This is a genomic window from Ktedonobacteraceae bacterium, assembly GCA_035653615.1.
Taxonomy (GTDB): Bacteria; Chloroflexota; Ktedonobacteria; order Ktedonobacterales; family Ktedonobacteraceae; genus DASRBN01.
The window spans coordinates 1-115,343 of sequence record DASRBN010000022.1 but is presented as its reverse complement, the minus strand read 5'-3'; the positions used below and the strand labels follow the sequence as shown (position 1 = coordinate 115,343).

General features: G+C 53.0%; 88 protein-coding genes and 1 pseudogene (1 of these 89 running past the window's edge). 47 read left to right on the top strand and 42 right to left on the bottom strand.

Annotated elements, in window-relative coordinates:
* The 5 genes from VFA09_12180 to VFA09_12160 all read right to left on the bottom strand — a co-directional run.
* Positions 1–17: the start of a DUF444 family protein gene (locus VFA09_12180; GenBank protein ID HZU68026.1), read on the bottom strand. Its footprint begins 2,401 nt before the window's first position; only the first 17 of its 2,418 coding nucleotides appear in the window; it begins with the start codon at positions 15–17; the stop codon falls past the left edge of the window.
* A gap of 83 nt (positions 18–100) precedes the next feature.
* Positions 101–3,256 (bottom strand): LAGLIDADG family homing endonuclease, encoded by a 3,156-nt coding sequence (locus VFA09_12175; GenBank protein ID HZU68025.1) that lies wholly within the window; start codon positions 3,254–3,256, stop codon positions 101–103.
* A 225-nt stretch (positions 3,257–3,481) separates the two neighbouring features.
* Positions 3,482–3,607 carry a hypothetical protein gene (locus VFA09_12170; GenBank protein ID HZU68024.1) on the bottom strand — a complete coding sequence of 42 codons (126 nt, stop codon included), beginning with the start codon at positions 3,605–3,607 and terminating at the stop codon, positions 3,482–3,484.
* 217 nt (positions 3,608–3,824) lie between these two features.
* Complete coding sequence (locus tag VFA09_12165) at positions 3,825–5,162, bottom strand: sensor histidine kinase (GenBank protein ID HZU68023.1); 1,338 nt, start codon at positions 5,160–5,162, stop codon at positions 3,825–3,827.
* A 151-nt stretch (positions 5,163–5,313) separates the two neighbouring features.
* Positions 5,314–6,144 carry an SAM-dependent chlorinase/fluorinase gene (locus VFA09_12160; protein HZU68022.1) on the bottom strand — a complete coding sequence of 277 codons (831 nt, stop codon included), beginning with the start codon at positions 6,142–6,144 and terminating at the stop codon, positions 5,314–5,316.
* 227 nt (positions 6,145–6,371) lie between these two features.
* Here VFA09_12160 and VFA09_12155 point away from each other — a divergent pair, with 227 nt between their 5' ends.
* Positions 6,372–8,450, top strand: a complete 2,079-nt coding sequence (locus VFA09_12155) for a hypothetical protein (protein ID HZU68021.1) — start codon at positions 6,372–6,374, stop codon at positions 8,448–8,450.
* Positions 8,451–8,474: 24 nt separating this feature from the next.
* Here the strand turns inward: VFA09_12155 and murA are convergent, their stop codons facing one another.
* The 4 genes from murA to VFA09_12135 form a co-directional block, all read right to left on the bottom strand.
* Positions 8,475–9,794 (bottom strand): UDP-N-acetylglucosamine 1-carboxyvinyltransferase, encoded by a 1,320-nt coding sequence (gene murA, locus VFA09_12150; GenBank protein ID HZU68020.1) that lies wholly within the window; start codon positions 9,792–9,794, stop codon positions 8,475–8,477.
* An 8-nt stretch (positions 9,795–9,802) separates the two neighbouring features.
* Entirely contained in the window at positions 9,803–11,314 is a 1,512-nt protein-coding gene (locus tag VFA09_12145) for an FAD-dependent oxidoreductase (GenBank protein ID HZU68019.1), read from the bottom strand.
* 118 nt (positions 11,315–11,432) lie between these two features.
* Positions 11,433–12,821, bottom strand: a complete 1,389-nt coding sequence (locus tag VFA09_12140) for an FHA domain-containing protein (GenBank protein ID HZU68018.1) — start codon at positions 12,819–12,821, stop codon at positions 11,433–11,435.
* Positions 12,822–13,100: 279 nt separating this feature from the next.
* On the bottom strand, positions 13,101–13,898 hold the full coding sequence (locus VFA09_12135; GenBank protein HZU68017.1) for a hypothetical protein: 798 nt from the start codon (positions 13,896–13,898) through the stop codon (positions 13,101–13,103).
* Between the two features lie 378 nt (positions 13,899–14,276).
* Here VFA09_12135 and dnaA point away from each other — a divergent pair, with 378 nt between their 5' ends.
* Positions 14,277–15,842 carry a chromosomal replication initiator protein DnaA gene (gene dnaA, locus VFA09_12130; protein ID HZU68016.1) on the top strand — a complete coding sequence of 522 codons (1,566 nt, stop codon included), beginning with the start codon at positions 14,277–14,279 and terminating at the stop codon, positions 15,840–15,842.
* 7 nt (positions 15,843–15,849) lie between these two features.
* Here dnaA and VFA09_12125 read toward each other — a convergent pair whose 3' ends face one another.
* Positions 15,850–16,938 carry a cation diffusion facilitator family transporter gene (locus tag VFA09_12125; protein HZU68015.1) on the bottom strand — a complete coding sequence of 363 codons (1,089 nt, stop codon included), beginning with the start codon at positions 16,936–16,938 and terminating at the stop codon, positions 15,850–15,852.
* A gap of 161 nt (positions 16,939–17,099) precedes the next feature.
* Between VFA09_12125 and VFA09_12120 the strand changes: the two genes are divergently transcribed.
* Positions 17,100–17,987 (top strand): J domain-containing protein, encoded by an 888-nt coding sequence (locus VFA09_12120; protein ID HZU68014.1) that lies wholly within the window; start codon positions 17,100–17,102, stop codon positions 17,985–17,987.
* A gap of 76 nt (positions 17,988–18,063) precedes the next feature.
* Here VFA09_12120 and VFA09_12115 read toward each other — a convergent pair whose 3' ends face one another.
* On the bottom strand, positions 18,064–18,912 hold the full coding sequence (locus VFA09_12115; GenBank protein ID HZU68013.1) for a DUF5666 domain-containing protein: 849 nt from the start codon (positions 18,910–18,912) through the stop codon (positions 18,064–18,066).
* Between the two features lie 245 nt (positions 18,913–19,157).
* Between VFA09_12115 and VFA09_12110 the strand changes: the two genes are divergently transcribed.
* Positions 19,158–20,054 (top strand): dihydrodipicolinate synthase family protein, encoded by an 897-nt coding sequence (locus VFA09_12110; protein HZU68012.1) that lies wholly within the window; start codon positions 19,158–19,160, stop codon positions 20,052–20,054.
* 119 nt (positions 20,055–20,173) lie between these two features.
* Here VFA09_12110 and VFA09_12105 read toward each other — a convergent pair whose 3' ends face one another.
* Positions 20,174–20,935: a hypothetical protein gene (locus VFA09_12105; protein HZU68011.1), complete on the bottom strand. Its 762-nt coding sequence runs from the start codon at positions 20,933–20,935 to the stop codon at positions 20,174–20,176.
* A gap of 227 nt (positions 20,936–21,162) precedes the next feature.
* On the opposite strand from VFA09_12105, the gene VFA09_12100 reads away from it, so the two are divergent.
* Together VFA09_12100 and VFA09_12095 are read left to right on the top strand one after the other, a co-directional pair.
* Positions 21,163–23,271: a GAF domain-containing protein gene (locus VFA09_12100; protein HZU68010.1), complete on the top strand. Its 2,109-nt coding sequence runs from the start codon at positions 21,163–21,165 to the stop codon at positions 23,269–23,271.
* Positions 23,272–23,309: 38 nt separating this feature from the next.
* Positions 23,310–23,819 carry a response regulator gene (locus VFA09_12095; protein ID HZU68009.1) on the top strand — a complete coding sequence of 170 codons (510 nt, stop codon included), beginning with the start codon at positions 23,310–23,312 and terminating at the stop codon, positions 23,817–23,819.
* A gap of 49 nt (positions 23,820–23,868) precedes the next feature.
* Here VFA09_12095 and VFA09_12090 read toward each other — a convergent pair whose 3' ends face one another.
* The 9 genes from VFA09_12090 to VFA09_12050 form a co-directional block, all read right to left on the bottom strand.
* Entirely contained in the window at positions 23,869–25,014 is a 1,146-nt protein-coding gene (locus tag VFA09_12090; GenBank protein HZU68008.1) for a serine/threonine-protein kinase, read from the bottom strand.
* 14 nt (positions 25,015–25,028) lie between these two features.
* A complete protein-coding gene (locus tag VFA09_12085) occupies positions 25,029–26,525 on the bottom strand; it encodes an FHA domain-containing protein (protein HZU68007.1) in 1,497 nt (498 codons plus the stop codon).
* 107 nt (positions 26,526–26,632) lie between these two features.
* A complete protein-coding gene (locus VFA09_12080) occupies positions 26,633–27,961 on the bottom strand; it encodes a protein kinase (protein ID HZU68006.1) in 1,329 nt (442 codons plus the stop codon).
* A 199-nt stretch (positions 27,962–28,160) separates the two neighbouring features.
* Entirely contained in the window at positions 28,161–30,029 is a 1,869-nt protein-coding gene (locus tag VFA09_12075; protein HZU68005.1) for a S9 family peptidase, read from the bottom strand.
* Entirely contained in the window at positions 29,998–31,173 is a 1,176-nt protein-coding gene (locus tag VFA09_12070) for a glycosyltransferase (protein HZU68004.1), read from the bottom strand. The genes VFA09_12075 and VFA09_12070 overlap by 32 nt, the downstream gene beginning before the upstream one ends.
* A gap of 1 nt (position 31,174) precedes the next feature.
* A complete protein-coding gene (locus tag VFA09_12065; GenBank protein ID HZU68003.1) occupies positions 31,175–32,344 on the bottom strand; it encodes a glycosyltransferase family 1 protein in 1,170 nt (389 codons plus the stop codon).
* On the bottom strand, positions 32,341–33,516 hold the full coding sequence (locus VFA09_12060) for a glycosyltransferase family 1 protein (protein ID HZU68002.1): 1,176 nt from the start codon (positions 33,514–33,516) through the stop codon (positions 32,341–32,343). The genes VFA09_12065 and VFA09_12060 overlap by 4 nt, the downstream gene beginning before the upstream one ends.
* 12 nt (positions 33,517–33,528) lie before the next feature.
* Positions 33,529–33,876 (bottom strand): histidine triad nucleotide-binding protein, encoded by a 348-nt coding sequence (locus VFA09_12055; protein HZU68001.1) that lies wholly within the window; start codon positions 33,874–33,876, stop codon positions 33,529–33,531.
* A 104-nt stretch (positions 33,877–33,980) separates the two neighbouring features.
* The gene (locus VFA09_12050) at positions 33,981–35,543 is read right to left on the bottom strand and encodes a hypothetical protein (GenBank protein HZU68000.1); all 1,563 of its coding nucleotides are present in this window, start codon (positions 35,541–35,543) and stop codon (positions 33,981–33,983) included.
* 279 nt (positions 35,544–35,822) lie between these two features.
* Here VFA09_12050 and VFA09_12045 point away from each other — a divergent pair, with 279 nt between their 5' ends.
* The gene (locus VFA09_12045; protein ID HZU67999.1) at positions 35,823–38,156 is read left to right on the top strand and encodes an ATP-binding protein; all 2,334 of its coding nucleotides are present in this window, start codon (positions 35,823–35,825) and stop codon (positions 38,154–38,156) included.
* Positions 38,157–38,791: 635 nt separating this feature from the next.
* On the opposite strand, the gene VFA09_12040 is transcribed toward VFA09_12045, so the two are convergent.
* Positions 38,792–42,043 (bottom strand): helicase C-terminal domain-containing protein, encoded by a 3,252-nt coding sequence (locus VFA09_12040; protein HZU67998.1) that lies wholly within the window; start codon positions 42,041–42,043, stop codon positions 38,792–38,794.
* 286 nt (positions 42,044–42,329) lie between these two features.
* Between VFA09_12040 and VFA09_12035 the strand changes: the two genes are divergently transcribed.
* From VFA09_12035 to VFA09_12020, 4 genes are all read left to right on the top strand, one after another.
* On the top strand, positions 42,330–42,833 hold the full coding sequence (locus tag VFA09_12035; GenBank protein ID HZU67997.1) for a DUF6036 family nucleotidyltransferase: 504 nt from the start codon (positions 42,330–42,332) through the stop codon (positions 42,831–42,833).
* A gap of 29 nt (positions 42,834–42,862) precedes the next feature.
* Complete coding sequence (locus VFA09_12030; protein HZU67996.1) at positions 42,863–43,270, top strand: hypothetical protein; 408 nt, start codon at positions 42,863–42,865, stop codon at positions 43,268–43,270.
* Positions 43,271–43,823: 553 nt separating this feature from the next.
* Positions 43,824–44,564 (top strand): NUDIX domain-containing protein, encoded by a 741-nt coding sequence (locus VFA09_12025; GenBank protein HZU67995.1) that lies wholly within the window; start codon positions 43,824–43,826, stop codon positions 44,562–44,564.
* Between the two features lie 33 nt (positions 44,565–44,597).
* Positions 44,598–45,326, top strand: coding sequence for an isochorismatase family cysteine hydrolase (locus VFA09_12020; protein HZU67994.1), 729 nt, complete (start codon positions 44,598–44,600; stop codon positions 45,324–45,326).
* A 71-nt stretch (positions 45,327–45,397) separates the two neighbouring features.
* On the opposite strand, the gene VFA09_12015 is transcribed toward VFA09_12020, so the two are convergent.
* From VFA09_12015 to VFA09_11975, 9 genes are all read right to left on the bottom strand, one after another.
* Positions 45,398–47,680, bottom strand: coding sequence for an amino acid permease (locus VFA09_12015; protein HZU67993.1), 2,283 nt, complete (start codon positions 47,678–47,680; stop codon positions 45,398–45,400).
* A gap of 357 nt (positions 47,681–48,037) precedes the next feature.
* Positions 48,038–48,793 carry an HAD-IA family hydrolase gene (locus VFA09_12010; GenBank protein ID HZU67992.1) on the bottom strand — a complete coding sequence of 252 codons (756 nt, stop codon included), beginning with the start codon at positions 48,791–48,793 and terminating at the stop codon, positions 48,038–48,040.
* A gap of 224 nt (positions 48,794–49,017) precedes the next feature.
* The gene (locus tag VFA09_12005) at positions 49,018–50,238 is read right to left on the bottom strand and encodes an alanine--glyoxylate aminotransferase family protein (GenBank protein ID HZU67991.1); all 1,221 of its coding nucleotides are present in this window, start codon (positions 50,236–50,238) and stop codon (positions 49,018–49,020) included.
* A gap of 118 nt (positions 50,239–50,356) precedes the next feature.
* Positions 50,357–51,469, bottom strand: a complete 1,113-nt coding sequence (gene prfA / locus VFA09_12000; protein ID HZU67990.1) for a peptide chain release factor 1 — start codon at positions 51,467–51,469, stop codon at positions 50,357–50,359.
* A 390-nt stretch (positions 51,470–51,859) separates the two neighbouring features.
* Positions 51,860–52,468 carry a hypothetical protein gene (locus VFA09_11995; GenBank protein ID HZU67989.1) on the bottom strand — a complete coding sequence of 203 codons (609 nt, stop codon included), beginning with the start codon at positions 52,466–52,468 and terminating at the stop codon, positions 51,860–51,862.
* Between the two features lie 92 nt (positions 52,469–52,560).
* Positions 52,561–53,160, bottom strand: a complete 600-nt coding sequence (locus VFA09_11990; protein ID HZU67988.1) for a M57 family metalloprotease — start codon at positions 53,158–53,160, stop codon at positions 52,561–52,563.
* A 219-nt stretch (positions 53,161–53,379) separates the two neighbouring features.
* The gene (locus VFA09_11985) at positions 53,380–53,835 is read right to left on the bottom strand and encodes a hypothetical protein (GenBank protein HZU67987.1); all 456 of its coding nucleotides are present in this window, start codon (positions 53,833–53,835) and stop codon (positions 53,380–53,382) included.
* Positions 53,836–54,203: 368 nt separating this feature from the next.
* Positions 54,204–54,461 (bottom strand): PLD nuclease N-terminal domain-containing protein, encoded by a 258-nt coding sequence (locus VFA09_11980; GenBank protein HZU67986.1) that lies wholly within the window; start codon positions 54,459–54,461, stop codon positions 54,204–54,206.
* Positions 54,462–54,684: 223 nt separating this feature from the next.
* The gene (locus VFA09_11975; GenBank protein ID HZU67985.1) at positions 54,685–55,245 is read right to left on the bottom strand and encodes a hypothetical protein; all 561 of its coding nucleotides are present in this window, start codon (positions 55,243–55,245) and stop codon (positions 54,685–54,687) included.
* Between the two features lie 313 nt (positions 55,246–55,558).
* Between VFA09_11975 and VFA09_11970 the strand changes: the two genes are divergently transcribed.
* The 9 genes from VFA09_11970 to VFA09_11930 all read left to right on the top strand — a co-directional run bounded on the left by VFA09_11970 (position 55,559) and on the right by VFA09_11930 (position 63,747).
* The gene (locus VFA09_11970) at positions 55,559–56,137 is read left to right on the top strand and encodes a Uma2 family endonuclease (protein ID HZU67984.1); all 579 of its coding nucleotides are present in this window, start codon (positions 55,559–55,561) and stop codon (positions 56,135–56,137) included.
* A 41-nt stretch (positions 56,138–56,178) separates the two neighbouring features.
* Positions 56,179–57,123, top strand: coding sequence for a nucleoside hydrolase (locus VFA09_11965; GenBank protein HZU67983.1), 945 nt, complete (start codon positions 56,179–56,181; stop codon positions 57,121–57,123).
* 109 nt (positions 57,124–57,232) lie between these two features.
* Positions 57,233–57,544, top strand: a complete 312-nt coding sequence (locus VFA09_11960) for an iron-sulfur cluster assembly protein (GenBank protein HZU67982.1) — start codon at positions 57,233–57,235, stop codon at positions 57,542–57,544.
* Positions 57,545–57,735: 191 nt separating this feature from the next.
* A complete protein-coding gene (locus VFA09_11955; protein ID HZU67981.1) occupies positions 57,736–59,160 on the top strand; it encodes a DnaJ C-terminal domain-containing protein in 1,425 nt (474 codons plus the stop codon).
* A gap of 365 nt (positions 59,161–59,525) precedes the next feature.
* A complete protein-coding gene (locus VFA09_11950; protein ID HZU67980.1) occupies positions 59,526–60,362 on the top strand; it encodes a hypothetical protein in 837 nt (278 codons plus the stop codon).
* A gap of 33 nt (positions 60,363–60,395) precedes the next feature.
* Positions 60,396–61,430 carry a hypothetical protein gene (locus tag VFA09_11945; protein ID HZU67979.1) on the top strand — a complete coding sequence of 345 codons (1,035 nt, stop codon included), beginning with the start codon at positions 60,396–60,398 and terminating at the stop codon, positions 61,428–61,430.
* Between the two features lie 100 nt (positions 61,431–61,530).
* Complete coding sequence (locus tag VFA09_11940) at positions 61,531–62,055, top strand: hypothetical protein (GenBank protein ID HZU67978.1); 525 nt, start codon at positions 61,531–61,533, stop codon at positions 62,053–62,055.
* 64 nt (positions 62,056–62,119) lie between these two features.
* Positions 62,120–63,121, top strand: coding sequence for an oxidoreductase (locus tag VFA09_11935; GenBank protein ID HZU67977.1), 1,002 nt, complete (start codon positions 62,120–62,122; stop codon positions 63,119–63,121).
* 23 nt (positions 63,122–63,144) lie between these two features.
* A complete protein-coding gene (locus VFA09_11930; GenBank protein ID HZU67976.1) occupies positions 63,145–63,747 on the top strand; it encodes a hypothetical protein in 603 nt (200 codons plus the stop codon).
* 29 nt (positions 63,748–63,776) lie between these two features.
* On the opposite strand, the gene mutL is transcribed toward VFA09_11930, so the two are convergent.
* Both mutL and mutS read right to left on the bottom strand, forming a co-directional pair.
* Positions 63,777–65,555, bottom strand: a complete 1,779-nt coding sequence (gene mutL / locus VFA09_11925; protein HZU67975.1) for a DNA mismatch repair endonuclease MutL — start codon at positions 65,553–65,555, stop codon at positions 63,777–63,779.
* Positions 65,556–65,569: 14 nt separating this feature from the next.
* A complete protein-coding gene (mutS, locus tag VFA09_11920; protein HZU67974.1) occupies positions 65,570–68,320 on the bottom strand; it encodes a DNA mismatch repair protein MutS in 2,751 nt (916 codons plus the stop codon).
* Positions 68,321–68,706: 386 nt separating this feature from the next.
* Between mutS and VFA09_11915 the strand changes: the two genes are divergently transcribed.
* Positions 68,707–68,922: a hypothetical protein gene (locus VFA09_11915; protein HZU67973.1), complete on the top strand. Its 216-nt coding sequence runs from the start codon at positions 68,707–68,709 to the stop codon at positions 68,920–68,922.
* Between the two features lie 193 nt (positions 68,923–69,115).
* On the opposite strand, the gene VFA09_11910 is transcribed toward VFA09_11915, so the two are convergent.
* The gene (locus VFA09_11910) at positions 69,116–69,688 is read right to left on the bottom strand and encodes a DUF4232 domain-containing protein (GenBank protein ID HZU67972.1); all 573 of its coding nucleotides are present in this window, start codon (positions 69,686–69,688) and stop codon (positions 69,116–69,118) included.
* Between the two features lie 322 nt (positions 69,689–70,010).
* Between VFA09_11910 and VFA09_11905 the strand changes: the two genes are divergently transcribed.
* Positions 70,011–70,448 (top strand): YbjQ family protein, encoded by a 438-nt coding sequence (locus VFA09_11905; protein HZU67971.1) that lies wholly within the window; start codon positions 70,011–70,013, stop codon positions 70,446–70,448.
* Positions 70,449–70,531: 83 nt separating this feature from the next.
* On the opposite strand, the gene VFA09_11900 is transcribed toward VFA09_11905, so the two are convergent.
* Entirely contained in the window at positions 70,532–70,975 is a 444-nt protein-coding gene (locus VFA09_11900; GenBank protein ID HZU67970.1) for a GNAT family N-acetyltransferase, read from the bottom strand.
* Between the two features lie 252 nt (positions 70,976–71,227).
* Between VFA09_11900 and VFA09_11895 the strand changes: the two genes are divergently transcribed.
* From VFA09_11895 to VFA09_11870, 6 genes are all read left to right on the top strand, one after another.
* The gene (locus VFA09_11895) at positions 71,228–71,596 is read left to right on the top strand and encodes a hypothetical protein (protein ID HZU67969.1); all 369 of its coding nucleotides are present in this window, start codon (positions 71,228–71,230) and stop codon (positions 71,594–71,596) included.
* Entirely contained in the window at positions 71,593–72,042 is a 450-nt protein-coding gene (locus VFA09_11890; GenBank protein HZU67968.1) for a type II toxin-antitoxin system VapC family toxin, read from the top strand. The genes VFA09_11895 and VFA09_11890 overlap by 4 nt, the downstream gene beginning before the upstream one ends.
* A 105-nt stretch (positions 72,043–72,147) precedes the next feature.
* A complete protein-coding gene (locus VFA09_11885; protein HZU67967.1) occupies positions 72,148–72,378 on the top strand; it encodes a type II toxin-antitoxin system HicB family antitoxin in 231 nt (76 codons plus the stop codon).
* 39 nt (positions 72,379–72,417) lie between these two features.
* Positions 72,418–76,005, top strand: a complete 3,588-nt coding sequence (gene metH, locus VFA09_11880; GenBank protein HZU67966.1) for a methionine synthase — start codon at positions 72,418–72,420, stop codon at positions 76,003–76,005.
* An 853-nt stretch (positions 76,006–76,858) separates the two neighbouring features.
* A complete protein-coding gene (gene cysS / locus VFA09_11875) occupies positions 76,859–78,298 on the top strand; it encodes a cysteine--tRNA ligase (protein HZU67965.1) in 1,440 nt (479 codons plus the stop codon).
* Between the two features lie 46 nt (positions 78,299–78,344).
* Positions 78,345–80,804, top strand: coding sequence for a penicillin acylase family protein (locus tag VFA09_11870; protein ID HZU67964.1), 2,460 nt, complete (start codon positions 78,345–78,347; stop codon positions 80,802–80,804).
* 30 nt (positions 80,805–80,834) lie between these two features.
* Here the strand turns inward: VFA09_11870 and VFA09_11865 are convergent, their stop codons facing one another.
* Positions 80,835–81,641, bottom strand: coding sequence for a glycosyltransferase family 2 protein (locus VFA09_11865; protein HZU67963.1), 807 nt, complete (start codon positions 81,639–81,641; stop codon positions 80,835–80,837).
* A gap of 279 nt (positions 81,642–81,920) precedes the next feature.
* Between VFA09_11865 and VFA09_11860 the strand changes: the two genes are divergently transcribed.
* The 4 genes from VFA09_11860 (at position 81,921) to VFA09_11845 (ending at position 86,312) form a co-directional block, all read left to right on the top strand.
* Positions 81,921–82,424, top strand: coding sequence for a helix-turn-helix transcriptional regulator (locus VFA09_11860; protein HZU67962.1), 504 nt, complete (start codon positions 81,921–81,923; stop codon positions 82,422–82,424).
* A gap of 445 nt (positions 82,425–82,869) precedes the next feature.
* Positions 82,870–83,664 carry a hypothetical protein gene (locus VFA09_11855; GenBank protein HZU67961.1) on the top strand — a complete coding sequence of 265 codons (795 nt, stop codon included), beginning with the start codon at positions 82,870–82,872 and terminating at the stop codon, positions 83,662–83,664.
* A 90-nt stretch (positions 83,665–83,754) separates the two neighbouring features.
* Positions 83,755–85,311: an SPFH domain-containing protein gene (locus VFA09_11850; GenBank protein HZU67960.1), complete on the top strand. Its 1,557-nt coding sequence runs from the start codon at positions 83,755–83,757 to the stop codon at positions 85,309–85,311.
* Positions 85,312–85,460: 149 nt separating this feature from the next.
* A complete protein-coding gene (locus VFA09_11845; GenBank protein HZU67959.1) occupies positions 85,461–86,312 on the top strand; it encodes a PspA/IM30 family protein in 852 nt (283 codons plus the stop codon).
* A gap of 137 nt (positions 86,313–86,449) precedes the next feature.
* On the opposite strand, the gene VFA09_11840 is transcribed toward VFA09_11845, so the two are convergent.
* On the bottom strand, positions 86,450–88,438 hold the full coding sequence (locus VFA09_11840) for a response regulator (protein ID HZU67958.1): 1,989 nt from the start codon (positions 88,436–88,438) through the stop codon (positions 86,450–86,452).
* Positions 88,439–88,637: 199 nt separating this feature from the next.
* Here VFA09_11840 and rpiA point away from each other — a divergent pair, with 199 nt between their 5' ends.
* The 15 genes from rpiA to VFA09_11765 all read left to right on the top strand — a co-directional run bounded on the left by rpiA (position 88,638) and on the right by VFA09_11765 (position 108,474).
* Positions 88,638–89,333, top strand: coding sequence for a ribose-5-phosphate isomerase RpiA (gene rpiA, locus VFA09_11835; GenBank protein ID HZU67957.1), 696 nt, complete (start codon positions 88,638–88,640; stop codon positions 89,331–89,333).
* Between the two features lie 104 nt (positions 89,334–89,437).
* Positions 89,438–90,058: an ECF transporter S component gene (locus tag VFA09_11830; GenBank protein ID HZU67956.1), complete on the top strand. Its 621-nt coding sequence runs from the start codon at positions 89,438–89,440 to the stop codon at positions 90,056–90,058.
* Positions 90,059–90,060: 2 nt separating this feature from the next.
* Positions 90,061–91,923, top strand: coding sequence for an energy-coupling factor transporter ATPase (locus VFA09_11825; protein HZU67955.1), 1,863 nt, complete (start codon positions 90,061–90,063; stop codon positions 91,921–91,923).
* Entirely contained in the window at positions 91,916–92,755 is an 840-nt protein-coding gene (locus VFA09_11820; GenBank protein HZU67954.1) for an energy-coupling factor transporter transmembrane component T, read from the top strand. The genes VFA09_11825 and VFA09_11820 overlap by 8 nt, the downstream gene beginning before the upstream one ends.
* Before the next feature lie 270 nt (positions 92,756–93,025).
* Positions 93,026–95,701, top strand: coding sequence for a hypothetical protein (locus VFA09_11815; protein ID HZU67953.1), 2,676 nt, complete (start codon positions 93,026–93,028; stop codon positions 95,699–95,701).
* Positions 95,698–96,636, top strand: a complete 939-nt coding sequence (locus tag VFA09_11810; GenBank protein ID HZU67952.1) for an ABC transporter ATP-binding protein — start codon at positions 95,698–95,700, stop codon at positions 96,634–96,636. Before VFA09_11815 ends, VFA09_11810 begins: the two co-directional genes overlap by 4 nt.
* A complete protein-coding gene (locus tag VFA09_11805; GenBank protein HZU67951.1) occupies positions 96,633–97,562 on the top strand; it encodes an ABC transporter permease subunit in 930 nt (309 codons plus the stop codon). The genes VFA09_11810 and VFA09_11805 overlap by 4 nt, the downstream gene beginning before the upstream one ends.
* 93 nt (positions 97,563–97,655) lie before the next feature.
* Entirely contained in the window at positions 97,656–99,266 is a 1,611-nt protein-coding gene (locus VFA09_11800; protein ID HZU67950.1) for a hypothetical protein, read from the top strand.
* Between the two features lie 4 nt (positions 99,267–99,270).
* A complete protein-coding gene (locus VFA09_11795) occupies positions 99,271–100,374 on the top strand; it encodes a MoxR family ATPase (protein ID HZU67949.1) in 1,104 nt (367 codons plus the stop codon).
* Between the two features lie 207 nt (positions 100,375–100,581).
* Positions 100,582–101,481 carry a DUF58 domain-containing protein gene (locus VFA09_11790; GenBank protein HZU67948.1) on the top strand — a complete coding sequence of 300 codons (900 nt, stop codon included), beginning with the start codon at positions 100,582–100,584 and terminating at the stop codon, positions 101,479–101,481.
* Positions 101,478–103,520 (top strand): BatA and WFA domain-containing protein, encoded by a 2,043-nt coding sequence (locus tag VFA09_11785; protein HZU67947.1) that lies wholly within the window; start codon positions 101,478–101,480, stop codon positions 103,518–103,520. The genes VFA09_11790 and VFA09_11785 overlap by 4 nt, the downstream gene beginning before the upstream one ends.
* A gap of 90 nt (positions 103,521–103,610) precedes the next feature.
* On the top strand, positions 103,611–106,496 hold the full coding sequence (locus VFA09_11780; GenBank protein ID HZU67946.1) for a glutamine amidotransferase: 2,886 nt from the start codon (positions 103,611–103,613) through the stop codon (positions 106,494–106,496).
* Between the two features lie 6 nt (positions 106,497–106,502).
* Positions 106,503–107,435 carry a 1,4-dihydroxy-2-naphthoate octaprenyltransferase gene (gene menA, locus VFA09_11775; GenBank protein HZU67945.1) on the top strand — a complete coding sequence of 311 codons (933 nt, stop codon included), beginning with the start codon at positions 106,503–106,505 and terminating at the stop codon, positions 107,433–107,435.
* Positions 107,436–107,584: 149 nt separating this feature from the next.
* Positions 107,585–107,713 carry a hypothetical protein gene (locus VFA09_11770; GenBank protein ID HZU67944.1) on the top strand — a complete coding sequence of 43 codons (129 nt, stop codon included), beginning with the start codon at positions 107,585–107,587 and terminating at the stop codon, positions 107,711–107,713.
* Positions 107,710–108,474 (top strand): glucose 1-dehydrogenase, encoded by a 765-nt coding sequence (locus tag VFA09_11765; GenBank protein ID HZU67943.1) that lies wholly within the window; start codon positions 107,710–107,712, stop codon positions 108,472–108,474. Before VFA09_11770 ends, VFA09_11765 begins: the two co-directional genes overlap by 4 nt.
* A 179-nt stretch (positions 108,475–108,653) precedes the next feature.
* Here VFA09_11765 and hydA read toward each other — a convergent pair whose 3' ends face one another.
* The 5 genes and pseudogenes from hydA to VFA09_11740 form a co-directional block, all read right to left on the bottom strand.
* A complete protein-coding gene (gene hydA, locus VFA09_11760; protein ID HZU67942.1) occupies positions 108,654–110,042 on the bottom strand; it encodes a dihydropyrimidinase in 1,389 nt (462 codons plus the stop codon).
* A gap of 49 nt (positions 110,043–110,091) precedes the next feature.
* The gene (locus VFA09_11755) at positions 110,092–112,068 is read right to left on the bottom strand and encodes a protein kinase (GenBank protein ID HZU67941.1); all 1,977 of its coding nucleotides are present in this window, start codon (positions 112,066–112,068) and stop codon (positions 110,092–110,094) included.
* Between the two features lie 84 nt (positions 112,069–112,152).
* Positions 112,153–113,535 (bottom strand): amidohydrolase, encoded by a 1,383-nt coding sequence (locus tag VFA09_11750; GenBank protein ID HZU67940.1) that lies wholly within the window; start codon positions 113,533–113,535, stop codon positions 112,153–112,155.
* A gap of 444 nt (positions 113,536–113,979) precedes the next feature.
* Positions 113,980–114,657, bottom strand: a pseudogene (locus VFA09_11745) (restriction endonuclease).
* A gap of 23 nt (positions 114,658–114,680) precedes the next feature.
* A complete protein-coding gene (locus tag VFA09_11740; protein HZU67939.1) occupies positions 114,681–115,022 on the bottom strand; it encodes a winged helix-turn-helix domain-containing protein in 342 nt (113 codons plus the stop codon).
* Positions 115,023–115,343 lie beyond the last annotated feature (321 nt).

Sequence of the window (115,343 nt, the reverse complement as noted above, 5' to 3'; positions counted from 1 at the left end):
TGCTGGGAGACAGACATGGTATTCTCCTTTTTCACCCTCTATGATATCTTGCTGTTAAAGATACCGGGCACCTGCATGCGGTGCCCGGTTCATTCTTCCCTTATCTATTCAGCAAGCTACCGGTATAGCGCAGGATTTCATTCGCACATACATGGCAATACCCATGTTCTGTCATGAGGCGGTTAACGACATCGTTAATCTTGCGCAGCTGCTCCTTGTCGGGCGTGCGCGTTGAGGTCGTGATCTTCACAACGTCGCGCAAGTCGGCGAACAACTTCTTCTCAATCGCCTCCTTCAGGCGCTCATGGCTGGTATATTCAAAGGTCATGCCTTTACGAGCCAGCGACGAGATACGAATGAGAATCTCTTCGCGGAAAGATTTCTTGGCGTTTTCGGTCACTCCGATTTGCTCTTCAATCGAGCGCATCAACTGCTCGTCAGGCTCCATCTCCTCATCGGTAATGGGGTCGCGCAGTTTGGTCTTATTGCAGTAAGCTTCGACGTTATCCAGGTAGTTGTTCAACAGGGTACGAGCCGACTCCTCGTAGGAGTAGACGAATGCCCGCTGGACTTCCTTCTTGGCCATCTCGTCGTATTCTTTACGCGCCTCACTGATGAAGTTCAGGTAGCGTTCGCGCTCTTCGCGTGTGATGCTGGTATGCTGATCGAGTCCATCACGCAACGCGCGTAAGGCATCGATAGGATTGATGCAGGTCGTATTCTGCTTGACCAGCGCATTCGAGAGGCGGTTGATCACATAGCGCGGCGAGATGCCGTCCATGCCCTCGCGTACCGCTTCCTCCTGCAGTTCCTTGATATCCTTCTGCTTGAAGTCCTCGATGTCCTCACCGTCGTAGAGTTTGAGCTTTTTCATCAAACTCATGCCGGCCTTCTTCGATGGCTCCAGTCGTGTCAGGATAGCAAAGATACTGGCAATGCGCAGGGTATAGGGGGCGATATGCACATTCTGTAGCGCGCTCTGCTTGAGTAGCTTCTCGTAGATTTTGACTTCATCCGAGGCGCGCAGGTTGTAGGGGACCTTGGCCAGAATGATGCGGTCTTGCAAGGCTTCGGATTTCTTGTTGCCTACGAAGGCCTGGTATTCATGCTCATTGGTATGGCTCACGACTACTTCGTCGGCATAGATCATGCTGAAGCGCCCGGTCTTGATGTTCTGTTCCTGGCTCAACGTAAGCAGTACATACAGGAACTTCTCATCCGTCTTCAACATTTCCACAAATTCCATAATGCCGCGGTTAGCGATATTGAGCTCACCGTCGAAGCGATAGGCTCGTGGATCGCTTTCGACGCCGACTTCACCAATGGTAGAAAGGTCGATACCACCTACGAGCTCACTGATATCCTGGCTGTTATGCTGTACAAACCCATCGGCAACAAATGAATGTGTGCCAGGCACGAGTAGATCATAGACCGGTTCGATACCCGCCGGGCGTACTTCTCGTACTGTGAGCCAGAGAGAGTTCTGCTTTACCAGATCAGCGAGTAATGTACCTGCCAACTCTGGCTTTTCAGCGAGTACAGTTCTTGCGCGATTATACGAAAGCTGGCGATCACCCGAGAGAATGCGCGCGAGGTAGCCATCGCCACCATGCCCATTCAGCAGGGTTGCTCCGTGAGGTAAGTGATCATAATTGGTCTTTTCACTACGTGTTTCGCGCAGGGGTGACGTTGCTTTGTCACGCAATGAGGGGATCAACTCGACAAGATCAAGTACCTGATCCCCACGTAAAGTGACATTGTAGTAGATCTCACCATCATCCGTATGATTCCATAAGGAACCAACCACCCCGAGATTGAGCAGTAATGCATGTACCTGGCGCGCAAGCTGTCGTGACTTGCTCGTATATTTGAACGTGTTTGATCCTTGCCTGTTGCCCCGAATCGTCGCATCTCCCCAGAAGAGCCCTTCGAGGAACGCCAGGATATCTTCTTTGCTACTGGCAAGGACACTTGCCGGAACCGATTTTGCCTGCGAGCCGCGTGCTATTCCCAACTCGCTCCTTAGCCAGGTACAAAGCGCCTTATTGCTAATCGAGACGTTGTAGTTGTATGTTTCAGCTTTACGATGTGGCACGGCTTCCAGATCGAAGAGCGAGCGTGTCAAATCGATAAACCGGTTGATCAAATCTTGAGAGCTATTGACGAACCATGTCTCGTAGGGAGTTACACTGCCCTCCGCAGTCAACAAGCCTAGCCAGTAAGCAAGATCAGGTGTCATCACCCTCGGTTGACGAGGCAATGGATAGAAGCTTTCTGGTAAGACTGCCCTTTGGCCAAACATCTGGCTACCACGTGCTAGAGCCACATAGTTACCTGTTTGCAATTCGCCGATCTTGCGCCAGGCGATTTCACCTTCCGGTGTTAAGACGAGCAGCGGATGATTAGCCGTCCCGCGAATAGTGTAACCGAGATTCGTCTCTACCTCGTAAATCGGCTGGAATCCACCACAATAGAACTTCGCTGCCTTCTCAGGCCCATTTATGCCCAGGATGGTTGTCTCAAATGGTACAAACTCGTCCTCACGTGGCTTTTGGGGAAGTGAGAGGTATATATCCTCCATCGTTTGTAATCCCTGGTCTGTGAGTACCAGCGTATCACCGGTAACACACTTTGGATCGGACGGCGTGAATGTACCTATTCCCACTCGATATTTTTCACTGAACACCAGGCGTTTCACCGGGACATCTTCAATGCGTCCCCTGTATTGGGTGTCTACCAGGTAACGGCAATGGGGACAGAGGTCTCCTTCAATGTAGAGGCCAAATTCCTTTTCAACATCACCACGTAGTTCGTTTGGAATCAAATGTAGAGGTTCCTCATGCATCGGACAATCTTTAATGGCATAGAGCGCCCCCGCATCTGTGCGGCTATACGCCTCCAATCCACGCTTAATCAGGTAGACAATGGTGGATTTACCGCCGCCGACCGGGCCCATCAGCAGCAGGACGCGTTTACGCACTTCCAGGCGCTGCGCAGCCGAGTGGAAGTACTCGACAATCTGCTGCAAAGGCTTCTCAATGCCAAAAATCTCCTGGCTGAAGAAGTTGTAATGGGGTTCTCCATTGCGGTCCGTCTCAACGCCGGCATCCATAATCATATGATAAATCCGCTCATGGGCGAGACGTGCCACCTCCGGCTTTTTGGTGGCAATCTCAAAGTACTGAGCAAACGTCCCTTCCCACTGTAGACCCCGTTCACGATCCCTGTATTCCTCTAACCGCTTCACCAGGTCCATAGGTCACCCTCTCTGTTCTATGCTGCTAGGCTGATTGCTTATAACTGACTTCAGAAGAAAACGCACTAGGAATTTGAGTACGGATGTTCGCACCATTCGCAGGTTCATCCAGACCTGAAAGAAGAAATGAGTTCAAAAAAGCTGGTTCCCATTTCGACACATCGAAGTAGATAACCAGCCCATGCCTACGTTGTAGAGATTGTGTTCGGTTGTACGATTCAATCCTCATCCAGCCCACCGGCTGGATGCCTCGCTCATCATGCATCGTTCTGATGCTCCTGCAATGCTGCTGTTCGTTTGCTTCAACCCACACCAGCCTACCGGCTGCGTGCCTCGATCATACCGCATCATATCGATGCTCCTACTCTTCTCAATCCACATCCACCGGAAGGATGAATGCTTCGTACATTGCTGGTAATGTTAGCATACCGTACAGATAAGTCTATGTCAAGGGCATCCACTCCTCATACATATCTATACGGACAGCAGGCAGCGCTGGATACAAACTCTTCCCGCCTATTGTAGAGGATAGATGAGGTCAAAAAAATCTGTTGAAAAAGAAGAGGATTTAGGGAAAAACCTGCGCTTCCAGGGGGCTGGCTAATGGCGCCTCAACAAGTGGGAGTTCTACCTCAACTACGGTGCCATGATCCTCAGCAGGGTAGAGATGAAGGTGACCGCCGCAATTCTCAACCCGTTCGCGCATGCCACTCAAACCGAAATGCCCCTCCGGACTGGTGCAAGTCATATCGCCATCCTCCTGCAAACGATACAATGCTTCTGGCAAACCAATGCCGTCATCCTGTATTCGCATGACGATGGAACCATTCTGGCGACTGATATGTAATAAGACGTTACTTGCCTGGGCATGTTTCTCAATATTCGCCAGAGCCTCCTGTCCCATTTTCCAGAGCGTCTCCTCAATAGCCTCAGGCAAGCCCTCAACACCAGGATGCAGGTCATAGGAGACGCGTAATCCAGCCCTTTGCGCCATCTCGCGCGCATAGCGACTGATGGCCCGGCATGCAGGTTCGCGTTCTAAAGCCGGTGAACGCAAATTGGCAATTGAGGCTCTCAATTCGTTCATGCTGTTCCGCACAATCTCCCTGGTCGCCTCCAGTTCGCGGTCGCAGCGTTCAGGATCGCGCTCACGGAGCCGCTGCGCGATCTCCAATTTAACGGATACAAGGGCCAATGCATGACCGAGCGTATCGTGCATCTCACGCGCCAGCCTTGTACGCTCACGCAAGACCGCAAGCTCCTGTTCCTGGGCAGCTGACTCGGCCAGTTGTCGATGCGCTTCCTCCAACTCTCGATTGGCGCAGGAAATCTTTGCCAGCAAATCATTTCGTTCATGCCAACCACCAATCAGGTGCTGCATAAACATACAACTCACTGTCATAGAAAAGAAAGCGAGTCCCAGACCAAAGAGACTGCCAAGATTGTCCCCGGCGAGTGGCCAGCTAAGAAGGCCCTGGAAAGCGCTCAGCGTTATGAAAATGATGCTCACGAACAATAGCAAGCGGGGAGCATTAAATAGCGCAAAAGAAATACCCATTACAATAAAGAAACACCACGAGAAGGCGGCATCAATCGTTGATAAAAGCAGAACTCCTACATATACGCTAAACCAGCAGGCAAAAGCCCGGTGAAATGCCGGAGGCCATTGATCCTGTACCCGGAAAACAAACCGGCTATAAAGGCCGAAAGCGTAGATTACCATTATAAAAAGCGCGAGGGCAATAATTGCAATTCCACGCCAGTCATGCAGATAAGCAGGTTTATTGATAAAAACAGAGTACGTCGCAAAAGTAATAGAGATAGCACTGATAATTACCCACAGTAAGTTAAAACTTTGAAAAAGTCGCTGAAAGCGTTCGTTTGATTTTTCAATGTCTAGCTGCATAATCTACCTTTTTCTCTGTTTTACCGATTGGATATGCCTCATTCTACCATCTCGCCATCTATCCAGGTGATTCACCACACAAAGAGAACGCAGAAAGAGATTATCCATCAGCATAACCTCTTTTCGAGCGAGTGTGAGAGTGCTGAACGACCTATTTGTTCGCTATGACGAAAGTAATGGACGCGCCAAATCCAACACCAAGCGTTCTCGCTGCATTGCCGTTGCGGACGGCGATGCCTACATAGCCCGAACTATCGCCGTAGATGAATGGTAGTCCATCATCGGGACCCTCGGCAAAGAACCTCCTGCGCCTGTCCACTACTTTGCCCGTCTGGAAAATTGCCTGCACCGCTGCTGCATCGAACAGGTCGGGAACAAGGGAAAGTGGCACATTCGCAATCAGGTTGCCGAAGTTATCGACGTGAATAACCCGCGCATCGATCTCTTTGCCAATCCGCGCAGGAGGTGTGATATCGATGCGCTGCAGCCCGGCAGGATCGAGAGAGGGTCCCAATTCACTCAGGGGAATGCCCTGTGCCAGGTATGCTCCCGCTGGCGCAAAGATATCGCGCCCATGAAACGTCGAACTGATATGTGGTAGCTGGTATGCGGCGTTAACAAGCAAGTGGGCAGCGTGAACAGGCTGCTCTTGCAAGACATAGCTAAAAAGTCCATTATCAGGGCCAACAAAGAACCACGTACCGGCATTCACCGCAATCGCGCCCCGCGAACTGCCTACACCAGGATCAATGACACAGACAAATACCGTTCCTGCCGGGAAATAACGGTAGGCAGAAGCCAGTATCCAGGCGGCGGATGGGACATTCTGGGGCGCAATATCATGCGTAATGTCGATGAGATATGCCTGCGGCGTGATACCGGCAATCACACCTTTCATCACCCCCACATCTCCGTCACCCAGACCAAAGTCTGTCATCAATGCAATAACTGGTCGTGCTTCAAAAGGGATGGTCTGATCCAATGTATATCATCGCTCCTCTCTTCATTATCATCATGCAATTTTTGTACACCGTATGCCAGCACATGTCAATGGTACTGTTATCTATTGCCATGGTAGAGATGTGTGCTATACTAGCGTCGATATTAGTCATGTAGGAGTTTTCGTTTGTATAATGCATCCCTAACTATGGCGTCATCTATCTCGATAAAATTGGCTCGTAAAGAGCGGCTTTCTGATGGAGCGTAGCCATGAATATGAATAATGGTGGACCACATATTCTTCTTTTCGAACGAGATCAGCAGCTTGTAGCATTGCTCACCAGTGAATTTCAACTGGCCGGTTACGAGTGCCACGCGGCGCGAACAGCCGTGGAGGTATTTGATGCTATTGCGCGTTATCCTATACGTCTTGTGCTGGTCAATTTAGCTCAGGCAGCCGCCGGCAGACGTGAATTTTGGGTAGCTCTCGATGCTCAGCGGCGCGGAAGAGGCGTGCAGGTATTTACCTTTCGCTGCACAAATATAGCGAGTTATGGCCTGGATGATCCCGATGATCGTTCGCATGCGACGCCGGCCAACCTGGATGTCGATGGCATGCTAGGTGTGATGAACCTTGTTGATACTGTTCGCTCGCGTATTGCAGGCACGACGACGGGTTCGTTTTCGCGAGTTCCGGCTCCGCCCACCGCCAATAACCAGAACTCAGGAGCCATGCCTAAACTCAACCGGCCATCAGAAACGCCGTCCTCAAGATCGGCACATGTACTCAATGCACAGGTCACAATGCCCCTTCCTTCCATGCAATCTGACGCTCTACCGCACTCGCAAGGGTCGTCACCGGTATCTTCCCGCTCACAAATGCCACCTCCTCTTTCATCACCGGCATCGCCCCGGCCAGCTTCATCTCCTTCTTATCCACCTGTACCAGCGGGAAACGGTAATACCGGCAAGCCGGCACCTGGTAACCCCAATGTTACCGACAAGATTCGCGCCGTTATTTATCCTAGTGAACGAGCCTTTTCTCCCTTACCGGAAACAAACCGGTTGCCCCATAATTCACAGTATCTGACAGCTGTTCAAGGCCCCGCCAGCGCTACCGATTACCCTGCACAACAGCAGATAGCTCAAAAACCGGTTGAAAACAATACAGCGCAAGCAGTGGATAGAGAGACACCACCCCAGAAAATCATGAATATGAACGATACGAATTCAGGCCAGGTGATGGCGGTTCAAAACAGACCATCCTCTTCTGATGAGATGGTACTCCCAGAGAGGCAAGAATCGAGTCTAGCCCAACTGTCACGTATGGTGCGAGAGCATAGCGCAACGGTTCAGAATGACGAGTCAGCTACCAGCCCACGAAGAAGCATACCGCCAACGCCAGATCTGGCCCAGATGGAGCAAGAAACCCAGACTATAGCCAGGGATGATACAAATGGGAGGTCAATAGCGCAACAGGTAAGACCATTTGATGATCGTTCATTAAGCGATCTACCCCTGCGCGCATCACCAATTCAGGGCATATCCACTCAGGATGAGCCGGAATATCGGATCGGACAAGCTCCGGCACAACCCGTACTGCAGTCGCAGCAACCGGATGTACAGCTCCGCGCAGCGCCAATCAGTTCTTCCACGACTCCCTTACCCTCTGAAGTGGCCTCCATACGGCAAGAGCAGGCACCCGCGAATAACGCGCATGCTGCTGCGCAAAAAGCAGAGAGAAAAGAAGAAGAGCAGGTGAGAGATACCTCATCTGCTCTTAAGGAAGTGAACGAACTCAATGAGGGCGAAGCCGAGAGGGCAATCGCCAGGACGATTGTTGAACAGGTGCAGTCAACCGATCCTCAAGTGATTCGCCAGCAGGCAGCGCCAGATACAAATGCCACAGCGGATGATATGCTGCTCAACATTGTGCAGAGCCTGCCTCCTATGTCTCCTCTTCCAGCCGCGCCTTCACAGCCACAGACGCCGGTTCTCAGCGGACGCGCAACCCGTTCTCTTGGCAGCGTACTGCTGGAAGGCCATCTTGTCCCGCAACAGCGGCTGGAGGTGGCTCAGAATATCCAACGCATGCTGCGCGGTGTAGATATGAATTACTCGCTAGGAGAAATTCTCCTGATGTTCAAACTACTCACTCCTGACCAACTGCTGGCCGCAAGCCTCATTAGCTATGGTTTGATCTCAACGACACAGATCAGTGCCCTCGGTCGTATTCGCCAGGAATTGCACTCCATTGGCCTGGAGTATGATCTGGAAAGCTTGCTGGTTCTTTTCCGCATTCTTTCACCCGAGCAACTGCGCGAGGTCCGGGCAAGCTGGACAGCGTAACTTCAAGATATAGAAAGGGAGGCTTTACTCTTTAACCCGCTCGATCTTTGCTCCCAGGCTGCGCAGCTTCACATCCAGATTCTCATAGCCGCGCTCGATATGCTCAATGCCATATGCCTGGGATGTGCCGCTGGCGGTAAGTGCAGCCAGAATGTAGGAACAGCCTGCTCGAATATCGGGGATATCCAGTTCGGTACCAACGAGGGGAGTTGGACCACTGATCAGGCAGCTATGCGTATATTGTTTTTCGCGGAAGCGGCAGGGGACTTCGCCTAAACACTTGGTATAGAGGCCAATATGCGCACCCATTCCGCGGAGCGCCGAGGTATAACCGAACCGATCCTCGTAAATCGTCTCATGTACCACAGACATGCCATCGGCCTGCGTCAATAAGACCGTGAATGGCTGCTGCCAATCGGTCATGAATCCGGGATGGACATCGGTTTCTATCGCGATAGGCGGTGGGAGCCGGTCATCGCCTATAAAGCGAATACCTTCATCATCGACTTCAAAATGTAGCTGCATTTTTGAGAGCGTGTTTAAAAACGTGAGCAATGTATCCTGCTGCGCGCCTTCCAGGTACACATCTCCTTTTGTCAAATACGCCGCCACTGCCAGCGATACGGCCTCATTACGGTCGGTCAGCAGCGTATGGCTGGCGCCGTGCAAGCGGTCCACGCCCTCGATCACGATGCGACGATCAACTTTCATTTCGATGATCGCACCCATCTTTTGTAAGAACTTGATCAGGTCGATGATTTCAGGTTCGAGGGCTGCGTTCTGGATCACTGTGACACCTTTCGCCAGCGATGCTGTTATGAGAAAATTCTCCGTCGCCATCACGCTGGGAAATGGAAGTTGGATCACCGCACCTCGCAATCCGCGCGGCACACGCAGGTGATAGCGCCTATCCTTTTCCACAATCTCCGCCCCCATCGATCTTAAACCATTGAGGTGAAAATCGATGGGACGCACCCCGATACGGTCGCCGCCTGGCATAGGAATGTCCGCTTCCCCACAGCGATGCAGCAGCGGTCCTACCGTGATGATCGCCATACGATTTAATCCGCCCACCGCTGTTGAGATAACCGAACTACGAATGGACGGTGTGCAAACGGAGAGTGTGTGATCAACCAGTTCAGCCTGTGTACCTATATTGCGGCAAAGTGATATGGTAAGATCAAGGTCACCAATTAACGGAACATTTCTCAACGTGCAACACTCGTCCGTGAGCAGGGTCGCGATCAGCATTTTCGTGACGGCATTTTTGGCACCGCTGAGTCGAACGCTACCATGGAGCGGTGCGCCACCCTCGATTAGATAGTAAGGACCGTTTTTATCCATTGATTTTGCTATGAATTTCCAGGAGCTTCCCACAACCAGCGAATTGCATTGAAACGAGATGGTGGGGGAATCACATTGCGAGAGCGACGCGATGCCCGGCTTCCGTACCTGGCAACGTTTTCATCATCTCTCGAGTCCAGTAAGTCAAGGAGCGAGTTCACGCTCTGCGCAACACCTTCGACCATTAAATACCCTGATGGTTTGACTGCGTCACCAACCAGGTACAGGCCCTGCATCGAGGTCTCTGCAGTAACATCAGCGCCCTGGGCGACGCGATTCACCGGCCATTCACCGCGATAGGCGCTCATAGTCAGGACACGGCAGTGTTTCTCAAACGTTTCACCGAACATCATACGTAAATCAGCCAGGGCCAGTTCCTTCTCTTCTTCGATAGTATTGCTCTGAATCACCTGGTGAGTAATCAGCAGGTGTTTGCCGGGTGGGGCCAGCGACGGATCACAGTTCGTCGGCTGGACCATACCGGCTATACGCTTTGTATCCAGGCAATACATGATTCCCTTGTGAGGAATCAGCGAAACATCGCTTAGCACATGTACCTTCAAACCCACTGCTTCCGGGAAATCCTCATCGCCGGCAATCTGTTCATGCGCGTCGCCTGCATTAATCCCGGTCGCATTGAACTGAGCTCCGTCGCCTTGTCCGGCGGAGACAAGCTGCTTTTTCAGTACTGCTGCCTGGGTAATCTGCTGATTGGAGAGCAGCGCATGTGTGGCTCGCGGTCCAATGTCGCTGATGACCAGGGGTGCGGTTAGCACATATTCTTCACCGGTGGCCTTGTTACGCACCCGCACGCCGGTGATTTTGTCCTCGTCATGCACTATTTGCAGCACATCATGCCGCAGGCGTACTTCCGCCCCCTGGTCAAGGATATGGCGTTCTAACGCGTTTGTCAGAGCGCCGCAACCGCCCTCTACAATTCCGGGAGCGCCATAACGAAACATATTTTTCGTCGTATTGATAACTTCCGCCGTACTTACCTGGTGTAATTCGAGGCTGAGCGCAAAGCGCGAGATACGCTCAAAGAATGCGGTAAGCTCAGGATTGCGAGAAGTATCGATATGCCGTTCCAACCAGAGATCGAATGGAAGGTTTCGCTCTTGAGGAGGAAGACGCCGGAAAAACATGAGATAGCCCACGCGGGCGAACCAGAAGAACTGGCGCGGACCAAAAACCTTGAAGAGGCCAAGCAGACCTCGTGAGCGAATCTGCTTACCATGCACGTGAAAAGACCCGAAGACATCCGCGTCAAAAAAACGATGCGGAACTCGCAGCCGGCGCAGCATACGCGCCAGCACTCCGCTGCTGCCAAAGGGGATCATGTGTACGGCACCGGTACTCACTTGCGTTCCCTGGAATGTTTTTGCCGTAAAACGTCCCCCACAATGGGGTAGACGCTCTAAAACAACGACACGCTTGCTTCGTTGCAGCAACTGTGCCGCGCTCAATAGTCCACCTAGCCCGCCACCGATAACAATCGCGTCAAATTTCTGTTCCTGCATTATGGAAACATCCGAAAGTAAGAATGGTGTAGGGACAGCGCCTTGTGCCTGCCCTATTGCTCCGCAAAGGACAGGCACAAGGCGCTGTCCCTACACCATTCTTACCTGAAAGAGCATTCTACTTGTTGTCTTCGCCGATCAGACTGCGCAGAAGGCTTGTGCATTCTGCCAGCACGTTGAGGACATTCTGATGAATCTGGAAGACTTTGTTCAACTCACGGGCCTTACGAGCGAGCTTCGTTACATACTCGATATCACGCGGATTGTTCATTACGTCTTCCATTAATTGTAATAACTCAGCCCAGGAGAGTTGCTCGCGGCTGCGCGCCACATCGGCGATGGTGTTATCCATACGCTCGGATACATTGCGCACGCCGTTCCGCAATTGATTCGTCGTCTGTGCGATGTCCATTTCGTGATTGCGCATGGCTTCCTGGGTCGCATTCAACTGCTCTTGCAGAGAGGATACCTGCCCATCCAGGGTCGTGAGGGCCGCGACTAATGGAGCGACATCGGGCAGCGTGGGCTGGGGCAAACTGGTCAGCCGGTTAAAGGTGATGTTGCCAGTGGATGACCGGGCATCAGCCTGCCTGGGAGCAATATCTGATGAGGCCTGTATTGCTGCCGGAGAAGCGGGTGCGGAAGGTGGATTGGCAACACTGGTTGAAGCGACCGGTGCGGGCGCAGGAGGCGGGGATACCGGCTCGGGCGCTGGCGCGGGAGGACTCTCAGGCTGCGGCGCAGGGGGCACCTCAACTCCCCCATTCATGGATCGCGTGCCGAAATCATCGACATTTGTGGCCGTCAACAGATCATCCTCACGCGTGCGGTACGTCATTTCGGCGGCAGCGGCAGAGTTCACCGTGACCGTTGGCATGCTTTCTATATCCACCCCGCTTGACACAGGTCTATATGCATGGAAAACAAGCTCATGCTCTCCGATACCAACGTGATCCCCATCGTGAAGGGTACGTGGAGTCATTTCCTCCAGCTGCTGCCCATTCACAAATGTGCCATTGGCGCTTCGTTCGTCTCGTAACACATATTCGCCATTCTCATAATGAATGGTCGCATGACGACGCGAGGTGAGCTTATCTTTTGAGAGCAGAATATCACTGTTAGGAGCACGTCCAATAATCATCTCGGGCTTATCCAGGCTGTAATCTTGCAATACCTCTCCAGTATCTGACCGCAGAACGAGATGGGCCGGATTTTCAATTTTGTCCATCGTGGCCACAGAAGAGGCTGCATCGGCCCGTAAAGTGGGAGGCTCTATGTTTGTATTCGCCACCGTTTTCAAATCTGCCTCGTTCCAGCCAGGGGACGATGCAGGAGCTGTCCCACCCTGGTTCTGCAGCTGCCATTCATCAGACGCCGGCAGAGTAGCCCCACCTATCGTGTCTGCCTGCTGTACTGAGGGAGTCGAGGGTAGCAGGCGATTGCCACAGTTCAAGCAAAAATTATCCCCAGGCCTTGTATCGGCATTACAATAGGGACACTTATCCATAATCAAATTTCCTCCCTTGTTTGTGAAAGGCGACCCTTGCTTTCACCTCGCCTGAACACCTTGACCGCGGCCCTCATCCTTCATTGAGCCGCGCAGCGCCGGTCGAGAACAAGCAAGTAGCAGGCCGACCACTTTTTCGAGCTACAACAATGATTAAACGTAAACTGCTGCCATTATATCAGAACAGCGAGCAAAGCGTCGAGTCCATTACCGATATTACTATGAGTGCGATTATGGACTTTGACAAATTAACCTGGGTACGAGGCCGATCAAACGATCCTATGAACCGGGTATCCAGGCAACGTTCGGTTGCAACGCATTAAAAAACTTTTGTAAAGAATCCATTGTGCCTCGCGCTAATAGCACAATATTTGTCATATCTCTGGCGCCTGAACACAGCTGGTTGGCTGCTTGCGTCGGGCTTGCCGAAGGCGTAGGAGTTCCCACTTTTGGCGTTGCTCCGGCCTGGGGCGACGCGCTGCTCGTTGGATTACACTGAAACTGCGTATTTTGCGAGTTTAAAGGCGCCTCCGACAAACTGATCGAACTGTGATCCGGCAGGAGATATCCTATGAAAAAATTACCCCCAAAAATTGGATCGTGTATTGTTGCCTGGGCGCTCACCAGGCAGCTGCCACCGGGCAATGTAGCCGGCAAATAGAGCGTGAAACCAAGATATGGCTCGACCTGCGACCAATTACTGATCGTCCTCGGCCCGCTGGCTGTCGGAGATGGAGTCGCAGTGGTGGTTGGTGTGCTTCCACTACCCGCTGTAGCCGTCGCGCCGGGTGTCGTTGCTCCCGTTGCTGTGGCTGTCGGAGTGGTCGCGGCCCCCTCGTCGCGGAAGACCATCGATGGCTTGCTGCACCAGTGCAGTTTTGCCAGTGGCAGTTCTGATGCCGCCGGAGTCGCTGTTACTCCCGTAGCATTTGTATTGCCAAATAATCCCGTACAGGATACTAGAAAGGTGCTCGACAGCATCAAAGCAAGTGCTGCAAAAAGCCAGGCGCATCTTCCGACTGCAGCCGGGAAACCGCCTCTATGGATCGCTACAGGCATAAACCGGGGTACAATCATCTAAAAACTCCTCAACTCATAAACCAGTAATCCTGTAGGGGCAGCGGCTTGTCCCTGTCCCGCTCGAGGGAAACGACGACAGGCACCAGGCGCTGTCCCCACAGGATTGGTAGCCATCCTACGGATAGCCCTTTTGGTCTAGTATATAGTAAAAGTGGAGGGAATCATGTGAGGCACTTCACACCACGAACACCCTAAAAAAGGACTTTACAGCGTTTTGATTTAGTGCTACTATTACCCTCTGCTACCTTAAAAAATTGTGATTGCTCACTTGTTCTATTCTGTTTTCTTGTCCGTTCAAATATAGGAACCCTACATGTAAAAACGCACGATCTTGCTAATCGATACACCTATTTTGCTCATGAGGTACCAACGTTTGTGAATGCAAAGCAAATCTGGCAAACAACTATAGAGAGGCTACAAACAAAGGTTCAACCAGCCGTTTTCACGACCTGGTTTCAGGGCACTTCAGCCCTTTCCTTCCAGGACGGCATTTTCGTTGTTGGCGTCCCCACTACTTTTGCCAAGGCACACCTCGAGGGCCGCTTCCTCGACTTGATTCGCTCTATCTTGACCGAGGTCAGCGGCACATCTGTAGAAGTCCGCTTTGTCGTCGCCAAAGAGACCAAAGAGACCTATGAATACCGTCATGATGCAATAGAGAACACGAAACCTATCCATAAACGCAGCTATCGCCTACCCAGGAATCGCCTGACCCATTTGCAGCAGGAGAAAGAGCGGCTCGACTCCAGGCTCTCTCTTACTCCCAATACACCGCAGGCCAATGCGATAGACGCGCAGACCTCTACAGCTCCCGCTGCTCCTCGTCCAGTAGCCCATCGCAGCACAACCGGCAACGGGACGGAGATGAACGAACACCCCAAAAACATGCAGCCCGGGCTTCTCCCCCTGGGAGGCGACGGACTACTGAATCCGCGTTATACCTTCAGTACGTTTATCATGGGCAAATCGAATCAGTTAGCGCATGCCGCCTCGCTCGCCGTAGCCGAGAACCCCGGCAGCATCTACAACCCGCTTTTCTTCTATGGCGGGGTTGGCCTGGGTAAGACCCACCTGCTACACGCCATCGGGCACGTCGGCGAAGCAGCTGGATTGAACGTCTTATACGTCACATCAGAAAAATTCACCAACGAAATCATCAACGCCATCCGTTACCAGCAAACCGAAGACTTTCGCGCCAAATACCGCCAGATCGATATCCTGCTCGTCGATGACATTCAATTCATTGCGGGCAAAGAATCCACCGAGGAAGAGTTCTTTCATACCTTCAACACGCTGCATGATGCCAATAAGCAGATCGTCATTACCAGTGATCGCCCGCCCAAAGCCATTTACAGCTTACAAGACCGCCTGCGCTCGCGTTTCGAATGGGGACTGCTCGCCGACATCCAGCCTCCCGAATACGAGCACCGCCTGGCTATCTTGCGTTCCAAAGCCGAATCGCTACGTTTCGCCATCCCCGCCTCGGTCATCGAATTTATCGCTCGCCCCGAATGCAGCAGCGTGCGCGAACTCGAAGGCGCCCTCAATCGCGTCATCGCCTACGCCACCCTGCACGATGTAGCCCTCTCCGTCAGCGTAGCTGCTCAGGCGCTTGAAAACATCTATAGCGAAAGCAAAACCCACTCCAATCTCTCTATCACTGAGATACTTGAAGGCGTCTGCCGCTACTATAACCTCGACGTTGAACGAATGCGCGGCAAGGGGCGCGAACGCGAGGTCGCCTGGCCGCGCCAGGTAATCATGTACCTGATGCGCGAAGAAACCGACGCCTCTCTACAGCAGATCGGCGCCGCTCTTGGTGGGCGCGATCACACTACCATCATGCACGGCTGGGAGAAAGTACGCGATGAAATCAGCACCAACGATCGCGTTCGACGCGAGATCGCTGCCGTGCTCGAATCGCTGGAGAAGAAGGGGTAAGACCGAATCATCTTGGTGCAATAGGCCGGTGCGCCTCCTGCAAATGGTGGGCCATCGCCTCGTGATAATCTACATCGCTCCCTGCCGGATCGGTATGAATCGTCACCTCTGAAACGCCCTTAATCCCATGGAAGAGTCGGTGCCGCACCTCCTCAGCAATCGCATGTGCCTTCGCCAGCGTCAATTCGGCATCCACCTCGATATTCATCACCACGTGCAGCGTATGGCCCACCCACCGCGCGCGCACATCCGTCACCCCCTCAACACCCTCTACCGTCCTTGCCGTCTCAATGATCGAGGGCACAATATGCGGATCGACCGCGTCAAGCAGCCGTTGCAGCACGCTGCGCGAGGTGGAATATACAACCGTAATGATGACCACCGTGATAATCAGGCCGGCAATCGGATCGGCCAGCGGAAAGCCCAGTTTTACTCCCACCAGGCCCAGAAACGCCGCCAGCGAGGTCAGGCCATCAATGCGCGAATGCTGCCCATCCGCCACCAATGGCACACTATTGATACGCTTTCCTACTGCGATCTTGTACTGCGCCAGCAACTCATTCCCCGCCACGCCCACCAGCGCCGCCGCCATGCTCCAATAGATCTGTGTAGGCACATTCCCATTCGTCAGCTTCAAAATCGACTCCACCGCCCCCGCCACCGCACTGCCGATAATCACGAGCACAATAAAAATACCCGCCAGGTCCTCGGAACGATAATAGCCATAGGTGTAGCGCTGGTTGGCAGCGCGGTTGGAGATCACGAAAGCGATCCACAGCGCAACCGTCGTGAAAACATCTCCAAGATTATGCAGTGCGTCCGCAAACAAACCCGCGCTTCCCCCGATACCGGCGATGGCAAATTGAATAGCCGCAACAACAAACATCCCCGCAGTCGAAATTTGTACCGCTCGCAGCCCGGCCTGATTTCCATAGAGGTCCGCATCTACGCTCCCATGCTCGTGCCCATGTCCATGCCCTTTTCCATGCGCATGCTCTTCATGCTCATCGTGTACATGTTCATGCCCATGAAGAGCATGAGCATGTTTGTGTTCAGCATTATGGTCATGATCGTTGTACACGGCATCCTCATGCATAATCCTGCCCCTCCTTTACCGGCTCTGTCTGCTTGCAACATTTCCACTGCTCATACGTCTAACTAATAGATACGATACCTGTTTTTATGGAGAATTTCCAGGCTTTTTCGTCTTTATGTACGTATAAACCTGAATGGCGATCCTTGTAGCCGCCGAAACCGATGGATAAAACCTTTATCGACTATTACGCCGTGCTAGGCGTCGATTCCCACGCCTCCGAAGGCGCAATCAAAACCGCTTTTAAGAAGCTGGCTTTGCAATATCATCCCGATGTCTACAAAGGCGCGGATGCCGAAGAGCGCATGCGCCTGCTTTTGCTTGCCTATCAAACCTTGAGCGACCCCGCTGCACGCAGAACTTATGACGCTCAACGCTCCAATCACCTGCTTGATAGCTCCTCTGGTTTGCACACCGCCGCAACGCAGCACGGCTATTATACGGGTTTTTCAGCAGAAACCACATCAACGACTTCCGCGCAGCATAGGGCCAGGACCTCTTCAGGGCAAGGCAGGCCGCGCCACTTCGCCTTTCCAGACTTGAGCGAGCCACTTCCTTCGACCATTTTTATCGACCTGGATGATATAAACTACAGCCTTTCACCAGCAGAGGCCTCCACATTGCGGCAAACTGGCCTGCTGCGCGGCGATGAGAAGAAAAGTACGAACCGGACAACCAACTACTGTCATCGCTGCCATTACCGGTGGATGGCCACCTCCCCAGCCAATCGCGCGACCAATGATGATGCCGCCTGTCCATCATGTAAGGCCGGCGATTGGAGCGAATACCTGCTTTTACGCTGCACCCATTGTTCGGCCGTCTTCGAGAGCGAAGAAATACATGACAAAATCATCGGCCAGGGCAGACCCTACCAGCCCTACGAACTCTTCCCGCTCTGCCCAAATTGCAGGAGATCGCAATGGTGCCCAGCCGAAAATACGCGTGTGGACACACTGCGCGCCGCTGCCGCGCGTCGCGCTGCCATTCTGTGGATCAGTGTGTTTGTAGTAATCGTGCTAATTCTTGGTGTCTTCGTTTTGACGCTGAGATAAGCAAGAGAGGGTAGCCTGAGCGGTGGAGGACGAACCGTCTCCACCGCTCAGGCTACCCTCTCCTTACATGTATATGCTACGAATTGCTCGCATTATCCACTTTCGTCACAGCGCCTACCGTGCCATTGAACGTCACCTGGACTTTTACGCTCACCCCTTTGGCGATGGACTGTGGGTTGCCGTTGAAATCGCTCAGGTCCGCATTCGCGCCGATGGTATAGCTGAAGCTCTTATTGCCCACCGCGAAATGAATCACATGGTCGGAACCAACCGCGCTGGTTGTAACACCCTGGAAATCCACCACATTCTGATTCGTGGTATCTCCACTATCGGTTGGCGACAGTTTCGAAGCCAGGAAGCTGCCATTCGCATTGGCCGTCGCCTCGACCTGAATAAGCTGACCATTGGTAATCCGCTGGCCGTTGAAATCCGACTCATCGGTCTGCCCATTCACAATACTCGCCGTCAAGGACGAGCCATCTGGCAGGCTCACCGTAATGCTGCTGCCACTCACGCTCAGCACCTTGCCGGTAAAATTGATACTGCCGGGCTCATTCGTCTCGGGCGTCTGATTCGTACCAGGAGTCTCTCCAGCTTCGGGTGTGCCCTCTTCCATCGGTTGAGTGCCCGTAACAATCTCATATGAGCCGTCGCTGTTCTGCGTCACCTGGATCGTGTACGGCTTGCCTACCTGACCCTGCAACAAGGACACTTCCTGATCGGTAAGGCCATTGATCGTCTTCTGCTGCCCATTGATCTCCAGCGTCACGCTATGATTCTGAGGATTCACAGACACCACCGAACCTGACAGACTTAAATTGCCGTTGCCTCCATTTGTACTCACCCCCGCACACGCGCTAAATAGCGCCATAAGAGCAACAATTGCTACACCTGCTACAAATCGCTTGATACCATTAACTTTCATCTGCTTTCTCCTTTTTTCGTTTAGTAATTTTTCCTTCGTCATTATTGAGCTAGACTATTGAAATTTTTGTGAGGCATCATGCCTTTCAAAACATTTTCTATGGATTCATTCTCATGTACGAACTATACGCTCATTTCTGGTGGACGCGCTATGCCTTATGGCACAGCCGGATTGTGAATTCCCTCATGTTTTCTGTGATATAATCATCTCCTAATGGGCTATAGCATAGTAGGAGCAGACAAAGCATGGTCAACACATTCATTCTGCCAGCCGGTATTTATCCCCCCTTGCCCACATTCTTTGACACCCAGGAAGAACTCGATCTTGCCACATTCCGCCGGCATATCCAGAATCTCGCGCAAACCGGCATCGCCGGCTATGTCGTCATGGGTTCCAACGGGGAAGCGCCTCATCTCACACCTGATGAACGAACGCAACTGATCGAAACGGCGCGAGCCACAGCCGACGAAACCATACCTATCCTGGCAGGCTGCGGAGAACAATCGACACGCACTACTATCGCCTACTGTCACCTGGCGGCACGAGCCGGAGCCAACATCGCGCTCGTCCTACCGCCTTTCTATTTCAAAAGCCACATGGATTCCCAGGCCCTGCTCGCTCACTATCGCACTGTTGCCGATGCCAGCCCACTGCCCATTGTCATCTATAACATGCCCGCCAATACCGCGGGCATCGACCTGGATGCCGCCCTCGTCAGCACGCTAGCCGAACACCCCAACATCGCCGGTATCAAAGATAGCGCGGGAAACATAGCCAAACTGGCGCAAATCGTCGCTCAGGCCCCGGCTCACTTCCGCGTCTTTGCCGGCAGCGCAGGCTATCTCCTGCCGGCCCTGACCGTTGGAGCGATTGGAGCCGTCGCCGCGCTTGCCAACATCTTTCCTCGCGAAGTCTGCCAGGTACAGGCGCTCTTCAATGCCGGCAAGCTCGCAGAAGCCCGGCGCTTGCAGGCGCGCCTCGTACCCGCCAATACCGCCGTCACCGCCACCTATAACGTACCCGGGCTCAAGGCCGCGCTCGAACTTACCGCCGGCTATGGTGGCCGTCCTCGTTCTCCCCTGCAACCATTAACACAGCCCGAACGCGATCGGCTGGCGCAAATACTGCTTGGAGCGCGATAATGCACTTGAAGAATTTAATCCGCGGCGGAGCCGTAGGGGCCGATGAATCGTGCCTGCTGCCGATTCATCGGCCCCTGCCGGGATTCCTGATTATTTTGTCAAACTCCACAATCATGCCTTTAGATCGTCACCGTGAAATTCAGCCGTTGCGCCAGTTGCTCATCCACACACGAGGTTGAACTTGCCCAGTAGACCTCAACGGAAGCCGGCCCGGCACTGCCGTAAATCGCGTAAGAATAACTGTTATGGGTATACTGACTTACCGCAAACTGGTAGTTTGTCACCTGCCTGCCATTCAGGTACCATAATAAGCACACGGCCCCACCATGTACAGGAGGGTGCAACTGAAACGTAACGTAGATCCTCGTGTTGATTGCAAAGGTAGTGGAAAGTTGTGTAGGCAGTTCAGTCTTTGCATCTATCGCGCTCGCCATTTGCGCATGATCAATATATTGTTGCCCAGGAAAAGGAATAGCCGTCGGCGTGGGAGTATTCGTAGGCGAAGGGGAAGGAGATGCTGGCGTGGGAGAAACGAGCATGCTTTGAGTATTCAGACTTCCTGTACTGGCATTCGGACTGCCTCCAGAGCCTGACATTCCGAGGAAGTAAACGAAGATCAGTAGCAAGCCTCCGGTGATCACACACAGCGCAGCTACACTAAAACCCAGTCGGGTATTGCTCTTTCTATTGATACGTCGCACCGGCCCGGTTTGCGCCCTGCTAATTCCGACTATTGGCCCGGATACCTCTGGATGCCCATTCTCATACGGGGCAAATACCGGCTGCGGTTTCGAATTTGAACCTATTGCAGCTCCACATCTTGGACAATTCGTCATCGTTCGTAACGGTGAGAGTGGCCATCCGCAATTCGTGCATCTCATGGTTCGATCCTCCATGTCATCTGTAACGTACAAAGGTGTTGCCGGTAAGTAAGCAACCAAAATGGGTTAGCCGGTACGCCTTGACAGAAAAGCGCACCTCAACTACAATTAAGCCAATAGAAGATTATGAATTGCATCTAGATGCAGCGAAGCAATGGCATTGAGCAACGGCATTCAATTTCATCCACCCGCTTCGTCATGTGGAATATGGGGCAAGGGAAAAAAGGGTGATACACTACAGCGCAGAGCAACAGGTCGAACATATACTCAACCAGCATACGGGCAGGTTACGTGCCGCTTTACAGCAAGCCTCCGGCGCGCATTCCGGCCCTGAAGAAGGTAGCGACGCCTCCTTACTCCTCAATGCCCTCATCAGCAGCGACAACCCTGACTTTATCGCGCGTTTTGAACAATCCGGTCGCGCCCTCGCCGAACAGGGCGGCAAACTGGAAACGCGCCTGCAGGGTCTGCAATTATACGTCTCTGCCCTCTTTCAGGCCATCCAGGAAATTTTCACAACAGAAGCATCCGATGCCCACCTGTTGCCCGAAGCCCTGGCACACCTGCACCAGGTCCAATCGCTCTCTATTCTTGCTCTCACGCGCGGTTATCAATCCTTCACCGATACATTGACCACCGAGCATAAGCGCCTGCAGCTCCACACGCAGCGTCGTCTCCATGCCATCCAGCGCATCAACAGTGTCAGCAATTCCACAACTGATCTCGATCAGACGCTTGAGACCATTGCCAGGATTGTTGCTGATGAGTTGGACGCCGACCTCTGCTCGATTTTTTTCTACGATGAGATGCAGCGTATCCTCACCCTCCATGCCACCAACGGCCCTCGTCCCCTCGGCGGTCTGCATTTCTTGCTGCGCCTGGGCGAGGGATACAGCGGTCGAGTAGCGGAGAAAGGCCATCCCTTGCTCGTGCGTGACGCCATTGCCGACCAGCATTTTGCCTCGGAAGCGCGAGCCTATGGCCCCGAATATCGCGGCCTCATCGTCTTGCCCATCATCTTTTTCGGCAATGTCGAGCGGCTCATCGGTGTCATCAGCGTCCAGACCCTCGAACCTCGCGACTTCACCTCCGAGGAAATGGACTTCATCGAAGTGGTTGCCGGTATCATTGCCATCAATACCGAAAATGGACGGCTCTATGAACAAACCGATGAACAACTCAGGCGCAAGGTACATGAACTTTCTACCATTCATCGCGTGACCTCGGTCATCGCCTCCACTCTCGAACTGGATCGCGTCCTCCAGATCATTACCACGCAGGCCGTTCAACTGAGCGGAGCGGAACGTTCCTGTATCTTTGAACTGGACACGCAAAAGCAACACCTGCAGGTGCTGGCCCACTATGGCTTCAACAATTCAGATGTACGAGACATTCGCGTGCCCGTCGGCCATTGCTGCGCCGGCAGAGCAGTACAGACAAAACAGCCCAGCATGCGCGTCGATTGCTTTCAGAACGATGAGCAATGTTTTCTCCGTCATGACCCATTTGTGTCAGCCGATATTCACTCTGTTTTGTGCGTACCGCTGCAAGCAAAAGGCACGGTTCTGGGCTGTATTTGCGTCTATAGCAGCCATCGTCATCTCCTGAGCCAGGAGCAACAGCAGCTTGTCATCACCTTTGCTAATGAAGCAGCTATCGCCATCGACAATGCGCGCCTGTATGAAGAGACACGCCGCGGCCTTGAGCTGAAGTCAGCCTTGCTGCGGGAACTGCATCACCGTGTCAAGAACAATCTTGCCAATGTAGCCGGACTGCTCTCCCTACAGAGGCGTCGCACAAAATCACCAGAGGTGCGCACTATCCTGGCCGAAAGCGTCAACCGTATTCAAGGATTGGCGGCAACGCATGACCTGCTTTCTCATGAAGAGGTCAGCGAAGCGCGGGTGGATGATATCGCCCGTAAAATCGTCGGCGTCGCCAATGCCAATCTCCGTCCACCCGAAACACACATTTCATTCCAGGTGGAACCCTGTCCTATCGTCATTCCTTCACGCGCGGTGGTCATTCTCGCCCTGGTTTTGAATGAAATGGTTTCCAATGCTATTAAACACGGCATGCAGGGCATGAAAGAAGGAACTATCCTCATTCGCGGTCGTGAAGAAGGTGGCTGGATCAGCGTCGAAGTAATCGATAACGGCAACAAGCCATTTGAACCGCCCGAAGAAGAAAACGGTGAAAGTCTTGGCGTGTCACTGATTCGCAATCTCATTGGCGACCTGGGTGGTCAGTTTCATTTGAGTCGTACCGGGGAAACGCCTGCACGCACCAGGGCAGAAGTATCTTTCCCACATGCACCACTCATACGGCGATCATAAACGTTGTGGAAACAAAAGTAGCGGCGGAGGTGAACAAAATGAAAGCAACCACAAGTAAAGAGGCGGCCCGTATTCTGATCGTTGAGGATGACTTCGACATCAAGCAGATATTGGGCGTCTATCTCAAGCACGCCGGTTTCGAGGTGTTGAGCGCATCGGACGGCAGCGAAGCCATACAGGTCGTCCCAGAATTTTGTCCAGACCTGATCGTACTCGATCTCATGATGCAGCCGGTCGATGGCTGGGCCGTTTTGGACTGGCTCAATGCAGCACAGCCAGAGTCTCAGCCACCTCCCCTTTCATCCATACCTGTTCTGGTGCTGACCGCGCTCAACAATTTGGGAGAACAGGTGCGTGGCTTTGAAAAGGGTGCTATAGAATACATGACAAAACCAACACAGCCACGTATGATCGTCGAGCGCATTCGTACTATACTGGCCCTCAGTGCAGAACAGCGTGCCATGCTACATCGCAAGCGTATCGATGAGCAGCGTGAAACCCTTGAACGTGTTTCGGCTCCCCAGGCGGATGAATTCGTGTATGAGTAGCGCCCGCTAATACCTGGAGATCATACAAAAGTTGCGCCCTGGTAGATTGTCATTGCAATTGTTGCCCGCAGCGCGTGCAGAAACGATCTTTAGCACGATTCGCGCGATAGCAATTGGAACAAAGATTCATGTAGGAGCCACAGCGAATGCAATAGCTCACTTCTGGCTTATTAGCCGAATGGCAATTGGGGCAAGGATACATGGCTTGAACCGTGTAGGGCTGGCCCTTGTGATTCCCCGCGCTTGAATTGCTAGCCTCAAAATCCGAGGGAGTTATAGGCCTTGTAGGAACGCGATCAATAAAGCTGCTTGTTCGCGGAATGGAAGCATGCTTATTCGAGGCAGTCACCGCCATATCGAGCGCATTTGCCAGCTCGCTCGCGTTTTGGTAGCGCATCTCAGGCCTTTTCTGTAGCGTGGTAATAATCACATCGCGTACCGGTAAAGGAATAGATGGATTGAACATGCAGGGGTCGGGCGGTGGTTCATAAATATGACTATGAGCGATAGCATGATAGTTTTCTCCCACGAAAGGAGTACGCCCGGTAAGGGCCTCGAACAACATCACGCCAAGCGCGTAAATATCCGCTCTTCCGTCTACCGGTCCCCCCATGCATTGCTCCGGCGACATATATTCGGGTGTCCCTACGCCTGCTCCCGGGCGGGTCAGCCCTTTATTCCCTTGAAGCACTTTTGCTATGCCGAAATCCGAGAGGATAGGCCTGCCCGTGCGGTCCATCAAGACATTGACCGGCTTGATATCGCGATGAACGATACCTTGCTCGTGCGCGTATGCCAGGGCGCTCGCAAGCTGCTGAAATATACGGTTGGCCTCCAGCAAATCCATAAAGGGCATATTCGACCCACCGGTAAGATGCAGGATATCAAGCTGCTGCTTCAGGGTTCCCCCATCCACCAGTTGCATCACAATATACAGGTGGCCATTTTGCTGGCTGGCATCATGGACGGTCACGATATTAGGATGGGAGAGCCCGGCAACTAATTTGGCTTCCTGCGTAAAGCGTTCGACAAAGTTAGGATCCGAAGCATACCAGGGCGGAAGAACCTTGACTGCCACTTCACGATCAAGGTTCTCCTGACGTGCTCTATAGACACGAGCCATTCCACCCTGGCCGAGGGGGGCCAGGATCTTATACTTGCCAAGCATTGTCCCGATTAAGGGGTCACGTTGCATACCGCTTTAACGCATCAACGTTTGGCGAATACTAATACAGTTTGTCCGAGTTGAATTTTATCTCCCTCCTGCAGTGGGTAAGGCTGGTACTTGTTGACAGTCTGACCGTTGACTTTCGTGCCATTGGCGCTTCCCTCATCTCTCAGCGCATAATTGCCATTGCCCAGGTTGACAATTGAGGCATGGAGGCGTGAAACCGCCAGGTCTTCGAGGAAGATATCGCTTTCACGACTACGTCCGATGCTAAGACTATCTTTGCGCACTTCATAGACTCGCCCTGGCTCTTTCCCCTCCTCGACGCGTATAATACCCAGGCGTCCTGGAGCCTGTGGGCCTGTACTACGCATAATTGTCTTATCTTCGCTATCGAAAGGTGTACCTGCGCTGTAGCCCTGTCCCGGCATTTGCATCGGGTTCGCCGCTCCTGCCCCTGCGAATCCTTGTCCCTGCCCCGGCCATCCAGGTGCAGACCCTGAAGAAGGGGACTGAGCCGGTGACGGCTGCTGGAAATTTGAACCCCAGCCAGCCTGCGGCTGCGCGGGCTGCCCCCATGCATCGGCCGCCGGAGCGGGTTGTCCCCATGATTGGCCGGAACCGCTGCCGCTAAACGCAGTGGGCGCCTGCTGATTGTTCTGCTGGACCGGTTGATTCCACGCAGGAGCCGCTTGCTGTTGCCCCCATTGGTCTTGAGACGTTTGTACTGGAACTCCGCCCCATGCTTGCTGGCCGCTGCTACCCTGCGGGGATGAGGCCGGACTTCCCCAGGCATCGGCCTGCTGACCACTCTGCGCTCCCCAGCCACCTGCCGGTTGTTGAGCACCCTGCGCTCCCCAACCGCCTGCCTGCTGTTGAGCAGCATTTTGCGCATCCCACGCGCCGGGTTGCTGACCAAGGCCTTGCGCCTGACCTGCTTGTGCTCCCCATGCCGCCTGCTGCTGAGCATCCCAGGCATTTGCCACAGGCTGTTGCTGCTGACCAAAGCCCTGTGCTCCCCACGCCGCGGGCTGCTGCGCGGGATTCTGAGCGTCCCAGGCGCCGGCGGCAGGCTGTTGCTGCTGACCAAAGCCCTGTGCTCCCCAACCACCTGGCTGTTGCTGGGCCGGATTTTGCGCTCCCCAGGCCGCCTGTTGCGCGCCAGCCTGAGCACCCCAGGCGGCTTGCTGCTGAGCCGGATTTTGCGCATCCCAACCACCTGCCGCGGGCTGCTGCTGAGCGCCCCAGGCGGCAGGCTGTTGCTGCCCTACCTGTCCCCAGGCATTATCACCGCCTACAGCGCCGCCCTGATTCCATGCACCATTCGCCCCCTGTTGCTGGGCCTGGCGCTGCCAATCAGGCAACCCTGACCCGGCGGAGGAAGCTGGCTTTTTCTTGCCGCCACGGAAAAGCATTACTGCCACAATCGCTATGATCGCGGCTATAACTATCGCAGCGCCGGCAATAATATAGGTTGTGTTCCCCCCAAAGATCGATAATCCCAGTACCAGAGTTGTAAAGGCGAGCATCTCACTCATATCGTTCACCTCTTTAGAGAATTGTAGGAGCGCAAGGCTTTGGTTCATTGCGCCCGACTGATATTTATACTATGGGCGCGAAAGATCGCACCCCTACAATTGGTAATCTATCGTAATTCAAAACGGACTTCTACACTCCCGAATCGCAGTATATCACCATCTTTAAGCGCACGCTCCTCATGTGGCGTTAACACTACTCCATTTAAGCGCGTTTTATTTAAGGCATTAAGGTCTTCTACGGTATAGTGCCCCTGCTGGTTGCGCAAGTAGGCATGACGCCTGCCCACCGTCTTATCCGCGAGATTTATCTCTGGAAAGATACCCAGTACCGGGTCCTGGCGACCAACCACCATCAACTCCCCATTTAAGGCAATGGTCTGCCCACTTGCCAGAACGAGCAGGTACGCCTTTTTTGCAGGAGGTTCCGTCGATTTTGCCTGTTTCCCATCTGTTTTTGGTTCATTCCCTCCGGCTCGTCTCCCTGGTTCCCCTGATGTACCTTGCGCACCTACTCTGACTTGCGGTTTTTGTTGTTCGAATTTGCCTTCTCCTCCCTGATGCCGCTCCAATGCCTCTTGCCGGTCTGTCGGCTGCATAGCTTGTATCTGCTGTTGTAATTGCTCGAGCGCCGAGATGAACTCTTGCGGCGTGCTATAACGATCCGCCGGCGATTTCGCCATGGCCTTCTGCATGAACTGGTCCATCTCAACCGGCAGGTCGGGACGCAGGCGACAAATCGATGGCACTTTTTCGTTCATGTGCTTCACTACAATGTCTACCGCTGTTTCTCCCTCGAATGGAGGGCGACCGGTCAGCATCTCAAATAGCACAGCAGCTACAGAATACAGGTCAGAACGCGTATCTGCCGAACGCCCACTTTCCGCCTGTTCCGGCGGAATATAGTAAGCCGTTCCCATAAACACATTGGACTGCGTCAGCGTCACCGTCTCACGGCTGCGCGATAGGCCAAAATCGGTAATCTTGACGACATCCCTGCTGTTGATCACAATATTCTGCGGTTTAATATCTCGATGCACCACGCCATGCTTATAAGCGGTATCTAGCCCCTCCGCTATCTGCCGCGCGTAATTCAAGGCTCGCAACGGGTCCATCGGCCCGGATGTCAGTGTCTGATATTTCAAGTTCTGACCGTCGATGTAGTCCATCACGATATAATGCATATCGCTCTCGTCCCCATAGTCAAAAATTTGCACGATATGGGGGTCGCTGAGATGCAAAAGAATATGCGCCTCGCGTTGGAAACGTGCCAGCAACTCACCATCGTCCGAGAATTCAAGATGCATGACCTTGACGGCATAGATGCGATTGCTCTTGATATCGCGCGCGATATAGACAGTAGCAAAACTGCCACGTGCCAGCTCATCAATGAGTTTGTAGCGCCCCTTGATGACACGACCAATCATGTCACCGCTCATGCAACTCACTCCTCCTGACTGAAAGGCAAGCCATCTCTTCGCGGCTATTATACATCATTCAGCAGAGAATGTCATTGGGTATCAGGGCTACTACTTCCGGGTTGAGAAAAATCATATTAGCCCACCATGTTCTAGCAACGGAGCAGCAGGTAAAAGTTCCCTGGAATGGGTAGAGATTCCTAAAACTCATCCTCTTTTATCACTCTTCGTAACGCCCACCCAGGTGCTTTGCCAGGAATTTCTCAGCTGCCGCGTAAAATTTCAGGCGATTCTCCGGCCTGGCAAAACCGTGTCCCTCATCTGGGAAGAGCATATATTCGTACTCGATGCCTTTGCTTTTCATGGCCTCGACAATCTGCTCCGACTCGCTCTGTTTCACGCGAGGATCATTGGCACCTTGAGCAATTAAAATCGGTATTTTGATTTGATCGACCTTGAACAATGGAGAGCGCGATTTCAGGAACTCCTCCTCAGTATCCGGGTTACCGACACGCTTATAAAACACCACCAGCAGCGGTGTCCAGTAGGGTGGAATAGTCTTGATGAGCGTGATCAGATTGCTGGGTCCCACGATGTCAACAGCGCAGCAGAAAACATCGGGTGTAAATGTTGCTCCTACCAGGGCTGCATAGCCACCATACGAGCCGCCATAAATCGCCACTTTTTTGGCGTCCGCGATCCCTTGCTCAATCGCCCAATGCACACCATCCACCAGGTCATCGTGCATCTTTCCTCCCCACTCGCGATTGCCTGCATTCAAGAAATCCTTTCCATAGCCCGTCGAGCCACGATAATTCACCTGTAAGCAGGCATAGCCACGATTGGCAAACCATTGTGCTTCCGGGTTATAGCCCCAACTATCGCGCACCCAGGGCCCTCCATGAACATCGACCACCATTGGCAAGGGACCTCTATCCACCCAGGGCGGCAACGTCAGGTAGCCATGGATGGTTAAACCATCTCTGGCAGTGAAAGTAATGGGGCGCATTTTTGCCAGCGTATAGTTGTTTAACGCGGGCTGGTTATCGAAGAGGAAAGTGGCAGACTGGCTCTTGCGCTCATAGGCGTAATTGGCTACCGGCCCATCATCGACGGTGAATCGCACTACCCAGCTGGCATCAGCATCATCGCGGCTGCTTATCGCGAAATCACCGGGATGAATCTCCCGAATTGTATCAAAATCGACCCGAATCGATTCATCTAAAACCGTCCATTCCACGCGGTCCTTGTTAAAGGCGACCGCCTGAATCTCGTATGTATCGGGGTGTATCATGACATCACCCACATCATAATGCGGGTCTTCCGCGATCACGGTGATCGCCCCGGACGCGATATCCATTTTCACCAGGCGGCTGGCGTTGGCATTTCTTGAATCGACCAGGTACAGCGATTGGCCATCCAGCGAAAAATTGACCGGGTAACTATTCTCACTATCATCGCCTTCCCATACGAGCAATTCCCGCCATTCTGCCTGCTCATCCTCGCGATACAGCAACCCGCGCCCTCCATCCGCCGTCGCGGTGACTGCTACACGCACCTTGAAGTTGGCATCGGCTCCCCAACCAATAATATTGCCTGGATTTTTAGCAACCAGTCTCAACTGGCCGGTAGGCAGATCAAGGTGATACACATCATGTACCTGTGGATTATCCTTATTCAGGCCGAGCAGCAATTCATTGGGGAAATGCTTATTGCGCTCGATAACTCGTGCCTGCACATTTTCGAACGGGGTCAGGTCACGAGTTTCCCCACTGGCGAGATTTGTCGCGTAGAGCCGCCAGTTCTCGTTGCCCGCTACATCCTGTATATACAAAATATGCTGATTATCGGCAGCCCAGGCATAAAATCGGATACCTCGCTCCTCATCTCGCGTCACCGGCGCGTAATCATCCCTGCCAATCGTACCAACCCATACATTCAGCACATCGTTCACTGGCGCAAGATAGGCCATCCTGGTGCCATCCGGCGAAATCTGCGGACTGGCCTTGTCCGGGTTGCCGAAGAGAATTTTTCGGGGAATCAGTTCATTCAATGGATTATTTGAATGCTTCTGATTTTCGTCCATCATCCTGCTTCCTCTCTTGTTTTACTGTAGGACCGTTTTCCAACATCTCCCTATACACCTCATATGTTTGCCGCGCAATTTGTTCCTGGGTATAGTTCTCCAGCACACGCTGTCTGCCCTTTTTTGCCAGCGTTGCGTATAGTTCCGGGTCATCCAGCAAACGGCGTATGCAGGCAATCAATTCCTGGGCGTCGCCTTCGTGGAAAACCAGTCCGGCATCACCTATCACATAGGGAATTTCGCCGCTATCAGAACCAATCACCGGCGTTTCGCAAGCCATCGCCTCGGCCAGTATGCGTCCAAACTGCTCTTTCCAGTTTGGACGTGTCAGGGAAGGCAAGACGAGCGCATCCATTCTTTGTAATACGTCTGGAACCTGAAAAGTAGGAATCCCTTCTTTGAACGTGACCCGTTCGCTGACTCCCAGGCGTGCTGCTTCCTGCTCCAGCACAGATTTCATCGGCCCGTTTCCGATAAAGACCACGCGGCAATACTCTGGCAGGCCGGCCAGGGCCTCCACCATCAGCGGCAACCCCTTGTCCTCGACGAGACGACCAAGAAAGCCGAATGTGAACGGCTCACCGGCTTTGCGAGGCACGCGAGGTTCGCGGCGTTTGTAGATTTCCGTATCGAAACCGAATTGCGGGATAATATGAATAGGGCCGCTGTAGCCCTTGCGCCTCAAAACATCCGCGGCATCGCGATTTCCTGCCAGCGCGGCAGCTGCGTGACGATAATTGTACAGCTCCATCTGGCGAAACGGCGGCGGATAGTTACGCAAAAGATTCTGCCAGGTGAAAAATAAGGCGCGCGCCTTTTGCTGCTGCGACAGGTACATCGCATGGAACGTAGCAAAATTATACGGCTCCTCGTCGATATGCACGATCTCGGGCCGCACCTCGCGCATGATCTGGTGAAGGTGCGGATAGTAATGCAGGTGAAAGCTGCCGTTTAGCCTCATGGGCGTGACGATCATGCGGTAGCCGCTCGTGTAGAGACGTTCGAGTACCTGCTTGCTGCCATCATCGCGATTCCAGTATTCCGGTGTTACCAGGGTCAGTTCAACATCAGGGCATTTCGCCAATTCTTCAAGCTTGCGCTGGGAAGTACCCGCGACCAGCGCCTTTGAAATCATCAAAACTCGCATTTTATCTCTTCTTTTTGCTTCGTAGATACGCCTCTTTGTAAACGGCGACGGTCTCTGCCGCCGTCTTGCGCCAGCTGAATAGCGCGGCACGCTGTAGCGAACGCGCTCGCAAATCAGTCGCGAGCGCATCGTTCGTCAGTACATTGTACATGGCCTCGACCAGCGCATCTGTATCATTGGGATCAAGGGTAATCGCGGCATCTCCAACGACTTCCGGCAATGATGTACGATTGGAGCAGATCACCGGGGCGCCGCAGCTCATTGCCTCCAGGGGGTCCAGCCCGAAACCCTCGTAAAGCGAGGGAAACACAAACACGCTCGCAGCGCTATAGACAGCGGCCTTATCCTCCTCCTCGATGAAGCGATAAATGACCTGGCCCGTCATACCCAGGTTCGCCGCGACGGGGCGTGGATCGGGGAAGAGCGGCCCACTTTGCTTATCCGGGTTGCCGGCAATCAACAGTTGCAAATTGGGGTCGCCCAGCCGCCCATACACATGAGCGAAGGCGCGCACCAACTGTGGCACATTTTTACGTGCATCTAGCCCGCCGAGATAAAAGATATAGCGCGAACCCACGCCATAGCGTTTGCGCACCTCCGCCAGTTTTGCCTCATTGGTAACAGGTTGATACTCTTCTCCCGCCGCCTCATAAATCACGCGAATACGCTCGGCAGGAAGATGCAGGGCATCTATTATATCCTGCCTGGCATGCTGGGAAACGGCGATCACCAATGTAGCCCTATGCGCGGCGCGGGCCACCAGTTTCATATACGCGTTGACACTGGCACCGGCACGATAGAGTGGCAGGCGCATGGGAATCACATCATGAATCGTGACGACGGTGGGAGTGCGCGGAAAGTAGGGCGGCGCGAAATAAGGCACGTGAAAGATATCCACGCCGGCCTTACACGCGGCAGCGGGGCCTGTATATTGTTCCCAGATTAGCTTTTCTACGTTTTCATTGCGCGAGGCAAGGCCAGGGACAGGTTTTATCACAGTAGAAAACCTGCTCATATTATCATCGAGCCGGGATAATAGAGGACGCGGCCCTAACAGGACATACTCATTTTCCTCGTCAACCTCGGCCAGAGCATGTATCAAATGAGAAAGATATTGCCCGCTGCCACTGTTGGGGAATTGAAAGAAGAGACTATTGATGCCTATTTTCATCCGGCTCGCCCCTCTTTATAAAGATATTCATATAAAGAAAGCATTTTGCGGGCCGAGTTGGGCCAGGTAAACTGTTTGACTTGCTCGTAACCTTTCTGGCGCAGCTCCTCGCGCAATTGTTCATCCTCGATGAGGCGGGTAATGGCCCTTGCCAGTTCGTTCGTATCGTGTGGATCGACCAGCAACGCCGCGTCGCCCACCACCTCCGGCAAAGAAGATGTATTCGAGGTGATGACGGGAGCGCCACAGGCCATAGCTTCCAGAGGCGGCACGCCAAAGCCCTCAAAAAAGGACGGGAAAGCGAACACGTCAGTCAGGCTATACAACGTAATCAATTCAAGCTCGCTCACACGCCCTAGAAAACGAACCTTCTTCTCAAGTTTCAAGTCGGCCACCAGTTGCCGCGTCTCGTCATAGAGCCAGCCAGGACCGCCGGCAAGAGCCAGCATTGCCGGTCGCTGCTGCTGCTTCTTACCCTTTCCGCTTCCACCACTGGCCTGTGCCTGGTAGAAAGCCTTAATCAATCCAAGATGATTTTTGCGCGGCTCCAACGTGCCAACACCCAGTATTAATGGATGTTTCAGTTCATATTTATTGCGCGTTGCTCCCAGCAGTAGCGGGTCGGTAATGCGCCGGAACGTTGGCCGGATGCCGTTAGGGATGACGGTAATCTTTTCCGCCGGCGTCTTGAAGTGTTCGATAAGCGCCTGCTTCGTTGCTTGCGAGACGGCGGCCACTGCATCGGCGGCGCTGATTGCTTCCGGTACAACTTTCGTCAGATAGACTGCAAGCTCAGGGACGGCATACTCTGGATGTTCTAAAAAGGCCAGGTCGTGGACGGTTACGACCTTGCGCAATTTGCCGTTGAGCGGGGGCAACACAAAGTCGGGCCCATGGTAGATATCTACCTGCCCGGTGAAAAACGTGGCGTAAAGCGGCAGACGCCAGCGATACCAGAGGATGTTCAGATAGCGGTCGGGGATAAAGACGCTGCGCCCTCGCACATTCTGCGCAACAGGAAAAGGACGCTCCTTTGTGGGGCGTCCACTTGTCAGCAGGATATACTGGTTCGTGGTATCCTGCGCGAGCATGGCATCGACCAGGCTGCGTACATAATTTCCGACGCCGGCTCCTTGCCGGACCGCCGCCGTATAGTCAATAGCAATACGCATAAGAAAAGATCATTATCCTGGAGGCCAGCCAAATTTGCGACCCCCAAGCAGGTGAAAATGCAAATGAAAGACACTTTGCCCGGCATCAGGCCCTACATTCGTTACCATGCGGTAGCCACTTTTCTCAAATCCCATCTCGCGAGCCAGCTTTGCCGCGGTAGTAAAGATATAGGCAAGTACAGGCCCATCATCGAGCGTCAAATCGGCCATTGACGGGATATGACGACGAGAAATGATCAGGATGTGATGCGGAGCCTGCGGGTTAATGTCCTCAAACGCTACAACATCGTTGTCCTGGTAGACGATTTTACCCGGTATCTGACCGGCTGCAATTTTGCAGAACAGGCAGTTTTCCTCCATAGGTTCCCCTTGCTATCGTGCTACAATGCTTCATCCGATAAAAGGGCTGGCACCCACGAGGGGTGCCATTGCATGTCTTCGATCAGATGAACGTCAACAGCGCGTTATTCTGTCTGGCTTGCCCCCCCGTCGACCGGCGTTGCCGCAATCGCTTCTGAAGTTTCAGGTGCGCCTGGCGTATGCTCCGCTTCTGATGGGCTATTCGCGCTGGTATCAGCAGTTTGCACCATACTCGAAGTATCCGCTACAACATCGGAAGTTGTTGCTGCTTCATCCGTCCCTCTGACCATCTCAGTATCTACGATTGCCTTTCCATCATTCGAATCAGCAGCCACAGGAACACCTTCGGCACCCTCGGTGGGTGAAGCGGACTCCGTTGTCGATGTCGCCTGTTCGGTCTTATCCTCTTCTCCTGTTGCAGAGCTATCCGCAGCGGCCTTCTTTTTCTTAGGCTGGAGTTCGAGGCCATGCAGCGCGGGATCATTATACTGCGGCAGGTTCATTTCCAGGCGTATCGCTTTGATTGCCTGGTAGACCGTACTCGGCTTAAGACCAAGCTCATCGGCAATCGTCTTATGCACTCCGACAGGTGGAAGAGGCAGGTACGGTTCGTAGGCGGCCTTGATCTTCGCCAGTTCTTCGCTATCGCCCTTGTAGGTCTGCATTTCCCACCAGCTTGGAATACCTTGCCGGTCGCGCAGTTCTTTGACGATCTTCTTGACGGCTTTCTTGGGTATACCCAGCTCTTTCGAGATCTGCGTGCGAATACCGTCAAACTCGGTCGGCGTTGCCAGCTCCAGGTAGCGTTCCTCAACCTGTTTGACCTGCTCTTCGGTTGGTACAAAAGGTTTCGGTGGCGGAATCTTCTCACGTTTTGGCTTAGGTGGCGCGGCAGGCCTCGGCTTCTTGACTTTTTGTTCTGGCCGCCCGCCCCGATTGCCACCTGGGAAGCGGTCGCGGCGAGGCTCACCCGGCGGTTTTGGTCGTGGCCCGCGCCCATAGCCACCTTCCAGAGGCTGGCGAGGTCGCTGCCCAATAGTGCCTCCTATACCGGAACCGCCAACTCGATAGCCTCCCGGCCCGCGATCCTCGCGGTAACCACCCGGCCCACGATTGCCGCGGTCATCTCGATACCCTCCTGGCCCGCGATCTTCTCGATACCCTCCTGGCCCGCGATTACCCCCCTCGCGATACCCTCCTAATCCCCGATCTTCTCGATACCCTCCTGGCCCGCGATCTTCACGGTAGCCACCCGGTATACGATCATCCCGGTAGCCTCCTGGGCCGCGGTCTTCTCGATAACCGCCCGGCCCGCGATTACCCATACGTTCTGATCCACCGCGATTATCGCGAGGAGCAGGGGAGAAAGGCAACCTGGGACGTTGTGGCGAATCCGGTTCGCCTACTTTGATATCTTCGACGGAATCGAACCAACGGCTTGTTTCACCGGGGGCCGGTTTTGGTTTAGGTGGTGGCGTTGGTCGTGTAGTACCTGTTGCACCAGGAACACCCTGGTCTGCGATTCTGCTTGTGGCGGGTGGAGTTGACTTTGCCGCCAATTTTTCTTTTCGGGCCTTCTGCAAACAGTCTGGGCAAGTTACTTCTTTAGCATTAGCCGACTGAAACCACTTGCCGCAGGTGGTGCAGCGCATCTTGATCTTGCTCATGCGCAATCTCCCCTGAAACTGATACAAACTGGACAAAAACTCTCTGTCCTAGCGTCGGAATGCACTTCCCATTGTAGCCCTATGCAATGGCTTTGTCTAGCCCCTATTTTTGGATGTTTTGTCATCCGTTCCCTATCTCTGGCGTGTTCAAGAGTAGAGTTTATCGTATATATTTTTCAATTTTAAGAAGGCTTCAGAGGTTGCCTGACATGCTGGTCCTGTTATATAGTTCTACCAATAACACCATCATAGGTTTAACATAAGTAAAGAGGAACGCTCATGGAACAGAAAGAGCTTGCCGAGGTCAGGCTTCCAGGAGACCTCCCACAACAGGCAATACCCAATGTAGCCCAGAACGAACCGGATTCATCAGACAAATCCCACCTTTCAATATGGAACTGGAAGAACATACGCCGGGTTTTGCGGGCGAGTGCATTTAGTCCTACCTGGCTTCCCGCTCCCTGGAATGCCCCGCTGGTTGGCTATCTGGCATCACTATGCTTGCCTGCTTTGATGATACTATTTACCCTGTTCGTGCTGCACATCTTTCCCAGCTTTTCTCTGCGAGGAATATTTGCTCTATCCTCTGTACTGCTGATTGCTCTTTTGTGGGGTACAGGCCCGGGCCTGATTGCTACCTTATGCGGAGCAATCTTGCTGAATTTCATAGTCCTTCCTCCCACTTTTACATGGAGTCTTTCCTCGGCGCAACCGCTCCTGGAAACAGGAACTTTCCTGGTTTTTGGTATTGCTATCTGCCTGGTTGTCAGTCGTATCGAATACGCGCGCAGCCACGCTGAACAAGCGCACCAGCAGATACAACAATTGGTAACACAGTTAGAACAGGAGAAAGCTCAGGCAGCAGCTCAGGCAAACGAACTGGAAGCCATCGTTACAGCCATCGCCGACGGGGTCTTCGTCTATGACAACACCTATCATGTACGGCGCACAAATCCTGCCGCCCAGGCGTTCAATCCATATACCCAGCAGGGCGATTATGCAGACCAACCATTTCCCAATCGCTTTTCTATGTTTCTCCCGCGTGACGAGCAGGGCCGGCCATTTCCTCAAGAGAAACTGCCCGCGGCACGTGTCCTTCAGGGTGAGATTCTCGCAGGCTCGCACGCGATTGATATAATGCTGCGCACCGTCAATGGAGAAGATCGCATCTACAATGTGAGTGGAGCGCCTATTCGCGACCAGGCAGGAGATGTCCAGGGAGCAGTGGTTGTGATGCGCGACGTGACCGAACTACGCCGGGGTGCTCAGCGCACCCGCGCTGCCCTGCAAGCCCTCTTGCAGTTTGCGGAGGCACTGGTACAGGCAGGAGTAATGCAAAAAGCGGAAAATGATGGCGAGGAAACCGGTGAAGAAAGTGATATAGATGTCGTTGTCCAGCGCCTTGCGGGTCTCATGAGCCAGGTCGTGGGTTACCCATTTGTGAGCCTGACACTCTTCAAGGAAACGACGCAGGAGTTGCGCTCCAAAGCGACAGTTGGGATGCCTCCTGAACATGAGCAGGCCTGGCGGAAGAGGCAGAGAGGCTTCACCATACATGAACTCGTTGCTGGCACTTCTATAGAGCGCCGCATCCTGGCAGGGGAAGCAGTGGTTCTCGATCTGCGAGAACCTCCTTTTGCCGGTCGCCCCAATGCTTATGGGCCGAGGAAGCTGCTACTGGTACCAATGATGCTCGAGGGACGAATAGTTGGAGTGGTTACCTATGATTCAGGCGATCCATCGCATGACTATTCTGAGGATGAAATAGCGCTAGCCAGGGCTTTGGCCCAACTGGCTGTCCTTACTGTAGAGCGCAGCCGGTTATTTCAGGAGCGCACCGAGGCGCAGGCTTCTGTACTGGCGTTGCGAGAAACGAATCGCTTGATGGATGAGTTCATCGGCATCGCTGGTCATGAATTGCGTACTCCCCTCACAACGATTCAGGGAAGTGTTCAGCTTGCTAAACGACAGGTAAACCGAGCGCTCAAGCAAGAGGCGAACTTACCTGGCGAAGTAACGGCTATGTTAACTGCCATCCAGGGTCACATTGACCGTACAGAGCGGCAGATTCGCATGCAAAACCGCTTGATCAGCGACCTGCTCGACGTGGCTCGCATTCATGCTAACCGGTTAGAACTCCATCCCCAGCTTTGCGACCTGTTATCCATAGTGCATGAGAGTGTCGAAGATCAACGCTATCTAACTCCCGCCAGAACTATCAAACTGGTGACACACGTAACCGATGAGGTGCTGGTAATGGCCGATGCCGATCGCCTGCGGCAGGTAATCAGCAATTTGCTCTCCAATGCCCTCAAATACTCAGAGGCAGATAAGCCGGTAGAGGTCTGCCTTGAACTTGCCGGTAGCATGGCCAAAGTATCCGTGCGCGATGAAGGGCCAGGATTGTCCAGGGAACAGCAGCAGCACATCTGGGAGCGCTTTTATCGCGTGCCGGAAGTGGAGGTCAAGAGTGGCTCTGGAGTTGGCCTGGGATTGGGATTGCATATCAGCCGCATGATTATCGAACGCCTCGGTGGTCAGGTCGGAGTGCAGAGTTCGCCGGGCAAGGGTTCGACCTTCTGGTTTACGCTTCCGTTAGCGGAGCCGGGCTAGAATTTTCCGAATCGTTATGGCTCAAGAGGAATCACCAAGACCATTAAGTTCCAAGAGCAGTTTCCAACTCTCTCAAGTAACTTAGATGTGCTTCAGAATCTAGAGGAGCACTACTAAAATAGATGTGTTCCTCTGGCCGGGTTCCAGATCGCAAACTAAATGTAAAGACACGGACATCATTAGCTCCCGGCACTGCTGGCAACGCCTGTCCATAAGGATATGCTTGTACAGCCAGCGTAGGAATAAGAACTGAACCGTTCTTACTACCGGGAGTACTGGTTTTTTTACTGAGTAGCTTCCGTAGCGGTCGCGAAAGCATTGAATCCAATACAAATGGGTATTTTGCAGTAATCTCAGAATAGTCCAGGATACGTTCTGGCTTTCCAATAATAGGCGACCCGTCTGGAGAGCGTAGTTCAGATAGGAAACGCTGTATGCTTTCAAAGATAGCACTGATAGCCGAAGATTGGCCGGCCACATCAATAACTATTCTGTCCCGCTCAAAATGTAGGAACCGGATAGGTACTATTTGCTGATCAGAAGACAGATACATCCCTGTCTTGAAGACAAGGCCAGGTGGAATTGTGGCAACAACCTCCCCAAATGTAGGAAATGGCGTACCTACAGCAGGCAAATTATGATTGAATAAAGAACTCCTCCACATCCCGCAAACTCGTCGTCCTGCGTGCAGGGGGAAGCGCGTTCAAGATCAATCTCCCGTAACCCTTGGTATGCAAGCGCGTATCGAGAATGGCCATTACGCCGCGGTCGTCGTGCGTGCGCAGCAAACGTCCCAGGCCTTGCTTCAGGCGCAGCACAGTTTGGGGAAGCACATAGGCGCCGAACCAGTTCTCACCGGCGGCCTTCATGTGCGCAACACGCGCCTCGTGAACAGGGTCATCCGGCGGGTCAAACGGCAGCTTGTCGATTACCACCAGCGAAAGTGCCTCCCCGGCGATATCCACGCCTTCCCAGAAGCTCTTCAGACCAAAGAGGATGGCTCCCTCGGTCTCGCGAAATGTGCGCGTAAGCTCCAGGCGGGTCATATCTCCCTGTCGCAGCAGTGGATAATCCAGGTGTGAGGGCAGCGAACGACAAAACTCGTCAAATACTTCCTCGAGCATGCGCCTGCTCGAAAAGAGCAAAAAGGCCCGTCCGCGCGAAGCCTCGACCAGCTTCATCATTTCGCGCGCGATGGACTTCGAATAGCGAATCGCCTCCGGCCCCGAACCATACACGGGTTCCGGCAAGTGACGCGGAATATAGAGGACAGCATTATGCTCGTAATCGAACGTGAGCGGCAGAATGCGTTCCTGGACATTGGGATAATCGTGATGGTCGAGTCCCACACGGCGGCGGAAATAGGCGAAATTCGGGCCGCGATCATCCAATCTCTGAGGATTCGGGCCAATCGTTGCCAGCGTCGCAGAGGTACAGATCACGTTATACTTATCAAACAATCGCTCTTTCAGCCAGCCGGACACTTCCAGAGGAGCCGCAAACACCTCGAGATAGCTCCCACGCCTTCCCTGCGTATTGACACGTTCGACATAGTAGACAAATTTATCCGGCTGATCGACTGAAAAAACTGTACGCATGCTTGCCGCCAGATTTTTTGTGCGAGCAATCAGCATATCGTACATCTGATCCTCTTTTTCGGTCATCGACTTCGGGCGCATCTGGCGCAGTGAATTTGCCAGCCTGTCCAGTACTTTCGCCAGGGCCAATCCTTCTTCCAATGGGTCCACCAGGTTGACTCGTCCCTTGTTGCCAGGATCGGCCACCTGTGAGAGACGTTCCCAGGTAATTCTCGCGGTGTGTTCGGCCTCATCCTGCAGGCTCACCGCGCTATGGTCCTTGAGCAAACGTTGTGCCAGCAGCGTCGTCACCTGTCCATAGCTGACCTTTACGGTGAAAACGCGCGTCGCCTCTTCCTCCAGGTGATGCGCCTCATCCACTACGATCACGTCGCGCTCGGGCAGCAGAAAGCCCTCTAACTCCGCATCGATGAGCAGCAGCGTATGGTTGACGACAATCACCTTCGCATATCCAGCCTTCACCTTCATCTTGCGCACATAGCAATCCTTAAAAAATTGACATTTGCCCCATGTGCATTGATCGCGTTCAGCATAGACCTTACTGCGAATATCGGCGGGAAGCGTAAAATCCAGCGTCTCAAAGTCACCTGTGAAGCTAGAATCGGGATCATTGACAATATCGACCAGCCGCATAAAATCACGATTCTTGACCAGGTGCTGTATCCCGTTGCGTTCCTCCTCCAGCCGGTCGAGGCACACGTAGTTAGCCATGCCCTTGACCAGGGCAGCATCAAATTGCTGAATGTGTTTCTGCACAAAGGGGATATCCTTAAAGAAAAGCTGTTCCTGCAAGGCCTTGTTCGCCGTGCTGATGATCGCGATTTTGCCTGAGCGCACGATGGGAATGAGATACGCTAAGCTTTTGCCCGTACCTGTTGAGGCTTCGATGATGGCCGGGGCTTCGCCTGTCAATGATTGCGCAACCAGCTGCGCCATCTCAATTTGTGCTGCCCGCTCCTCGTAACCGGGCAGCCTGCGCGAGAGAATGCCGCCCTGTCGGAGATCGGCAGTGACAATCTCTTCCAGCGAATATTGACTATCCCGGGCAACCGGAGCGGTCTTGATTACCTCATCGTATACTACCGCTTCGGGTTCGGCGAATTGATCCTCTATCCTCACATTTTCTCCTGATACCTCATCCACAATGCTGGCAGAAGTTGTGGATTGTGTAGAAATGGGCGCAATCAATTTTTGTTCCGCATCGCTATTCTTTTGTAGAGCAGAAACGCGTGGAGATGCCGCGACCTCCACTTCGTCTGAAGCTATCGAGGCCGGTGCAAGTGCTATTGATTTGACTTTATGTGATTTCCTGGAGGCTGGCACAGGAGACGCGACCTGGATTCCTTTTTCCTCATTTTTTGAAACTGGCTGTTGGATGTTTCGTGCAGTGGAACCAGGTTCGCTATATGATACTGATACCTGTTTCGTCTCCGATGGTTCAGCCATGGGAATGCCCATCAATGCTCGCAAATAGGCATCGGCAAATTTCTGGACATTCGAGAAACGCTCTTCCGGGTTCAGCGAGAGCGCCTTGAGCAGCACCTGTTCAACCTGAGATGAAATGGCGCTATTGAAAGTACGAGGTGAGGGCAGCGGTTCGTGTTCCTGCTGGTAAAGCAAAGCATCAGGTTCATTTGCCAGGTAAGGACGCCGCCCACACAACCATTCAAACGCCATCACTGCTAAACTATACTGGTCGCTGGCGGCAACCGGCGTTCCGCGTAGTTGTTCAGGAGCCATGTAGGGGAGTGCCTTACCAGTGATAGTTAGAGGAGCGATTTCGCCTTGCTCCTGGTTTTGCGGTAGTGGAGCGAAATCGGTGAGCAAGATATCATTATTCTGGGCAAAAAGCAGGTTGCCGGGATGGATGTTGCTATGCAGGGTATTGGTCTGATGGGCGTAGTTGAGCGCATCGGCAACAATAGAGATTATGCGCTTCACTTCTACAGGCGAATACTGCTGCCCAATTACAAAGCGTTGCGCCTGCTCATCTTCCAGCACATATTGAATAATGTGGTAGCCATACTCCTCGTTCCCACCCGTTCCAGCGATAAAACCGGCGTCCTGTATCTCTGCGATGTTGCGATGTTTAAGCTTCTTGAGTTTTTTAGCATGGGCAAGAAAGGCCTCCCTGGCTTCAGGTGTGCTGAAGGGGATATGAAATAGTTTGATAACGACGTACTTTTTGTGATGTTTTCCAAGGTAGGTACGACCGGTAGAACCTTCATTGAGCAGACGAATATTCGTATAAGGGCCAATCTGCTCCAGTCCTACATCAACCATGATCATGCTCTCTCCCCAATAAAAAAAATATGAACGGATGTTTGTCACGCATGCAAAGTATAGCACATAGGCCGGGAAGATGCACCACATTTAAGAGCAGGTGATTACTCAGAAGTCCTCATCCCAGGACGAGATGAGCCCTTGTGATCTCAGGGCCGCAGGAGAGATTCTTCGCTATACTTTTGTAGATTCTATAAGTTGAGCTTCCTGCCAAATTGACCCGAGCTAAATACATGATTATAATGCTAGAGGAGTATTCCATTCTCCATAAGCATTCTTTGGGAGCAACCTTATGAATAAGCAGGACATCGAAAAGTATCTTCATATGCTTGGTCAAGAGCTACTACAACGTCAGCTAACAGGTGAAATTCTCCTGGTTGGAGGGGCGGTAATGTTGCTCAAGGTTCAGAACCGTGAGGTAACCAAGGATATTGATGCCTACTTTAATCCAGAGCAAGCCAATACTATTCGTGATGCCGCCCGCGTTGTAGCTGAGCGCGAAAGGTTGCCTGAAAATTGGATTAATGACGCCGCTAAGGGTTTTTTCTACACGCAACCACCAACTGCACTCTGGGCAGAGTATCCTGGCTTACGTATCTATATTCCTTCGCTGGACTATTTGTTTGCCATGAAAGCAATCGCCGGTCGCCCGCAAGATATCGAAGACATGAAAGCATTAGCTCGTGATCTGAAACTATCAAACTCGAACGAAGCGTTAGCACTGGTCAAAAAGTATATACCCGAGCAATTATTAGTCCCTAGAATAGAATACATGATTGATGAGCTTTTTGAATAATCGTTTCCGCGAACGAGGAGAAGTTTTAGATGCCCGCATCTTCATATAACTGGCATAGACAGACTATCGCCGAAACGTTTGACCGCATCCGTGGCAGGAACAGCACCACGCCTTGGGTCGCAATCGGTGATTTCTTAGATGATTGGAAACGCTCTGCTGTCGAAGACCGGCTAGAGTTAGTGACAGAACCGATAGCATCGGCTTCTTCCCCTGAAGAGGAAAAATGGGCTGCCTTCTGCGCCGCTATGGTCGAATGGCTTTGCTGGCAAGATAGACTGCCTTTCCCGACTTGGACGAGTCAACCAGACTACAGATTACAAGAGCCCTGGTTTCTTTATAAGGGATGGCGATTGCGGGCCTGGCAGCTGGCAACAACGCCTGCCCCTTTCAAGATGCGCAACATTTTTGGTGGTGACCGTATGCTTGATAGGGTATGAGTTTGAGCAATTATCTCATTCGATCAGATAGCAAATTCCGCCGGCTCCCGAAGCTTTCAGTTTTTTTCCGCCTGAAAACTTGGGGAGCCGGACGTTTTAATGAGAACCAAACACTAGCAGCAATCAATGCTGGATACGGAGCCTGAGATTGGGATGCAGGCTTCCCGGATGAGGGATTATAAAACTCACCCCCGGACGAAGCTGACCAGAGCTGCACCCCGGTCTGAGCGTTGAATGCATACAGATTCCCATTACTCGAGCCAACATAGATTACTCCATTGGCTACGGCTAAAGAGGAAAAGGTGGAACCACCGATGGCAACCGACCAGAAACGTAGCAAGCGATATGTTTTTGCAGCTCAAAATCACCAGCCCAAAATGCTTGACAGCTGATACTCTCATCCCTTATATTAGTGTTACTTTTACACTAAGCTGCCATGAAATCGGGCAACAGGATAAAGGTATAATAGACCTTAGAATGGCGGCGGGTGTGAGGGTCTCAGCGATTCTTCTAATGACAGCGAAATACAACAGAAAGAGATTTTGGGCTGGATATGGAACAGACGGAACAGCAGAGTGGCACAGCAAATAGCGCGCATGCCGAAAAGCAAACTCCTGAAGCGAAGGCACATCACTACGATGCCAGTAAATATGAACGGCCATCCGTGACCGTGGATGTCGTGATGATGAGCCTGCGACAGCGTGATCTTCAGGTCCTGCTGGTAAAGCGCCGTTCCTGGCCTTATGAAGGCATGTGGGCGATTCCTGGCGGATTTGTACAGATGGACGAATCGCTGGAAACGGCGGCCAAACGCGAGCTTCAGGAAGAGACAGGTGTTCACGATGTGTACCTGGAACAGCTTTATACCTTTGGCGATCCGGGACGAGATCCACGCACGCGCGTCATTACCGTCGTTTACTTCGCCTTGCTGGACTCCGAACGCTTGCAGGTCAGGGCCGCGGACGATGCAGCCGATGTACGCTGGTTTTCGATGTACAATCTGCCGCCACTCGCTTTCGACCATGCCCAGATTCTCGAATATACCCTCACACGCTTGCGTGGTAAGCTCGACTATACGACAATTGCATTCAATCTGCTGCCTGAGCAGTTCACTTTGCGCGAGTTGCAGCGCGTTTACGAGATTATCCTGCACCGCAAGCTGGATAAACGCAATTTTCGTAAGAAGGTTCTCTCGACCGGCATCCTTGAGGATACAGGCGCCAAAAAAATGGAGGGAACGCACCGCCCGGCTCGCCTGTATCGCTTCAATCCTGCCGCGGAAGCCAAATTATAAGTTTTCAATTTGCCAGCCAAAAGGAGGCATGCCATGACGACCTCAACCATTCCTAGCAACTTCATAGAACGCTCTAACGAATTCTTATCCGCCCTCGTGCAATGGGAGCGCGATCTGCCGCGCATTTCCTGGAACGATTTGCGCGAGGATGCGCAGCAGGGACACGTTGCCCTGTTCAGCGTCGATATGATTAATGGTTTCTGTCACCAGGGGGCGCTATCCAGCCCGCGGGTCAATAGCATTATTCCGGCAGTGCGAGCGGCTTTCGAGGGCGCCTATGCAGTTGGCGTGCGAGACTTTGTGCTTGCCCAGGATTGCCATACACCAGATGCAGTAGAGTTTGCGGATTTTCCACAGCATTGCCAGGTTGGCACCGGCGAGGCCAACACTATTCCCGAACTGGCAAACCTGCCTTTTGCCGACCTGTATAAAATTTTTCCCAAAAATTCTCTCAGCGCATTCCATGGGACGCACCTGCAAGAATGGTTAGATACTCGTCACGACCTGCGAGCCGCGATAATCGTGGGAAATTGCACCGATCTTTGCGTGTACACAATGGCTATGCATCTGAAGCTGCATGCCAACGCACATAACTTGAAAATGCGTGTCCTCGTGCCTGCGAATGCCGTGCAAACCTACGATATGCCCGTAGAGACGGCCAGGGAGCTTGGGGCGTTGCCGCATGATGGGGATTTCCTGCACCTGGTTTTCCTTTATCATATGCGGCTGAACGGCGTTGAGGTGGTGCGCGAAATCGTTTGATAATGCAATTACGCCTTTTGACAAATTGTCGAAGCCGTAGGGACAGTGGGGGACAGACACAGTGCTAATCATTACGCCAGGGGCAGCGTGAAAATAAAGGTTGAGCCTTCGCCAGGTTTTCCGCTGCTCTCGACGCGAATCGTCCCTTTCATGGCCTCGACAAGCTGCTGCGTGATATAGAGTCCAAGCCCGCTTCCACGGACGGTACTCTGCATATCGCGATCAAGACGCACAAACTTATCGAAAATCGCTTCCTGCTTTTCAGGTGGTATGCCATATCCATGGTCTATCACATGTATCTCCGCCATATCCTTTTCTGACAGCACTTTTGCCCTGACACAAATGGGCGTTTTAGGGGGTGAGTAGCGCAGGGCATTGGCAATCAGGTTGCGCAGCACCTGCTTCAAGCGGGTCTCATCGGCCAGCACATGAACACCTGGCTCAATGTCCACTTCCGTTTTCCGTTCCTCTTGCACAATGATCGGCTCGAAGAGATCGACAACCGAGTTAGTGATCTCCCGCAATTGCAGGCTAGTTGTGATCAGTGTGGCCGTATCGAACTTTATACGGCTCGCATCCATGATATTTGCCTGCAATAACACGAGTTCATCACAGGCGCGACGGGCCTTGCCCAGAAAAGCGCGCCGGAGCTCCGGATCAACGCCTTCATCAAGCTCTCCGAGCAGTTCCAGGTATCCCTGTACGATGGTGAGCGGTGTGCGCAACTCATGGCTGGCGGTCGTCAAAAAGGCATCTTTGAGCTGGTCAAGTTCACTGAGTCGCTCATATGCCTGACGTAATTCATGAAACAGGCGCGCATTCTCGCGCGCCGCTTCCGTCTGCTCATTCAGACTGCCCAGGAGCCGGGGGTATGCTGAACCCATCAGGCCGATTGCCATGCACACCAGGGTAGAAATACCAACAATTTTCAGCCAATTGCTATTGGAAATCAGATTGCTATCCCAGGACTGTGTCAATGTTGTCCAGATAGCCAGTATACTCGCCACTCCTCCTATAACTGCACAAAGATAGAGGACCCAGGGCCGCGTGATGAGCAATTCGCGTTTCTTCGCGAAAAGCTCATGAAAGCGTATCAAAAGCAGCGGTACATCCAGGAAGAGGAAGACCATCGATATGCACCAGATGACGGTTGTAGTCGCCTGGCTGATGTTGTACGTATCCGCGGAGAGCGCCAGCGGATCGATACTATACAATAGAGGACTTATAAAATACGTGAAGATGGCAATAAGGCCGACCAGTACGATCTGAACGGTAGTAGCGCGATGAGGGACCGCATAGCGATTCACTTTGGCCAGGCCCGGAGGTAAACGGTGATCTAATGCCGAAACAAACAAAATGCGGGAAAAAGTCACATTATAAATGACTGTAGCGGTCATGAAGAAACCGATGAAGATCAAACCGACCAGCACAGCAGCAGGCAGGCCGAAAACTGCTCTGACCGCCAGAATTGCCGAGTATTCCAGGCTGGCACTGCTTGTGGGTACTACGACCATCACTCCGAATGTTCCCAGGAGATATGCCAGCAAAACCAGTAGCGGCCCCCAACGCAAAAAGAGCGAAACCGCTTTCGATTGTTGTGTCTCAGCGGCCATGTTCATTGGCACTTCGACGCCAAGCAGGGCAAGCACAATCACTCCATACAGCACGATATTTTGCCCACCAAAAGTCATGCTACCGCTCGTCAGTGAGACCCGTGGGGAATGACCGGCCAGTAGCCATACGCATCCCGCCAGCCCGACTAAAAAAATACTGATGCCATAGAGCAAGATTATCCATTTAGCGATCTTCATAATCCAGCGCAGCGAAGCAATAGAAAGCAGGCCGGCAAAAAGTAACACGATCAATACAACGATCCCCTGCTGCCACGGGGTCGTCAACCAGTGTGCCGGAGTGCCGTAAATTTGCGTTGAAATACCTTGTAGTAGTGAGAGGATGATATCACTGGTAGAGAGCAGTACCAGGATACCGGGAAACCAGGCGCAGAATCCGGCGAAGAAGCCCCATAAGGGGCCGAGCGCGCGATGCGTCCAGACATAAATCGCGCCATCCACGGGCATGAGGCGATACAATTGCCCGGTGATGATTGCTCCGGGTATGAGAAATGTTATTGTGCCAATAATCCAATAGAGGTAGATGGTGCTGCTCGCGCCCTGTGCTGCCTGCACGACGGAAGCATTCGGAATGAACAGGACGATAGCTATGAAGATGACGAGCATATCTACCCGCGAAAGTATGCGCGGTAAATACTCGTTTGTGCGCTGCTCTGAGCGCAATGGCTCACCTATGGCGGCTTGTAAAACAGTCGGCGTGTACTGCCCGGCCTGCTTTTTCATCGTTCACCCCGTCCTGGCGCCCTGCTTAGATTCTTCCCCTTCGTTCCTCAGGGCCTCGGCTCACACGCTCAGCATGATATGCCCCTGGATTTCAGAATGACACCCAGGGCATATCATGCTGAACGCATACCGCAGACCTATCATTCTCAGCCCATATCCTCGCATGTCATGCTGAACGCATACCGCAGGCCTGTCATTCTCAGCCCATATCCTCGGCCTGTCATGCTGAGCGCATACCGCAGGCCTGTCATTCTGAGCGCAGCGAAGAATCTCCCACCCTCACCAATCTCAAATCCTCTTTCGAGAGACTGACCTTGCGTCAGTATAGCAGCAAAACACTTAGAGGTAAATATACAATTACCTGTGTTCATGAGGCGAATCAATTTCCAGTAATTGCAGTAAATCAGTCAGCGAATGCACTAGCAAGCAATCGACGTTTGATTCTTCTAATGTTCGTTGGCGATCAAGTAGTACTGGTGTTATGCCAACAGCTCGCGCCCCTAACACATCATGAATATAGGAATCTCCTACATGCAGTGTATAATCGGCGATACTGTTAGCCCTCTGAAGCGCTCGCTCGTAGAGTGTAGGGGAGGGTTTTGCATGACGCGTGGCGGCTGAGATGAGCAAGCAATCGAAGTAGTCTGTGAGGCGAAGGCGCCGGAGAATAGCGCTCAGGGCAATGCCCCAATCGGAGATGACCCCCAGGGTGTAGTTCTGTTTTCTCAACGCTTCCAGGGTCGGTAGTACATCGGGATACAGTTGCCAGCTGGTATGCTGGTCAAACTCGCGCGTGATTGCTAATGCCAGCTGGTAGAGGCGTGGCTCATCATGTTCCTCAATGAATGGGCGGAGCAGGTTCATATAATATCCCACCCAGAACTCGGTAATCGTCTCCTCACTGGCCCAGGTCTGGTAGCGTTGTCTTGTCTGGCGCCAGAAATATTCTTCGGCATCAAGCATACGATTTTTGACTTCGTCCAGGTGCAGGTGCAAATGCAGCCGCTCACATACCTGCTGGCAAATCTCCGCGGTAGAAGGGTTGGGATGTAACAAGGTATAGCCGGCATCAAAAAAGATGGTGCGGATTGCTTGTGGCTGCTCGAGTCCCATGATTGATTCGCTACCTATTGTAATCTAGTAATGCCCCCTTAAGGGCCGATAATGAAGTTCCACAAGCAAAATCGATAAGTACTCTTCAGGTCATGTCATTCTGAGCGCAGCGAAGAATCTACGCCCAGGGTGACTGAGATTCTTCGCTGCGCTCAGAATGACATGACCTGAAGTACCTGGATCACCGGTTTTGATCGTGAAATCTCTTCATCGGCCCTCGTGGTTCATTTTTGATTTTTATACACCTGGTCAGCAGCTGCCAGCGCCGCTCCAACTTCGGGTTGGAAACCACAGCGCGGCAAGACATGTTCGAGCGCGGCCAGAACGGTATCGACATTTTTACGGCAGGAATTGTAGCCCATCAGGCCAATACGAATCAAACGGCCTTTCAGCGCGCCGAAGCCACCGCCTATCTCGATGCTATATTCATCTAGCAGCGCCTGGCGAACCGCCTGCTCATCTATGCCTTCGCGCAGGATGATCGCCGTCAGCACCGGCAGTTCATAACCGGGCTGTGTAAGAATATTCAGGCCCATTGCCTTGACGCCGGCTCGTAGCGCCTCACCATTCAGCTTGTGACGCGCCCAACGCGCCTCAAGCCCCTCTTCCAGGACGATGCGCAACGCTTCATGCATTGTATACACTACATTGCTGCATGCCGTATGGTGATAGGTATGGTCGCCGTTCCAATAGCGATGAAGGTCTTGCAGGTTCAGATAATAACTCTGGACGGGCGTTTTGCGATTCTTAATGACCTCTTCCGCGCGCTCATTCAGCGTGACGGGCGCGAGACCGGGCAATGCTCCCAGGCTCTTTTGACTACCGGCGTAACAGGCATCGATCTTCATCTGATCGACGTTCATTGGCACACCGCCCAGTCCGCAGACGGCATCCACCACAAAAAGCGCTCCATGCTGGTGCGTGATACGTTCCAATTCGTCCAGCGGTTGCAATAGACCGGTCGAGGTTTCCGCGATGGCCGTGGCAAATAGCTTCACGCCGGGATGTTCTTGAAATGCCTGCTCGAGTGTTTCCGCTGCAAGTGGCTTGCCCAGTTCAGTTTCCAGATTGACCACCTTCGCGCCTGCCCGCTCAGCGATTTCAACGATCTTGCCACTGAAGAAACCCAGGCTGCCGGCAATAAGCGTATCGCCCGGCTCGAGCAAATTACTCAATACTGCCTCGGCTCCCGAGAAGCCGGAGCCGGATACACACAGCGTCATCTCGTTTTTCGTCTGGAATACCTGGCGCAAAAACTGCGCCGTCTCTTCGAGGATCGCAAAAAATTCCGGGTCGATATGCCCAAGCTGCGGCGCCGAGGCGATGCGCAGAACGCGCGGATCAACATTACAGGGACCAGGGCCAAGCAGCAACCTGTACGAAGGATTGATTTCGGGTAGCGCGTTTTCGTACATTTTACTCTGACCCATTACCAATTGTGCCATTATTGCCTTCCTTTCAATGAGAGATGCATTCCCTCGCATCTCCTTCGTCATGTTGGGGGCCTGTCCTCAGACAGGTCATCCCTGATTGGTAACTCCCTGATCCCAGCCAGTCCAGGCTCTAGCTGGCTTTACCGTTGCCGCTGTTGCCGTCTTCCTCAAAGAGGTGCTGCAACTTGTCCGCCTGATCGACTGTGATCAGGTTATCGATAAACTCGTCAAGCTCACCATTGAGCACGCCGGGTAGATTATGCCGCGTGAAGCCGATGCGATGATCGGTCACGCGATCCTGCGGAAAATTATAGGTGCGAATCTTCTCGCTGCGGTCGCCGGTCTGAACCTGCGAGCGGCGCGATTTGCTCAGCTCTGCCTGCCGGCGAGCCTCTTCCAGGTCCCACAGGCGCGATTTCAAGACCGAAAGCGCCTTGACCTTATTTTTCAATTGCGACTTCTCATCCTGGCAGGTCACAACCAGCCCTGTCGGCAGGTGCGTAATGCGCACGGCGGAGTCGGTTGTGTTGACACTCTGACCGCCGTGACCGGTAGAGCGGTAGACATCGACGCGAATATCGGTATCTTTGATATCGATGTTGATGTCCTCGTCAACCTCCGGCAGCACGATCACCTTGGCCGTCGACGTATGAATGCGCCCGTTGGCCTCCGTCACCGGAACGCGCTGCACCCGATGCGTCCCGCCCTCATACTTCATACGGCTATACGCGCCCTTGCCTTTGACGACAAAGGTGATATCTTTGATGCCGCCCTGCCCGGTTTCATTGATATCCAGAATTTCAATCTTCCAACGATGATTATCGGCATAGCGGCTGTACATGCGGAAGAGTTCGCCGGCGAAGAGGGCCGCCTCATCGCCGCCAGCGCCGCCCTGGATGGTCACAATGGCGTTTTTCTCATCCAAGATGTCTTTGGGCAGCAGGGCGACCTTCACCTCGTTAAGCAACTGCTCTTTACGGGTTTTCAGGCGTTCCATCTCTTCAAAGGCCAGGTCGCGCATCTCAGGCTCATCGCTCTCATCGTACATTTCCTGGGCTTCGGCATACTGCTTCTCATTCGCTTGCAGCTCGTAATATTTTTGCGCAACCTCCTCGAGTTCGGCGCGTTCGCGGCCATATCGCTGCAACTGCGAAATATCTTCGAGTACTTCGGGTTGCGACATAAGCGTATTCAGTTCTTCATAGCGTTGTGCCAGGCTGGCAAGTTTATTCATCAAGTCCATGTGTGGTTCTCCCAAAATCTCCTCATCCCCCAACAAGGCGCACCGGCGAATGATGGCGCTTGTGACCCTCGTACATCATGGTATCACATTTTAAGACACGTTGGGACGGATGAAATGGTGCAAAGTAACGGCAAAATATGCAGGTAGGCTCTTATACCGCGAGCTTCTACAGATGTTGGAGCGTATGACGAGGCGTCGCTACCCGGCGGCGAGCAGGTAGCGTTCGACGGTGGCGCGATGTTCGGGTCGCACCCCGGAGATATATGCGGTTGAGGTAAGTGGTAATGATTTCATACTGCTACAGATTATAACATATTGGGAGCGGTTTCTATGCCCAAAGCCGTTGAATATACTATCCCTCACAAAAGGCGGGAAAGAGCAACATCATTTTTAGGAATTTTGAATCTCGGTATAGAAGGTACTCTCAGAAAGGTTAGACGGCAGAGATAGCCCTTCGTTGTTGATGGGTTTAACTACCTCTCCTCGAATAAGGAATCTTCCCGTTGGGCCTCCCACAACATAGTAATTGCCAGGGCTGAACTCATGGAGAAAGAGTACTGCCTCTTCGCCCACCTGGAACAACGGGTCATCTTCGGCAACGTAGCGCGTATTGTTCGTCACTCCCCCCTCCTGTTGAACAATGATGCTTGTACTATTAATCCTTTTGTGTGGGTCCCACAGAATTTTCTGAATCTGAAAGGTAAAATCGGTCATCACAAGACTCGGTGATGGAATCGTTTTCGAGATACCCATAATAGTTCCGCTCACCGCAACATCTGAGTCGTGCTTGAGGCTTTTTAAATCCTGATACAGCCTCGACCAACTTGGATAAATAGTAACGGTTGTCATCTTTTGTCCCTGTGCTGGTTGTGAGGCTGATGTACATCCACTCAGGAGCAGTGTTCCCCAAATTGCAAAGCCGCTAAGTAACACGATACTCACACGTCTGAATATCCGGTTCTTTACCGGAAAGGTTGGCTTCAGATATCCTTTTTTCATTGTGACCTTTCCTTTCTCTTCATGCCTTTCTGCCTACTTCTGTTGAAGAAAACCATTGCTTGCTTGAAAACGAAACAGATCAGCACTCCATCCTAATAGAGTGCATTTATCCCGTTTTCGTCATCAGTCTGTGGAGTATCAATTCCACATGTGTACCAGCGTGTGTAGGAGGCAGCAACCATGATAACACAACCACTTGCGTGAGCTAAACCCACGCTGTGACCCAGTTCATGTACTGCTATACCCTGTATTCTCCCGTCCGGATAGTTTTTCGTATCTCCTGTGAAGTAATAGTTTAGATAAGTGTTGGCGTAGGTGAAATAGCCGTTGCTGGACCCATAGTTGGTCCAACCGTCCAGCGATGTACCACTATTGTATGTGTCAGTAGTATAACCCATTCCTGCTCCCGAAGCAAAGAAGATTAAAGCACGATCATCATTATTCCAGGCGGCAATAGCGTTTGTATAGGCCGTCTGGTCATAGGTGGTAGCAGGTCCTCGCTGCACGTAAATGTATGCACAGCAATGACCTGGTGCTGGTTGACCAGCCCATTTAGGACCCTCCAAATTGTATGCCAACACTTTTCCGCTTGACAGAAATAGTATACAGATACTCAAAAGGCTTGCAGTAGCTGGCAATAGTGTATGTCTTTTACCAAACTGGTGGGGTATGGGCAAGAGAAATTTTCTCACTTTTTCCTCCTTGAAAAGCAACTTATACGAATTGTCAATACGCATCTGAGAAGAGTATACTCAAAAACAGAACTACAAGAGATAATCTATACCCGACTTTTAGAGGAACTGATCCCCATTTTCTGGGGAACTAGTTCCCAACCTGAAATCCTGCACCCAAAAGTAGTTTTCCCTCCATACAACCGGCTTAATAAAGGCCTTACTTGTTACCAAAGTCCCTTATTCGGAGACTTTAACAAGCACATACCCCACCTCCCGCATCAAGAAGATTTGTAACTGGGAATGTAGCTTAGCCAATTTGGTACGAACACCAGACAATGCTCGATAGACCGGTTTCAGTTCTCGTTTGAATGCCTCTGCTCCCGCTTGCTGAGCATTGTGTATCCTTGAACGGCAAGCTGCGGACGAGAGTGCGGTAATGCTTGCGAGAAGGAGCTCATAAGGGGCGTGATGCGGATAAGATTGGAGCAGGGTTAGCAAAATATTCCATTCGTTTCTCGTGAACTCCTGTTGGGCAATGATATGAGGCACAGCGGCGCTCAGTAGACTCAACATATGGGTATTTTCATTCAACTCCAAAATACAACCCGTTGGAGCAAGACTCTTCAAGATGGACGCATCAATGCAGCTTTGTCTCGTCTCAACCATTTCATCCCTGGATTTATCCACAGTCATAGTATCCGCCCTTTCTTTTTTACGAGACCTTCCCTGCTTGCACCCTTTGCAAAGGGTATATAATCTTGCAGAGTTTCCGATAAAAAGGATAGCGACCCACTAACATGAAAACCTTCAAGCCTCACTTCCCATGAGAAACGTTTAACACATCCTCAGTATACCCTGCATTTCGGGAAATATCCATAAAAATCTCGTTTAAATATTGAACTCGACAAAATTTACAAGATGACTTATATTGTAAATACATGTTACGACAATGTTGTCGTATTTGTTCTCATTTGGTTTCTATGCCCAAAGCCACTGCATGTCCATACTTATCTATCAAAGATTTGAGGGGCTTCTGGGTAGGTCACTTCAGGTTGATCATACTACGATTGCGTGTTTCGCTGCTGTTCGTGTACTTGATCATTTTGCTGTGGCTCTTGTGGCGGTTGGTATCCTTGCTGGTAAGGTTGATAAACCGGTTCCACTTGCGGTTCCTGCTTACGCCACGAGTTGCTTACAAGCAAACGACCAACGAAAAGGTAAATGAATGCTCCGATTGGTTGGGCAAAGAGGATGACAAGCAGCCAGAGGATTTTCTCGGTCATATTCAATCTTTTGTTCGTTACGCAATCAATAAGCATCCAGACCCATATGAGTAGGATTACAATAACGACCAGAAGAGGTATCCAATGATTAAACAACTATATCCCTCACAATCTAAACAATGACCTGGGACATTGGAAATTTTGTTTTTCGCCTGGAGCGCCGAGGGTGTGCGTGTGAATGTGATGACATAGTTTACACGGCTCTTCAATATCCGAGAGTTCCAATAATCAGGTACTCTACTCGCTAATATCGGATACATTACAAAGGAGCAACATCCCAGAGTTGTTTACCGATCAAGGTATGAGATGGATTATAAAATTCAAACTCTATGGGAGGAGAACATGGACTGAGCAATAAGATAACGCCGTCATAGACCTCATCTTCTTCCACTGGCCCCGAAGCAGGTATCATGCGCACATGCGCAACATCATATCCATTGGCAATCAGGTGGCCATACAAAAACCAATATCCAGCTACTACTTCCCCTCCTGACAGTTTTATCCAGGGTTGAGACCCATGCTTGCCCCGTTCCTCCTCAGTCGTGGCCAATCGATTCTCTGTTTTCAGCCGAAAGCCGGATGAAGTTGGCCATATACCGGCGACATCTTGATCTGAAGCTGGTAGGATACAATACGCCTCATCCCATTGTTGCCCTGTTGTACTCATATAACGGACGGCATAGGCTTGTAAATTTGGAAGAATTTTTTCTTTCAAAAAGAGAATGGTTTCGACTTGAGCGAGGACTCCTCGTTCCTCTCTCCGTGATTTTGTATTAGAAAGGTAATCAATAATAACCTGCTTTGGATCATTCGTTGACATTTGGATAACCTCCCTTTCCTGATGGCTATACAAGAGCGTTTTGGCTTCTAGCTCAATCAAGAGTATATCATGTTTTCATAGGATAACAAAACTTAGAAGAAGATTTATATTGTGTATAACATATTATGACTTTTCTTGCTATGCCTGTCGTCAACCATCCTGCTCAACACCCCATTTCCAACCCCTCATAGCAATTTCATCCAGCATATGCTATCCTCTATTACAAGCAAAGAAATGAAGAGGTGATCCCATAACAATATATTCGCAAAATCGAACCTCAGAGCAGGACAATCAGAGCAAAGGAGTATCTACCATGTCAATTAGCTACCACGATGTCGAAAAGCTCCAGGCTCTCTATCCTGAGCATCAAATCGAATTGAGAGAAGGTAAAATTATTCTTATGAGTCCATCAGACGCTACATCAGGCGTCATCGGAATGCGCTTCGGTCTGCTATTGGGTAACTGGGTATATAACCACAATCTGGGGCAAGTTCTTGATGCGAGTTCTGGTTTCCGTTTGCCCAATGGCGATTTGCTTTCTCCGGATGTCTCTTTTGTCTCGCGTGAGCGGCTTAAACGAACTCCTCGCACCTATCTGTCCGTTGTTCCCGAGCTGATTGTCGCAATCAAATCCAGCCGGGATCGCGTGCGTGAACTGGAAGAGAAAATAGCTGTATTCTTAAGCCAGGGTACACAGGTAGGCATCCTCATCGACCCTGATGCCCATACCGTTTCTATCTACCGCGCCCATGCACCAGATAAGCATGCCGATACCGGAGAGCCTGCGTCCAAAGTAATAACGCTACACGATGGAGATACGCTGACCATCCCCGAACTCTTCCCCGGTTGGGAAGTACCCATTTCCAGCATCTGGCCTCCCGTCTATGAGTAATTCTGTTATCTAATCAACCCGTTTTAAAAGGAAATAAATTTATGCCCCGCATCATTCTTGACACCGACCCCGGCATCGACGATGCATTCGCATTGTTTCTGGCCCTGGCCTCGCCTGAAGTACAGCTCGAGGCGATTACGACCGTTAGCGGCAATGTGCATGTCGATTTGACGACACGCAACGCACTGGCATTATTGGAACTGGCAGGGCGCACGGATATCCCGGTCGCGCGTGGGTGCGCGCAGCCCCTGGTGCGAGAGATAGTGAATGCCGGCCATGTACATGGGGATAATGGGCTTGGGGGAGTGATGCTGCCCGAACCGCGCACTCGGCCGGTAGCACAACACGCTGTCGAGGTGATTATCCAGAAGATTATGGCGGCACCCGGAGAGATTACGCTGGTACCGATTGGGCCATTGACGAATATCGCGCTGGCGCTGCGTACCGAGCCGCGCATTGCTGAAGCTGTACGCGAGGTGGTGATTATGGGTGGCGCATTACGCGTGCCAGGCAACGATACTCCTACTGCTGAGTTTAATATTTTCGCCGACCCTCACGCTGCGCATATTGTCTTGCATGGCGGCTGGCCAATACACCTGGTTTCGCTCGATGTGACGACGATAACATCGCTGCAGCGGGAGCAGGTGGATGCGCTGGCGCAGAATGGCAGCCCGGTTACGCGCTTCATGCGGCAGATGCTGGATCATTATTTCGATGTCTTCGGGCCGCAGTATGGCGTTACCGCTTTCCAGATGCATGACCCGCTTTGCCTGGGTGCTGCTCTCCAACCGGATTTTATCACCTGGGAGCCATCCTTTGTGGATGTGGAACTGGCGGGCACGCTCACTTTAGGCGAGACAGTGGCTTATTTTAACCGTCCAGACTCTCCCCCACCCAACGTACTTGCCTCTGTAGGGGTTGACGCGGAGCGCTTTATCCGCTTTTACCTGGAACGGATTGGGGAAACGTTTCATGATGAGTTTTAATAATCAAAATTCATCATGAACTTTTTGACAATCCCCAGCATATAGGCTATAGTTAAGAAGGAATAATTCCGACCAATTTACCTGGAATAAGACGAAAGGATCTGGATAGATGGCAGAGATTAATGAAGCAGAGGTCATGGATGCACTGCGCGAATGTTATGACCCGGAGATTCCTGTGAACATTGTTGACCTTGGCCTCATTTATAATGTTGATATCAATAATGAGACCGGCCACGTTGATGTTACGATGACGCTTACCGCGCTGGGTTGCCCTATGGCAGGCGAAGTGATTGAAGAGGTCGAGATGCGCGTGGGAGAAGTAGAGAACGTTAAATCGTGCAAAGTCAACATGACGTTCGACCCGCCCTGGTCGCCTGACCGCATGACGGAAGATGCGAAATGGGAACTCGGCATGGTATAGCCGGCAAGGTCGAGGAACGAGGACAGGGACCAGCCACTGTCCCTACAGAATGGATTCCTGTTCGCTCAACTTTTGAATCGCCCTGTAACAGGTACCAGAACCGCTTTCAAGCCGCAAAACTTGTGCTATAATTGCTGATCATAACCACATGATTGACCAGAAGCATGGTCAAATAATGGACGGGTAAAGAGATGGCAATTGAAGGACCTCAAACGGGTGATATCCGGGCGACTTTAGCAATCAGCCAGGAAGAGGCAAGAACCGGAAGCAGCCGCACGCTTAATTTACCAGGCGGGCGGCGCATTATTGTGCCTGTACGCGCAGGCATTCGCAATGGTGAGGAGATTCGCCTGAGAGGACAGGGCGATATGAGCCCCTATGGCGGCCCTCCGGGTGATCTTATTCTCACCGTTTCTATTGCGTCCCCTGAACAGTCTGGCAGCCAGCCAAATTATCCTGCCGGGCAGGGCAATGCGACAGAGTTCATGCCGATCCAGCCTTCACCGGCTCCGTTTCCTCATTATGTAAACGCGCCGGTTGAGCCAACGATTGCATCTTCTCCCAGTTATGCGACTCCGGGGCAACAGAGCAATTACCCCAATTATACTGCTCCAGCACAAAGTTCAGGACAGCAACCGCTATTTCTCAATCAAGCCCAGGCTCCCGCCGGCTACGCGGGATATAACCAGGGAGGGACGCAAGCAGCGCCGCCATCCGTTCCACCGCAGCGCAAACGGTCGGGGTTTTCTGCCGGTGTTGCCTTGCTGATCGTTCTACTGGTTCTGATTTTGATCGGGGGTAGCGTGGCCGTCTATATTACCCAGGTATACGAGCCACAAAAAAATGCGCAGGCAACAGCTACCGCTCAGACTCAGATCACCGGAACTGCGCAGGCCCAGATCACCGGAACTGCCCTGGCTAACGGTCAGGCAACAGCGAATGCAATCAGCACCTCGCAAGCGATCGCAGGAGCTACTGCCACCGCGGCGGCTTCCGCCAGCGCTGCCGCTTCAGCTACCGCCACAGCTTTACAAAGCTTCTACCAGCAGGTTACGAGCGGCAGTCCTACTACTTCAGACCCTCTGAATGCTCAAGACAATAACACCTGGGACGAGTTCCCTACAAATCCCAGTGGCGGCAGTTGCGGATTCTCAAACGGGGCCTATCATTCGATGATCAACAAAACGGGACTTTTCCAACCTTGTTACTCGCAGATATTAAACTTTGATAATTTCGCGCTCCAGGTGCAAATGACGATAGTGCAGGGAGATGAGGGCGGCATTGTCTTTCGGGCAAATAGCTCAAGCTCTATGTTTTACCTCTTCCGCATCAGTCAGAACGGAGCTTACGACCTGTATGTTTATGTAGATGCACAGGGGTCACACGCACAACACTTGCTAAGCGGCTCCTCTAGCATTATCAATACAGGAAACCAGACGAATACGATTACGATCATTGCCCAACGTGGTAATCTCTATTTTTACGTTAATCAGCAGTACCTGGATGGCACAACCGATTCGCGCTACACTTCTGGGCAGATCGGTTTGTTCGCCGAGAGTGATACCAAATCCACAGATGTTGCGTTCAACAACCTTCAGGTGTGGAAGTTATCATAAGACCCGGTTCATTTTTCTTTTCTATGCTGGCGATCATTGTGAAATGGGGTTCAGTAGCATGATCGGCATCCTGAAATCATCGCGTACATTGCAATTTTAATCAAAGGGGGAAGTAATTTATGTATTGTAACTGGTGTGGATCTCGGCTTCCAGCAAACCAGGAGACCTGTCCTCAGTGTGGTAAGGTTACGCCTGCTGACATTTCAACTCCAACCCTGGTATCTGTCAATGCGGAGAGCAGTTCGCAGGAAGCTGTCCCTCCATCCTATGCTCCCGGCCCTTTCATGGAATTTAGCGTACCTGATGTCGTTAGTCAAGCGCCAGAATCTGTTCCGAATTATCCGCCGCAGAGCCCTTCCTTAGCAATGCCACAGGTACCTCCGGGATATGCCCGGCCATTTCCCATGCCCGCGGGCCAGATTGAGAACGGCTCAAAAGTAGCACAGAGGCAACGGCTTTCTCGTGGAATGGTTATTCTTCTAGTGGTAGTTGCTCTTTGCGTTATTGCTAGTGGAATCGGGCTTTTCTATTACGCAGCCATAGCACAACCTGCAAAGCTACACGCGCAAGCAACCGCCACTGCTCAAGTGATAGCGAAAGCATCGGCTACAGCTTTCGCCCAATCACCGCAGGGTATATACGAACGTGCCATTCACCAGCCTGTGTTAGTGAATCAGACACTTGCAAATAATGATGCCGGTTTCTGGGACGTTATCAACAGACCTTATGCCTCATGTAGTTTCATCAATAGCGCTTATCACTTACGAGTTTCAACACAAAACCACTGGTTTTACTGCTCTTCTGTAGGATTCTACACCGATTTTGCTTTTCAGGTACAAATGACTTTCATCCAGGGCTCCGCCGGGGGTATTCTGTTCCATGAAACCGGGCCGCAGCTGAGCTCGTATGTCTTTGCTATCGCTAAAGATGGCAGCTATTTGCTGACCATGATCGAAAACAATGCCGTCACCGCTACTTTAGCTTCAGGACATAGCCCGGCGATCCGGGCAGGGCTGAACCAGGCGAATCTTCTGACCGTGGTAATGCAGGGAAGTAATATCTACCTGTACGCGAACCGGCAGTTTCTCACGAAGGTGACCGAGACCACCCTTACGGGAGGATACTTTGCTTTGTTCGCGAGTACGGATATATATACAAATTCGGCAGATATCGCATTTACAAACGAAACCCTTTGGGATTAAATATCTACGGCACACAGGTTGTGAGGAATAAAGATGCCCGATGATTCCCAGACACACGTAGACAAAGTAGAGGAGCCATTTCACGAACAACCGACAGTAAAAGATCTGGCTCCTCTACCCAAAGAAGTTGCATACTCCTGGCCCCCGCCGCCGCGAACCATCAGGAAGCGCCAGGGGATTTCACCGGGTATGATGATCCTCATTATTGTACTTGCGACCGCCCTGATAGGGGGTGGTCTGGGCCTTATTATCTACGCAGCAACCACGCAGTATCACACCCAGCTTACGACCCAGGCCACAGCTCAGGCGCAGTCAACGCTGTCGGTGCAAAATACGGCTCTGGCAAAGACACAGGTGGTGGTGCAGGCGACAAATTCGGCCCTGGCAACCGCACAGGCCGGTATTCTCGCCACTGCTACCGCCCAGGCCGGAGCAACCGCCACGGCAGGCGCGATCAGTAATTTAGGAACGGCGACGGCGACAGCATTGGAAAATTTGCTGTCCAATGATACAACCGGAAACCCTATGCTCACCGACGCTTTGACAGACAATACAGGCGGCAACCGCTGGGACGAGGGTCTTACAGGAAACGGAAATACTGGATGCTTCTTTAACCAGGATTACCATGCGCGAGAAGCCCAGACCAACTTCCTCCAACCCTGCTACGCGGATGCCACCAATTTCAGCAATTTCGTCTATGAGATACAGATGACTATTGATCAGGGCAGCCAGGGTGGTATCCTGTTCCGTGCTAATAAGTCACAAGGCCAGTTTTACCTCTTTCGCGTGGGGGTAGATGGTTCCTTTACGCTTGAAATCTATAACAATAATACGTCCGTGAAGATGCTAAGCAGCGGAGTCAGCGACGCCATCAACGCCGGATATGGCCAGCAGAACGACGTAGCTGTTCTCGCCGATAAAAACTTGCTCTATCTTTATGTCAATCAACAACTGGTTACCGCTGCGACCGATAGCGCGCTCAGCGCCGGGCAGATCGGAGTGGCAGCAATTGATTATGGTATGCCGACCGAGGTGGAGTTCAGCAACGCGCAGGTGTGGAAGTTGTGAAAGATATTGACGCAAACAATCATAATTAACTATAATGCATCCAGATTAGCATTCAGTCAGGTAGATGAGTAAACCGGTGAAGAAATGGAGTTGGATATCCATGAACAAGCGGATCATAGGGAAAATATCATTACTGGTGCTTTCTCTGCTCATCGTCATCTTCGCGGGCATATCCATTGCCGCGCATAGTTCGTCCAGTCCCGGTTCATCTACGCAAACGGCAGCAACCTCTACCCAGGTCAGCGATCCCTTTCCTACCCAGCAAGTTTATAACCAGGCTCCCTTGCCAGGCTCGGTAACTGTACACGTCTTGCTGATTGACTACAAGATTATTTCCTCGGTGACCGTTTTTCATGTTGGTGTCCATTACCACTTCATTATTACCAATGGCAGCAATAACTATCATGCTTTCACCTTCATACCCGACAAGCCCAACGGCACTCCGGAGAATATCTATACGCAGTATAACGACATGCTTATCGGGATTGACCTTATCTATCCGGGAACAGTCGACGCTATCAACTACACATTCGCGCCTTCGACCATGGGCCGTTATGAGATGGCCTGCCAGATGCGCGGGCATTATCTGGCAGGCATGAGGCTACCTGTCTCTGTGGTCAAGTAGGCTCGATCTATGACCATCTTTATCAAAACTCCGATCACATCATACGCAGAAAGCGAGAAGATATATGTCCACATCATTTCGTGCATTCGTCGTCAATAAAACCGGCGATAGTTTTACTGCCCAGGTGCAGCAGTTATCGCAGAATGACCTGCCAGCCGGCGAAGTACTGATTCGTATTGCTTACTCAAGCGTGAACTATAAAGATGCCCTGGCCTGCATTCCAGAAGGAAGGATTGTGCGCAGCTATCCGTTTGTGCCGGGCATCGATCTGTCAGGAATCGTCGTCGCATCAAGCGATGCCCGCTTTTCTGAGGGCGACAAGGTGATCGTCACAGGCTACGACCTGGGCGTCTCCCACTATGGCGGCTTCAGCGAATATGCGCGCGTCAAAGCCGATTGGATCGTACCACTGCCAGAAGGCCTGACGCTCAAAGATGCCATGACTTTCGGCACTGCCGGCTTCGAGGCGGCTCTGGCACTCGACAAACTGGAAAAAATGGGACTCAAACCAGAACAAGGCCCTGTTCTGGTAACAGGCGCGACAGGCGGAGTCGGCAGTATGGCCGTCGGCATGCTGGCGAAGCGAGGGTATACAGCCATCGCCAGCACAGGTAAAACGTCAGAGCATGCCTACCTCAAGGAACTGGGGGCAAGTAATATCCTCAGTCGTGAAGAAGTCTCAGCTGAGAGCAACCGTCCGCTTGAGAAAGAACTATGGGCAGGCAGCATCGATTCTGTTGGCGGCAGCACCCTGGCCTATCTTATCCGCACGACAAAATACGGCGGCTCGGTCGCAGCTTGCGGTCTGACCGGTGGCACAGACCTGCATACTACCGTCTTCCCTTTCATCCTGCGCGGCGTCAACCTGCTAGGCATCGATTCGGTCTTTTGCCCGATGGATGAGCGCCGCAAACTCTGGCAGCGCATGGCAACCGATCTTAAACCTGCCGCGCTCCATAGTATGATCAATGAAGTAACGTTGGACGAGCTGCCACAGGTCACCGCCTCGCTGCTGAAAGGCGAAGTACGTGGACGCACGGTAGTCCAGCTGAGTGATGAAGCATAGAGCGTAGAAGGAGACTCTTTAGCATGGTCCTGCCAGCATTTGCGAACTTTTTTGTTGCCAGTGCCAGCGCCGGCGCCGCCCTGGTCGGACTACTTTTCGTCGCGATTTCTATTGCGCCAGAACATACGGTTATGGTTGGGGCGCCTCTGGAGCGGCAGGCCGTTGCTACGAACGCTTTTGCCTCCTTGCTGAACGCATTCTTTATCTCCCTGGGAGCATTAATCCCCTTTTCAAACCTGGGGTGGGTGACGGTGATAATGAGCCTTATGGGTGTAAGTGGCAGCCTCAGCATGGGATGGAACTTGTTACGGCACCGCAGGCGCTGGCAGAATGTGCTGCGCAATATGCTGCTGCTTGCAGGCAGCTTCATTGTCTACGGATACGAATTTTACTTCGGTGTGAACCTTATCAAGCAGCCCCGAGATGTTGGAAGTCTGATCGCACTCACGGAGTTGATGTTGATTGTATATGCCCTTGGTCTCTTTCGTGCCTGGGAACTGCTGGGCGCGCGTAGATTTGGCTTATTAAGCTGGCTCAGTCCGCTAAGAACTCTGGACGAAGAAAGCGCGACTCACTCATCAGACCAGCAGCCATCACAGGCAGATGCATTGAAACAGGGAAGCTGATTTTTTGAGAGAAGCCATAGCAGGGCCATCTACCAATCGAACTTATCGATTAAAAATGTCCGGCTATAATGCAGCAGTATGGGGCTTCCATGGGGGCAAACCGCCGGAGCGGTGGCATTCGCCAATGCGTTTATCAGCGAACGTTGCTCGTCGAGGCCCAGTGTTCGCCCGCGTCGCAGCGCCGAACGGCAGGCCAGGCCTATAAGCAGGTGGTTCTCCCACTCATCGCTATCCTCAGCGGCAATTCGCGCCAGTTCCGACAAATGTCCCGCCAGTTGCTCCTGCCCTACACCACCCGGCACCGAACGAATCAGGAAGCTACGTCCGCCGAAACGCTCGCATTCCAACCCCAGGCCACGTAACAATGGCAAGCGCATTTCGAATAACTCAGCTTCGTGGCGCTTCAATTCAACAATGACCGGCTCCAACAGCAGGTGCGATCCGGTCCATTCCTCGCCTTGATTTTCTTGCGAGCCTACCCCGGCGTAGGTGCGGCGCAGGTGTTCGTAAATGACCCGCTCATGCGCCCGGTGCTGGTCAATCAGGTACAGACTGCCATCCGGCGCCTCGGCCAGGATAACCGCCTGCTGCAACTGGGCCAGAGGACGCAGTGTGGCCAGCACCTCAGCTGCACCCGGGTCAGACTTTTCGACCGAGTAATGCTCCGCCGATTCGGAAACATGCAGTCCTCGTCGCCTCACACCAGGTAAACGACGCTGATAAACCAGTTGAGGGCCGGGAAACTGCGCCTCTTCCGGTAAGGCAGGGCTTCGTTCTAACACCCCCTGTATCGCCTTCGTCACTGCCTCGATCACCTCGGCCTCGTGCAGCAGCTTTACCTCTGTCTTGGCAGGATGCACATTGGCATCCACATCCCCAGCCGGGAGATCGACATGCAGCACCAGCAACGGGTGTTTGCCCTTTGGCAGCAACCCGCGATAACCCGCCTCGAGCGCTTCCTGCAATGGCCGGGACTGCACCCAGCGCCCATTGACGAACAGCGTTACATGCTGGCGATTATTCTGGGCCAGCGCGCGATTCCCAATGTAGCCATGCAAAGCAAACGCATGAGCAGAATCTTCAGCGGCATTGACCGCTATTGGATTGAGCATTTCAGCAAGGGGAAGATGGTAGAGTTCCGCGAGTGTGGTAGCGAGATTTCCAGAACCGCCCGTCTGCAGGGCCACATGTTCTTCAAGGGTTAGGTGAAAGCGCACACCTGGATAACCCACCGCGTAACGGCGCAACAATTGCTCGATATGCCCGGCCTCGGTACGAGCGCCGCGCATAAACTTCAAACGAGCAGGCACATTATAGAACAGGTCGCGCACAGTTACTGTCGTGCCATGCAGACGCGCTTTCCGCCCGCGCTGCGTCACTTCACCCCCGCGCCAGGTAACAAATATCGCCGGGTGTTCCTCGCCCATTGTCTCGGTTTCGATGGCGCGGCTCAGCAGTGTCAATTCTGAGACGGCGGCAATACTCGCCAGCGCTTCGCCTCGAAAACCCAGCGTATGCAGGCGTTCCAGGTCTTCGACGCGATTGATTTTACTTGTGCTATGACGCGCGCAGGCTCGGTCCAACTCATCTTCAGGAATGCCATAGCCATCGTCGGTCACCCGGATCAGCCGCAAGCCACCGCCACGTATTTCTACGCGAACCTCGCTTGCTCCGGCGTCCAGAGCATTCTCTACCAGTTCCTTCACCACCGATACAGGCCGCTCGATCACTTCGCCCGCCGCTATACGTTCGGCAACATCCTGGGGCAAGGGCAGAATAGGTGCGCGTGATGAGTAGGTTATAGACATTCGGGTATGCTTTCTTACTTGAACGATCTTCTCTTCTTCTGCAAGGCGAAAATCAGATTGAGGGCGTCGAGCGGCGTAATGGCACAAACATCAACGCTATCAAGATCAGGCAGAGCTTCACTGGCCTGCTCTATTCTCTGCGCAGCCAGGCGAGCCTCTTCGCTCTGCCACCGGTATTCTTTCGTGGGAGCGATGAATTGGGACGCAGCATTTTCTGCTCCGTGGTCATGTATGATTGCATAGTGACCGCTTCCATCAGCAACCTTCAATAACCCATTCCCATTTGATGCCCTCATGTACCCATTTCCTGTAACTATCGCGGGCGCAGCCGCCTCTTTACCGGACTCCAGGCCTTTCAGAACTTCTTCGGCGCGGCGCACGATGCTCAGGGGCATGCCGGCCAGCTTTGCCACGTGAACGCCGTAGCTACGTCCAAGGCTCCCCGGCGTCACGCGATGGAGAAAGACAACTTCTCCCTGCTCATCTTCGCTAATTGCCATGGTATAGACGCGCAGGTGGGGCAACTCCGCCGCCATTTGCGCCAGTTCATGATAATGGGTGGCGAAGAGCGTGCGCGCCCCCGTCACATTGTGCAGGTGTTCGACGACCGCGCGCGCAATCGCCAGCCCATCATATGTACTCGTTCCCCTACCGATTTCATCGAGGATAATCAGGCTGTGCCGCGTGGCGTGATGCAGGATGGTGGCCGTCTCCTCCATTTCAACCATGAAAGTACTCTTGCCCGACGCAATATCATCCTCCGCGCCAACACGCGTAAAAATGCGATCAACCAGCCCAATACGCGCGCTGCGTGCAGGTACAAAGCTACCAATCTGCGCTAAGAGCGTGATGAGCGCTACCTGCCTCAGATACGTCGATTTTCCTGCCATATTCGGGCCGGTCAAAAGCAGGATACGAGCCCCATTTTCCGCGTCGAGCAAGGCATCGTTGGGAATGAAAACATCGCCATCGAGCGCGAACTCAACCACCGGATGCCGCCCTCCGGTGATTTCTATATTGCTTCCCTGTTCCACCTTCGGACGCACGTAACCCTGGCGCGCCGCGACCTCCGCAAAGCTCAAGAGCACATCCACCTGGGCAACGGCAGTGGCAATTGCCATCAGTTGAGGATAGTAGACACCCAGCTGGCGCAACAGGTCGGCATAGATACTACGCTCCATCTCTTCGATCCGCTCTTCCGCGCTCAGAATACGCGCTTCGTGTTCCTTCAGCTCAGGCGTGATAAAGCGCTCGGCATTGACCAGCGTCTGCTTGCGCATATAATCAGAAGGAACCATGCCCAATTTTCCATTGCTGACCTCGATATAATAGCCAAAGACCTTATTGAAGCCTACTTTGAGATGCTTTTGAATGCCGGTGCGCGCCCGTTCGCGCCCCTCCAGCGACAAAATCCAGCGCCGCGAGTCGCGAATCGAGGCGATTAGCTCATCAAGTTCGGCATTGAATCCGGCACGTATCAGGCGACCGTCTTCTTCCCGTTCATCCTCCTCACCGGCACGTGTCAGGGCACGATTGATCAATTCGCTTACCTGCGGACATGCATTTGCATCAAGCTCAGCGGCCAGTTCCAGGAGCAAGGGCGAATCGCAGCCACGCAGCATTTCATACAATTGTGGGATGACGAGCAAGTAGTCGCGCAAGGCGAGCATTTCACGCGGTACAGCTGTTCCCTGCCGCACTCGCCCCGCGATACGTTCCAGGTCGCCCAACTTTTGTAAGCATATGGTGAAGCGGCTGCGCATGGCCGGACTTTCATACAATTCTTCCACGCTCTCTAACCTTGCCTCAAGCTGGTTCAGGTCGAGCAATGGTTGGGTAATTACTCTTCGCAGCTGTCTTGCTCCCATAGGCGTGAGGGTATGGTCCAGCACACCTAGCAGGCTGCCCTGTACGGAGCCGCTGCGCGCCCCCTGCAAAAGGTCAAGATTGCGCTGTGTATGGGCATCCAGCACCATATAGTTTTCTGTGCGATACGAACGCAGCCCGGTCAAAAGTGAGAGCAGTTTCCCATTCATCTTCTCGAGATACGCCACAATTGCTCCGGCAGCCGCGATAGCCTGTGGAACCTGGGAACAGCCACAGGAATCGAGCGATTGTACGCCAAAGAGCCGGCACAACCTTGCGCGCGCAGCCTCTAGCTCAAAGAAATACTGCGGGCACTGTGTCTTCGTCATCGTCTCAGATGGAAACTGCCAGGCATCTGGATTGCTGTCCTCCGCAATCAAACATTCACTTGGAGCAATGCGCTGCAATTCTGCTTCCAGGGCCGCCGGTAACTCATCAGGTGCAAACCATGTCACGCTAAAGTCGCCCGTACTCACATCAACCGAGGCCAGCCCTGTTTGCGAGCGTCCATGAGCAATGGCCGCCAGGTAATTGTTCTGTCGCATGGGCAACAGATTTGGCTCGGATAAGGTTCCTGCCGTCAGAATACGAGTCACGGCCCGTTCAACCGGTTGATGGCCCTTGCCGACCTCGCCCACCTGGTCGCAAATCGCCACTTTGTAGCCGCGCTGCACCAGCTTCCCAACATAATTCTCCAGCGCGTGCAGCGGTATGCCTGCCAGTGGCACCCGCTTCTCGTCGCCATATGAGCGGGAAGTTAGCACGATCTGCAGTTCGCGCGAAGCGATATAGGCATCCTCGTCGAATGTCTCATAGAAGTCCCCGACCTGGTAGAGCAGGATCGCATCGGGATAGTTACTTTTCATATCCAGATATTGTTTGCGGGCCGGCGTCGACATATATTTCCTTTTACCGTTTCCGGTTAGTATACGATCATTTGCCTGTCATAAAATACCTGTTCTCAATTGAAACACTTGTACTTTATATCATTCCGCCAATCTTGTCAAAATCCGGTACTCAGCGGTACCCTTGGAGCGATCACGACGAGAATCCCAGGGCCTCCTCTGCCTCAAGCTTAGGGCGACCACAAGGGTACGCCCTTACTAAATGCGTCCAAACAAGACTCACGGGATAATGGTACAATAGGGAGAGCATAAGGAAGAGTGATAGACATAGCCAGAGCGCTTTTCACCCCTCCTGATACGCGGCGACTTTCGCGCCACTGCGCTTGTCTGGACGAGTGAGAGAGGGGACAATCCTACACAGACGATGAGGAGGAGAAGACATGTCAGAGTCGCAATCCTTTTCCTCTCCCTCTGCTTCCCTGCAAGACAGTGTGCGGGCAGAGCTGGAAGCGACTAGAAGCGACTTTCTAGCTCTGCTTGCGACTGGAGGGCCGTTCCACGGGGAATATCGCACCATTGAGATCATCCTGCGCTCCTATCGCGCCCATTTCCAGGAGCACGCGGCGGAAATCCGCCAGAGCCTTTCCCGCCCGTGAAGAGCCCTCTGGCTATGCCTGGAAGAGTGAAAAGAAGGACAGAAGGCCTGGAATCTCCGACTGCCGTGGCTCGTTCCAATTGGGAGTCCGTTTGCTCCAGACAAGGATCAAGAGGTTCCTCTCTCACTCGCCCAGGCCTTCTAAGCAGCCTGGAAGTAGAGAGTTGAGAGAAAAACGATAAAGAACCACCTGCTCAGGCAAACACACCCAGAACCTGATCCGGCTCTAGTGGAGAGATTTCCACGTCATCCTTGTAGGGACAGAACCGGAAAGCGAGCAGCAGAGGCGTCTGATTGCCCGGCGGCGTGACGCGCAGAAACGCCGGCGCAGATGCACAGTCGCCTAAGTTACCCCACTCGACCACGAAATACGCCTTCTTCCCTGCCTGAAGGACAAACCGATGGGGCACATGTGTGATATACAGATAGGCCTCCGTGGATGGCACAACCTGTGCTCGGATGGGCTGGTGTCGAGCATCGAGGAGCTGGAGCGCTGGATAGCCGGAGAGCGTACAACCCTCCTTCGACTGGTTCGCCAGGACAAACTGCGCGCCATCGTTGCTCATAGCGGCAGCGCTTTTGTCAAAAGCGAGCCGGAGTTGCTGGGTTTGACAGGGAGCCGGAGCCGAAGGCGATACCCGTGGCGCTGGCACGGTCGGTGTCAAGCCAGCCGAAGACGAGGCGTGTGCGCACCCACCGAGGACTAAGGCCACTGAGCACAGCCAGAGGAACCAGAATATCCCTCTAACCAGGTGATGGGGGTTCATCGGAACCTTCTCCTTTTGGTTCGGCATCAACCGAACCTCTCATCTGTGTTACACCTCGTAAAGAACGTGCTGCTACAGCCGTTGCACCTATGACTCTTCATCATATCACATCTCCGCATTCCTTTATGGCCGCCCTCCAACCCCTTTACACACAGTCATACATGAGATCGATTGCGCCCGCGCCCTCCAAACCCCTACACCATATCAGAAATTGCTCTGCGACTGTTGACATCCTTACAATTGATACCCTATGCTAGCAAGCACAGGTATTGTTTTATGCGATGCGATCTGGCTATATGAAAGGAAAGCGAGGCAGAGTACTATGGGTGAACCGCGTAACGCGATGGATATTCGACCGGGCTATCGAGGACGAGCCTTTACCTCCGACCTGACCGGCCAGGAGTTCTGGCTCGTGGTTGATAAAGGCTTTCAACCGATGGGATTGGTCATCGGGAACTGCATCTACTCGATGGGAGCGATTCGCAACTGGTTAGTCGGAGTCAAGAGCAATTTCCAGGGCGAACTGAAAGAGTATTCACAACTGATGTACCAGGCACGCGAGCTGGCATTGAGCCGCATGCAATTCGAGGCCGACCAGCTTGGAGCAGACGGAGTGATCGGTGTCGATATCAAGATAGAGTTTTTGCATAACAGCGAATGGATGGAAGTGACCGCTATAGGCACGGCAGTACGCTGGGTTGGCAGCGGCCCCAACATGCCCCCAACAGGACAGGGCCGTGTGATGATCCCCGCGGGTTAGAAGAAATACAGGTTCCAGGACATCATTGAGATTGTCCTGGAACCTGCGCCTTTACCTTGCAGACTGCTCATAAGGTATTGCAATTATCTCGGTTTATAAACATCCGGGAAATGCCTCTCCATGTAGCGCTCCAGCGTCTTTGGCCTGACGAATCCGGTTTTCTCATACAATCCATGAGCATCCCTTGTCAGCAGCAACCACCTGCGCAGTCCTTGCAGTTCAGGATGATTCGCGATGACCTCCAATAACCACTTGCTCAAACCGCGCCCGCGAAATTCCTCAAGGATAAACACATCGCCGATGTAGGCAAACGTGGCATAATCCGTGATAACACGGGCAAAGCCTACCTGCTGCCTCTCGTAGTAGACGCCAAAATTAAGTGAATGCTCAACAGATTTTTTCACAATTTCCATAGGGATGCCTGCTGCCCAATACGAAGTCGTCAAAAAATCATGCACTACTGAGAGATCGAGCTTGTTTTTATCTGTGCTAATGAGATATTCTGCACGTTTCCATTCTTCAGCCATATTTAAACCTCCAAAGGTAGTATCGATTCATGTAAGCAATCTTTACCGAAAATAAGCTCTGAGGCAACAGCCAATAAAGCTCACGCGGAATAAGCCATTTTAAACATGAGATGATAGCAGCATAATTGAAAAATTGGTGTCATATCGTCACCAAATATACATGTAGCCAGGGAGAGTTATTGACGTGTCGCCCTGGATGTGCTGTAATAAGCCTACTTAGAAAAACTTGTAGAGAGGCAGGTGTATTCAAGCATGGCACTACGGAAGGAAGATATGTACTACAAAGACGACGCGGAAAACAGGCCCGCAAAACGCTCGCGCATCACGATAGATGTCACGCCCGAATTGCGCCGGCGCATCAAACTGGCGGCGGCACAGAACGATCTATCGATCAGCGAGTACCTGGGGCGTATTCTGGAGGAGACGGTACCTGATGATGAGGATGAAACACAACAAGATTGGCAACCTTTATCACCCGATATTTTAGAAGAGGTTGACCGCTTACATGCACGGGTCGTACGGGAAAGCGGAGGACACATCTTTGAAGATTCTGCTGAAGTCCTTCGCCAACAACGTGAAGAACGTGCTCGATATCTTGAGCAATTAAGAGAGCAACAATGAATAAAATAGTTGTTGTTGACGCAAGCATCGCTCTCAAATGGGCAATTACCGAAGCGGACTCAAAGACGGCCCGAGCATTACTGGCAGAGTGGGTAAATCAGGGTGTGGAGATAAAAGCTCCTGCTTTGCTCGCTTATGAAATAACCAATATTCTCTATCGGGAGGTACGTGCTGGTAGAATCAGCTCGGATACTGCAAAAATCGGTATTAAACTCATATTTAGAACCGTTAAGCTCGTTCTTTCAAAAAACTCATCTTTCAATATTCGAGCAATGGCATTGGCCGAGCACTATGGCTTACCAGCCTCATACGGCGCTCACTACCTGGCATTTGCAGAACAGCAAGGCTGCGAACTCTGGACATCCGATACGCGGCTATGGAGATCAGTAAAAGGACAACTGGATTGGGTGCGTACATTAGAGAGCTACTCACCTTCCTCATCATAGTAATAAGAGGACAACCAATAAATCTCGCGTGATATAATGGCAGGTACCAACAAGACAAACAACCGCATACTTGAAACAATACCCCCGCTTAAAGGAACAAATATCATGTATCACTTTCTCGTCGTCATTGAAAAAGGGGAGAATAACTATAGCGCTTATGCCCCCGATTTACCGGGATGTGTCGCGACAGGCGAGACATTAGAAGATGTCGAAAAGAACATGCGCGAAGCAATGGGATTGCATGTAAAGGGAATGATCGCAAATCACAGGCCAATTCCCAGACCGCGTGCTGTGGCTCGCTACATGGATGTGACTATTCCCCGTTTAAGAGCTTGATACACTTATTGAGTGCAGGGTATAAGATCGGAGGGTTCAATGAGTAGATTTCTTCAAGCCCTGGCGCAGCGCGTCTTAATCTACGATGGCGCCATGGGCACGAATATACAACGCTATCAACTGACGGCAGAAGATTATGGCGGTCAGGCGACCGAGGGCTGCAATGAATATCTTGTACTCGCAAAACCCTCTGTCATCGAAGAAATTCATACCGGCTTTCTCGAAGCCGGTTGTGATGTGCTGGAAACCGATTCTTTTACCGGTAGCCGTCTCAAACTCGATGAATATGGCCTTGGCGCATTGACGCACGAAATTAATCTGACTGCCGCAAAACTGGCAAGAAGGTTGGTCGATGCTTACAGCACCCCTGAACAGCCACGCTTTGTCGCCGGTTCGATTGGCCCTACAGGTATGCTACCATCATCCAATGACCCGCTTTTGAGCAATATCACGTACCAGCAGCTTGTAGAAATCTTCCGCGAGCAGGCAGCCGCCTTGCTGGAAGGCGGCGTAGACGTGCTGCTCATCGAAACCAGCCAGGATATGCTGGAGGTACGGGCCGCGATTACGGGGCTTCGCTGTGCCATGCAACAGGTAGGTCGCTCTGTACCTATTCAGGCCCAGGTTTCGCTCGACACCAGCGGGCGTATGCTGCTCGGCACCGATATCGCCGCCGTCATGACGACGCTTGTTGGCCTGCGAGTCGATATTATTGGCTTGAATTGTTCAACCGGCCCCGATTACATGCGCGAGCCGGTACGCTTCCTGGCAGAAAATTGTCCTTTGCCCATCTCGACCATCCCCAATGCCGGCATTCCGCTCAACGTCAACGGCCTCGCCGTCTATCCTACCGGGCCGGAGGAAATGGCTGTGGCGCTGCGCGATTTCATCACCGAATTTGGCGTCAACATCGTTGGCGGCTGCTGCGGCAATAGCCACGAGCACCTGCGCGCCATCGTTAAAGCCTGCCGCACTGCTCCACGCCGGCCACGGCCTGTAGCGGATAACAACTGCAACAACAAAGTATTCGCGAATATATCATTGCCATTCGTCTCCAGCGGCATACGTGCCACCGCTTTGCAGCAAGACCCACCGCCATTGCTGGTCGGAGAGCGCGTCAATAGCCAGGGGAGCCGCAAAGCAAAACAGGCGCTGCTTCAAGACGACTATGACACACTGCTGAATATCGCGCGCGAACAGGTTGAGGGTGGAGCGCACGTGCTGGATGTGTGTGTCGCGCTTACCGAGCGTGTAGACGAATCAGACCAGATGGCAAAGACCATTAAAAAGCTCTCCATGGGCATCGAAGCGCCCCTGGTAATCGACTCGACCGAGCCGGAGGTGATAAAAGCTGCCCTGGAGACATATCCTGGCCGCGCTATCATCAATTCCATCAATATGGAGAACGGTCGCCAGCGCATCGAGAGCGTCCTTCCCCTGGCAATCGAACATGGCGCTGCCGTCGTCGCGCTCACCATCGACGAGATAGGCATGGGCAAAACGACCGCGCGCAAAGTCGAAATCGCCCACAAAATCTATGATATCTGCGTCCACGAATACGGACTGGCTCCCAATGCGCTCATCTTCGATACGCTTACCTTTCCCATTACAACCGGCCAGGAAGAGTTGCAGACGGCAGCAATTGAAACGCTGGAGGCGATCAAGCGCGTGAAAGCCGAACTGCCGGGTGTCTTGACCATTCTCGGCGTCAGCAACGTTTCATTTGGCTTAAAGCCGCACGCGCGCGCCGTTCTCAACAGCGTTTTCCTGTATCACGCGGTCAAAGCTGGCCTTGATGCCGCTATTGTCAATCCTACGCACATCACCCCGTACGCGGAAATAGATGCTGAACAGCGCCAGCTGGCGGAAGACCTGATCTACAATCGCCCCGACGCGCTGCCGAATTACATTGCTTACTTCGAGGCGCACGAGCCGCAAAAAGGTGACAGTAGTACAAAGGCCGACCCAACCGAAGGTATGAATACGGCGGAGCGCATTCACTGGCAAATCCTGCACCGCCGCAAAGAGGGTATCGAGCCATTGATCGAGCAGGCCATCGAGGAACGGGCCGCTGAGATGGGCATTCCTAAAAGCGAAGCTGCCGTCAATGTTCTCAACACCATTCTGCTGCCAGCTATGAAAGACGTGGGCGACCGCTTCGGCGCGGGCGAACTGATTCTACCGTTCGTGCTACAATCAGCCGAAGTCATGAAGCGCGCGGTAGCCTGCCTGGAATGTTTCCTTGAGAAAAAGGAAGGCTATACGAAAGGCAAGGTGGTACTGGCCACCGTCTTTGGCGATGTGCATGACATCGGCAAAAATCTGGTCAATACCATCCTGAGCAATAATGGCTATACCGTTTACGACCTTGGCAAGCAGGTGCCGCTCAACACTATTCTGGATAAGGCCATCGAGGTCAATGCCGATGCCATCGGCCTCTCTGCCCTACTGGTCAGCACATCTAAGCAGATGCCGCTCTGCGTCAAAGAATTACACAAACGCGACCTGAAGTTCCCGGTTATCGTGGGTGGTGCAGCCATCAATCGCTCCTATGGGCGTCGTATCCTCTTCGTCGATGAACAGGCACCGGATTCAACGCCTGTCCCTTATCAACCGGGCGTGTTTTACGCTCGCGACGCTTTCGAAGGATTGGAAATTGTGGACAGGCTGACGGGCGATCCGGCAGAACGAGCCAGCTTTGTCGAGCAGATTCAGCAAGAGGCGCTGCGAGAACGCTTCAAGAAGGCGGCTCCTGCATCAGAAGATACTGCTCGTTCAAGAGGAGGCGCAGATGTGCCTTCATCCAGCATTCGACGCGATATCTCTATCCCAAAGCCACCGTTCTGGGGTCCAAGAGTGTTGGAGCGTATTGGCATCGAGGATGTCGCGGCATGTATGGACCTCAATACACTCTACCGGCTGCATTGGGGTGGCAAAGCGCATGGAGCTGAATTCGCGCGCCTCGTCGACGAGGAGTTCCAGCCGAGGCTGGAGCGCATGCTGCTCGAAGCCAGGCAGCGCCGCTACTTGCAGCCGAAAGTGGTCTATGGCTACTTCCCCTGCCAATCTCATGGCAACGATCTGATCATCTATGACCCACAGAATTTCTCGGGTAGCAGCAAGCAAGGGCGGGAGATCACTCGATTTCACTTTCCCCGGCAAGGAGAACGCGACCGCCTGTGTCTCGCCGATTATTTCGCCCCGGTAGATAGCGGAAAAATCGATGTGGTGGCACTTCAGGTCGTCACCATGGGGCAATCGGCCAGCGATTATGTGCATGAATTGCAGCAGGCAGGAAATTATGCCGAAGCCTATTACACTCACGGGCTGGCAGTCGAAATGGCGGAAGGATTGGCCGAATATACGAACCGCGTGATTCGACAGGAACTCGGGCTGGAAGGCACACGAGGGAGGCGCTATAGCTGGGGCTATCCGGCCATTCCCGATCTTGAAGACCACGAAAAAGTTTTCCAACTGCTGCCCGTCCAGGCCAGCATTGGCGTCAACCTGACAGAAGCCTACCAGTTAGTTCCTGAGCAATCGACGGCTGCTATTGTCGTGCATCACCCGCAGGCTGTCTACTTCGCCATCAGAGCAATCGCTGAGGAAGCTCTGACAACACAGTAATTATATATGAGGCTTCTTGATCTCCATCACCATCTTCGTCATCCGGGTCGTCGTCGGTGGGTCCAGGGCCTGGTGGCAGCGGGTCCTGGAATCGAGGTGTATTGCGCTGCAACGCCTGTTCTCCTTTCAAAAATGCTTTATTAGTATTTCCCGGCATAGACAAATTTTTTTGATGCGCCAGCTGTAAAGCGACTTGAGAAAGCAGAAATAAGCCGTCAAAATCTGGGGTCGCCTTCCTGTAACTCCTCTACTTATATAGGACGTACATCGCTAAAGAAATTGAAAATACTATAACGCTTTGCACCGATGAGCATTCGAAATAGTGAATAGTATCTCAATATCGCTCACCTATGATCATTCCCAAAAGTGCTCTTAACATTACATAATTATAAATGCTCAATTACATGTATTTGCGAATGGAAATCTAAAGTATAATAGTTAATGAGCTTCTCCTTCGTTATGTTCCGAGTCTCCTTGCTCCGTCCTTCCAAAGCAGGCAGCGTTTTTCTTCTTGAGCTTTAAAAGATTCATAAAAATAAAGGCCAGATAGGTCTATACCGGCGGGGATAGATATGATATACTGGTTACAAGTGATACTCTGAAGTCTGAGCTAACATGTTTGGAGAAGATCGTGAATTACGAAAGACATTATTGCACCTGTCCTGGCGTTCGCAGAGGCAACACGGGTAGCTCAGCACTCTGCGAACGTAAAGACGTGCCTTCTTTTCTTTAGGAGCGTAAGATATTACGTCGCGTAACGTCCTCTTGCACGTCCCCTGTCTGAGCTACTACCCCTCACTGTAATGAACCTTTACGCGTGAAAACGCTACCAATCTAGAGGAGATATATGCTCATGACAAACATTTCGACCATACCGGTTTACCTGTATAACACTTTGACTAGAAATAAAGAACTGTTCCGGCCGCTGCATCCACCGCGGGTCGGCATCTATTCTTGCGGACCGACCGTCTACAAAGACATTCATATCGGCAACTTCCGCACGTTTATCATGACCGACTGGCTGCGCCGTATGCTTGAATACAACGGCTACGATGTCTTACTGGTGCGCAACATTACCGATGTCGGCCACCTGCAAAATGATACAGAGGAAAGCGGTGAAGATAAGCTGGAGTACGAAGCGCGTACAACAGGTCGTTCCGCTTACGAAATTGCCGATTACTACACGCGTCAATACATGCGTGACGCGGCTGAACTGAATATCCTGCCGCCGCAGTTGAACCCGAAGGCGACCGACCATATCCCGGAGATGCAGGTCATGACGGAGAAGCTGATCGAGCGCGGTCTGGCATATGTTGTAGATGGCAATGTCTACTACGATGTCAGCAGCTTCCCTTTCTACGGGCAGCTCTCCGGCAATACGGTTGAAAACCTGCAAGCAGGAGGCAGTGGACGCGTGCAGTTAGAAATCGCCGAGGATAAAGAGGCGCCGGAGGACTTCGCCCTCTGGAAGCATGGAGATGAAAGCCGGCAGATGAACTGGCCGAGTCCCTGGGGCATTGGTTTCCCTGGCTGGCACATCGAATGCTCAGCGATGGCGACTAAATACCTGGGCGAGCAATTCGATATCCATACCGGCGGCATTGACCTGATCTTCCCGCATCATGAAGATGAGATTGCGCAGAGCGAGGGCGTGAGCGGCAAACCGCCCGTGCAGTACTGGGTGCATGGTGAGTTCCTGAATATCGGCAAGGGCGAGACAACCAAAATGTCCCGCTCCAAGGGAAATGTGATCCTGGTAAGCACCCTGAAAGAAGCCGGAATCGATCCGATGGCTTATCGTTACCTGCTGCTGACCGCTCATTACCGTTCAAAGTTGAACTTCACAGATGAGTCGATCACAGCTGCGCAGAATGGCTTGAACAACCTGCGCGCCGATATTGCCTCACTTCCACCTGTGGAAGCATCTTCTTTACAGGAGCCATGGTCGGAGGCAGCACAGCAGGTACGCGATGCTTTCCACATGGCCATCAACGATGATCTGGAGCTGCCGACCGCGTTGAGCATCACGCGCGAGGTAGCGCGGAACAATAAGATTGCGCCGGAAGAACGACATCGCCTGATCCTCGACTTTGATCGAGTACTGGGCCTGCGCCTGGATACCGTCGAATCAAAAACACCGCGCGCGCTCAGCGAAGAGGTACTTGCACTGGTGCGCGAGCGCGATGCCGCGCGTGCTGCTCGCGACTGGAAACGTTCTGATCAATTACGCGATCAACTCAAGGCGCTTGGCTTTGAGGTACGCGATACAGCTCAAGGAACTGAGTTAGTTTAGAGGCTTAAAAGAAGCCTCTGTTAGCCTGGATAAGGAGGCACAAACCATGGCATCCTGGTGGCAAAAAACGGCAGCGGCAGGTCTGGCCGGTTTGACCGGAGGAGCTTACTATATGCTGATGCGTCGTCCACTCCCAAAGAGGAAAGGAAAAGTACGCCTGGAGGGATTGCACGAAAACGTTGAAGTCATTACGGATCGCTATGGTGTGCCTCATATCTACGCGCAGAATGAGGATGATCTGTTTTTTGCCCAGGGCTATATTCACGCGCAGGAACGGCTCTGGCAGATGGAACTCAACCGGCGTATCGGGTCCGGTCGCCTCGCAGAAATATTCGGTGAAGTAGCGCTTGAAGCCGACCGTTTCACGCGCAGATTGGGATTACATCGCGCGGCCAGTGCTGCTGTTGCTCAATTGCCGGAACACAGCAAGCGCATTCTAGAAGCCTATGCCGCTGGCATTAATGCCTATATCGAACACCACACGCATAAGCTGCCCATCGAATTTACCTTGCTGCGTTTCAAACCGGGGCCATGGCGCATCGAGGATAGCATTCAATGGTCGAAGATGATGGCCTGGAACCTCGGCGGCAACTGGGAAACCGAGGTGATCCGCGCCCGCATCGTCGCAAAAGTGGGAGCAGAACGAGCGGCGAAACTTGAGGCTGGCTACGACTCTCAGCATCCATTGATTATCCCACCCGGCGTTGAATACCGGGGCGTCAACTCCACAATTCTAGAACAATATGCGCAGCTGCGCCAACTCAGCGGCTTTGGGCTGATGGGCGCAAGCAATAACTGGGTAGTTGATGGAACCATGACCACCACCGGCCAGCCAATGCTCTGTAACGATCCTCATCTTGGGCAGGTCGCTCCTTCCATCTGGTACGAATGCCACCTGGTCGCGGGGGATATAGATACAGTAGGGGCAAGTTTTCCGGGTACGCCAGGGATTATCATCGGGCATAACCGCTTCATAGCCTGGGGAGTGACCAATGCCATATCCGATATCGAAGACCTTTATATCGAAAAATTCAACCCACAGAATCCCAACCAATATGAATTTCAAGGCCAATGGGAAGACGCCCAGGTTATTCGCGAAGAGATCCGCGTAAAAGGCGCTAAAGACCCCGTGATTGAGGAAGTGCGCGTAACTCGCCATGGCCCGATCCTGACACATCTTTCCCTACCTTCCACAAATGGCAAGAGCGGCAATAACGGCTCGCGCGCAGAGCAGGCCGAGCTACCCCTGGCAATCCGTTGGACAGGAGCAGAATCGCATAGGATCATCTCAGCCGCGCATATGCTGGACAGGGCGACAAATTGGGAAGAATTCCGCGAGGCGCTACAAAATTGGGACACGCCCCCGCAAAACTTCGTCTATGCCGATATCGAGGGCAATATCGGCTATATCATGGCCGGTGCTATTCCTATTCGCACGAAAGGCCAGGCGCTACTTCCCGCGCCCGGCTGGACCGGGGAGTACGAATGGAAAGGTTATATCCCTTTCGACGAACTGCCCCAGATATTCAATCCCGCTCAACATTTCATCGTTACCGCCAATAACCGCGTCGTAGACGATAACTATCCCTACTATATTACGCATGAATGGTTGAATGGCTACCGCGCGCAAAGAATACGTGACCTGCTTACCAGCAAGGGCAGGCTGGCCCTCTCGGATATGGCCGCTATCCAGGCCGATTACTATTCTCTGCCTGCTGTCGAGATCGTTCCACATATCTTAAACCTGTCGCCTACTACTCCGCTGGAAAAGGATGCGCTGGACGCTCTTCGCGCGTGGAACTACATATTGTCCGCCGATAGCGCAGCCGCGGCAATCTACGCCACTTTCCTTTATAAAGTGGAACGCCTCGTCTTTGGTGCTGTGCTCGGCAACGACGAGGAGTTGTTGAATATGTACCTTGGCACCGGCACAACCATTCTCGCGCCCGTCAACGGCTTTGATAGTCGCAACAAGGCACTCCTCATTCGCCTGATGAACGAGCATGACGATGCCTGGTTTGCCAACTCAAGCATTCTTAATGGCCCGAAATCATGGGATGCGGCACTTTCAAGCGCGTTTCATGCCGCCGTCGAGGACCTACGAGAAAAATTTGGCCCAGATATTTCTCGCTGGAAATATGGCAACATCCATAAAATGATTTATGCGCATCCATTGGGAAGGGTAAAACCGCTCGATAAAATCTTCAATCGCGGCCCATATGGTATAGGGGGAGATATCAATACGGTCAATATGGGGGCATCGTTACCCAACCAGCCAGAAGTCGTGCTTACCGTGCCATCATACCGGCAGATTGTCAACCTGGCGGATATGGGCGCCTCGCTTTCCGGCCATGCTCCGGGGCAATCCGGTCATCCCGCCAGCAAACATTATGCCGACTTCATACGGCCCTGGCGGCGCGTCGAACACCACCCCATGCTCTTCGAGCGCAGTGCCATCGAGGAAAATGCCGAGGGTACGCTTGAGATGATACCACCCAAACGTTGATTGTCCAGGCGGGCGACCCTTGTGGCGCCCCTACACATCGGGCGATTTGACCTTCTCGGCCTGGACCTCGACCGCTGGCAGGCGCGTTTTTTTCTGTGTTCGAAGTAATTTCTCTTGCTCGCGCTCCTGCATTTTCTCTTCGCGATGCCATTTCCAGGCGAAGACGACCAGTTCACGAAATGCCCGCATAATCACCGCCGGTTTGGCGCCGGTGGCGCGACCGCCCTTGCGCGGCAGGTGATGCACACCGACCTGCGTATAAGTATAGCCCGCGCGAATAAACTTATAGAGGATCTCGGTATTGATCATGGCCCCCCGCGTCTCCAGGCGGTGCTCGCGGAAAAATTGGGCCGGATACAGCTTGAATGCACAATCCACGTCACGCACGTAGACCCCAAAAACCATGCCCACCAGTATTTTCCAGCCCCAGGCGTTCAACTTGCGCATCCACGTATCCTGGCGGTTCATGCGGTACCCCAGGACAGCATCATATTCTTCAAGCAGTGGGAAGAAACGCTCCAGGTCATGGATGTCAAACTGGCCATCCGAATCCATGAAAAAAACCAGGTCTTTGCTAACCGCCTCAAAGCCACTCACCAGAGCAGCGCCATATCCCTGATTGGTAGCATGACGTATCACTTTAAGGCAGGGATGCGTCTCGGCGATAGTATCCAGGATGACGCCTGTACGATCCTGGCTGCCATCATCCACAACTATAACCTCAAAGTCTTGCATCCAGGCGGAAAGTGTGTCGATGACCCCATGCACTGTGCTGGCTATCGCCTCCTCCTCGTTATGCGCCGGCAAAACAGCGGAAAGGCTGCATCTCGTGATCATATTTTTCAAGGCGAATATTCCTAACTGCATATTGAACCGGGACAGGTCCCCCCCGAAAGCGCGTTTCACCAAACTCTTGATAATATCAACGACAACCAATGATAAAAGTTCCGTGTTTCTTCTGAATTCAGAGGGACCAATCAATACGCTCGTATTATACAACAGCTTATGATACGGGAGCAAAATCCATGATAGATGTAAGCAAATCCTACTTGACAAAGTCATAGCAATCAGTTATATTTGTGTATAGCAGATAGTTATGTGAGGATAGAGAATACAATGAACCTTTCTGAGAAAATCAAACACTTGCGCGAGGTCGAGGGCGAGCTACGCGGCTATAACCGGCCAATGACGCAGATGGAAGTTGTGAAAGCAATGCAAGAGGAGCTAAATGAAAGCATTAGCCAGGCATACCTGTCACAAATAGAGAACGGGAAAAGAGTCCATTTGACCGCATCGAGCCGCGATCTACTGTCGCGATTTTTTAAGGTGCATCCAGGATACCTGGTGAGTGATCCTCCTGATTATAGCACTGATCTGATGACTGATATACAGGATGAAAGCGACCGCCTGATTACCTGGCTGGAGGCAAGCGCAGAAGAATGGCATGCCGAACCCGTGATCCAGGCATTTTTCGAACGACTTGCGGGCGTCGAGGAACCGCGCCGTTATATTGCGCTTTTCTATGAGCTGATGGATATACCTCTTGAGGCATTAGAAACCCTCTTGAGCGCCATTAAAACAGAACCGGGTGATGAGCCGGAACCGGATGATGCTGCCTGAGCGAGATTGTAATTTTGTAAGGATACTACGTCTATAGTATTGGGGTAGAGGTAATTTCTGTTCGCCCCTACAAGCGTGTCACAATGCCATTACTTTTCGATGAAACGAAGGAGTCACTTATGATCCAGGGCCAGCATATCCCCCCCTCTGGCCAACAGGGCATGAGCAGGCTGCAACGGCATGCTCTGCTAAGAAGGCATCCAGTATTGGTGCCCTTAACGCTATCAGGATGCACGCTTCTCCTGCTTATTGCCAGCTTCTATACGAACAATCTATTTCCACTCCTGGCGTTGATAGGTATGCCATCTCAATTGCTTTGCCTGTTGCTTGCAGTGGTTCTAGGCATATCTGGTATACTGACCAGTATTGTTGGTCTGATTGAACGTATGGACCGTTCCCGTACATGTGCTAAAAATGTTTCCGAATATAAAGGAGGGAACATCTTATGATTGCGACCGACCCGTTATCACTTGTTTTTATTGCCTGTTTCCTCGTCGGGCTGCTCTTCTTCATCGTGACTGCCCTGCTGGGGAACCTTGGGCATGGCAGTGCGCATAGTCCCGGACACCATACAGGGGTGCATGTGGGCCATCATACAGCAGTGATGCACACCTCGGCTCATGGTCATGCGATAGCTCATGCCCCCGCGACAAACGCGCACGCCCATACTTCCACAGCGCATAACTCAGCAGGAGGATTGGCAACCTTTTTCTCTTACGTCAACATCACCTCGGTGATGTTTTTCCTGCTGGGATTCGGATTCTTCGGCTACCTGTTTCACACTGCCGGCCACCTGATGTCTGCTGTGACGCTGGTGCTGGCAGGCGCCAGTGGAATAATTATCGCCGCGTTGCTCTTACTCTTGCTCAGTCGCCTGTTTGGGGACAGCGAGGGTGCGACGATACAGGATGTCTCGGATCGCACAGGTCTGCTCGGAAAAGTCAGCCTGACTATACCGGAACAGGGCATAGGTGAAATCCTCTACGTTTCTCCGGGCGGCATGCGCAAGAGCATCGCGGCTCGCAGCACAGATGGACGACGTATCGAGCGCGATACAGAAGTAGTCGTGATTAACTACGCGCACGGCGTTGCGGAAGTTGATACCTGGGATCATTTTATCAATGAGGAGGAAACGCACTTTAATTCACCGGCACCGGATGAGTTAGAAAAGTTACGTTCATTGCTTGAGGAATCTAATCAACCAGACACGCAATTGATCAAACGAAAAGATCCACAATAAGCGTTACACGTCTCACCCGATGTGGCACACGTGGGCGACTACAAGCGTTGCCCCGATGGGTAAAGACGAGAAGAAAAGGAGTAGTATTCTATGGATCCCATTGTTCTTTTAATCGTTGGCGTCATCGCCATTGTTGTTGTTGTGATTATTGTTATCCAGACCATCGGGCGATTGTTGCGTAAGGTTGGCCCCAACCAGGCGCTGATCGTTTATGGAGCAGGGGGTACTAAAGTGATTACGGGTGGTTCGCACTTCGTAATTCCCCTTTACCAACGCGCCCAGGATTTCTCGCTCGAGCTGATGTCCTTTGACGTTGCCCCATCGCAGGACCTGTACACGACACAGGGCGTGGCCGTCAATGTTGAGGCCGTCACCCAGATCAAGGTACGTTCGGACGAAGAGAGCGTCAAAACCGCCGCCGAGCAGTTTCTCAGCAAACGCCAGGAGGAACGCGAAGCGTTGATCCGCCTGGTAATGGAAGGCCACCTGCGCGGTATCGTCGGCCAGTTGACCGTTGAGGACCTGGTCAAAGACCCTGAGAACGTCGGTGCCAAGATGCTCAAGACCGTGACTCCCGATATGGAGAAGATGGGTCTGGAAGTCATCTCCTTCACCATTAAAGATGTACGCGATAAGAACGATTACATCTCGAACATGGGCCGCCCGCAGATCGTGCAGATTCGCAAGCAGGCGGATATTGCCTCGGCGCTGGCACAACGCGATACGCAGATTCAGCAGGCCAATGCCGCTCGCGAGGCAGCTGTTGCGAAGTCAGCAGCAGATCAAGAGCGTGTGAAGGCTGAGACCGAGTCACTGGCACTGCAAGCGGAGTCGCAGCGTAATCTGTCACTGAAAAAAGCGGCTTTCGATGCAGAAGTAAAGAAGCAGCAGGCTTCCGCCGATAAGGCATATGATATTCAGGCCAACATGATGCAGCAGCAGGTCATCGCCGAGGCGGTCAAAGTAACCGAGGTAGAGAAACAGGCGCAAATCAAAGTGCAACAGGCCGAAATTCAGCGTCGCGAACTCGAGCTGCAAGCCACAATCCAGAAGGCTGCCGAGGCAGAACGCAGGCGCGTTGAGACGGTTGCTGAGGCAGAACGCCAGCGCCTGATCCTGGAAGCTCAGGGCCAGGCCGACGCCGCCAAGGCGCGTGGTATGGGTGACGCCGAGGCCAATCGCGCTCGCGGTCTGGCCGAAGCCGAAGTCATCCGCGCCAGAGGTCTGGCCGAAGCCGAGGTCATCCGCGCTAAAGGTGAAGCCGAAGCTGAGGCTATGAAAGTCAAAGCCGCGGCATTCCACGAATACAACCAGGCCGCCGTTCTCGATAAGCTGCTCACAGGAATGCCCGAAATTGTACGCGCCATTTCCGAGCCGTTGAGCAAGGTAGACAAGGTGACGATTGTCTCGACCGGAAACGGCAACAATGGCATGGGAGCCAGCCGCATCACCGGCGACATCATGAACATGGTGGCGCAGGTACCGGCGCTCTTCGAGTTGCTCAGTGGCACCAGGATCGGCGACCTGATGAGCCGTGTTCCCGCGCTGTCTACTCAAGATAGCCAGGATGGCGCGAGCAGCGCAAATGGAGCGAATGCCAGCGCGAACAGCACCGGGGCTACCGTCGACACTACAGCAGCCGAATAAGCGCAGGAATCAGCCGAACATTGTACGTGGCGCAGATTGCTCAGCGTAATCTGTGTCACGTACAAATTCCCATTTTTGGAATGCCTATACCTTTCCAGGAGGATAGGTGAGAGTATTTGTAACAAATGAATCATCTGGGAGAGACCTAAATGAACTTGCTGGAACGTGTGCTCACCTTGTTGCGCGCCAATCTCAATAGTGTGGTTGAGAAATCGGACGATCCCGAAGAAGCTCTGCGCCAGCTTCAGCTTGATATGCGCAATCAACTGGTCCAGGTCAAGACGCAGGTTGCCACAGCTATCGCCCAGAGCCGTAAGTTACAGTCGCGCGTCCAGGAGAGAAAGGCGGAGGCCCAAACGTGGATGAGGAAGGCAGAGCAGGCCATCCGGCAGAGTAATGATCCGGCAGCACGAGACGCGCTTACACACTACAATGAATATATCAGGCAGGCTCAGCGCTACGAACAGCAGCAGCAGGAACAGGAGCAGCTGGTCATAACAATGAGGAGCGCCCTACGCCAGCTCGAAGCCAAAATTTCTGAGGTAGAAACAACTATCGACCTGCTCGTTACGCGCAGGCGCAATGCGCTACTGCAACAACGGGTCTTCGATGCGCTTGGGAAAACCGGCAGCCAGAAAGATAGGGAGCGGGCAAATCGTGCCCAGGATGCTGTGATAGAGGCAGAAGCGCGCGCCCGTGCTATGGCAGAGTTGCACAAACGAAACCTGGATATGCAGCTGGACCAGCTTTCAGATGAGCAGATCGTCGAGCAGCAGTTGAAAGACCTCAAAACGCAGGCAAGCTTGTCGAACGAGACTCCGCTCCTGGATGAAGGGAACCCTCATCTTTCACCGCTGATATCTCCCCAGCCACAAAATGGCACGCCGGCAAAGAAACGCCCGGGGCACAAACTTGAGCGGCCATCTTCTCCGTCTAAACCATCGAGCAATACCGCGCAAGAACTCGATATTGCGCGCATCAAAAAGCTAATGGAAGAGTAGGACAAAAATGATGATGATCGCCAGCGCAATCAGCATACCCACAATGAACGAAAAGCGGTGATTGCGTCTCTCTTCTTCAGTTGGTGGTAGTTTCGTTTCGCTCACAAGTCTCTCCATCCAGGCCTCTGCGCTGGTCCCTATCCCAAAGCAGAGGCAATAGCAACCTCGACATTTGTCATGATGGCCAGGCTTTCTGCGGGATTCATTTCATGCGTGGTAATCAGCACTTGAAAGGCTTCTTTCTCGTTGCCAACAAGGCGTAACAGGATATGATGAGTAGCGCTTGTAATGACCGTCTGTTCAAGCTGGCCCCATTTACCCTGATCCAATGAGAGCAGCGCTCCCCGCATGATCGTGCTGAATGAGTCGCACATCAACGAGATATCCAGGTCGTCAACCGCTACCTGCGCAATGGGTTGTCCATCAAGGCCGACCACTGCCGAAGCTATAAAACCGGGCACAGAATAACCCAGTGTTTGCAGAGCGGCGACGAGGGCAGCATAGTTGCGCCTGGGAGAGTGTAGAGAGCCATTGGACGAGCCATTCGCTCCCCAGAGCGGCGCTACCCCGGCTTCCCGATGCGGGGCTGCTCGATCTACCGCATGGTTTCCATTTAGAGAGGGCGCATCGCCTTTCCCAACAACTGGAGTATGCTGCTGGTATAGAGCGTCCGCATGCAAGTCATCAGTTTTGCGAGTAAGACTCTTAAGCCTCTCTCCAGGACGTAAGGTGGTCGCGTTATTATCTTCCGGCAATTGCCATTCAGGAGACGCCGCCTCGTTCGCTGTTTTATAGATATTTTGCCTGGCAATCCGGGGTTGAGGTCCGCTGCCTGTTTTTGGTACCGGCTGCGGGCCGGTCATTTGCCTGGGAGTTGGTGGCTCCCCTTCTTTTGGATTCGCCTGCGGTGGTTGCCACTCCGCGGGTGAAGGCTTTACCGGCTTTTGAAATGGTGTTGCGGGTATATGGCCGGTAGCCGCGGAAGGTTTCAGGCGCATCGCGGGCAGATCAAACTGCGTTGGCTGTTCTAACAACCATCCCGGCAGATCGGTTCGTTGGCCGGCATTTGTCCGGCGTGCTGTAGAGGGCGAAATACTCGCGGCAGGGAAATCACTATTGCTCTTATGCCCATTGCCGGGAGATGGTGATGCAGCCGCGGCATCCTCTCCACGGTACGCCTTCTGCGAACGGATCATTCTTCTATGTTCGTTTGATTCTTGCCACCATTCCTTTTCTTCACTGGCTACCGGTTGAGGAGATGCCGCAACGGCAGGCTCTGCGGCAGGTTCTATTTCTGGCAGCATAAGCGGCGTGATAGGGGTCGCCGGATCAACTGCACCGGGCGGCGGGGCCTCTGATAGAACAAGGAAAGGACTATCGTCTATTACATCCTGGCGCACCTCTGCGGGCCTGATTGCTTCCTGCTCGCCGCTCAGTTGCTGTACAGTCGCATACTTGGTGCGATACTGGAGCGCCTGAAGAATCAGACGTGATAGGGGTTGCGTTACATTGGATACTATATGCCCATTCCAGGGCTGGTGTATGACCGTACCATTTTTATATGCTGCCAGCGCGAAAAAGGCTTCCTCTCCACGCAACATGCCATATTCCGCCCAGACCAATTCTCCATTCCGAAATCGCAGGGTACCCATTTCTTGTAACCCGGTATTGACCACCAGCGCAATCGTTTTGTGGCTCATGGAGATGATCTGGATCAGGTCGAGTAAATCAAAGGAGTCCAGGCTGGCAGAAAACCCCGTCTGCTGGAGCAGGCGTCGCAACTCTTCTTTGAGGACATGGATATCTACCGGCTTCAACAGGTAGCTAACGACACCGCCCTCCAGAGCTTGCGTTCGCGTGATAGAGGAATCAGCGGAGGCAATCATGATCATGCGTGTATCAGGGCGAAAAGCTCGCATCCACTGCAAGAACTCTAACCCATCCACGTCTGGCATTTTCTGGTCGCAGATCACCACATCGTAGTTTTCGGTCCACAGGAGCCGAATCGCCTCAGCACCGTTCGCCACTCCCTGGACGGCATAGCCATCCTTACGCAGGAGTTCTATCCTAGAACGGTTGAGATTCTGCTCATCTTCAACTACGAGAATACGCCATTGATTAGCCATGATTACTACCATCAGACATGATCATGCGATGTCCTTTGTTTTGTTATGCAAGGAAGAGTGTATCACGATGGGCATAGAATGACAAGTAGATAGCACCGATGATTACCCATGGTGCCAGGCATCAGGATAGCCCCTCTTGCGGTATAATTGTACCAGGTTTAATTCTGAAGTCTAAACATGCGAGAAAGAAAAGAAGATCATGCAACACGATAGCCAGCAGGAAACATGGAAGCACCTGGCCGGCGTGGAAGCCGCGAAACTCGTCGAAGATGGAATGCTGATCGGCCTGGGGTCAGGCACAACCGCAACGCATATGGTCTATGCGCTTGCGCAGCGTATTGCCGGCGGTTTGCGCATTGCCGGTGCCATTCCCACATCGCAGGCTACAGAACAACTGGCCCGCAGCCTGGGCATCCCGCTAACAGACCTGGATAGACATCCGGTACTTGACCTTGACATCGATGGGGCTGATGAGATCGACGAGCAGTTGAATCTGATAAAAGGTGGGGGCGGCGCGCTACTGCGCGAGAAGATCGTGGCAGCTGCTTCACGACGCTTCGTGGTAATCGCGGACGTCACCAAGCTGGTGAAAAAATTGGGGCTGGCGACCCCTGTACCGGTTGAAGTCATTCCATTCGCGCTAGCCCCGGTCAGCCAGCATATAGAGGCATTAGGAGCCGCAGTACGTGTGAGACAAGCTGGCGAAAGCCTCTATCGCACGGATAACGGCAACCTCATTGTAGACTGTTTCTTTGCCAACGGCCTCGACAATCCATGGGAAATCCACAAGGAAATTTCCGCCATCGTCGGGGTCGTTGAGACAGGATTATTTTTGCATATGGCCGAGCGAGCCATCATCGGCGGCCCGGATGGAGTGAAGCTCATTTCCCTCTAAAATCTCGATTGCTGGCTGCTAGCTTTCTTGACACTCGCTCATCATACTGAGTATACTTGGGAAAATAGTAGCTCCCTTTTCGAGTCCTTTAAGGAGTATCTAACTTGCGCAAGTCTACAAGTATGCCCTCTACAACCGGCACCTGGACGCTCACGACAGAACGCATCGTAGCGGCAGGCGTGCTGGTGGGGATCACTATTATAATGGGCATTGTGCCTGTACTCGGGTTTATCCCGGTGCCTAATCTTACAGCAAGCGCAACCATCGAACACGTACCTACTATCCTGGGCAGCGTGCTGGAAGGCCCGGTTGTGGGCATGGTAACCGGCTTTTTCTTCGGTCTTATCAGCTTCTTACGTTCTCCAATCCCTCTTTTCAAAGACCCGCTGGTGGCATTCGTGCCCCGCATTTTGATCGGCCTCACCTCCTGGCTCACGTATGCAGGATTGAGGCGCGTCAACCGGGATGTAGCAGCATTTGCCGCCGGTATCATCGGCGCGGCAACCAACACGGTATTCGTACTAGCTTTCGGCATCTGGCGGCAAGATGCGCCGTTTGCGGGCGTTCCCGCTCCGGTGATCATCGTCGCAGTGCTGCCACAAGCAATCGCGGAAGCGCTGCTGGCTGCGATTTTAACCGTCATTATCGCACGTGCCGTAGACATCGTCCGGCGCGGGGTTGTACGCGCGCCCGAAAAGAAATCTCGCGATGAATTGCCTTATTAACGATGATTGAAGTCGATAATGTCACGTTCAGCTACAGCAAACGCGGCGAGCAGGATGTACGTGATGCGCTGCGGGCGGTAACTTTGCGCATCGGCGCCGGCGAAACGATAGCTATCATTGGACAGAATGGATCAGGTAAAAGCACGTTGGCCCGGCTGCTGGTGGGACTCTTACAACCAACGAGCGGTTCGATCCTGGTTGACGAAGTGCCGACTACTGCCGGCGGAGAAGCTCTATGGACCATTCACCAGCATGTAGGCATCGTTTTTCAAAATCCAGACGATCAACTGGTGGCAAACACGGTCATTGACGATATCGCCTTCGGGCCGGAAAATCTTGGCCTGCCGCGCTTCGAGATCGAAGAACGCGTGCAAGAGGCAATGGTGTTACTCCAACTGGAACCATACACGCAGATGGCAATCAACGAGCTATCCGTGGGACAGAAACAGCGCGTTGCCATTGCCGGAGTGCTGGCGATGCGCCCTCGTTACCTGCTGCTTGATGAGCCAACGACCATGCTTTCTCGCCATACAGCGCAGCAACTGTTGCGGACCGTGCAGCGTTTAGCGCGCGAACGCGGCATTACCATTCTGCATATTACCCACTTTATGCACGAGATTCCGGCCTTTGAGCGCGTGATCGTGATGGACGCGGGACGCGTTTTGATGGACGATACACCGGCCAATGTCTTCGCGCGCGGAGACGAGCTGCGGGCAGTGGGCCTGGATGTCCCGGCGGTCACTCGTCTAGGGAGATATTTGAAGACCCATGGATGGGGCAAACTGCCAGACGTTGTTCTGACCGCTGAACAGCTGAAGGATGCAATGTTATCGCAAGAAGCCGGGTCACCCGGCATCAGACCGACCACAAGCAATGCGAGCCCGACCCCAACCACAATGTTTTCCCCTACACTACAAGGCGATAACACGCGACGCGACAACGTTTCAGCGAGGCCGCTTATTGAACTAAGGGACGTGCGCTACACGCATTTACGCGGTACGCCTTTCGCGGTTGAAGCATTAAAAGGCGTCTCGCTTTCCATAGCTGAAGGCCAGCTGGTGGCACTGGTAGGGCCAACAAAGGCGGGGAAATCGACAGTCGTGGACCTGCTGGCGGGCCTGATTAAACCGGCGGCAGGCAGCTTGATCTACGAGGGAACTGAGGTGAGTACTCCCACGATGATTGAGCGCCTGCGGTCGAATGTGGGCGTAGTGTTTCAATCGCCCGAATCGCAGATTTTCGAGGATACGGTCGGCAAGGATGTCTCCTTTGGGCCGCGGCTCAAAAAAGTTCCGCTGGCCGAGTCGCGCCGCCTGGTCCGCGAATCGCTGGAGGCAGTTGGACTCTCCTACGAGGATTTTCGCACGCGCTATACCTATGCTCTGAGCGGAGGCGAAAAACGCCGCGTCGCAATCGCGGGCGTGCTGGCGCTGCAGCCTCGCATAATTGTATTTGATGAACCCTCAGCAGGACTTGATCCGCGTGGAAGACGAGAGCTGCTGGAATTTTTGAGGAGACTGAAGCAAGATCATAACCTGACGATTGTGTACACGTCCAGCAGCCTGGAAGATGTCATAGGGCTGGCAGATATATTTTACATCATCGACGAGGGACGTATCATCTTGAGCGGAACCGCGCGCGAGATACTCGCCCGCGGCAGCGAACTGGCGATCCGCGATATCGCGCTCCCTGAACCCGCTCATATCGCTCTCACCTTACAAGAGGTGATACCGACCTTGCCGGTGGATGTATTACGACTGGAAGATTTAGAGGCAGCGATAGGGTATCCGGCAGGCTCAAGGGAGGGCCTGGCCCCGGCAAGGGGTGCTACTACATCTCCACCAGAGGTACAGGCAGATGATTGAGCTTTCCAGAAACATTACCTTCGGGCAATTCGTCAATAATGGCTCAAGCCTGACGCGTATGGACCCGCGCATCAAGCTTATGTCCGCGATCTTGCTGATTGCCCTGGTATCCTACGTTGGCACTTACGCAGCTTTTGCGGTCTGCCTGTTCGGTTGCCTGGCAGTGCAATGGGCTTCACAGCTGCCTGGCAGTTATATCTGGCGCACCTTCCGGCCCATTGTGATCCTTTTGCTATTCATTTTCGTGTTTCAGGTGCTGCTTTACTCCTCGCCCACTCAGTACACCACCTTGATCTGGCATTGGGGCATTTTTTCAATCTCGCAGGAGGGCATTTTACATAGCGCATCAGCTATTGTGCGCGCCCTCTTCCTCTATTACCTGACCGCTCTGCTACTCTTCACCACCTCGTTAGTTGATCTTACCGATGGCATGGAGGCGCTGCTTTCACCGCTACAAAGGCTGGGGTTGCCCGTGAATGCTTTCATTATGGTACTCGTCATTGCCTTTAAGTTTGTCCCCATCCTGGTAGGGGAAGTGGAGCGCCTGACGAAGGCGCAGGCCGCGCGGGGAGTGCGATTTGATTCGGGCAATTTCATCCGGCGGGCCATGAAAATCGGCCCATTACTGATTCCTCTTTTCCTGAGTGGCTTGCGGCGTTCGGAACTGCTGGCAATGGCAATGGAGGCGCGCTGCTACAGTGGAGGGCGCCGGGGATGGAGACGCAGCAAGCGCCGCCAGCTCCATATTGAACGCTTCGATGTGCTGGCGCTCATCTTCGTCATAGCCTTCTGCGCCGTGGCCGTCGTTGTCAATATCTTCGCACCATTTTAGATTTAACTGGTTTCTATCGGCCATCTCGCATTCTTTTCTCATAGCGAGAGCATATGGGGTACAATGAGCGTATTGTATTCATAGCGGGCTGTGCCTGGAGAGTCCAGAGAACACAGTGGCGTCTTTTGCGGTAATCAAGTTCTCAATGGCACAATGGCCGTCTGGTTCTTGATGCAACTAAATGGTCATGAAAGCCGTCATCTATACTAGTCTATAAATTGTTGGGGTTCGACCCTACCTTATTTCATTCATTAAGAGAGGCTCAGGACTATGCAAATAATAAACCATTGGCCTCATCGTAGGATGTTTTTCCGTTGCGCCGGATTTTGCGCCCTTTTCGCACTATTCGTTAGCTTTTTTCTTCTGCCTGCGCCCGCACTGGCGCAATCAAGAGATACCAGGGCCGGTTTTAGCGCGGCAGATGGGCCGACACTCTCGGTGAACGCCGGTTTTAACACGCGCTACCGGAGCGGAAACTGGATTCCGGTTCAGATAGCACTCAGCAATAATGGTGCTGACTTTACGGGCACTATTTCAATCGCTTCGCCTGATGCGCAGAACTATTATGGTAACCCTGGCTCTCAATCCACCTACCAGATACCGATTACATTACCGAATGGCTCCCAGAAGCAGGTCACGATCTATCTCCCCATCTATAGCAGCGCGACGGGACTTACTGTTCGTTTGCTGGATAGCAATGGCAATACGGTTCGCACGCAAAATAGTGTCCTACAACCGCTTAATCAGGGCGATGTCTTTGTCGGCATTCTTTCCGATACGAACACGGGCTTTGGCCCGCTCAGCGCATATACCCCTTTCAATAACAGTACGCTGCTGATCACTGATTTTCTGAACGCCAGCACATTCCCTGATAAGGCAACGGTGCTGAAGAACTTCGATCTTATCATCCTGGACAATTTCACGACGAGTACGCTGAGTGCAAAACAACTGGAAGCATTACAGGCATGGGTAAACGGCGGCGGCGCATTGATTGTCGCAGGCGGCCCTGAATGGCAGCGCACATTAGCCGGGCTTCCGAGCAATTTGCTGCCCGTAAGCGTCAGCGGCGCAACGACATTACGAACGGGTACGAGACTGCTTCCGGTGGGTAGTCCTTCAAAGCAGGCGCCGGATGGAACGATTCAGCAGCCGATAACGATCAGTACAGGCAAGGTAACTGCCTCTGGAGAAACAATCCTGGCACAGGGTAATACTCCATTGATTGCGCAAGGAAATTACGGTGAAGGCACCGTCTGCTACGTTGCTTTCGATCCTACCTTGCAACCTGTGGTAGGATGGGCAGGGGCGAGCGATTTGTGGAAAGGCTTGCTGCTGCGCACCCTGGGCGATTCTCTGCTGGCGAACACCAGCGCTGGAGGTGTCTCTTTCCAGGGACAAACGAACCCCTTTACAAATCTCCTACAATCATTGGTACCCAATTCCTTGCCATCGCCGTGGGTACTGGCTATTCTGCTGATTGGCTATATCCTCATCCTGGGGCCGGTGCGCTTGATCATTGTGCGCTGGCGTAAAAAGAGAGATTGGAGCTGGCGTATCGTTTTGAGCAGCGTCGTCGTCTTCTCAGTTCTCACCTACGGACTGGCCCTGCAGCAGAAGGGAACGTCGATTGTAAGCAATCGCATTACCATCGTGCAATTGAGCCAGGGTGGATCGGTCAGCCATGTAACAACCTATCTGGGTATCTTCGTGCCAAACCAGGGCGATTATCACATCCACTTCACCGGCGATGGCCTGGTGCAGCCCTCATCTGACCAGTATTACCAATCCGGCAACACGAATTCAGGACCAAACACCGTTATCGCCCCATCCCAGGATGGGACGGATGTCAATTTGCAGGGGGTAGATATCTGGACGCTCCGCTCCCTGGTTTCTGACCAGGATAGCCAGGTTACCGGGGGCATTGTCTCTCACCTGACGCTGAAAAATGGTACCCTCACCGGCACAGTCACCAATACCCTGCCAACGGCGTTAAGCGATGTCTACGTGCTGATGCCCAATAGTTATGTAAATATAGGCGATCTGGCGGCGGGTGAGACAAAGCTCGTCAACCTGCCACTCAACACGGCGACGAATCCAGGCATGCTCCTGGCCGCTCAAATCGCAGCTGCTAACGGCATGCCCTATGGCTATGTTGGAAACTCGCAACTGCAGACAGAGAAGCAACGCCATATTGCCATCTTATCCGCGTTGGATGGTATTTATACCGGCTACTATTGCGGCGGCGGCAGTCCGTGCCCTGTCACGATTTATAAACGCGGCGTAATCATTGGGCCTGGAGGGGGCACATTCATCTATTCCGGCGGTCCGATTTCTTCTGTGTCGAACGGCGACCCGCTGTTGATCGCCGGGGCACCGGCAACGTTAATCGGCTGGACGAACTCCCAACCGCCCGGATTGAACAACAATTCAGATATCACGGTCAATGGCGCCAGCACATCGGGCGTGAACGAAACGATGATCCAGGCCCCGCTGGACGTGCAATATTCCGGCACACTGAACCTGCCCTCAAGCCTGCTGAATGGGCAGATCGTTGACGTTGAGGGCAGCAATGTGCAATCGCCCGTACCTGGTTTCTACACGCTGACGCAGGGGACTGTCACATTTGAATTCATCCTGCCTGATGCCGCGCACCTGCAGTCTGAAAATTTGATCTTGACCGAACCCAACAATGTGACGCAGGTAGCAAATCCAACCGGATCGGGGCCATTGACCGACGGCAGCCAGCAGGCCTTGTTATACAATTGGCAGACGCATGCCTGGGACCAGATTACGTTTATAGCGCAAACCTTTTCACCTGCAAATACGGCGCCATATGTTGGCCCGGGTGGACGGGTGCTGGTACAATTTGGTAATCAGAACGCGTCATCGAATACAATAGTCTTCGGCAAGCCGGCACTGAATTTGCAGGGGGTGGTCGGACAATGATCAAAGTCGAACATGTACAGAAACGCTATCGCAACGTCGATGCGCTGCGCGACCTGAGCATGGTGATCCCAGACGGCTCGATTTATGGGCTGATCGGTCCGAACGGAGCGGGCAAGACGACGCTTCTGCGTATCCTGGCCGCATTGATCCCCCCTACACAGGGTGAGGTCTGGTTTGGCGACGAGGAGATCAGCAAGGCGCCTTCCGTCATCCAGCGCAAGGTTGGCTATATGCCAGATTTCTTTGGTGTCTATCCCGATCTCACTTCAGTCGAATACCTTGAATTCTACGCTGGCATTCATGGCGTGCCACGCGCGCAACGTACCCGCGTCATCAACGATCTGCTGGAGCTGGTTGACCTGACATCGAAGCGTGAGGCGCTTGTCGAGACGCTCTCACGCGGCATGAAGCAGCGGCTGTGCCTGGCGCGGGCGCTTGTACACGATCCAGAAGTATTATTGTTGGATGAGCCGGCTTCGGGCCTCGATCCTCGCGCCCGCGTGGAACTGCGCGAATTGCTGCGCACCCTGCAAGGAATGGGCAAGACCATTGTGATTAGCTCGCATATTCTGCTGGAGATGGCCGAGATGTGCAGCGACGTCGCCATTATCCAGGGCGGCAAGCTCGTACTAGCGGGAAATATGGACGAGGTTTCCCAGCGCCTGGGCAAGGGCCGTCGACTTGAAATTCGCGTACTGGAACGCGCCGGTGATGCTGTTCAGATGCTGAAAGAGTTACCGGAAATCAGCAATGTAGAACACGAAAACGGCGATCTGATCCTGGCGGAATTTTCTGGCGATGATCGAGGGCTGCATAAAATTCTGGCACACCTGATTACCCAGGAGATACCCGTTGTCTCCTTCGCCCCACGCAGCAGTGGTGGCGTATTAGAAGAAGTATTCATGAGTATTACAGAAGGGAGTCTCCCTTCATGACATTCGCGGCATTACTTACAAAAGAACTGCGTTTGCGCCTGCGTCGCGAGCGCTCGGTATGGGTCATTATCATCTACCTGGTCGTGATGGGGCTGTTAGGCTTTGGTTTTCTTGCCCAGGCCAGCGCGTTCAACGGCAACCAGAATTACCTGCTGAGCCAGATAGGGGCGCAGTTGTATAACCTGCTGGCGATTGTGCAGCTCTTTCTGGTTGTGTTCATCGCACCGGCATTCACATCAACCAGCATTAACGGTGAGAAGGAGCGGCAGACATTTGACATGCTGGTATGTTCGCGGCTCTCCTCTTTCTCATTGCTGGCGGGCAAGCTGGTGGCAGGCCTGGCGAGTACATTTCTGCTGATCGCGGCCTCGCTACCATTATTTAGCCTGGTCTTTTTCTTCGGTGGAGTCGCACCCTCGCAGGTACTCAATGCTGTTGTCGTTTTCGTATTTACAGCGATACCTATCGGGGCGTTTGGCCTGTTTTGCTCGACGATTGTGCGCCGGCCCACGGTATCAACGGCAATAACGTATATGGGCTGCGTCCTCTGGATGTTGGGACCCTGGGTAGCGCTTTTGTTACTGCGAGGGCCATCCTTCCTTGGGCTTGGCTCAGGTACAACGCCACACCTGCTGGGCTGGAATCCAATCGCGGCACTTGTGAGCGCCCTTCCCGGCGGGAGCGTCATCGGTACATACCAGATAGGCAGTCATAGTTACCCACTGTGGGCTGTCTACAGCGTGTTGAGCATTGTGATGACGTTTGTCTTCTTTGTGCTGGGTATGTGGTTCGTCAAGCCTAATCCGGTTGGCCGGCTGAAATTTGTGCTTAACAATACGAGATGGTTCACCACCCCTCATATTGAAGAGGACCAGAGCGAAGAAGACAGCGATGAAGATGAGAAAGAAGATGTAGCACCAGTATAGTTGAAGGCGAGTCATCAGGATAGGGAATGATTCTCTGTAGGGCCGACCCTGCTGGTCGCCCGCCGGAAGTCATTCTGGAAAGGTTTCACGATCATGGCGACTATCGCGCCATCGCGCATAGCAAAAGTGCTGGCTGGAGCCTCTGAACCGGCCAGTAGCGAGCAATTAATAGCGGCCTTGCGTCCCTGGCGCAGGAAGTTGACCATCCAGCAAGTGCTGGGATGGGGTAGAACAGGTCTCGTTACCGGCCTGATCCTGGCATCAATATTGCTGCTAGTCTCGCGCCTTGTTCCCTGGGCAAGCGCTCTTTATTGGGCGATTGGAGCCGGCTCAACCTGCCTGTTGTGCGCGCTGGCGCTGGCCTTATGGTTGCGTCCCTCGCTGGCCGGTACAGCTCGCATCGTGGATAGGCGCCTGGCATTGCATGACCGCCTGAGTACCGCCTGGGAATTTCAACACCAGGAGTCTACACTGGCTATTCTGCAACGCCGTGATGCCCTGACGCAATTAGGCAAGCAGGCACCTGCGCGATCAATCTCTCTACGCCCGCGCCGTTCTTTCCTGATTATCGCCGCCATTGTGATCATTGCGTTTGTCCTGTTGCTGACGCTGCCCAATCCAATGACCGCCATTCTCCAGCAACAGGCGGCATTCCAGGCGCGCATCAACAAGCAAATCGCGGCCATCGAGCGGTTGCGCAACGCAATTGACCATCAAACCACGACCTCTCCAGAAGAGCGCAAGATGATCGATCAGATACTGAAGAACCTGGAAGCTCAGCTGACCAACGCAAAGAATGAAGCCCAGGCACAACAGGCGCTTGCTCAGGCGCAGGCAAAACTATCACAACTGAGCAATCCACAGAACGGCAATAAAATACAGGCCAACGCCGCCGCCAGTTCCGCGCTACAAAGTAGTTCAAATGCTGCCTTGCAAGCCCTGGGGCAGGCGCTTGCTAATGGCGATAGTAAGGCGCTTGCCTCGGCGCTCAAAAATCTGGCTTCGCAAATCAGTAAGTTATCACCGGCGCAGCGGGCCCAACTCGCGCAACAACTTGAGCAGGCCGCGGGGCAGGCATCACAAGATCCAACTCTGAGTTCCGCTCTGCATGACCTGGCCAAGGCAGTCGCCTCTGGCAATGCGAGCGATATAAATGCTGCCACACAAGAGGTTGCGAACGCGGCTTCCCAAACTGCCAGCGCTACTGCCAACCAGGGCAGTATCGATCAGGCCACCCAGGGCTTGCAGCAGGCCCAAAATACGCTTGCACAGGCCGGTGATGGTAGTAATCCAGGCCAGGCGCAGCAAGGTCAGGGGCAACAGGGGCAGGGGCAGCAAGGGCAAGGCCAGGGGCAGGGCCAGGGGCAAGGGCAGCAAGGCCAGGGACAGGGCCAGGGACAGGGGCAACAAGGCCAGGGACAGGGCGGACAGGGACATGGAGGCAGCGGCGGTGGAAATAACAACGGGAATAAGCCGGGAAATGGCGAGCAGGTATACGTTCCTGGGCAGGTTGGTTCGGGCAGCAGTTCGCAAACTAATGGCGGCAATAACGGTATAGTGCAGCCTGGGCAATCCATCCCATACTCACAGGTGATCCAGGAATATAATACTATGGCTCACGACGCCATTGATAACAGCGATATACCGCTCGATCTCAAAGACCTCGTTCACGGCTATTTCGATACCTTAGAAGGACAACATTGATCATATGGCAAAGAAAAGTGAAAATACGTCGTCCGTAGGGAAACAACTCGTCACGTCCAAAGAAGCCATTGATGACGATGCAATAAATCATGCCTCTTCTGAAGCGGTGTCAACAGAACCAGGCGTTGAAGACATCACCGCGTTTGTAGAAACCGCGCAAAAATTGGAGCAAGAACTGACCTCTATCGTTGTAGGGCAGGAGCGGGTGATTCGCGAACTGCTTTTAGCCCTGCTCGCTGGCGGTCATGTACTGCTGGAAGGCGTACCAGGACTCGGTAAAACGTTGCTCGTGCGCACGCTGGCCGACGCGCTGTCGTTGAAATTCGCGCGTATCCAGTTCACGCCCGACCTGATGCCGGCTGATATTGTAGGCACAACGATTGTGACCGAGCAGGTTGATGACACCATGCCATCGGGAAGCAAGCGCGTCTTCAGCTTCCAGCCAGGCCCGATCTTCGCCAACATTGTGCTGGCCGACGAGGTGAACCGCGCAACGCCTAAGACGCAATCGGCACTGCTCGAGGGCATGCAGGAGCGCACAGTCAGTGTTGGCGATACGACGCGGCCTTTGCCCAGGCCATTTTTTGTGCTTGCGACGCAGAATCCGCTGGAGATGGAGGGCACCTACCCCCTACCTGAAGCGCAGCTCGACCGTTTCCTACTTAAAATCCTGGTCAACTTTCCCAATGCACAAGATCTGATGCGCATCATCGATACCACGGTGGGTACGCAGACGCTGCATGCCAGCGAGGTAGCGACTGGCGAACAGCTGGCACATATGATCGAGGTGGCGCGAGCCGTCCCGGTCGCAATGCACATCAAGGAATACGCGGTGCGCCTGCTGCTGGCGACCCATCCAGATAACGAAGATGCGCCCGAAAAAGTGCGTAATTTCGTGCGCTATGGGGCCAGCCCTCGCGGTCTGCAGGCCATGATTCTGGCGGCTAAGGTGCGCGCGCTGCTGGAGGGCCGTTTTAACGTCTCCCAGGAAGACGTGCAGGAGGTAGCATTTCCCGCGCTGCGCCATCGCATTATTTTGAATTTTGACGGCCTCGCCGATGGGATCACGCCGGAGGATTTGATTAAGGCGATTGTGGAGGAAATATAATAGAGATTCTTCGCTTCGCTCAGAATGACATGGCTCCAGATAGGCCCAGGTGCCTGTCATTCTGAGTGGAACGAAGAGTGACATGGCTCTGGATAGGCCCAGGTGCCTGTCATTCTGAGTGGAACGAAGAAGACATGGCTCCAGACAGGCCCAGGTGCCTGTCATTCTGAGTGAAGCGAAGAATCTTATCAAGAGGAGTCACCTGCAATGCCCAATGAAAACGCTCCGGCCCGTTTCCCATTAGATGCCGAGATATTGCAGCGACTGGATAACCTGGCACTTATGACACGCAAGTCGATGGCGACCGGAAGACCAGGTCGCAGGCGCTCACCGGTGGCAGGATCATCGATGGAGTTCGCCGACTACCGGCGTTATGCTCCTGGGGATGATTTCCGGCGCATTGATTGGCGGGCCTACGCGCGGCTCGAGCGCCTATTCCTGCGCATCTTTGAGGCGGAAGAAAATCTGACAATTACGGTGTTGATCGACTGCTCCGATTCAATGCAGTATGGAACCCCGGCTAAATCTACGCTAGCTACGAGGCTGGCAGCCGCGCTATGCTATGTGGCGTTGAAGTGCGAGGATAGCGTCATTCTGGGAGCATTGACGAACCGCATGGCAGCACAGAGACGCGTTGGCAGTGGCAAACATGCCATCTGGACGGTCGGCGAATTTCTACAACGGCTGCCACATGGCGGGGAGACCGATTTGAACAGGGCACTCTACGATCTGGGACGCGTGGCAACCGGTCCCGGACTGACGATTGTCATTTCAGATTTTCTGGCCCCAGGAGGGTACGCGACCGGATTGCGAGCGGTAAGGCAGCTGCGCCAGGAGGTCGCGCTGTTGCAAATACTGGCGCCGGATGAGCTTGAACCTGATTTGCAGGGCGATTGGCGATTGAAAGACAGCGAGGGCGCGGGGAGCATCGAGGTTAGCGCTTCGTCAGCGGTTTTACAAGCCTACCGGCAGCGCCTGGCGCAATTTACGCAGGAACTGGCCTCGTTCGCCCATGCACAGGCGATGACGTATACGATGATCCCTAGCGATACGGCAGTGATTGATATTGTACAACGATTATTACGACAGGTCGAGTTGGTGAAATGACATTATTGGTTCCGGCGGCATTGGCCTTCGGCATTATCATACCAATCATACTGTTGCTCTACTTTATGCGGCCCAAACGGCAGGAGCGGGTCGTCAGCAGTACGCTGTTATGGCAGCAGGCTTTGCAGGATTTGCAAGCAAGCCGCCCGTGGCAGCGTTTGCGCATTACGCCACTGTTGCTGTTGCAGTTGCTGGCGGCAAGCGTGGTTGTGCTGGTGCTGGCACGTCCCGCGACCTTTTTCAGCAGTCCCATCAGCGGCAATACTATTATCATCTTACAGGCCTCGGCGAGCATGCAGGCCACCGATGTAGCTCCAAGTAGATTTGAGGAGGCGAAGAGCGAGATCAGCGATCTGATCGCGGGCATTGGCCCCAATGATCGCGTTTCTCTGATTACCATGGCACGCACGCCGCAGGTGTTGATTGCGAATTCACAGGATAAGGGACAGCTGGATGCGGCCCTGCAACGAGCGAAGGTAACAAACCAGGATGCCGACATTGAGCAGGCGCTTTCGCTGGCAACGGCGCTGGCGGCCGGGCGCCCGAACACGCAGATTTTAGTGGTTGGCGATGGGCATGTCCTGTCGCCCGACCAGGCATTGGCGCTGCCGGTTCCCGTGCGTTACTTGAAAATCGGTACTGATGCCGGTAATGTCGCGTTGATCGCCCTGGCTTCGCGTAACCTGGATGGTAATTTAACGGCGCTGGCGCAGGTCGCCAATTATAGTCATTCACAGCGCTCGATACCGGTCGAGCTATATGCCGATGGCAAACTGATTGGCGTGCAAAACATTGAACTGGCGCCAGGAGCAAGCGGTTCCTTGCAATGGGGGCCATTGCCCGCGACGACCCATTTCCTGCACGCGAAGCTGGATGTGCAGGACCCGATGACGGTCGATCACGATGCGTGGGCCATTGCAGGCAGTTCGTTACACGGCAAAGTATTGCTGGTAACGAAAGGCAATAGCTTCCTTGAAGCGGCCCTGCGCCTGCAATCGAATATCGATCTGTATGAGACGACCCCGGCCAAATACGTCAATACGGGTGGGTTTGATTTGACGGTATTCGACGGATTTGTACCACCGGCATTGCCGCCCGGGGGATTGTTCTTCGTAAATCCCCCGGCAGGTTCGTATATCTTTGGTAAAGCGGGGCAGGACATCAGCGTGAGCCAAATTAGCGCCGGTAATGATAGCGCCGATTTGCTGCAAGATGTCGATTTGAGCAGCATTCATGTGTTGCGTGCTAGCCACCCACTTACTCCGGCAGCATGGGCACAGCCGGTGATTACTACTCCCCAGACGCCGCTGCTGATCGCCGGCATCACGAATAACCGGCGCGTGGCGGCGTTGGGTTTCGATCTGCATGATAGTGATTTTCCGCTGCAGCCCAGTTTCCCTATCCTGATCTACAACATGGTCAACTGGTTTCTACCACAGCCGGTGGCGGGAGATGGACAGGTTTCACCGGGCACACCGGTGACGATTGCGACCTGGCCGGGAGCAAGTTCGGTGACGATTACCGCGCCGGGTCAAAAGCCGGTTACGGTTGCGCCCCCATTTCCGGCGACGGCTTTCGCGCGGACGGATGCTACCGGCATCTACCTGGTGGCTCAGCAGGTGCAGGGTCAGGTACGGGATGGCGCCTTTGCCGTGAATTTGTTCGACCCTTCGCAATCGCGCCTGGCACCGGCAAACGCGCTGCCCATTATACATAGCAGCAGTTTCACAACGGATGGCAGCGCTGTGCCACGTGTGTTACGTGAAATCTGGCCCTGGATTGCGGCATTTTTCTTGCTGGTCCTGTGCGCCGAATGGTGGCTCTTTAGCCGGGGTTATGCGCGTAAGGCGGCTAGCGGAACAGGGCAAAGTGTAGGATATCTATCACGCTATAACGGGCAGGGACAGTTAATCAGGCATACAGGACTCTTCGGCGGAATACAGGATGCAGTAGAGGCGCAGTATAGAGAGACGAGGCGTCGTATTGTTAAAACAGTCAAGCAGGTGAGGCGTAATGGCATTCGATTGCGGTCAAGATAAGGGATTCTTCGCTGTGCTCAGAATGACATGCCGGGCGGCAAGGGTACGCCCTGGTTGCTCGCCAGATAGCGAAATCAGATAAAGGGAACGATGATGCTGACCTTTGAACAGCCCTGGCTGTTGTTGCTACTACTACCGATAGGAATACTGGTATTTCTCACGTGGCGCAATATGTCGCTGCCGTTCCCTCGCCGGCAGCAGATTTTGATTCTAGTCTGCCGGCTAGCATTGTTCGTGCTGGTGATCAGCGCGCTGGCGGGTGCGGCGTTCTCAATGCCAGTATCGCGGCAGGCGGTAGTATTTGTCGGCGACATTTCCGATAGTACGACCTCGCAACGCGCTTTTATCGAGCAATGGATCACCAATGCGCTGCAACATAAAAGTACTGACGACCAGGTTGGCATCGTGGCGGTGGGTCGTAATGCGCTGGTAGAACAATCGGTAGGCTCACAGGTAGATTTCTCGCACTTTGAGTCTACGCCCGATACCAATTTCACCGATCTGGCCGCTGGCTTGCGGCTGGCGGCGGCCATTTTGCCGACGGATAGTATGCGCCGCATCGTGCTTTTGACGGATGGGCAGCAGAACCTGGGAGACGCCCTGCAGGAAGCGCAATTATTGCAGCAGGAGGGTATCCGGCTCGATATCGTTCCCCTACCAACCTCTACTGGCTCTGAGGCGCGCATCAATGGTCTTAATGCGCCCGGCGAGTTGCAGGTAAATGAACGCTTTCTATTACATGTGAACCTCTTCAGCACCGTTGCCCAGCACGCAACGCTGCGCCTGTATCTTGATCAAACCTTGCTAACGACGGAGACCATTGATATGGTTGCCGGTCAGCAGGAGGTCAGCTTCAGTTTATCGGCCCCGCCGCCGGGTTTCCATACATTTCGTGTAACGCTGGCTGCCCCCCTGGATACGATTCCACAAAATAATGTGGCCTCGACTTTTGTAAACGTGCAGGGGCCGCCGCGTGTGCTGGTGATCGAGGGACAACCCGGCGAGGGACACAATATCGTGGCTGCGCTGCAGGCGACAAAGATTAATGTGACGCTGGGTACGCCTAACGATGTGCCGGTGACACTGGATGGGCTGGCAGGTTACAGCGCAGTTGTGCTGGCAGATGTGCCCGCTGTCGAATTGGGAACAGCGCGCATGCAGGTGCTGCAGGCATTTGTGCGCGACCTTGGCCGCGGGCTGGTGGTGAGTGGCGGCGAGAATAGCTATGGCGTGGGAGGCTACGCGGGTACGCCGCTTGAGGAGACGCTGCCGGTGAGCATGGAGATACCGCAACACAAAGATACGCCGAGCATCGCCGTGGTGCTGATCGTTGAAAGCCTGGAGAATGACGCCGAGATCAATATTTCGAAAGTGGCCGCGAAAGGCGTGATTAGCCTGTTGACTCCGCGCGACCAGGTGGGAGTCTCAGACGCATATGGCAGCTTAGTTGTGCCGATGCAGCATGTGACGAACCCGGCGGCCATTGATAAAACCATCGATGCCATGAGCCCAGATGATCCGCCAAGCTACATGCCCGACCTGACGAACGCGGAACAGGTTCTGCTGCACACAAATGCTAAAATCAAGCATGTGATCCTGCTGGGCGATGGCGATGCCTACGATAACTACTTCGCGCAAGTGACGAAGATGGCAAAAGAGGGTATTACGGTTTCGACGGTAGAGACGAACGCATCCTCTTTCGCTGACTTCAATACCATGCAGCAGATCGCGGCATGGGGTAAGGGGCGTTTTTATCGCGCCGATAATCCGGCTACCATTCCACAGATTTTGCTCAAGGAGACGCAGCAGGCGGCGCGACGCGCAATCGTCCAGGAGCCCTTCCTTCCGGCCATCGTGGGAGCGAATCCCATTCTGACAGGATTGGGCAATCTTCCCATGCTGAACGGTTATGTCGCAACGACGCCTAAACCGGCGGCGCAACTGGTGTTGATCAGCGACCAGGATGACCCCGTGCTGGCAGCATGGCAATACGGCCTGGGACGCGTGGTAGCCTGGACAAGCGACGCGCTCGGCCAGTGGACGGCAAACTGGTTGAGATGGAACAATGCCGCACGCTGGTGGGCGAATCTGGTGACATGGACGCTACCTTCGGCGCAAAGCGCATTAGATGTGAATACGCAGGTAGTGGGTGGCACGGGCCAGATAACAGTGGACTTGCCATCCGGTAGCACAGCAGGGACGGGAGGCAATGCGCAGGTATCGGCAACCATTATCAATCCCGACCTCTCAAAATCAACGGTGACATTACAGCCAGCGGCGCCTCTGCGATGGCAGGGCAATTTTCCGGCTGAACAGGTCGGAGCTTACCTGTTGCAGGTCACCTGGAAATCCCAGGGTGGAAGCCAGCTGGCAAGCACCACGGGGTTAGTAGTTCCCTACTCACCAGAGTACCTGAATACAGGGACAAATCGGGCATTCCTGGCGCAGCTGGCCGCGGCTGATGGAGGCAATCTGCTAGGACCAACAGATTACACAGCTGCGTTCGCGAATAATTTGCAGCCGGTCTCAGCTGCCGTGCCAATTGTCTTCTGGCTGCTGGCGCTGGCGGCCTTACTCCTGCCGGTAGATATCGCCTTACGTCGCCTTTCCAGCCTGGAATTCCTGGTGATAAGCTGGCAATGGTTGATTGCCCATCTAAGCCTGCATCGCTCAAGGCTGGCACTACAGGACGTTTCAGAAACAGCAGGAAACGCGCTGCTGGGGACGATACGCACAAGTCGCCAGGAGCGCCAGAATCGTGCCACGAGTTTCAAGCCGCAATCTCCACCCATTCAGGTGAAACAACAGATGAGCAATATTCCGCGGCAATCACAGTCAAAACCGGCTATTGAGAAAACACCGAAAAGCCCGGTTAAAACTGAGACATCGGAAGAACAACAGGACACGCCGGTCGCAAGCAAGCTGTTAGAGGCAAAACGCCAGCGCGAACAGGCGAAGACGAAGAAAACGGAATAAATGAGCATGGAACAATTTCCTACAACTGATTCTAAGAAACGCTTTCCATCCTGGAGGGTGTGGCTTAAAACCAGTCGTCCCTTTTCATTGACGGCCTCGGTGAGTCCTGTGCTGGTGGGAACGGCGGTGGCCGCTTACGAGGGAGTATTCCATATCGTGCCGTTCCTGCTGGCGTTGTTCGCATCGCTGTTCCTGCAAATTGGAACGAACTATTTTAACGAATATTTTGACTACAGCTATGGGCTTGACCATCCAGGCTCGCTGGGATCAATGACGGTGATCTTCCGCAATGAGATGACGGAGAAGCAGGTGCAGGCCGGAGGTGTCACCTGTTTTGTTCTCGCCGCGCTATTGGGCCTGGGATTGGCCTTGCTGGTAGGGCCATTGATCCTCTTATTCGGGCTGGTAGGCATAGTGATAGCCTACTTCTACAGTGCCCGGCCGCTCAAATTCGCCAGCCGTGGTCTTGGCGATATTCTGGTGTATATAGCGATGGGCTTCTTGATGACCTGGGGCGCGTATTACGTACAGATTCCGCAGTGGTCATGGCGAGCGTTTGCGGCAAGCGTGCCGGTAGGTTTTCTGGTGACGGCCATACTCAACATGAACAACATGCGCGACTATGCGGATGACCTGGCAGTGCAGAAACGCACGCTGCCGGTACGCTTTGGTCAGCGCTTCGGGCAAATCTTCCACGCAGTACTGTTGATTGGCTGCTATGTCGCCGTAACGATTTTTGCCTTAACCGGCATCCTACCACTTTTTAGCCTGCTGGTCTGGATTACATTTCCCCTGGCATTCTCCAATGTACGCTCGGTACTCACTGCAACGGAACGTAGAGCTTTTATTACCGGTATTAAGCGAACGGCCATGTTGCACTTCCAGTTTGGGGCCGTGTTCGCGCTGGCAATAGTGCTCGCAATAATACACTTACCCTAGACTTCAAGAATGATGGACATTGCATGGGTAAAGTAGCCATGCAGTGATGAACGAATACCATTACTTTGCCCATTGACGCGGCTGGGGACCGATGGTATGGTTGATTTAACCTCAGATGTGTATAACCGGCTAGCAGAGGGAAATCGAGTATGAGTAGCAATGGGCCCTCAATGATGCAGTACCGGGCGGCAGCTATCCATTATGAACCCACCCCGGGCGAGAAAGACAAGAATGTAGTCGGCCTGCTTCGCCCTGTTGAGAAGGAGCCATCGTTATGAGATTATCCAACAAAGTAGTCATCATTACCGGTTCGGCCAGTGGCATGGGCAAGGCAGCCGCGGAACTCTTCGCGCGCGAAGGCGCGGGCGTTGTGGTGACGGATATCAGCGCGGAAATGGGCGAGTCAACCGTCAGGGGCATACGCGACGCCGGCGGCACGGCCATTTTCGTGCGGGCGAACGTAGCAGTTGAAGATGAGGTGAAGCATATGGTCAGCACGGCTATCGATGAATTTGGCCGTGTGGATGTACTCTATAACAACGCGGGTATTATGCCGGAAGATGATGGCAGCGTGACTGACCTCAGTGAAGCCACATGGGACCGGATTCTGGATGTGAACCTCAAAAGCGCATTCCTGTGTTCCAAGTACGTTATTCCCCATATGATGAAGCAGGAAAAGGGGTCAATCATCAATATTGCCTCGTTTGTTGCATTCATGGGCTGTACGGTGCCACAGGATGCTTATACCGCATCCAAGGGGGGTCTGCTTTCACTGACGAAGTCTTTCGCTGTTCAATATGGGCGCTACGGAATTCGTTGCAATGCCATCTGTCCCGGCCCTATCGAGACTCCCCTGCTGCGCACGCTCTGGACAAGTGAAGAGGCACGCAACCTGCGCCTGAACCGTATTCCCCTGGGACGTTTTGGCGAGCCCAACGATATCATCTACATGGCACTGTACCTGGCCTCGGATGAGTCATCCTGGACGACAGGGGCCTGGTTGATTATCGATGGCGGGATCTCGTCGAATTACTTTTAGTGGCAACATGAAAAAGTCTCTCTCTCATGTCATTCTGAGCGCAGCGAAGAATCCCTCGTGAGCCAGATCGCGCCGTGGTTCCTCTGGATTCTTCGCTGCGCTCAGAATGACATGTCCAGGACACTTTTTCATCGTAAATAATCAATGACACGTCCAGGATACTTTTTCATCATAAATAATCAAGGCTCGGTAAACGTCTTGCGGGCCAAAAACTGGCCCCCGCCCTTGCCACCAACGTACTGGCCATCCCGCACAATTAGCCTGCCACGCAGCAGCACCGTATCGGGTACGCCCTGCACATGCATGCCTTCGTAGGGATTGTAATCGACACGCTGGTGCTGGTTTTTGACGCTGATGGTCAGCGTTTTTTCGGGGTCGAAGATCAGCAGGTCGGCATCACTGCCGGGAGCAATCGTACCCTTGCGCGGGAAAAGGCCGAAGAGTTTGGCGGGCATGGTCGAAACCAGGTCAACGAAGTGTTGCAAATTGAGTTTCCCCTCGCGCACACCCTGGTAGAGCAACATGACGCGATGCTCTACCCCCGGCAGACCATTGGGTATCTTCGTGAAATCGTGCAGACCAAGTTCTTTTTGACCATGAAAGTTGAATGGAGCGTGATCTGTTGAAACAACCGAGAGTTCGCGACGCTGCAGGCCCAGCCAGAGCGCCTCATTATCGGCAAGACTGCGCATGGGCGGCGTGCAAACATACTTCGCGCCCTCAAAACCGGGGGCTGCATAACAGCTATCATTGAGAAAGAGATATTGCGGGCATGTCTCACCCCAGACCGGCAAGCCTTTTTCCCGCGCGGCAGCCACGGCACGCAAGGAGTGCGCGCAACTGACATGTACCACGTAAAGAGGCGATTCCGCCAGTGTTGCCAGCGTTATGGCGCGCTGGGCAGCCTCACCCTCCAGAATGCCGGGTCGGGTCAGCGCATGATATACCGGCGCGGTATGACCTGCCGCAACAGCCTCCCTGACTATCAGATCAATCACGATACCGTTCTCCGCGTGTACCATCACTAACCCGCCCAGCCGGGCTGAACGGCGCAATACGCGATAGATCGTCTCGTCATCGACCATGAAAGTGTTTGGATAAGCCATCAGCAGCTTAAAGGTAGTCAGGCCAGCCGCAACCATCTCATCCATTGCTTCTTCAGGGGCAGCAGCGAGATCGGTAATTGTCATGTGAAAGCCATAATCGATCACAGCTTTGCCATCAGCTTTGTGATGCCAGGCTTCAAGGGCTTCGGCCAGGCTATGCCCGCGCTGCTGGTTGGCGAAATCGAGGATAGTGGTGGTGCCACCACAGGCGGCGGCGATAGTGCCGGTCTCGAAGTCATCGCTTGCGACCGTCGTGGGAAGCGGCAGCTCCATATGCGTATGCACATCGATAGCGCCGGGAAATACATACTTGCCCTGCGCATCAAGCACTGTATCAGTTTGCAGGGCCGAGAAAGTCCCCGGCGAAGCTACTGCCGTGATTTGCTCGTCATCGATGAGGATATCACCTTGAAAATCACCGGTTGCAGTGACGATATGACCATTGGTGATAAGCGTGCGCATATGTTAAGCTCCTTACTATCGATAAAATGGGCGACCACAACCACCGCCCCTACGAAGACGGATATATCTTTAGATTACTATACACCACCTCGGTTGGAGTACCAGAGCCTGACGCGAGGAAGGCAACTCCGCCAGCTGATGAATAGGTTGAATCGGTCAATGTGACGAGAAACACACCGTTCACATAGAAAGACAGGCTGTTTCCTTTCGCAATCACCTGCAAGGTATTTGTGACCGCATTACCTTGCTTGATAGCCGATGAAGCCGTCCAATCCTGCAAGGTGGTAATGTTGAGCGAATAATTCGAAGAGCGGGAAATCTTGTACCTGCCGGTGCTGTCTATCTCGAACAGGTAGCCGGAATAACTGCCGAAGAAATTGGTGTTCACGCGGAAAAAGAGGCCACCGGAATGCCCGCTGAGAATACGCATATTGACGGTGATGGCGACATTCTGGTATGTATTCGCGGCTTCCTTGCAGCCCTGCAATCCACCCCCCGATATGGCGTGATAGCCATCAGACTGGAAGACGCATGAACTACTCTGATCCCAATCGGCGGCTACAGTAGCGGGATTGTTGGCATTATTCAATGCATCCGAGTAACCCGGCTTGCCGGATGTTGCCGTCACGATGACTCCGGCAGTGGCAGTAGCCTGCGCCCGCGCGGTCGCGGTAACAGCAGCAATGGCCGTCGCGGTGGCATTGGCACGCGCGGTAGCAGTAGCAGCAGCGGCCGCCAGGGCCGTAGCCGTCAGGTTCGGCGTCGGAGAAGGCCTGGATGTTGGCGAATTCGCTGCCGATGTCGAGGTTTGCCCGGCATTATTAATGCTATTGCCATTTCCACTATCACCACGCGGAACCAGCGCGTAGACCAGGGGAACGAGCAACGCTATCAGCACCACCAGGGCCAGCAATGCGACCAGCGGAGAACGCCGGCGTTGAGGCGGCTCGTCTGCTGGAAACGCGGGCAAGTCTTCCATTGCCTTCTGTGAAGGCGAGTTCGCGCTACGTGCCGGCGCGCTCCTTCGATAACCCTCCGTCGCGTCGTTCAATGGAGAAGGCCTTCCTCTTGCAGGACTGGCGCCTGCAACAGGCAAAGAGTTCTGCCAGGAAGGATTAGCCATAGCCGGCGGTAAAACCAATCTATCCGCGTCAATAGTAGAGACATTATTGTCTTCCTGGCTGCTGCTATTGCTGCTCAGGGCCACAGCCTGGTAAAATGCATCCGCCAATTCACCGGCGCTGGCATAACGCTGTTCAGGGTCTTTTTCTAATGCTCTTAGCATGACCCACTCGACCTGCGGTGAGACATGTGGAGCGAGCAGGCGTGGTGACGGCGGAGGCATGTTCATGTGCATCGAGACGACAGCAATCTGATTTTCTGAGGTGAAAGGAAGTTGACCTGTTACCATCTCGTAGAGCAATACGCCGAGTGAATACAGGTCACTGCGGACATCCGATTTGCGGTTCGGCTTAAATAATTCTGGCGCGATATAATCGACGGTTCCAAGCACATTGCCCGTGGTGGTAAGTTGCGTGGCGTCTGTTACGATGTGCGCAATGCCAAGATCGGTCAGATAGCATTTGCCGGCGGCATCGAGCAGTACGTTGGAGGCCTTGATATCACGGTGGATAATGCCCCTGGCGTGTATATAATCAAGCGCACTGGCTATATCCTGCAAGCAGGTACAGGTCTCATCGAGAGTCAGCGGCGAACGCCGGATGCGCGTGCGTAATGTGCCGCCCTCCATGAACGGCATGACGATATAGTAGCGGGTGAAACCGTCTATCTCGCACTCGCCCATATCATAAACAGGTACGAGGTGCGGATTATTTAACGATGCCATCAAGCGTGCTTCGCGCATGAAGCGGAGCAGCATGCTTTCCTCTTCACGCTTGAAGACCTTGATGGCCACCCTCCGTTGAAAATGTTCATCATATGCCTCGTAGACATCAGCCATACCACCTCTACCAACCATCCTTCGCAGTTGGTAGCGATTCAGGGTTCTGCCTTCGAGTGCCGCCATTACAAGTTCTCCAGTTATCAGACTCAAGCCAAATGGGCCACGTGTGCCACACTATATTAAACGGATTGACCCCGTTTCAGTTACTTACAGCACCGGCCATTTAGGCGTAATTTCGATACCGGCCCGCTTATAGAGAGCGCCAGCATGCTGCTGCGCCTGCTCCATCACTTCCTCCTCATCCATGGTCAGCAACTGGCCCTGCTCGACGACAATCTGGCCATCGACGACAACGGTATCAACTTCCCCGCCGGTCGCAGCATAGACCAGCGTTGAAATTGGATTGGGCGAAGGCGTCGTATGCAGCCGGTTAAGGTCGATTACCACCAGGTCGGCCTTTTTGCCAACTTCCAACGAACCAATCTCCAGCTCCAGGCCCAGCGCCTTCGCGCCATTGATGGTGGCCATTTCCAGCACGGTCTCCGCGGGAACAATCAAGGGATCATTTGTGACGGCCTTATGAATAATCGCCGCCAGCTTCATCTCGCGAATCATATCATAATCATTGTTGCTGGGGCCGCCATCACAGCCCAGCGCGACATTGACGCCGCCGGCAAGCATCTGCGGCACCTTGCAGATGCCGGACGCCAGTTTGCTATTGGACGAGGGATTGTGAGAAACATGAGTGCCTGTTTCCGCGAGCTTCTCAATATCGGCCTGCGTCAGCCAGACCATATGAACCAGGACAGTTCTCGGACCGAGTAGTCCGACGCTCTCGGCAAAATAGACCGGCGAGAGGCCATATTCTTCCTGCAAGAAGATTTTATCGGCCTCGACCTCGGCCAGGTGCATGGTAATGCCCATATTGCGCTGGCGAGCATAATCGCTCATCTCACGATAGAGTTCGGGAGTGACACCGCCCGGAGTGCGCGGGCCAAACCAGACATGAATGCGATCATTGGCCGCACCCTCCCACTTGCTATGCATATCAAGCACGCCGAACAGGCTCGTCTCACGGCTCTCGATCATGCCGGGATACATCGAGTTGCTTTGTGTCGCGTATGTGCCGATATCCATGACGATTCCGGCAAGGCACGCGCGAATGCCGCTCTCCTCGACGGCCCGCGCAATGCCATCGAACCCATAGCGATGAGCCAGCATCGATTCGAGGAATGTAGTCGTGCCGGACTTCAACATCTCGGCAATGCACAATCGCGCGCTCACATATCCATCGTCATGCGTGAAATTGCCCTGCAACACCCACACGCGCTCGCACAGCCATTGTATCAGCGCCATATCATCGGCACAGCCACGAATCAACGCCTGCGCAAGATGAACATGCGTATCAATAAGGCCAGGAATGATGAGCTTCCCTTTCACATCGATCACTTCTTCGTCCCGATATTGAGACGACAGCGCATCAGTTTTGCCGATGGCCGCGATACGATTACCGTTTACGGCAATAGCGCCATCTGTAATGATGTCTCGCATAGGGTTCATGGTGACGATGGTAGCATTGGTGAAAAGCATGCTGGATAGTCTCCTTTTGTCGTTGATGGAAACATTGCTTACATTGGCATTATAGAGCATTATATCACTATAAGTTCCACATGTTATAGCAGAGTTTGCGAGAGTTCCGATGAAACTCATTCCGCCCTATTTGGCTACTGCCATTTGTTATTGAGGCATTTTAAGCAATATCTTTCGTATTATTATAAAATAATACGAATGACATTTTTAAACGCCCAAATACTCGTTACTAAGCGGAAAAGTGATAACAAAAGGATGAATAGATCAAAGTACTTGTGGCAATTGATTAACTCTACTTATTTGAATGGACATATACTCTCATTAAAATTAGAACGAGATATATGAAAATGTCCCACATTGGAAACTATTGAGGTATATTATGTAGCCTGATCTTTCTCTTTCAGGGGAGGATCCTAGCTGATGAGATATAGCTTCCAGAAATGTCTACTCATCAGTTTCGCTCAACTCAATTAACTCGTATGATTTGCGATGTACGCCGATATTATGCTCTACTAGCAGAGCGACTAATTCATCGCCGTTCATTAATGCCACCGGAACTGCATTCAGACGCCGGGCCTCTTCAATTGCACCGGAGGAGAAGTCACTTGTAGTAATGATCAGCCCCTGATCGTGTGTTCCCAAACTACCTCGCACTTGCTACACTACTGGTGCCTGCACATTGCCTTTCCAGCGTTTCGCCTGCACAGCCATATTGATACGAATTACATCTCCGACAACCAGGGTTCCACGCACATCAATACCGCCATCATTGCTATAGTTTGTAACGATAACATTCTCAAAGCCCAAAGCGACCAATAGCTGACTCACTAGCTCCTCAAATTCCTTCGGTGGCATTTTAAGAAGGCGATCATGAATTTTCTTACGAGCGTCTTGATTGTGGCGTTCTATCTGAGACGCCAGGCCAACCGCCTCACTTGGTTGCCAGCGAGATAGTCCTACCAATCCCCCTCTATATATGACAAAACGGGATACGATTCCCTTACGGGTCTGACGACGAATTTCGGATAGAATTTGTGAATAGAGTGTTGCTTCTGGAGTCAGACCTTTTGTTTTGATAAGATTTAGTTTAAGAGCCTTTTTAGTTATCTCTCGATAATGCATCGGCTTACTATTGCTAAACTGACTCAGTACTTGCTCAGCAGCTTCAGTAAAAGAAAACAGCTTTGTAGCAGAAACATCAAAGGTTGTCGATTGTGTGTCATCTTATTATTTGACTCGCTTGATTCAAGAAACTCAGGCAATCTCCAATTACGCAAGGCAAACACGCCCTTATCTGTACGCTGGAAAAGAGAATGTTCTCCCTTGCGCTTAATATCTTTTGCGATCTCGGCATTGACGGTTGCATCAGGCGTCTTACCCCGTGTCTGCCACAGCTTACTATCAATCATACGCCGGGTAATCTCCTTGTAGTGGAGAGGCATCCCTACTTCTTCAAGGACTTTTTCAGCAGCTTGTAACACATTCATTGTGTACTTCTCATAGTAATCTTGAAAAGGACCACATACACATAAACCTGAGTATCAATATACCAGATACGAGACAATTTGAAAATAATCCCGGTCATTAGAAAGCATATCCGGGACTTTAAGTTGGATCCATAGATCGGAATCCTAGGCTATTCGGTGTCTTGTACCTTTAAAGAAAACTTGTAACTACTCAGGTGTCCTAGAGATTTGCCAAAGAGTTCAACATCCTGTAGAGTAAGGGCATGACGCCAGAAGAAGAACTGCTTCAGCTTCGACAAGAGAATAAAGACTTGCATGAGCGACTGGCCCAACGAGATGAAC

Excerpts from the sequence above, each read along its gene's own strand:
- VFA09_12175 (HZU68025.1), bottom strand. The coding sequence starts at position 3,256 with ATGGACCTGGTGAAGCGGTTAGAGGAATACAGGGATCGTGAACGGGGT.
- VFA09_12170 (HZU68024.1), bottom strand. The coding sequence starts at position 3,607 with ATGATGCGGTATGATCGAGGCACGCAGCCGGTAGGCTGGTGTGGGTTG.
- VFA09_12165 (HZU68023.1), bottom strand. The coding sequence starts at position 5,162 with ATGCAGCTAGACATTGAAAAATCAAACGAACGCTTTCAGCGACTTTTT.
- VFA09_12155 (HZU68021.1), top strand. The coding sequence starts at position 6,372 with ATGAATATGAATAATGGTGGACCACATATTCTTCTTTTCGAACGAGAT.
- murA (HZU68020.1), bottom strand. The coding sequence starts at position 9,794 with ATGGATAAAAACGGTCCTTACTATCTAATCGAGGGTGGCGCACCGCTC.
- VFA09_12145 (HZU68019.1), bottom strand. The coding sequence starts at position 11,314 with ATGCAGGAACAGAAATTTGACGCGATTGTTATCGGTGGCGGGCTAGGT.
- VFA09_12140 (HZU68018.1), bottom strand. The coding sequence starts at position 12,821 with ATGGATAAGTGTCCCTATTGTAATGCCGATACAAGGCCTGGGGATAAT.
- VFA09_12135 (HZU68017.1), bottom strand. The coding sequence starts at position 13,898 with ATGATTGTACCCCGGTTTATGCCTGTAGCGATCCATAGAGGCGGTTTC.
- VFA09_12125 (HZU68015.1), bottom strand. The coding sequence starts at position 16,938 with ATGCATGAGGATGCCGTGTACAACGATCATGACCATAATGCTGAACAC.
- VFA09_12120 (HZU68014.1), top strand. The coding sequence starts at position 17,100 with ATGGATAAAACCTTTATCGACTATTACGCCGTGCTAGGCGTCGATTCC.
- VFA09_12115 (HZU68013.1), bottom strand. The coding sequence starts at position 18,912 with ATGAAAGTTAATGGTATCAAGCGATTTGTAGCAGGTGTAGCAATTGTT.
- VFA09_12110 (HZU68012.1), top strand. The coding sequence starts at position 19,158 with ATGGTCAACACATTCATTCTGCCAGCCGGTATTTATCCCCCCTTGCCC.
- VFA09_12105 (HZU68011.1), bottom strand. The coding sequence starts at position 20,935 with ATGAGATGCACGAATTGCGGATGGCCACTCTCACCGTTACGAACGATG.
- VFA09_12095 (HZU68009.1), top strand. The coding sequence starts at position 23,310 with ATGAAAGCAACCACAAGTAAAGAGGCGGCCCGTATTCTGATCGTTGAG.
- VFA09_12090 (HZU68008.1), bottom strand. The coding sequence starts at position 25,014 with ATGCAACGTGACCCCTTAATCGGGACAATGCTTGGCAAGTATAAGATC.
- VFA09_12085 (HZU68007.1), bottom strand. The coding sequence starts at position 26,525 with ATGAGTGAGATGCTCGCCTTTACAACTCTGGTACTGGGATTATCGATC.
- VFA09_12080 (HZU68006.1), bottom strand. The coding sequence starts at position 27,961 with ATGAGCGGTGACATGATTGGTCGTGTCATCAAGGGGCGCTACAAACTC.
- VFA09_12075 (HZU68005.1), bottom strand. The coding sequence starts at position 30,029 with ATGATGGACGAAAATCAGAAGCATTCAAATAATCCATTGAATGAACTG.
- VFA09_12070 (HZU68004.1), bottom strand. The coding sequence starts at position 31,173 with ATGCGAGTTTTGATGATTTCAAAGGCGCTGGTCGCGGGTACTTCCCAG.
- VFA09_12065 (HZU68003.1), bottom strand. The coding sequence starts at position 32,344 with ATGAAAATAGGCATCAATAGTCTCTTCTTTCAATTCCCCAACAGTGGC.
- VFA09_12060 (HZU68002.1), bottom strand. The coding sequence starts at position 33,516 with ATGCGTATTGCTATTGACTATACGGCGGCGGTCCGGCAAGGAGCCGGC.
- VFA09_12055 (HZU68001.1), bottom strand. The coding sequence starts at position 33,876 with ATGGAGGAAAACTGCCTGTTCTGCAAAATTGCAGCCGGTCAGATACCG.
- VFA09_12050 (HZU68000.1), bottom strand. The coding sequence starts at position 35,543 with ATGAGCAAGATCAAGATGCGCTGCACCACCTGCGGCAAGTGGTTTCAG.
- VFA09_12045 (HZU67999.1), top strand. The coding sequence starts at position 35,823 with ATGGAACAGAAAGAGCTTGCCGAGGTCAGGCTTCCAGGAGACCTCCCA.
- VFA09_12040 (HZU67998.1), bottom strand. The coding sequence starts at position 42,043 with ATGATCATGGTTGATGTAGGACTGGAGCAGATTGGCCCTTATACGAAT.
- VFA09_12035 (HZU67997.1), top strand. The coding sequence starts at position 42,330 with ATGAATAAGCAGGACATCGAAAAGTATCTTCATATGCTTGGTCAAGAG.
- VFA09_12030 (HZU67996.1), top strand. The coding sequence starts at position 42,863 with ATGCCCGCATCTTCATATAACTGGCATAGACAGACTATCGCCGAAACG.
- VFA09_12025 (HZU67995.1), top strand. The coding sequence starts at position 43,824 with ATGGAACAGACGGAACAGCAGAGTGGCACAGCAAATAGCGCGCATGCC.
- VFA09_12020 (HZU67994.1), top strand. The coding sequence starts at position 44,598 with ATGACGACCTCAACCATTCCTAGCAACTTCATAGAACGCTCTAACGAA.
- VFA09_12015 (HZU67993.1), bottom strand. The coding sequence starts at position 47,680 with ATGAAAAAGCAGGCCGGGCAGTACACGCCGACTGTTTTACAAGCCGCC.
- VFA09_12010 (HZU67992.1), bottom strand. The coding sequence starts at position 48,793 with ATGGGACTCGAGCAGCCACAAGCAATCCGCACCATCTTTTTTGATGCC.
- VFA09_12005 (HZU67991.1), bottom strand. The coding sequence starts at position 50,238 with ATGGCACAATTGGTAATGGGTCAGAGTAAAATGTACGAAAACGCGCTA.
- prfA (HZU67990.1), bottom strand. The coding sequence starts at position 51,469 with ATGGACTTGATGAATAAACTTGCCAGCCTGGCACAACGCTATGAAGAA.
- VFA09_11995 (HZU67989.1), bottom strand. The coding sequence starts at position 52,468 with ATGAAAAAAGGATATCTGAAGCCAACCTTTCCGGTAAAGAACCGGATA.
- VFA09_11985 (HZU67987.1), bottom strand. The coding sequence starts at position 53,835 with ATGACTGTGGATAAATCCAGGGATGAAATGGTTGAGACGAGACAAAGC.
- VFA09_11980 (HZU67986.1), bottom strand. The coding sequence starts at position 54,461 with ATGCTTATTGATTGCGTAACGAACAAAAGATTGAATATGACCGAGAAA.
- VFA09_11975 (HZU67985.1), bottom strand. The coding sequence starts at position 55,245 with ATGTCAACGAATGATCCAAAGCAGGTTATTATTGATTACCTTTCTAAT.
- VFA09_11970 (HZU67984.1), top strand. The coding sequence starts at position 55,559 with ATGTCAATTAGCTACCACGATGTCGAAAAGCTCCAGGCTCTCTATCCT.
- VFA09_11965 (HZU67983.1), top strand. The coding sequence starts at position 56,179 with ATGCCCCGCATCATTCTTGACACCGACCCCGGCATCGACGATGCATTC.
- VFA09_11960 (HZU67982.1), top strand. The coding sequence starts at position 57,233 with ATGGCAGAGATTAATGAAGCAGAGGTCATGGATGCACTGCGCGAATGT.
- VFA09_11955 (HZU67981.1), top strand. The coding sequence starts at position 57,736 with ATGGCAATTGAAGGACCTCAAACGGGTGATATCCGGGCGACTTTAGCA.
- VFA09_11950 (HZU67980.1), top strand. The coding sequence starts at position 59,526 with ATGCCACAGGTACCTCCGGGATATGCCCGGCCATTTCCCATGCCCGCG.
- VFA09_11945 (HZU67979.1), top strand. The coding sequence starts at position 60,396 with ATGCCCGATGATTCCCAGACACACGTAGACAAAGTAGAGGAGCCATTT.
- VFA09_11940 (HZU67978.1), top strand. The coding sequence starts at position 61,531 with ATGAACAAGCGGATCATAGGGAAAATATCATTACTGGTGCTTTCTCTG.
- VFA09_11935 (HZU67977.1), top strand. The coding sequence starts at position 62,120 with ATGTCCACATCATTTCGTGCATTCGTCGTCAATAAAACCGGCGATAGT.
- VFA09_11930 (HZU67976.1), top strand. The coding sequence starts at position 63,145 with ATGGTCCTGCCAGCATTTGCGAACTTTTTTGTTGCCAGTGCCAGCGCC.
- mutL (HZU67975.1), bottom strand. The coding sequence starts at position 65,555 with ATGTCTATAACCTACTCATCACGCGCACCTATTCTGCCCTTGCCCCAG.
- mutS (HZU67974.1), bottom strand. The coding sequence starts at position 68,320 with ATGTCGACGCCGGCCCGCAAACAATATCTGGATATGAAAAGTAACTAT.
- VFA09_11915 (HZU67973.1), top strand. The coding sequence starts at position 68,707 with ATGTCAGAGTCGCAATCCTTTTCCTCTCCCTCTGCTTCCCTGCAAGAC.
- VFA09_11910 (HZU67972.1), bottom strand. The coding sequence starts at position 69,688 with ATGAACCCCCATCACCTGGTTAGAGGGATATTCTGGTTCCTCTGGCTG.
- VFA09_11905 (HZU67971.1), top strand. The coding sequence starts at position 70,011 with ATGGGTGAACCGCGTAACGCGATGGATATTCGACCGGGCTATCGAGGA.
- VFA09_11900 (HZU67970.1), bottom strand. The coding sequence starts at position 70,975 with ATGGCTGAAGAATGGAAACGTGCAGAATATCTCATTAGCACAGATAAA.
- VFA09_11895 (HZU67969.1), top strand. The coding sequence starts at position 71,228 with ATGGCACTACGGAAGGAAGATATGTACTACAAAGACGACGCGGAAAAC.
- VFA09_11890 (HZU67968.1), top strand. The coding sequence starts at position 71,593 with ATGAATAAAATAGTTGTTGTTGACGCAAGCATCGCTCTCAAATGGGCA.
- VFA09_11885 (HZU67967.1), top strand. The coding sequence starts at position 72,148 with ATGTATCACTTTCTCGTCGTCATTGAAAAAGGGGAGAATAACTATAGC.
- metH (HZU67966.1), top strand. The coding sequence starts at position 72,418 with ATGAGTAGATTTCTTCAAGCCCTGGCGCAGCGCGTCTTAATCTACGAT.
- cysS (HZU67965.1), top strand. The coding sequence starts at position 76,859 with ATGACAAACATTTCGACCATACCGGTTTACCTGTATAACACTTTGACT.
- VFA09_11870 (HZU67964.1), top strand. The coding sequence starts at position 78,345 with ATGGCATCCTGGTGGCAAAAAACGGCAGCGGCAGGTCTGGCCGGTTTG.
- VFA09_11865 (HZU67963.1), bottom strand. The coding sequence starts at position 81,641 with ATGATCACGAGATGCAGCCTTTCCGCTGTTTTGCCGGCGCATAACGAG.
- VFA09_11860 (HZU67962.1), top strand. The coding sequence starts at position 81,921 with ATGAACCTTTCTGAGAAAATCAAACACTTGCGCGAGGTCGAGGGCGAG.
- VFA09_11855 (HZU67961.1), top strand. The coding sequence starts at position 82,870 with ATGATTGCGACCGACCCGTTATCACTTGTTTTTATTGCCTGTTTCCTC.
- VFA09_11850 (HZU67960.1), top strand. The coding sequence starts at position 83,755 with ATGGATCCCATTGTTCTTTTAATCGTTGGCGTCATCGCCATTGTTGTT.
- VFA09_11845 (HZU67959.1), top strand. The coding sequence starts at position 85,461 with ATGAACTTGCTGGAACGTGTGCTCACCTTGTTGCGCGCCAATCTCAAT.
- VFA09_11840 (HZU67958.1), bottom strand. The coding sequence starts at position 88,438 with ATGGCTAATCAATGGCGTATTCTCGTAGTTGAAGATGAGCAGAATCTC.
- rpiA (HZU67957.1), top strand. The coding sequence starts at position 88,638 with ATGCAACACGATAGCCAGCAGGAAACATGGAAGCACCTGGCCGGCGTG.
- VFA09_11825 (HZU67955.1), top strand. The coding sequence starts at position 90,061 with ATGATTGAAGTCGATAATGTCACGTTCAGCTACAGCAAACGCGGCGAG.
- VFA09_11820 (HZU67954.1), top strand. The coding sequence starts at position 91,916 with ATGATTGAGCTTTCCAGAAACATTACCTTCGGGCAATTCGTCAATAAT.
- VFA09_11815 (HZU67953.1), top strand. The coding sequence starts at position 93,026 with ATGCAAATAATAAACCATTGGCCTCATCGTAGGATGTTTTTCCGTTGC.
- VFA09_11810 (HZU67952.1), top strand. The coding sequence starts at position 95,698 with ATGATCAAAGTCGAACATGTACAGAAACGCTATCGCAACGTCGATGCG.
- VFA09_11805 (HZU67951.1), top strand. The coding sequence starts at position 96,633 with ATGACATTCGCGGCATTACTTACAAAAGAACTGCGTTTGCGCCTGCGT.
- VFA09_11800 (HZU67950.1), top strand. The coding sequence starts at position 97,656 with ATGGCGACTATCGCGCCATCGCGCATAGCAAAAGTGCTGGCTGGAGCC.
- VFA09_11795 (HZU67949.1), top strand. The coding sequence starts at position 99,271 with ATGGCAAAGAAAAGTGAAAATACGTCGTCCGTAGGGAAACAACTCGTC.
- VFA09_11790 (HZU67948.1), top strand. The coding sequence starts at position 100,582 with ATGCCCAATGAAAACGCTCCGGCCCGTTTCCCATTAGATGCCGAGATA.
- VFA09_11785 (HZU67947.1), top strand. The coding sequence starts at position 101,478 with ATGACATTATTGGTTCCGGCGGCATTGGCCTTCGGCATTATCATACCA.
- VFA09_11780 (HZU67946.1), top strand. The coding sequence starts at position 103,611 with ATGATGCTGACCTTTGAACAGCCCTGGCTGTTGTTGCTACTACTACCG.
- menA (HZU67945.1), top strand. The coding sequence starts at position 106,503 with ATGGAACAATTTCCTACAACTGATTCTAAGAAACGCTTTCCATCCTGG.
- VFA09_11770 (HZU67944.1), top strand. The coding sequence starts at position 107,585 with ATGAGTAGCAATGGGCCCTCAATGATGCAGTACCGGGCGGCAGCTATC.
- VFA09_11765 (HZU67943.1), top strand. The coding sequence starts at position 107,710 with ATGAGATTATCCAACAAAGTAGTCATCATTACCGGTTCGGCCAGTGGC.
- hydA (HZU67942.1), bottom strand. The coding sequence starts at position 110,042 with ATGCGCACGCTTATCACCAATGGTCATATCGTCACTGCAACCGGTGAT.
- VFA09_11755 (HZU67941.1), bottom strand. The coding sequence starts at position 112,068 with ATGGCGGCACTCGAAGGCAGAACCCTGAATCGCTACCAACTGCGAAGG.
- VFA09_11750 (HZU67940.1), bottom strand. The coding sequence starts at position 113,535 with ATGCTTTTCACCAATGCTACCATCGTCACCATGAACCCTATGCGAGAC.
- VFA09_11740 (HZU67939.1), bottom strand. The coding sequence starts at position 115,022 with ATGAATGTGTTACAAGCTGCTGAAAAAGTCCTTGAAGAAGTAGGGATG.